This window comes from Streptomyces roseochromogenus subsp. oscitans DS 12.976 (assembly GCF_000497445.1).
In the GTDB taxonomy this organism is placed as follows: Bacteria; Actinomycetota; Actinomycetes; order Streptomycetales; family Streptomycetaceae; genus Streptomyces; species Streptomyces oscitans.
In genome coordinates this window covers 123,664-208,447 of record NZ_CM002285.1, presented here as the reverse complement: position 1 = coordinate 208,447, position 84,784 = coordinate 123,664, and the positions used below count along the sequence as shown (strand labels likewise).

Here is an 84,784-nt window from a genome sequence, read left to right as displayed (position 1 = left end):
AGCTCTGGGACAGCCCCGACTGGGCCCCGGCGCCGGCGTGCGACGACGACCGTGGCCTGCCCGACCTCACCCAGCTCGTTCCCGGCAGCGCCGTCGGACCCGACCGAGCGGCCCGCTTGCTGGCCGGCCACGGCGTTCCCGGCGTCCGCCTCCTGGAGCGGCTGCTCACCGCCGTCCTGCGGGCCCTGGCCGGCGAGGGCCCCGCCGCCACCCTGGTCTCCGCGGATCCGGACCTCGTCGTCGACTGGATAGCCGCCGCCTCCTACACCCTGCCCGCAGGCCTTGCCGCCCGGCTGACGTTCACGACGTACTCCGCGCGGCCGGAGGACGACCATCACCATCTGACCGGGACCCGGCCGGAGACCGGGGAACGGGTGACCGGTCCGGTGTTCCACCTCGACCGGTTGACCGCGGACGGGTGTCCGGAGCCCAGCCCGGCGGCACGGTTCCTCGCGGGGGCGCTGGGAAGCGGGCGCCTCGACGCCCTGGACGCCGTCGCCGAACTGTGGGACGCGGGCACCGCGGACGACGTCGAGGCGGGCGTACGGCGGCTGCGGGCCGGGTGCGCCCTGCTCGCGGGGGACAGCGATGCGGGGGCCTTCGGCGAGGAGGGCTCCCGGCTCGTGAGCTTCGTACGAGGCGTGGCGGAGCTGCGGCCGCAGGAGGCGGGACTGGCACCCGAGCGCCTCAGGGACGCCGTCGCGCGTCATCTCGCCGACGGGACGGCACCGCTCGGCGATGTACGGGCCACGCTCGCTCCGCTGCCCGAGCCGTACCGGCGGGCCGTCCTCGCCGGGCTGCTGGGCGCCCTCGAAACCTCCGCCGAACTGCGGACCGCCGCCCTGGACGCGCAGGCGTGCGCTTCCCTCGCCACCCTCGTGGACCAAGCACCGGACCTGCTCGCCGCCGGCCCGGCCACCGCGCTGTACGCACTGCGCCGGGCACCCGGGGAGCCGCGGCCGGCCGCGCTGCGGATCCTGCGGCTGTTCCGGCAGGGGCTGTGGGAGGAGACGGAGACCTATGAGGCCCTGCGCGATCTGATGGCGGCCGACAAGCCGCAGCCGGAGCGGGCGCCATGGCTGCTGCGGCGACGCGGGCCGGCCCGGGAGAAGGAGTGAGCCGTGGCGAACCCCGTGGTACTGCTCCTGGCGATCACCCTGCTGGTCCTCCTGGTCGTCGGCTACGGCGTCCTCGTCACCCTGCCCAAGCTGGTCTGGGCCCAACTGCGCACCGTCTGGCGGACGTTCGGCCGGGCGGCACACACCCCACCCGACCCGCACGGCGAGCCGGCCATCCCCGCCTACCTTCGCGTCACCGCCCCGCGTGACCTGCGCGCGACCTGGTGGGACGGACTCGAGCAGCACGAACGGCTGATGGGCGACGCCGAGCGGTTCATGGTCGGCCGGGTGAGCGACGCGTTCCGTGGGCCGCAACAGGGCGGGACCACGGGGCAGGGCTGCCTGATGCTCTTCCTGCGCCCGGCTTTCCTGCTCACGGCCGTCGCCGTCATCCTGACCGCGACGGCGCTCAGCATCCTTCCGCTGCTGTTCGCCCTGCTGGTGTGGGCGCTGTGCTGTGCGCTGTGGAGTCTGTGGTGGGCGGTGGGGGCGGCGGTCGCGCGGACGGGGCGCGCGCTGCGCCGCGGCCCGGCGCCGTGCCCGTACCCGGACTGTGGGCGCACCATCGACCGCCCGGTCAGGCTGTGCCCGACCTGCCGGGCCAGGCACCGGCAACTGGTACCGGGCCGGTACGGCGTCTTCCACCACCGCTGCCGCTGCGGCACCCGCCTGCCCGCCGTCCTCGGCGGGCGCCGCCTGGACGCGTGCTGTCCGCACTGCGCAAAGGCGCTGCCCGCCGGATACGAACAGGCGCGTGTCGTGGTGCTCGTCGGGCGCTCGGGCACGCAGCGCGCGGGAGTGCACCGGCAGGCACTGGCCGAGCTGGGCGCCACGCCCGGGATCGAGCCGCCGCTCATGCGCACGGCCGGGACGCCCGTCCTGTGGTACGACCCGTCCGGTGACGCGTACGGAAGTCAGGAGTCGGTGGCCGCGCTGGACGTACTGCGCCGGGCACACGGACTGCTGCTGGTGGTGGACGACCACGCCCCGCACAGCGATGCCGTGCACGCCGTCACCCGGGTCCTGCACATCCTCACCGCCCTGCCCCCGCGCCGTCGTCCGCACCGTCTCGCGCTGCTGTACACCCGAGCCGTACGGGGCGACACCACCGCCGTGCGCGCGCAGCTGGACGCGGCCGGCGGCGGCCATCTGCTGCGCGCGCTCGATGCCACGGGCATCCCGATGCGCTGCGTTCCGGCCGCAGCACTCGGGGGGACGGTGCGGTGGCTCGCCGGTACGGCCGGTACCGCGGACTTCGGTGAGAGCATGACGCCACCGCCTGTACGCCCAGCGGAGAACACCACGTTCCGCTTTCCCCGGCACCGCGTCGCCCGCCACACCCTTCTGCTCGCCCACCTCGCCGGGTACCTGGCGATACCGCTCGCCCTGGCAATCCTGCAGACGGGTGCGCTACCGCCGTCCGCGTTCTTCGGCTTGCCAGGGGCCTACGACAAGTGGCGGCACCCGCTGACCAGTTCGGTCCGTCAGGTCGACCTCACCGCGGCCGCCACCCGGGACTGGCCGCAGCTCAGCGCCAGTTACTCGGCGCCCGGACATCCGCCGTCCGCCGCTCTGCCGGGCCACGGGGGCTACTGGTCGGTCAAGGGATCCTCGAAGAAGGGCAACTGGCTGCGGATGGACTTCGGGATGCCGCTGCCGCTGAGCGAGGTGTCGGTGGACTTCGACCCGGACAGCGTCACGTCGTTCTTCTCGCCGGGCGCCGACGTGGAGGGCCAGGTCGGCGCCCGCACGGTCATGTTTCCGAGTGGGCACCCTCACGAGCAGAAGCAGGGTGCCTACCTCATGAAGACGTACGGCTACGACGATCCCGTCCCGGAAGCCGTCGACTCCGTCCGGATCGGCCTGGGCTCCGCGTTCGCCAAGGACAGCCGCGACGAACAGCGGCTCCGGCTGCGCGAGTTCAGCATCCGCTGGTCCAGCTCCGACGCCCTGCGCCTGCACCCGGCGGACGGCGGACGGCTCGCCGTGGAGAACGCCACCGCACGGGACCTCGCCATCACCGTACGCCCGCCCCTGCTGCCCGCGGGCTGGCACGCCACCCTTGTCGGACGCCCGCCCCGGACACTGGGGGCGCACGACACGTACGAGGCGCGCTGGCGGATCACGGCTCCGAAGGGGACCACGGGCCGCGCCCCTGTCGCCTACGCCGTTGACATCACCGAGGACGACCACACCGTGACGGCACGCTGCCTGGCCCTCCTCACGGCCTCCGCGGCAGCCGAGCCGCTCTGCTGAGGCCTCACCGGCCACCGGACGATGATGTCCACCGGGACCCGGCGAAGTCGGCCAGAGCCGTGGCGAGTTGGGGATCCACGCGCGACGAGAGGCCGAGCGGCAGGACGAAGAACCAGCCCTCGCCCATGCGGTAGCGGCGCGGCGGGCGCGGGGCGTCGGCGAGCAGCCTGACCTGGAGCGCGTAGAAGCGCGCGTCCCGGCCCCGGATGATCGCACGGCGCACGGTGATCTCCTCGACGTGCCGCCACTCGTAGGAGCGTCGCCTGCGCCCGATCACGGAGGTGACGCCGTCCCGGGTCAGCTCCAGTTCCAGCCGCCGCCGCGGCAAGAGGAACCCGGCCACGGTGATCAGGGCGCCGATGAAGGGCCAGATGAGCAGAACCAGCCACGTGACCGGGTCCTGCCACTGCCCGGACACGCTGAACCGGACGACGAAGACGCCCATGAGCGTGCCCAACGCGGCCCAGTGGGCCAGTGGAAGCCGCCGGGACCGGCCGCGGAGGCGGTAGTGGTCCGCCGTGCGTTCCACAGTGAACTGACGGGAGTCCGCGAGCGCGGGGAGGGCGGCCGGCTCGGGGCTGGACGCAGCCGTTCCCCGGTCCTGAGCCCGCTGCCCCGCCAGATGCTCCTGGAGCCTTCGGTTACGGAAGCGGTAAGTGCCGCCCGACACCTGCAGCAGGCCCGCCGCGCGGGCGTCCCTGAGGAACGTCATCAGCGGCCAGGGCGCCCGGCCCGTCGCCGCGAGGGAGCACCTGGCCAGCGTCCAGCGACTCCACGGACTGAGCAGCACCAGCATGGCCGAGGCGCCTGCCCAGGAGCCGACGGCCGCCTCCCAGCCGCCGCTCCCGCCGTTCAGCCAGAAGAACGCACCCGCGCCGGCCCCGATCAGCGGGGCCACCAGCGTCAGCGTCGTGATGAGCGCACTCTGCTCGCCGCGCAGGAGTTCGTCGGGCGTGGCGGCGTCCACGGTGTCGGCGGGAGCCGCGTACACGATCATCAGCAGGACGGGTAGCACGCCGCCGACGGAGAACCACACCAGGACGGGATCCCGCACCACGAAGACGTACAGGGCGAGGAGGAGGACGACGAGGACGGGACCGCCCGTGAGCGCCGCGAGACGGACCTGCGGACCCACTCGCGCGTGCCGGTCCAGAGAGCGCAGAGCCTGGATGAAGAGCAGCGGATTCGCACTGCGCCGAGGCTCGGCCAGCCGCTGGCCGAACCAGGAGGCGGTCACGGACCGCGCGACGGCCGCGAAGACGACCCCACCCGTCACCGCGTACGTGACGCTGATGTCGCCCAACGGTGAGGCTTCCGCATAGCCGGACATGCCCGCCTTGATGACAAAGGAGAGCATGATGCCGGTCGCGAGCAGCGCGGGCAGGGCGAGCAGCCGGGGCAGTGGTGCCGTGTGCAGCCGCCACCAGGCCAGTTCGGACTCCTCGCGACGGCTCAGCAGCAGCGCCAGGTACGAAAGCCAGGCGCCGGCCCGTTCGGCGTCCCAGGTGCGGGGCGGGTGCAGCCGACCGGGGTTCGCGGGCAGCTGCGGAAACGCGGCGGGCACGATCCGGTCGAGCAGGTGCGCCTCGACGGCAGCCCGGGTCGGGAACCGCTCGCGGTCCGCCAACTCCCTTGGACCGGCCGGATGTCGCTCGTACGACCGGCGTACCAGCCACACCATCAGCGGACTGCTCAGTGCCCGGGCGACCGGCGCGGAGGGTTCCTTCTGGAGGGTCTCCAGCAGGCGTGCCCAGGCGGCGGCACGGGCCGGAGGCCGGGCCCTGCGGAGGTAGTTCGCCACCTCCTCGGGGCGCAGTGGCAACGACTCGATCACCGTGGCGTGCCGCAGACCCTTGCCCTCCTGGTCAAGGCGGGCGTATTCGTCCGTGCGGGAGACCAGCACCGCGTCCCCTTCGCCGCCGAGGCCCGCGTTGAGCGCGTCGAGGACCTCGGCGCGGCGATGCTCCGGCAGTTCGTCCAGGCCGTCGAGGACGGGCAGCACCCGCCGCTCGAGGACGAGCCGGCGGGCCGGGTGGACGCCGTCCACGGGCGGCAGACCGGGGTGGTCCTGGCGCAGCCGGTCCACCAGCCACTCGGTGAGCGACTGCCGCCGGGTGTCCCAGGACTCCAGCGACAGCACGAGCGGGACCGGCACGCCGTCCTCGCCCAGTGTGAGCCGGCGGGCGAGGAGTTCGAGGGTGAGCAGGACGGAGAGCACGGTCTTGCCGGACCCGGCCGTACCCAGCACGACCAGCCGCCGTCGGGGCGGGAGCCCGAGGAAGGTCCCGGCGATGGTGTCGGTCCCGGAACCCGCGGGCACATGCTCGCCGGCGGACGCCACTCGTCGGCTGGGCGTCCAGCGCACGGGCAGCGGCTCGGGATCGGTCATGTCCCAGGCGTCGGCCTCGGCCCGCCACCGGTACAGGAGACTGCGCGCCAGTCTCCGCTCGGCTGCGGCCAGCGGAGCGTCGTCATCGGGCGGTGTGGGCTCCACACGCAGGGTCAGATTGAGATCACCTTGCAGGATCCCGATCTGGATCAGGTACTCGGCTGTGCAGTCGACCGCGGTGTTGGTGATGTGCGGCCCATCGTCGGAGCCCGTCTGCCTCGCCATGTACGTCCGCCCCCGTCGTCGCCCTTCCCACTGTACTCACCGGTGGCCGCCCAAAGCGCCGTTGGTACCCGGCTCAGGATGCCTTCGGCTTCCCGTGGAGGCGTACCGTGCTGAGGATCTTCATGATCGTCGAGTCCGGCACCTCGTCCCGCACGCCCGTGGCGCCGAAGAGGGTCCATGCGACGAGTTCACCCGCGGAGTTTCTGAAGCCGAACGTGATGGCCTTGCCGTCGCTCGCGCACTTGCCCTTCTGGGGTGTGTTCCTGGACCGGGCCCAGGCGATGCTGCCCCTGATACCGGACCTGGTCGTGTACGGCCTCGCCGTCCTGTCGGAGATGATGCTCTTCTTGTCGGGCTGCGTGTAACCGCCGTACACCCACCACTCCGCCTGGCTCAAGGCGGCATCGCCGGGGCTCCTGGCACCCTTGGCGCCCTTGGTACCCGCCGCCGCCAGCGGGGTGCCGTCCACGAGCCCGTCCTTGTCGTCGACGGACAGGCACCAGTTCTCGTGGAGGATCGCCACTGCGCTCATGACGATGATGGCCTTGCCCCAGTTGCGGGGGTCGTTGTAGTCGACCTTGCTGTCGTCGAAGCCGAACAGCATGCTCGGCTCCTTGACGTCCCAGTCCGGCGGCACGTCGAAAGCGGTGCCCCACTCGGGGTTGACGACGACCTTCCAGCCCGGGACGGCCGGCCTCTCGGTCGCGCCGGCGTGAGGGTGGCCGGACGCCGACGCCGAGGCCGTCGCGCTCGGCGAGGCACTCGCCGACGCCTTCGTGTCCCCGCCGCGGCCGTCCGCGCTGTCGTCCTTGCCGCCGCCCAGGAGCAGGGAGCCGGTGACGCCGACGGCTACGACCACGGTCGTCGCGGCAGCGATCGCGACGGCCTTCGCCCGGTTCCCGCCGCTCGACGGCTGCGGCCCCCTGGGCTGCTGGTAGGGGTTCTGGCTGTGAGGGTTCTGCTCGCCCCCCGGCGGCTGTCCTAACGGCATGGTCAGTAACCATAGCCCCTGGCGGCGGCTCAATTGCCCAGCTTGAGCCTCCACAGACCGCGGCCGTGTGTGGCGGCGACCACCGTGTCACCCGAGGGGAGGAGGGTGACGTCGGTCGTGACCGAGCTGGGCAGGCCGCGGCCGAGCCGGGCCCAGTGGGTCGGGGTCCTGACGTCGGCGACGTAGACGAGGTGGTCGGTGGCGAGGACCAGTCGGCCCTTCGCGATGACCATCGCGTCCGCCGGGACGTCGGGCAGGTTGCCGCTGATGTCCCTCCAGGTCGCCCCGCCGTTCAGTGACTCGAAGACGTGCCCGACGCCGCCACCCGGGATCCACTTGCGTGAGTACGCGCCGTAAACGGCGTACACATGGGCGGGGTTGGCCGGGTCGCTGACGATCCGGGTGATGTAGCGGTTCGGCAGGTTCGGCGCGGTGATGGCGTGCCACGTGCCTCCGTAGTTGGTGGCGATGCCGCTCTTGAAGCCGCCTCCGTCCTCGTCCGACGGAACGCACGGGCCGCACCAGCCGACGTAGTCGACGTTGTTGTCGGCTTCGACCGCGGTGGTCGAGGCGGTGTCGCCGAGGTCGTAGACCGGTTTCCAGTCGCATGTCCCGGCGGTCTTCGCACAGACCGTGTCGAAGCCCTTGTGGGACTCCCACACGTACCGGCCCGAGATCACCCAGCGGTTGCCGTTCGCCCTGTCGGCGGTGAACGGGGCGATGAACTGCATCTTCGGATCACACCCGGCGATCGGCGCACTGATCTGGCAGCCTGGGCTGATCTCCCGGAACGCCGCGGCCGTGCCGTCGGAGCGGCCGCCGACGGTGGTCACCGAGATGTCGCCGTAGGTGTACTCGACGGCCGCGCGGTCGGCGTTGTCCGGGGCGACGATGACATCGCCGCCGTCACCGGCGAACGGCTGGATCACGTTGTGGGAGTTGCCGCGCACCAGGGTTGCGCCGTTGTCCTGCAGACCTCCCCACAGTGCCGTTCCGCCCTCGGGGTCGTGACCTGCGCCGACGTAGAAGTACTGGAGTGTGTGCAGCTTGGAGTTGAGGTCCTGCCAGCCTGCCGTGGCGTGATCGGACGTCAGCCGGGACCACACACCGCCGTCGTTGCCCGCGTACAGCCGGCCATCGTCGTTGATCGCGATGGCGTGCTGGTCGGTGTGCACGGTGGGCGGGCAGCCCGTGGTGGTGCCGTAGCAGGGCAGTGTGTAGTTCCAGAAGGGCGCGATCGTCGTCCAACTCGCGCCGCCGTCACGGGTTTCGTAGATCTCCTCCAGGCCGAGGTAGACGTGTTGGGGGTCGCGCGGGTCGACCTTGACGTACTGGTTGTACCAGGAGCCCACGCCCGGCTCGTAGGTGGACGGGAACGACTGGGCGGATCCGGACCTGCCCAGCGTCCCGGCATCCGCGACCAGCGTCCACGGCCCGTTCGGGTCACCGGACGCCGACTTGTACACGCCTTTGAGCGAGGTCGACTGCATCGGTGAGGGGCGCTTGCCGGCGGAGTAGGCCGGTGACTGGATCACCGCGTACAGGGCGCTGCCGTCGGGGGCGTAGGCGAGGCTGGTGCGGCCGATGTCGGAGTTGTCGAGTCCGGACGGCTGTATGCGCTTGAAGGTACCCGGTGCGCCACCCGTCGTGGACAGGTAGAGCCCGTCGTACGGGGTGCCGTTGCGGAAGCCCAGTGCGGCCAGCACCGTGGCGCCGTGACCCCCGGGCCGGACGGTGACGCTGGAGATGATCGAGGTCCGCGTCGGGTCTTTGTCCGGGTTGGGGTCGGGTCTGAGCACGAGTTGCCACGGCTTGTCCAGCCGGCCGGCGAGCGGGCGCCGCCACAGGCCTTGGCTCGTCGCCGCGAACACGTACGAGCCGTTCATCGTCAATGTGGCGACTTGGGCGTTGAGGAGTTCGGAGCCGCCGACCCGCTGGAACGTCCTGCCGTGGTCGGCGGAGCGGTAGACGCCCTGACCGGTGTAGTCGTCGGCGCTGGTGTCGGCCTCACCGGTGCCGACCCACAGCGAGTGGTCGGCGGGATTCACCCACAGCGAGCCGATCGACTCGGTGGGGGCGTGCTGGAACTCCGGTGTCCAGGTCCTGCCCGTGTCGTTGGAGCGCCAGACGCCGCCGTCGGCGAACCCGGCGTACACCCACGGGCCGTCCGTGGCGAGCGCGGTCGCCCTGCCGGTCACCAGGCCCCAGCCGGAGCCGTAGTCGGAGAAGCTCGGGTCGGCATAACCGGGTGTCTCGCTGCTGGCCGAACCGCTGGTCAGCTCGGACCAGGTGCCGCCACGCACCGGGAGCCGGTCGCCGGCGGCCGCTCCCGCGGCGAGGGCGGCGCCGGAAACCGTGGCGGACGGGGCCGTACGTGCCGCGGCGAACTGGAGGGTTCCGGCGACCGGGTCGTCGGGATCGCCGTCATCGTCGGCCGGCTTCATGCCGCCGGTGTTGCTCAGGTGCACGGACCTGGCGAGTGCGGCAAGCTGACGGTCAGCAGACGGATGGTGGGATCCGGGGACGGCGACGCCGGGTGTGCCGCCGGTGAGAACCGCCGTGGCCACCATGGCGGTCACGAGCAGGCTGGCGCGTGGGAGCATCACATGCCTCCTGGGCATCAGAGCGCGTTTTGTGTCGCGCGGTGCTCCCGCCACCACAGGACGCGGGTGAGCGTAGAGGGTGAGCCCGCGCCTCGCATAGCCTCAATTCGGTTTCGCGCGGATGGGATTACGAGGAGGAAGGGGCATCCCCATCAAGCTGCCCTTGCGCTCGGATGCCCCGGCCCGGCCCCTGGTAGCGAGATGAAGAAGGTCCGCAATCCGTGCTCCCGATGCGCGGCTACCGTGATGACGTGCGGGAACACGGCGTCCGTGTGGCCGCGTGCGGGCGGCCGAACAAGCCGGAAGAGGCCGGTTACATATCGGCGGCTGCAATCCGCCGGAGTTGTCGACGCATTGCCCATAACGCCGAGTTATGGACTACTGGTATCTCCCCCTGCGGTACACAAGCGGCCCATACTCCTCCTTGCACAAAACCGCGTAACCGCGTATCGGAAGTGCACGGCCCGCCAGGCCAGATGTCCCGTCCGGACGACCAGCTCCCGCCATGCCGTCCGGACGGGAACCACGGCCCATGACCGCGGTCCCGAGACCGTTCGAGCGATGACACGCCCCTGCGGCCGTTGAGTGGTTCGAGACGCCTGCCCTCGACCGCGTACGTCAGCCAACAGACCTGGCAACCGTCCAGTGGTTCCAGAACGGCACCGCTCGCAGCGGCCAGTGCACCATGCCTCGGCCACGCCGCCCCCCTGCACCCTTGATCCGGCCCAGCGTTCGGCTTCGCAGCGCCAAGACCAGCGTCCATAACCCGATGTTCTGGGGAACTGAGAGCTGGCTGCGAAGGCCGGCCGCCTCCAACCTTGACCCCTGGCACAGTGAAATGTCACATCGCATAGGGAGCCATCGTGAGAGCACGACGTTCCGGGATGGTCATGGCTGCCGCCCTCGGACTCGTCACCGTCGCCGGTTGCGGGGGAGCCGACGGCGCCGACGGGCAGGGCGGTGCCGCGAGCAAGGGAGGCACACTCCACGTGCTCTCCAGCCTCGACCTGGAGCACCTCGACCCGGCCCGCAACTACGTCACCTCCTCCGAGGACGTGGGCCGCCTCATCTACCGGACGCTGACGACATACGCGGCGGCACCCGGACCGGCCGGAGGAAAGATCGTGCCGGATCTGGCGACGGACACCGGCCGCCCGAGCGACGGCGCCAGGACCTGGACCTTCACGCTCAAAGCAGGGGTGAAGTTCGAGGACGGCCGGCCCATCACCAGCCGGGACATCAAGTACGGGGTCGAGAGGACGTTCGCCGCGGAACTCCCGGAAGGGCCGCCGTACGCACGGATGTGGCTTGCCGGAGGCCGGAGTTACAAAGGCCCCTACAAGGACAAGCAGGGACTGGCCTCGATCGAGACGCCCGACGACAGGACGGTCGTCTTCAAACTCAACCACCCGGTGGCCGACTTCGGTTCCGCGGTCTCGCTGCCGATCTTCGCCCCGGTTCCGCAGGACAAGGACACCGGTGTCCGCTACGACAGCAGGCCCTTCTCCTCCGGCCCGTACAAGATCGGGTCCTTTGAACCGAAGAAGCGCCTCACGCTCGTCCGCAACACTCACTGGAGCCCGGCCACCGACACGGTGCGCAAGGGCCTGCCGGACACGATCGTGATCGATCTCGATCTCGACCCGGCCGTCGTCGACCAGCGCCTCATCGCCGCTCAGGGACAGGACGCGGACGCGGTCGCCTTCGAGCCGATCGGGCCGGCCTCGGTCGGGCCCGTGATGGCCAACCCCGCGGTGCGCAAGCGGCTGGTCACCGGCGCGTCGATCAACACGCGGTACCTGAGCATCAATACCCGGCACAAGCCGCTCGACGACCTCCGGGTGCGGCAGGCGATCGCCTACGCGCTCGACAAGGACGCCCTGCGCACCGCGCGAGGCGGCCCGATCGCCGGCCAACTGGCCACCACTCTGCTGCCCCCGTCACTGCCCGGCTCCGTCCCCGACGATCCCTTCCCGAGCCCGGGCGGCAAGGGCGATCCGGCCAAGGCCAAGGCGCTGCTCGCCCAGGCGGGCCATGCCTCGGGCCTGACCCTCACGCTCGACACCCCGGCCACCGCGGGCGGCCAGGCGCAGGGCGAGTCCGTGCAGGCATCCCTGGCCAAGGCCGGCATCAAGGTGACCATCAACGCGATCAGCTCGTCGGCGTTCTACAGCACGGTGGGCAACATCGCTCAGGAGCACGACCTCGTGATCGACGGCTGGACACCCGACTGGCCCGGCGCCTCCACCTACCTGCCGCTCGTGTTCGACGGCCGGCTGATCACCCCCGAGGGCAACAACAACCATGCCCAGTACAACTCCGCCAAGGTCAACGCACGCATCGACGCGATCACCGGGATGAAGGACCCGGCTGCCGCCGCGGCCGCCTACGGCGACCTGGCCCAGCAGATCATGCGGGACGCCCCGGTCGTGCCGTTCCTGTGGGACAAGGCGGCCGTCCTGACCGGGTCTCACGTCACCGGCGCCTACGGGCACATCGCCTACGTCGGCCGCCTGGACCTGGTCTCCCTGGGGCTGCGCAAGTGACCGCCACGCTCCCCGCCGCCATACCGTCGGACGCGCCGCACGGCGTCGTACCGCACGAGACGTCCCTGCTGCGCCGGCTGCTGGCACAGCGCTCCGCGACGGTCGCGCTCACCGTGGTCGTCCTCCTGGTGCTGATCGCCCTCGCGGCCCCGCTGATCACCTGGGCCGCCGGCACATCACCGACCGAGTTCCACTCCGAAGCGGTGGACCCGGTGCTCGGCGGGCTGCCGCGGGGCACCGGAGGCGGGATCAGCGCCGAGCACTGGCTGGGCGTCGAGCCCGGCAGCGGCCGGGACATCCTCGCCCGGGTCGTCTACGGTGCCCGGGTCTCGCTGCTGATCGCCCTGCTCGCCACGGTTGTGTCGGTGGCGCTCGGTACGGCGCTCGGGCTGGCCGCCGGGTTCTTCGGCGGCTGGACCGACACCGTCATCGGCAGGCTGATGGATCTGCTGATGTCCTTTCCCGCGCTGATCTTCATGATCGCGCTGATCTCCGCGGCGCCCGGGGTGAACCGGCAGCTGCTGCTGGTCGTCGTGCTCGGCTTCTTCGGCTGGCCGTACGTCGGGCGGATCGTGCGCGGGCAGGCGATGGTGCTGGCCCGCGGGGAGTTCGTGGCGGCGGCCCGGGTGCTGGGCGCCTCCCGGCGCGCACTGCTGGTGCGGGAGGTGCTGCCCAACCTGAGCGGACCGGTCCTCGTGGTGGCGACCATGTCGATCCCCGGCTACGTCGCCACCGAGGCGGGCCTGTCCTTCCTCGGCATCGGGGTGCGCCCGCCGACCCCCTCATGGGGGCAGATGATCGCCTCCGCGGTGCCCTGGTACGCCGCCGACCCCGTCTACTTTCTCGTCCCCGGCGCCTTCCTGTTCGTCACCGTGCTCGCCTTCAACGTGCTGGGCGACGCGGTACGGGACGCGCTCGATCCCCGGAGCCGCCGACGATGATTCTCTACGTCCTGCGCAGACTGGCCGCGACGGCGGCGATCCTGCTGGTGATCTGCGCGGCCACCTTCGCGATCTTCTATCTGATGCCCGCCGACCCGGCCCAGGGCGCGTGCGGCAAGGCGTGCAGTCCGGAGCGGATCGCCGAGATCCGCACCACGCTCGGCCTGAACCACTCGGTGGTCGTGCAGTTCCGTGACTATCTCGTCGGCATCGTGGCCGGGCGCGGCTACGGCACGGGTGCGCATGCCGTGCACTGTCCTGCGCCGTGCCTGGGATTCAGCTTCCAGACCGATCAGCCGGTGTGGCGGATGCTCACGGACCGGCTGCCGGTCAGCATCTCCATCGCCCTGGGCGCGGCGGTGCTGTGGCTGCTCCTCGGTGTCACGGCCGGGGTGATCTCCGCGCTGCGCCGGGGCAGCCTGTGGGACCGGGCGGCGATGACGGCCGCGCTCGGCGGCGTCTCGCTGCCGGTCTACTTCACCGCCCTGGTGCTGCAGTACCTCCTTGTCGTCAAGCTCGGTCTGCTGCCCTATCCGCAGGCGATCCCGCTCACCGCGGACCCGGCCGGCTGGGCCGAGTCCATGGTCATGCCGTGGATCACGCTGGCGATGCTCTACGCCGGCATCTACGCCCGGATCACCCGCGGCGAGATGCTCGACAGCCTCGGCCAGAACTACGTCCGCACCGCCCGCGCCAAGGGCCTGCCCGAGCCGACGGTGCTGCGCCGCCATGCGCTGCGGCCGGCGCTGATGCCCATCGTGACGATCTTCGGCATGGACCTCGGCGCGCTGCTCGGCGGCGCCCTCATCACCGAGTCGGTCTTCGGCCTGCCCGGCGTGGGAAAGCTCGCGGCCGACGCGATCAACAGCGCCGACCAGCCGGTGATCCTCGGGGTGACGCTCTTCGCCGCGGGGTTCGTCGTGCTCGCCAACGTCGCGGTGGACCTGGTCTACGCGCTCCTGGACCCGAGAGTGAGGGCCATGGGATGACCCTGCTGACCGTACGTGATCTGACCGTGGACTTCGCGGGCGGCGTGCGCGCCGTCGACGGACTCGATCTGGACCTGGCCGCCGGGGCGGTGCTCGGTGTGGTCGGTGAGTCGGGCAGCGGCAAGTCCGTGACGAGCCTGGCCATCATGGGCCTGCTGCCCGATGCCCGGATCACGGGTGAAGTCCGTTTCGACGGGGACCGGTTGACCGGCCTGGACCGGCGGGCGCTGCGCCGGCTGCGCGGCGACCGGATCGCGATGATCTTCCAGGACCCGCTGTCCTGCCTGAACCCCTACTACCCGGTGGGCTTCCAGATCGCCGAGGCCTACCGTGCACACCGCCGGGCCGGACGCCGCGAGGGGCACCGGGTCGCGGTGCGGATGCTGGACCGGGTCGGTATCCCCGAGCCCGAGCGGCGGGCCCGCGCGTATCCGCACGAGTTCTCCGGCGGCATGCGCCAGCGCGTGATGATCGCGATGGCCCTGTGCCTGGAACCCGACCTGCTCATCGCCGACGAACCGACCACCGCGCTCGACGTGACCGTGCAGGCCCAGATCCTGGAACTGATGCGGGAGCTACGGGAGCGGTCCGGCACCGCCATCATGCTCATCACCCACGACATGGGCGTGGTCGCGGGACTGGCCGACGAGGTCGTCGTGATGTACGGCGGCCGTGCGGTCGAGCGGGGCAGGGTCCGCGAGGTGTTCTACCGGCCGCGCGACGCCTACACCAAGGGCCTGCTCGCCTGCGTGCCCCGCGTCGACGGGCCGCTGCCCGATCGGCTGCCCACCCTGTCGGCACCGGAGGTCACGGCGTGAACAGCGTCAAGAGCATGGAGAACGTGGACAGCGTGAATGTTCCGCTGCTCGAAGCACACGACCTGGTCAAGCGGTTCCCCGTACGGCACGGCCTGACCCGGCGGCTCGCCGGACACGTCAGGGCCGTCGACGGTGTGTCACTGCGGGTGGACGCGGGGGAGACGCTGGGCCTGGTCGGCGAGTCCGGCTGCGGCAAGTCCACGGTCGCCCGGCTGCTGACCCGGCTCATCGAACCCACCTCGGGCACCGTCTCCGTGGCCGGACGGGAACTGACCACGCTGGACGAGCAGTTGATGCGGCCCGTACGACGCGACCTGCAGATGATCTTCCAGGATCCGTTCTCCTCGCTCAACCCCCGCCAGACCGTCCGGCAGATCCTGACGGCCCCGTACCGCTACCAAGGGCTGCCCCCCGAAGAACCGGTGGAGCAACTGCTGGAGCGGGTGGGCCTGCGTCCGGAGCACGCCGCCCGCTATCCCCACGAGTTCTCCGGCGGCCAGGCGCAGCGCATCGGGGTCGCCCGGGCACTGGCACTGCGGCCGCGACTGGTGGTGTGCGACGAGCCCGTCTCGGCGCTCGACGTGTCGGTACAGGCGCAGATCCTCAACCTGCTCAAAGACCTGCAGCGGGAGTACGGGCTCGCCTATGTGTTCATCGCGCACGACCTCGGCGCGGTCCGCCAGATCAGCACGCGCGTCGCCGTGATGTACCTGGGCACCGTCGTGGAAACGGCCGACCGGGACACGCTCTACGGCAGCGCCGCGCATCCGTACACCCACGCCCTGCTCTCCGCCGTACCGCTGCCCGACCCGGACGCCGAACGGGCTCGCGAGCGGATCGTGCTGAGCGGCGACCTGCCCAGTCCGCTCGATCCGCCCAGCGGCTGTCCCTTCCGCACCCGCTGCCCCAAGGCGGCCGGCCCTTGCGCCACCGAGCGGCCCGCGCTGCGCGCGATCGCCTCGGGCCATGAGGTCGCCTGCCACTACCCCGAGCCGCTGCCCCGGCCGTCCTCCGTGCCGTATACCGAGGAAAGGACCTCATGAGCCGCACCTACCGCCTGCCCGGACTCGCCGTCACCGACCATGAGTTCACCGTGCCGCTCGACCACGCCGACCCCGCGGGTCCCCCGATCCAGGTGTTCGCCCGTGAACTGTGCGACCCGGCCCGTGCCGGCCGGCGGCTGCCCTGGCTGCTGTTCCTGCAAGGCGGACCCGGAGGCAAGTCGCCGCGGCCGCTGAACGCCACCACCGGCTGGCTCGCGCGCGCCCTCAGGACCCACCGGGTGCTGCTGCTGGACCAACGCGGCACCGGCCGCAGCACCCCGGTCACCGCCCGGTCGGCCGGGAGGTTCTCCGATGCCCGGGAGCTGGCCGGTCATCTCGCCCTCTTCCGTGCGGACTCGATCGTCGCCGACGCGGAGCTGATCCGGCGCGAGCTTGTCGGTGACGAGCCATGGGAGACGCTCGGCCAGAGCTACGGCGGTTTCATCACCCTCACCTACCTCTCCCGGGCCCCCGAGGGACTGCGTGCCTGCTACATCACCGGCGGCCTGCCCGGCCTGGACGCCACCGCCGACGATGTCTACGCGGCCACGTATCCCCGGGTCAGGGAGAAGGTGACCGCGTTCTACGCCCGTTACCCCGGCAACCGCGATCTGGTGCGGCGGATCGCCGACATGCTCGACCGCCGAACGGTGCGGTTGCCCGACGGCGACCGGCTCACCGTCCGGCGGCTGCGCACGCTCGGCCTGATGCTGGGCATGGGCGACGGAGCCGGGCGCCTGCACTGGCTGCTGGACGACGCCGTCGGCGTCGACGGCGAACTCTCGGCGACCTTCCTGCAGCAGGTGATGAACCTGACCGGACTCGTCGACAACCCGCTCTTCGCCGTGCTCCAGGAAGCCTGCTTCGCCCAGGGAGGCAAGCCCACCGACTGGGCCGCGGCCCGCGCGATCGCCGACCGCCCCGAGTTCACGCAGGACGCCGACCCGCTGCTGTTCACCGGTGAGATGTTCTATCCCTGGATGTACGAGGAGATCGCCGGACTGCGGCCGTTCCGGGAGGCCGCCCACCTGCTGGCCGAGCGAACCGACTGGCCCGCGCTGTACTCCCCGTCGCGGCTGGCGGCCAACCGGGTGCCGGTGGCCGCCGCGATCTACCACGACGACATGTACGTCCCCACAGAGCTGTCGCTGCCGACCGCGCGCTCGGTCGGTGCACTGCGTGCCTGGGTCACCAACGAGTGGGAGCACGACGGGGTGACCGCGTCCGGTACGGGCGTACTGTCCCGCCTGATGGACATGGCCGCCGGACAGGTCTGATGACCCCGCACCAACCCGAAGAGAGACGAGGAGACATGTCCAGGTCCCCCCAGAGGCTCAGGGCCTTCGCCGCGGGTGCCGCCGCGACGGCGTTGCTCTCGCTCGGCGCCGCCGCTCCGGCCGCGACCGCGGCGCCGCCGCAGAGCACCGCTCCGGCCGCCGACTGCGCCCTCGCCGGCCGGACCGGCTGGACCGACGAGGGCCACACCACCGACTACACCCAGTTTCAGCGGCCCCTCGGCACCAGGCACGTGCTCATGCTGTTCGTCGACTTCCCCGACGCCCAGGCCTCCGGTTCCACGTCCGACTACTACCGGCAACTCGCCCCGGCCGCCGAGTGGATGAAACGCGACTCCTACGGCCGGACCGCGCTTGACATCGCCCCGCTGGACCGTTGGATACGGATGCCGCACGAATCCACCAGCTACGGCTTCCAGCGCGGGATCACGTTCGAGCAGCACGAGGAGTACGTCCGCCAGGCGGTGGCAGCCGCGGACCCGTACGCCGACTTCTCCCGGTACGACATGGTCTACATCGTCCCGGCGAAGTCCGCCGCGGCGATCAGCTTCTCGCCGACGTACCTGTACGACCCCACCACCGCGGGCATCACCGCCGACGGCAAGCGCGTCAAGTGGGCCGTGACGTTCGGGCAGGACATGTGGCACTGGGGCTTCAAGGTCGCCGACCACGAGACCAGCCACACCTTCGGCCTGCCCGATCTCTACGCGTTCACCGGCACCGACTACCACCGCTTCGTCGGCGGCTGGGATCTCATGGGCGACATCGCCGGGGCCGCCCCGCAGCACCTCGGCTGGGAGCGATGGAAGTTCGGCTGGATCGATGACCGCCAGGTCGCCTGCCTTCCCTCGGCCGGAAGCCGCACGGTCCGTCTGAAGGCGGTCGAGAGCCCCGGCGGAACGAAGATCGCGGTGATCCGTACCGGCGAGACCACCGCCTACGTCGCGGAGTCCCGCAGGGCCGTCGGCGCTGACAGCGACGCCTGTTCCACCGGCGTACTCATCTACAAGGTGGACACATCCACCACGACCGGCTACGGCCCGGTCCAGATCGTGAACGGCAGCCCCGGCGCCACCCCGTCCCCGGGCTGCCGGACCCTGGACATGGCCGCCTTCCACCCCGGCCAGACCTTCACCGATCCGGCCACAGGAGTCCGGATCGACGTCGGCAGCAGCACCCCGCTCCATGACGAGATCTCGATGACCAAGCAGTGAGGGCTGATCGCCGCCGCGCGGTGATTCACTCCGGCAGGCGCAGCGACCCTGGATGGCGCCTGCGCCACCGAGCGTAGGCCGGGGCGGAGGCACAGGTGGCGAGATACCCGGCGGCCACCCTGCGGACGATCTTGTCGGCGTGTGCGGCCGGCGGCCCGTCGCGGCGCCAGCCGAGTACATGGCGGTACCAGAGCGGATTGCCTGCCAGAGGGCGCACCGCGACTCCGGCCACCTCTATGTAGGTCGCCTGGCAGAGGCTGACGGCCAGGCCCGCCCGTACGATGTCGATCAGCTGTCGGCCTTCCGCCTCGTAAGGGGTGTGCGGCTGACGGCCCGTCCGGGAGAAGACGGACGACCAGTACTCCCGGGTACGGTCACTGTCCGGGTGGGGCATGGCCCAGTCATCCCCGGCCAGTTCCTCCAGGCTCACCTCTTCGCGGCCGGCCATCGGGTGGGTGGACGGAAGCAGGGCGAAGACGGGCTCGGTGACGACCGGGCGAAGGACGACTCCCTCACGCGGAGGGAGTTCGTGGCCGGGGTTGTCGCCGAGGACCGCCGCCTCCAGGCGGCCGGCCGCGAGGTCGTCCAGCAGCGGCGACGGGGAGTACTGGCATCGTGTCGTCACCTCCGCGCCGGGGATCAGCTCCTTTGTGGCCACGATGAGATCGGCGAGCAGCGGCGCGCCCACCGAACCTAGACGGACGCGGCCGGGAGCCGTTCCGCAGCGGGCGGCGCGGGCCGTGTCGGAGAGCAGGCCGTCGATGCCCGGCAGAATCGCCCGTGCCCGGGGCAGCACCAGCTCGCCCAGGGCGGTGGGCACGGCACCCGCCTGCCCACGGTCGAAGATCGGTCCGCCCAGCAAGGTTTCGATGCGCCGCAGTTGGGCGCTGAGCCCCGGTTGGGTCATACGCAGCGACGCGGCGGCACGGGTCAGGCTTCCGGCCTCAGCGACCGCGCAGATCACTCGCAAGTGCCGTACCTCTAGATCCATGGCGCGGATGGTAAGGAGCGGCGAGGGCTTTCCGGCAGGGGTCGGGGCCGCACAGTCACATATGAAATGTCACACGTGACCCGGGTGTTATGGGTGCGGGGCGCGGAACGTGGTGCGGCACAAGGTCAACGCGGCGGAGTGCGTGGCCGACTGCGACGAGCGGGTCGACCGCACTCCCGACCTCGGCCATGGCGGCGCAAATTCAACGCCGTGTCAACCGTTTCCCCTGCCGCATAGGCCGTGACCAGCTGCGGCCGATCGACGGGGACACCGAACAGGCCCAGGCGGTCAAGGTCGTCGCCCGCGCCCACCAGAGCCTGGTCTGGGAACGCACCCGCACCTTCCAGCGGCTGCGTTCCGCTACAACCCGGCCCTGCGCCAGCTCGGCAACCGGCTCGTCGGCATCCTCCATATGGATGCCTCAAGACCCGAACCCGTCGATTCAGCGCACGAAGTCGACCTCCGGGTAGTGACGGGAGGGGCCGTCGAGCAGGTGGCTGTGCTCGTGGCGCAGCTCCTTGTCGAAGAAGGCCGCGAGGTATACGCGTTGGATCTCGATGGCACGGTCGGGGGCGATCGGGCCGAGCGCTTGGACGAGTGAGGCGGGAGTTTGATGGAAGGCGCCGGGCGCCTCGTGGAAGAAAGCCTCCCAGTCCAGGAAGGAGAGGTGCTCGGCGCCGCGCAGTTTCAGGTCGTACCGGTCGCCGTGCAGGTGGTTCCAGAAGGTCGCCCAGCTCCCATCGTCGTTGCGGTTGTGGTGCTGGGAGCTGAACAGCAGGAACGGGCGGTTGAGGCCCCGGGTGATCTCCGGTCCGAAGAATTGTCCGTCCAGGTCCGCACCGGCGCGGATTCTGGAGTCCGCCTGCATGGCCGCCGGCACCGTTCCTCCGCCGAGGGAAGCGCCGAACATTCCGATGCGGTTCATGTCTATCGCGTGGGCCAGCCCGTGGGGAAGAGGTATGTGGTCCACGTCCGGGTTGTGGCCGTGGACGATGGCGGCCAACTGGTCGATGACGAAGCGGGTGTCGGCAACCCTGACGGCGACCACGTGGGTCGCGGGGGTGCCTGGCGGCATCGTGCTGGTCTCCACCCGTCCGCCAGGGAACTGCACTTCGCCGTCCTCGTGGGTGTCGTCGAGGGTGACGACCACGTAGCCGCGGCTGGCCAGATCCTCGGCGAGCGCGGTTCCCGTCGCCCGGTCCGAGCCCCGCCCGGGCGAGTACAGCACGACCGGCAACTTGCCGGCCTTGTGATCGACCGGGGCGCCGGTGTGCCCGGCAGTGGTGGGCAGGGTCACCGTGTTCGGCGGCACCTGCATGGCGGCCAGGAGATGCGCGGCGGCGGCGGACTGCATCCAGGGCGCGGCAGGGTAGTGGGCGGTGTGCGTGGCCGGATACCACAGCGAGACCATCAGCTCGCGTGGGAGACTGCCCGGCAGCCACGGATCCGTGCGGTGCGGATCGATCAGGTGGAGGTCGACCGTCCCGACCCGGTACTGCCCGGTCGGGGCGGGAAGCGTCAGCTGACCCGGGGCGTTCGCCTTGCCCTCGGGCGCCGCCTTGGCCGTGGGCTCTGCCTTGGCCGTGTGCGCGGCCCTGGCCTCGGGCGCCGCCTTGCCTCGGGGTGCTGGCTGGCCCTCGGGCGCCGCCTTGCCTCCGGGGGCTGGCTGGCCCTCGAACGCTGCCGCGCCCTCGGGCGCTGTCTTGGCCGTGGGCGCCGCGGCGTTCTTCCCGGCAGCGGCGGCTGATCCGATCCCGGCAGTAAGGACGACGGCCAGTGCCCCTGTGGTACCGGCGACCCGGGCCCGCAGTCGGCTGCGGGGTTTTCTCCGTGCATGCTTCATGAGCAGCCCTCCCTGATGGTGTTTCGCTCCGTGATGAGTACTTGTCGGTACCCGGTGGCGACTGCAGCTGCCGCGGCTGTCGCTAAGGCTCTCCTCAGTGTGAAGACTCGGAGAAAGCGCATTCCTCAACTCTTTCGTACGGGATACGCAGAGCATGCCATTGGTGCCTTCGCAGGTGAATGCGATGCGGAATGAGGACGTGCACCACTGGGCCCTGAGGTAGGGAATTATTACAGCACTTGCAGCCCCTATGGTGATGATGCCATGTCAACAACCTTGGCCCGCCGGGGAACAGACTTGGAAGGAATTACGCTGCCGCATTTGATTACCCACGCTCGGTAATCAAATGCGGCACCTTAAGGCCCGATTTGGTAGTCGATGGGATCGGTGGTGATCAAGGTGCTGTCGAGGGCGACGAAGCCTCCCGCGTGATCGGCGAGGAGTTCCACGTTCTCGGCGATGCACCGGCCGACGGATGCCACGTCCACGGCACCCGTCACCACAGCCGGGCCTACAAGAGGACTTGAACCACGCTGTCGGGTAGTTGTCGCAATCGAGGAAGTCAGCCGCACCGACACGCCTGTCCCGCACGGCGTTACGGGTATCGACCGAGGCGGTGTCGATCACCGCCTGCCGGGCGCACCGCTCCGGCGCGTCGCCCACGGTGATGCTCCCGGAAAACTGGGTGAAGCCACCCCGCATCCGGACCATGAGGCGCCGCACCGTGAAACCGATCTCGGAGTGAGCAGGGTCGGTCTGCCACGCACCCGTGAGCTGGTCCAAGTCGACAGGAGCAGCAAGCATGACGATCTCCTATGGCAGAGCGGGCGACGGGCGGCACATCAAGCCGTACGCATGTATGTACGTGGCTATGACAGTGATCGTTCGACGCTCACCCCGATTGATCCGAAGCCCACTGGGTTCGGGATCGTTCGCGGAGGCCGTGTCCGTGACGCGCCTCTCCACCGACCGGCGACGAGTCGAGGACAGCCCCTTCGAACGCCTGGAATCCGGCAACTCGACTCCACGTAAACCGGGGCACATCACTCCTGTAGATCCCGCTTTCCGCTCCCAGGGCCCTGACCAGGTCGTCCGCGCTGCGGGTGGACACCCCGTGGACGTATGCCTCGACGATGACGGCATACAGGGCCCGGTCGATCCGGCGGTGGCGTTCGAGCAGGCTGGGAAGCGGCTGCCGGCGCGGAGCGGAGTGCCTGCTGCTCGTCGGGACAGGTAACGCTGTTGGTCAGCTGGGGTTGGGCAGGGCCTGGAGCCTGTGGATCGCATCGGTGATCACACCTGTCCAGGTCCAGCGTCCGGCGAGGCGGAGATAGCGGCGGCGGCCGGTGGTGACCAACTGGGCGGCAGTGGGGAATAGGCGAAGCCGCAGACGGCGGGGCTCCCACAGCTTGGCTTTCCCCGTCATCGCGAGCATCGGCATCCAGGGCGAGTAGGTCGCGTGCGATCTGGATCATCTCCAGCCAGATCTGGTTCTGTGCGGCGTCGTGGAGGGCCAGGTTGCGCAGGCCGGTGGCGCGGGCGGCGCGGATGCGGTCTTCGGCACGGGCGCACTGGCGGTGCCGCAGCTCCAGTTGCGCGATGGGTATGTTGGCCGTGTTGGTGGCGAAGCAGGTCAGGCGCATGCCGTCGGCGTCAGTGAAGCGCAACTGGGCACCAGGGTGCGGCCGTTCCTTACGCACGATCAACCGCATCCCAATCGGCCAGCCGTCCAGCACGTCGCCGGCGAGCTCGGCGACCCAGGCCCCGTCGCGGATCTGGCTGTCCGGCTCCACGGCCGGTGTCCATGCGGCGGCCGGGATTTCAAGGAACCGCCCGGTAGTGTTGAGGCAGCTGTGCGAGGGCCATGCTCGCGGCTTAGATGTGGTCGCTGGCGGTGCTGGAGCCCGCGTTGCCGGGCCGCAGCAGGTCCACCACCGGTTCGCCTGATCCGCCCTGCCGTGGTCGACGAACCCGATCAGTGGATGGTGCCCGAACGCGTCTTCTTCCACGTCGCGGCCGCATCCTCCTTGCCGGAGTGGGCGATGACAAGCACCCCGTTGATGTCCACGATCACTTGCCCGACAGCATCGGGCGCGGCCTGCCCGGCCAACCCCCATACTCTCCTGGGTACTTCGGCTCCGGGCGCCGGAGTGCAGTCAGGGCCCGCATCCCACCCGAGGCGAGGGTGTCTCCCAAGCGCGAGACGGTCGGATCGGATGCCACCGGCCCGCAGACGGCCGGCTCGGCCCGCAGACGGCCGGCTCGGCCCGCAGACGGCCGGCTCGGCCCGCAGCTGGCTGATGTCGGGCAGACAGTCCCCGCCGAATCGCCCCAGCCAGACCAGGCTTACGGACGCTCTCCACCAGCAGCACCGCCCCGGCCTGGGTCGCCACCGGCGCCCGCCGCCCTCGACACTGACTTGCGGAGAGAACCCGATACGTTGTTTCACCCGAGAAGTGCTCCTTCTGCGTTACCCGATCTGACTCTCAGTACGTCGTTTCGTTGCGGGTCGGGGACGCTTCTTCCGTTCTCGTTCACCCACCGGACGGCCCGCCTCGTGAGACCGCAGGTTTAGCACCACCAGGATTGGTTGACAGGTCAACTGGTCCTGTGGGAATCCGTGTTGTTCCGGCAAGTGATCAGAGATGCCAGTAACCACGAATGGCCGACCCCTCATCGGTCTTCCCGTGTGCCGCGTCATTGCGCGCTCCGGGCTTCCTCCCGCTTCGAAGTGCGGGGCTTGACTTGATCAAGGGAAGGGCGTGGACTGGAGGTGATGTCAATGTCCGCAGAGCAGTGAGCGAAGCCTGGGACTTGACTGCCCGCCGTGAGCCCGACGCAGGTGCGGGAAGCAAGCGGCGAAGGCTGGCGGAAAAGGGGCCTGTGTCAACGAGTCAAGCGAGTGACACTGGGTCCTGGAGCTATCGGAATCGTGGCGATTTTCCCATGTACGTCGAGCGACACCGGCAACGCGGTCAATTCCGGCAGCCGGACTTCCTGAGCTTGCACCGTGACCCGGACGGACGATTGCGCCCTGACCTGTGGCAGGCGGGGATGGCCGACACCAGACGCATGCCCGTCTATGTCGGGGACCATCGACCTTCCGCGGCTGGCCCAAGCGGCAATGGCGGCGGTCCCCCTACTACGACTGTGGGGATCGGTGGGACACGGTGGAATCAAATCGGGCCGAGTCCAATCCGCGTGGATCAAGAGCAGATCGACCAAGGGCAGGGACCGGATTCGGGCGAGGTCGTGGACATCGCTATCGACCCCAGCGGGACCAGCGACCAAGTGATATACATCGCGTGCAACGACGGCGGTGTCTGGAAGTCCACCGATGGGGGCCTGACCTGGAAGCCGAAAACCGACCTTATGCCTTCGCTGTCCATGGGTGCCGTGGCACTGGACCCGGGGAACCCTTCCACGGTGTACGCGGGCACCGGAAACCCGTTTGACGGAGGCGGCCAGTTCACCAAGGGCGTGGGGATCTACAAATCGATCGACGGCGGTGAAACATGGAGCGTCGAGGGCGCTGCCGTGTTCACCCACCACTCCATAAACCGCATGGTGCTGCCGGTTTCCGGCGTGCTGCTCGTGGGGGCGCTCAATGGAGTCTACCGCTCGGTTGACGGCGGCCTGAATTTCGGCGCGAACGCGCCCGCATTCAATGACGGACGCCCGGTGATACAGGGATATGTCACTGACCTCAAACTCGACACACGGTCACCCACGACCACGGTCTACGCCTCGATCTCGGGCCAGGGTGTATTCGTCTCGACAGATGCCGGTGCGACGTTCCCCACCAACCTGTTTGCCAACCCCGGCGCCCCCGCACCAGGATTCTTCTTCATCAGCTTCGCCCAGTCGAACCAGCCCGACGGGGCGACAATGTACGCGAGTGTCCAGGGAGCGACGGACTACGGTCTATACAAGTCGATCGATTCCGGCGCCCATTGGGTAACGATGCCCGCGGGTGCCACGGCTGCGATCCCGCCGCCAAATTCCGGCTATCAGCTGGGCTACGACCAGACGGTCGGCATTGATCCGCTGGATCACAACCGGGTCTACCTCGGCTTCCAGGAGCTGCACCTGTCCACCGACGGTGCCAACACCTTCCGTCCCACCCCGATCTCCCAAAACCAGATCCACTGGGACCACCACGCTCTCGTCTTCAGCCCCGCCTCCCACCTGCCGACGGTCGCACCAGCCCCGCTCTTCGTAGGAACCGACGGGGGGATCCACGCCACTCGCGATGGCGGTGCCACGTGGTCGAACCTGAATGAGGGGATCGCCACCAACATCTTCCTGGGTATCGGCATAGGGCTCGGCAGCACCGCCAACAATGCCTACACGTATGGCGGCACACAGGACACCGGCACCCTCGGACACCGTCCCGAGTTTCCTGGTGCGGACTGGCACCTAGGCATCGACGGCGACGGCGGCCCGGTCGCCGTCGACCCGGCGAACCCCCGGCGCGTTTACGGGTCCGACGACGGAACCTTCATCTCCACCTCGGACGGGGGGAGTAATTGGACCTACGGTGCCACGGGAATCCCGGCAGGCGTCTACCGGATCGCCATCGACCCAAACAACAGTTCTCACGTGTATGCCACGGTCGGCTCCCAGCTCTACCAGAGCACTGACACGGCAGGCACGTTCACGCAGATCGCCACGTTCCCCACCCAGATCCGTTCCATTGCCACGACGCCGCTAGACTCCAACACACTGTGGCTTGGGCTCGAAGACGGCAGCGTCCGGTACACAAGCAATGCCCTCGCCGGCACGAGCTCGGCCTGGAACTCGTACACCCCCGGAGCCCCCTCCGGATTGAACGCCGAGGCCATCGCCATCAGCCCGACCAACCTGTACCGCGTCGTCGTCGCCTTTTCCGGATTCTCCGCGATCAGCCCAACCAACCGCACCAAACACCTTTTCCAGACAACGAACAACGGTGCCACATGGTCGGATATCAGCGGGACCGACGGCGGTGACCCTACGCAGAACCTCCCAGATCTTCCGCTGCACGCGGTGGTCCTCGACCCCGGCAACCCCAACGGCAGCCCGGGCGTCGGCCTGCACCATGTCAGGTCCAACGGTGCCCAACTCCTCTCCCCAGGTCTGGACGGCACCATCCTCACCTCGCCGACCGGCACCAACTGGGCGAAGCAGTCGACCGGCACCACGACCAATTTGGTGGACGCCGCTTGGGACGGCCACCAATGGGTGGTGGTGGGGTACCCCTCCATCCTCACCTCCCCCGACAGCATCACGTGGACCGCCCAACCCTCAGGCGTTCCCCCGGACAATGCCCTGGAGGGAATAGCTTGGTCAGGGACGCTATTCGTGGTCATCAACGCGTCGACAGGAAACGTGCTCACCTCCCCTGACGGACAGAACTGGACCATCAGACCCCTTGGTGCAACAACCCAGGCTCTGGGGGGCATCGCCTGGGATGGGGCCCAGTTCATCGGCGTGGGCTACGGGGGCACCATCGTCACCTCTCCTGACGGCATGACGTGGACGGCTCGCAATTCCGGCACGACCGCGCTTCTGGTAGCGATCGCCGTCGGCAGCACCGTCCGCGTGGCAGTCGGAGACGGCGGTACGATTCTCACGTCACCTGACGGCGTGACGTGGACGTCCCGGGCCTCAGGCGTGCCCGACGACGAGATCGACGACATCGCCTGGTCGGGCAATCAGTTCGCCGCAGTAACCAACAGCGGCGCGGTCCTCACCTCGCCCGACGGTATCACCTGGACCCGACAAACATCCGGGACGAATACGCGGCTGCTTGGCATCACCTGGGACCGCGGTCAGTTTGTGGCCGTAGGTGATTTTGTCATCCTGACGTCACCCGACGGCGTTCACTGGACGCCGCAATCACCCGGGCAGGATATTCCCACCATGGTGGTGGCCAGCGACGCAAGCGTCATGCAGTCGCTCGACGGCGGCGCCAGTTGGCACATCCTCGGCGTGGACCTGCCCGAGGTCGACTGCAAGAGCCTGGCTCTCGACTCCAGCGTTACCCCATCGCTCCTCCGAGTTGGCACCTACGGACGCAGCGTCTACGAACTCACCTCTCCCAGCGGTCCCGCACTGGCCATGAACGCGAACCTCGCGTTCGGCGCGGTCCCGGTCGGCAGCAACGCGACGTTGCCTCTGCGCTGCTTCAACGTGGGTTCGACGACGCTCTCCGTGAACACCAGCGGGGGCACCGGAAATCCACACTTCGCCATCACGCCCGCGAGTAACGTTTCCCTGAATCCCGGAGACGAATTCGACTTCTCGGTCACGTTCAAGCCACCTGGCACAGGTCACATGACCGCCAAACTCCACGTCCGCACCACGGATCCGAGCCAACACGTGGCCTTCGTCTTCGCGAGCGGGACCGGGATCTGACAGTCAACATGGTGGGCATTACCGAGGGCGGGAACCACAACATTGCGTCGCCGCCTGGCCTTCGGGCCGGGCGGGGACGCGCTTTGTGTGCTCGGCCTCACACCGCCGACAGCAACTGGTCGGAAATCCACCGCCGGGCCGCCTCGCGGATGTCACGCGGTCGTAGCCGTCCCAAACGGCCGCCCACCCGCGCCGGTCCGAGAGCGCGAGACCTACGTCGGCCTGGAGGAGCCCCAGAAACAACCCGGTACGCCTGGCTGGCTTTGCTGTCCCACAGGGTCGGCCAGGAATTCCCCCCGGTCAGCGCGACGGCGGACCGTCGTGCAGAACCCACCATTCTTCTCCAGCACACGTTGCGACGGCACGTTGTCGAGGAGCGTGGTGGCCTCGATGCGGTGCAGGCCGATGGGGATCGGTGCAACAACCGCCGCGACCGGATTTCCGGTGTGCTTGACGATCTCAGAGGAGCGAACTGAATGACCTCACACGGGATCTGTGCCAGGCTGGCCGCAGTGCTGGGGAGTGCACGTCCATGGGGGTGTTGTGGGGCCGCGGAGGCTGCTGTCTTTCGGAGACGCGCTGGTACTTCTGGGCGAGGATCCTCCCGCCATGGCGGCGCTGGACCGCGCGATCGCGGGAGCGCTCAACCTTGCAACGGGCGGACTGAGCGGCGGACTACTCGGAATGTTCGACGCTCGCGGGAGAATCCTCGGTCTTGGACGTGACGCGGCGAATGGCGTGGGCGCGCGGCTGGGACGCGCCCAGGGGAGGCTGGAACGAACCCAGCTTCTGGAGGCTGCCCACACCGTCATCGTCGTACTGGCGTTCTTCGAGGTCCTTGAACAAGCCTTCGAAGCCCTGGTGCGAGAGGACCCACCCCTGTCCCTGAACGATTTGCTGCTGAGCCGCCGTGAACAGATCACCCTCGCGGGCGGCCGGCCGCCCTCCGATGAGGGATTCGCGCAGACCATGATGCAAGTGGATGCTCCACGTCCCGCACCTCATCTGTCGTACGAAGCCACCCTCGTTGAACTCCGCACCTGGTACAGGCGCCTCGCCTCCCGCATTGTCAACTTCCTACGAGGACTGGCCTTGTGGGAGGAGCTACCTGCGTCGATCCGGCCGGAAATCGCGGACACCGTGCACGACTCCCTGCCCGGACGCGCGGTCGAGCGGTACGAGGTGCTGTACTCCAGACTGGTCGTCGAGGCTCCTGAATTCCGTTACTGGTTCGGCCAGTTGGAACACCAGGCCACGCGCACCGAACTGCGTCGGGCACTCTCGGGACTGGAATCGCTTCTGTCGTCGATCGTGCCGCAGGATCCTCCGGTGGACATCGCCCAGGCCCTGTCCCGGGCGCATCAGGCGGCCCTGAACCGCCGGATCCTCGACGCCGAGTCCACTCCGGAGGGCATGCAGGTGCCGACGCTGGGCGAGGCATATTTGGATCCCGACTTCAGGGTACGTGCCGTCGACGGGCAAGGCAGTCCTGCCTCCGAGGACTGGTGGGAGGAGGCGCCGGTACGACAGGACCTCACCGAGTATCTGACAGGCGTCCTGACGTCGGAGGGATTCGCACTCGCTCCTCTGCTGGTCCTGGGGCAGCCGGGCGCAGGCAAGTCCGTACTCTCCCGGATCCTCGCGGCGCGGCTGCCGGGCGCTGGATTCCTGCCGGTGCGAGTGGCGCTGCGCGATGTGCGCGCGGAGGACGAGCTTCAGGACCAACTCGAACAAGCTGTCCGTGACGCCACCGGAGAGCGGGTCACCTGGCCTGCACTGGTGCGGTCGGCAGGCACCGCCTTACCGGTCCTCCTACTTGACGGTTTCGACGAGCTGCTGCAGACCACCGGAGTGCACCAGAGCGACTTCCTGGTGAAGGTGGCCCGGTTTCAGGAGCGGGAGTTGGAACAGGGACGTCCGGTCCTCGCCCTGGTGACGAGCCGGACCGCGGTGGCGGATCGGGTTCGCTGTCCGCAGGGAACGGTCGCGATGCGCCTGGAGCCGTTCCGGCGGGAACACATCGTGGCGTGGCTCGAACAGTGGAACCTCTCCAATGCCCGCCACTTCACCTCCCGGCGCCTGGCCCCCCTCACTTGGGATGTGCTCGAACCACATCGCACCCTCGCCGGGCAGCCACTGCTCCTCACGATGCTCGCTCTCTATCACGCGGCAGGGAACGACCTGCAGGGCGCGGACGAGCGCCCACTCGGTGAGGCTGATCTGTACGAGGCACTGCTCGGCTCGTTCGCTCGGCGCGAGGTAGCCAAGGACACCCGGGACACCCTGCGGGACACACAGACCGACGATCTCTTGGAGCGAGAGCTCCAGCGACTCTCACTCGTCGCCTTCGCCATGCTCAACCGGCGGCGCCAATGGGCGTCGACGGCTGAACTCGAAGAGGATCTGGCCGCACTACTCGGACGGCACGCAATCCGGCCATCGGACTTCCGGGAACCTGTGGGGCAGGCTGAAATCACCCTCGGCCGATTCTTCTTCGTGCAGCGCGCGCAGTCGATCAGGGGTGGACAGACGCTGTCCACCTACGAGTTCTTGCACGCCACGTTCGGGGAGTACCTGGCCGCGCGACTCGCAGTGCAGCTGTTGACGAGGCTTCTCGACCACCGTCCCGTCTTCTCGATGGGCAGTGAACCGCTGAACGACGACATGCTGTTCGCCCTGCTTTCGTTCGCTCCTGCCTTCTCGCGGCAGACCCTCCGCTTTGCCAGGGCGCGCGTGGAAGAGCTACCGGAGGACGACCGTGAGCGCCTCTCCCGCCTCGTGGTCCGTGTGCTCGGCGAACGTGAACTGCGGGCCGACCAGCCATATCCCGCCTATCTTCCCCAGCGGATGCGCGCTACTGCCCGGCAGGGCATATACAGCGCGAACCTCGTGATGTTCGTGCTGTTGCTGACCGGAGAGACGACGGCCAGCGCGCTCTTTCCCACGGAGGACGACCCGGGGGATGCGTGGCACAGACGCGCACTACTGTGGCGCTCCTCCTTCGAGGAGCCGCAGTGGACGGACTTTGCCCTGGCAGTGGTCCTGCGACGTACCCGCACTGGAGACCGGCGTGACCTGAAAATTCGTCTCCGGGAGGGCGAACTGACCACCCCAGAGCCGACGGACGCGCATTGGCTCTACCAAGTGCCGCGGGAGCAAGAGGACGTCCTGTGGCAGCGCCCCTACTGGAACGAGATCTGGCACAAGATGGATCTCTCCACGGGGACGAACGACGGTGTGGCCCTTCAGGCCCTGCGCCCGCTGTTCGAGTCCTTGGGCCCGTTGCTCACCATGTTCAATGGGGGCGGCGGCAGACCCGCCACCTCGATCGTGCACGATCTGCTGAAACTGTGGCTAGAAGGCGAAACCGGGATGTCTCCGGAGGAGACCCAGGTGCTGTATCAGCGCGTCGGCAACGCACTTCTGGTCTCCGACCGGGACGGCTCACTCATGCGGCACCTCAGGCTGGTGCTCGTCGGCCTGCTCGACCGCGATCTGAAGCGCTTCCCCCCACAAGACGTGCAGCGTCTCGCCGATGCGTTGTCGGTGCATGCCCCCGCTGAACTGCGTGAGCTGCTCCAGGGACGTGCCGCGGCCGCCCGGTTTGGGCCCCTGCATGGCGAGTGACGCCTGAAAGCCGTTCCGGCGCGGTCCACCCGGATCGGCCGTCGGGCTCGGCCCGCGGACCGGCCGTGGGCGTTCGGTTCGGGGAGAGCCACGGCGCCTGCGACCAGGCCGCGGACCCTTTGCGGTCGAAAGACGTCGACGCCGGCGTGGCAGCGGGCGAGGGCGCGGGCCTGTGGTGGAGGGTGGCGCGACTGGTACCGCTGGGGTGGTCAAGGGCTGACCCCGAGCGCGGACGCGGATGGTCCCGGCGCGTACGGACGCCGACCGCACCCGGGCACGTTCACATGTCACGCAGGCACGATCACGCATCCACGGCCGCCGTACAGGACCAGCCGTACGGATCCGGCCCGATGTGCAGGCCCTGCCAGGAGACGCCCTTGGGCGTGGCGCCGACGAGGGGGACGTCCGCGAGGTCGGCGAGAGCCAGCCGTACCCCCCGGTCCGCCGTCGGCGGACGCCTTCACTTCCATGTGTCCACCGGGATCCGGCCCGCCGTCTCCAGCTGGTACGGGACCTTGTCCAGCACCGTCACCAGCAGATCGTCGTCGCTGCTCGGGGCGAGCCGCAGCCGCGCCACCGCCGTAGGGTGCACCCCGGACACCTCGGCGAAGCGCTCCACCATCCCCAGCACCGCCTCCGCCGTAGATCCTCGCCTGTGTCGCCGACCATGTTCCCCAGGTGTCCTCTGGCCCCACCTCACCCGTACGGCTCGGCTGCGCTGATGTCGGCGAGGACCGACCGAGGGTCCCACTTGACGGCCAGGTCGCCGAGGCTGAGCACCTTGTCTCCCGAGGTGAGGGAAGGGGTCCTGCTCCTCGGTGAGGGCCCGCTGCGGCAACCCCTCCCTGGCCGGTGCGCGCGGGCGGCAGCCCATGAGTGCGGGATGCGAGACATCATGGTGGTACAGATGTGTTCTGCGAGGAGGAGTACGGCATGGCCCGGTCAGGCTCTCGCGGTATCGAGGACGGGGCGGGCGGCAAGACGCGGTTCGACGACATTTACGACCGGCCGGACCCTCGCGTCTACTTCAGCAGGCTGGCCCCACTGGAGTACGAGATCCCGCACCACGCGCAGCCAGTCTTCCGGAGGGTCGCCGCCGAACGAGCCGCGCTCGACGACGGCCGCCCCCACAGACCGGCGGTGCTGGATGTGTGCTGCTCGTACGGGATCAATGCCGCGCTGCTCAACCACGACATCACGCTGGCGGAGATGTACGAGCGGTACACATCCCCTGCTCGCCAGACGATGCCGACGGCGGAACTCGCGGCGCGGGACAAGGAGTTCTATGCCGAGCGGCGTCGGCCGGACGCGGTGCCGGTGTTCGGGCTGGACGTCTCGGCACCCGCCGTGCACTACGCGCTGGAGGTGGGGCTCCTGGACGCCGCCTTCACCGACGACCTGGAACAGGGCTCACCCAGCACCGGGCTGAGCCGCGCGCTCGCCGAGGTCGGCCTCATCACGCTGACAGGCGGTGGCAGCTACATCACCGCCCGTACCTTCGCGGCACTGCTGGACGGCGCCCGCAGACCGGTATGGGTCAGCGCGTTCGTGCTGCGGACCGTGTCGTACCACCCGATCGTCCAGACTCTGACCGCGCACGGTCTGCGCACCACCGTCGAAGTCTCCCGCACCTACCCCCAGCGCCTCTTCACCGACGAGCGGGAACGACAGTTTGCGATCGCGGCGGTACGCGCGCTGGGCGGCGACCCGACCGGGTGCGAGGAGAACGGCCGTTTCCACAGCCTGCACTATGAGTCCCGGCCCGATACACGGTGACAACCGAGTCGGGAAGCTGGCATGGCTGAAATCGGCGCTTTGCCCCAGAGGTGACGCGCCCGCGGGACGGAGGCGGGGACGCGAGACGGCCGACCGAGCCGTCAGCCGCGGGCCCGGCGGTGCGGCCGCCGGTGTGGCGGCGTTCGGGCCATCGGTGTACAGCAGGAGAGTCGCCCCGAGCGGGAAGGGCACCGTGTCGATCCGGTCCCGGACCGGGCCCAACGCGGCCAGTCCCAGCGGCGGGGCTGGCTCGGAGGGTTCCACGCTGCGCACCTGGCCGGTCAGCAGCAGAGGCGCCGGGTGGCCTCGGTTGACCAGCCGCAGTTCATCTCCGCAGAGCGGGATCGTGACGAGAACGCCGGTGAGGAACCCCACGGCCACATCCACCGTCTTCACCGGCGCCCATGCCCTTGCCCCGTACGTCGCCGACCAGGCAGCGTACGCCGTACGGGGTGTCCTGGACAGCTGCAGAGGGCGCCGCCGATCTGTGCCTCTTTCACGGCTGCCTGGTAGCGCCCGGCGATCCGCAGGGGCCCGATCGAGTCCGACCGCTGCGGCAGCACGGCGCGCTGCACGGCGAGGGCGATGCGGCGTGCGAACTCCAGCCGCACCCGGCTGCAGTGCACGAGCGGGTTGACGACGATGGCGAGGACCGAAACGATCACGACCGCCGACACTCGCTCTGCCCGCCGGAATGCCCGAAGAGGGCACCTGCGACGAGCAGGGCGACGGGCAGCAGCGAGAACAACCCTCACAGGCTCTCATCCACCCCGAGAACAACAGGGCCGCCTTCGGAACAGGGCAGGGGAACTCGCCACCGAGGGGGAGATGCGGCGGCAGGCTGCATCGACGTTCATCACCCTTCACACTCGTGACGCCGTCGGCGGCCGTCTTTTACGGCAAGATCCTCGACTGGGCCTCCGGCCTGCCCGGCTGCTGCGAGGTCGAGTACGCGGGAGGTGGGGTACAGCGGCGCGGCCGGGACGACATCGTGGCAACGACAGGCCTGCGTCGCTGCTTCAAGGCGCGCCGGGTTCCCAGCACGGAATGATGCCCAGGCCCACCATTGGCGAACTGCTTCGACAGCACGTGCGGCAGCTGGGGTGCCGCCTGGCCCGGATAGCCGGTCCGGGTCGGGGTGGGCGTGCCGGCGGCTCTCCGGCTACGCGGCGAAACCTCGGCGGCCCGCCCCACCCTGCGCCGCCGTCCCAGGGTTCTCGCGGGTCGCATGGCGTCGGTACAGCCGTTGGATGTCGTCCGCGGTGACGATGCCGTCGAGACGGCCGCCGTCCATGACGAGGACGGGCAGCCCGCCGCCGGTGCCGAGGCGTTCCAGGACGGCGGTGAGCAGCTCGTCCGGTGCCGCGAGTGTGCACTGTGAGACGGGTGTCGCCAGGTCCCGTACAGCCAGGGCCTGTTGCTGCTCGGAAGGAACGGCGGCCAGTCGGCTCAGCCGTACGACACCGCTGGGCCGGCCCTCGAAGTCGAGCAGGGGCAGTACCGAATGCCGTGTCCGGGCCGCTGCGCCGGAGAGGAAGCGGTCCACGGTCAGCCAGTCGGGACCTGCGACCACGGGACTGCTCATCGCCTCCGCCACCCGCACCCCGCGCAGGGCCAGGGCCAGCTGGGCCCACCGCCGTTCGGCCGCGGCGGCGCCCGCCACGGCGAGGGCGATGACCACCAGCCACAACCCGCCCGTCACACCCCTCACGAATGCCAGCCATCCTACGGCGGCCAGGATCACGCCGACGAGCTGTCCCGCGCGCCCGGCCGCCCGCTGGGCCCGTTCACGGTCGCCGGTACGCCACCAGAGCGCGGCCTGGAGCACCCGGCCCCCGTCCAGTGGCGCGGCGGGCAGCAGATTGAAGACGCCCAGCAGCACGTTGGTACCGCCGAGCCAGCCCAGCACGGCGACGGGGAGACGCCAGCCGAGCGTCGTGTGCACGCCTATCGCGGCTCCGATGGCGATCCCACCGAGCAACAGGCTGGCGAGCGGCCCGCTGACAGCGACTGCGAACGCCGTCCGGGCCGTGGCCGGCCGGCCCATCCGGGTGACTCCGCCCAGCACCCACAGGGTCATGTCCCACACCGGCACCCCGGCCCGGCGGGCCACCAGCGCGTGAGCCGTCTCGTGCACCACCAGACTCACGAGCAACAGAAGAGCGCCGACGACACCGGCCGCCGCGTACGCAACGGATGCCAGACCGGGCGAGTACGCGGGCAGCGTCCTGGCGGCGAGGCCGTAGGCGAAGAGCAGCATGATCAACGGCACGCTCCAGTGGGCCAACACCGTCACCCCCCGCACACTCCCGATCCTGACCGAACCCTTCATCGTCCTCACCACCGACGGGCGGCGCACGCGGCCCCACGCCGTGGTGCACCCCTTCCATGGTCCGTCGGCCACCCCTTCGACCGGAAACGTCCCCGGCGATCGCAGACCGCGCCGATCGCACAGTCGGAGGGCAGGCGCAGGCATGGCGAGGGGGATCGCCCGCAGGCACGTGAAGCTCACGCAGGACGTGCAGAGCCGACCCGTGGCCCGGCATCAGGCGGGCAGCACGCCACGCACCCGTACGAGCAGGCGCGCGTACATCACGTCAGCCCGGCGCGAGTGTTCGCAGAGCCGGAGGAGCAGCGGGGTGTGGCTTGCTCCGGATCGACACGTCGAATCGAAGAGTGGGCCATTGCCCGCTCCCGCGTCGGTGAGGTGCTCGCCCCTGTGGACGAGACCGGGCAGGGCTTGGTGCAGGCCGAGCGGACCGCGTCGGCCGAGGAGAAGGCGAAACGCCTGGTTGCGCGTGGCTGGCTGGCCGATCCGGCCGCGGGCCGGTTCACGCCTGCCCGCGGTGTGGCCTCGCCGGGCGGCGGCTCATGGCCATGGTCATCGACCAGTAGATCAACCGCTTCGGCGCTGGTGGTGCGGCGTTCGTAGGCGCGTACCAGGCGGCGGCTTTGCATCAGGTGGGCGAAGAGACGCTCGGTGATCCACCGCTTGGGCAGCACCACGAAGCCTTTCTGATCGTCGCTGCGCTTGACGATCGCCAGGACCAGCGCGTAGGCGGCCAGGAGGTGCTCGACGAGCTGCTGGTGGGGCCGCCATCGGCCCAAACGAGGGCGAGGCGGTGGTGCGCGCCGGCCAGCTGTGTCAGCAGCACCTGCGCGGCCACGCGGTCGGCGACATCCGCGGTCGTGACCCTCACGGCCAGCAGCAGGCCGAGGGCGTCGACCACCACGTGCCGCTTGCGCCGTTGACCAGCTTGCCGCCGTCGAAGCCGCGGCTGTCGGCGCCGACGACGGCATCCGCCTTGACCGACCGCGAGTCGATCACCCGCCGTGGGCTCCGCATCCCGCTCCAGCGCCGTGCGGGCCGCCGCGCGCAGCGGGTCGTGGAACTGCCTCGCTGGCAGTACGCCTCCTGCTGCGCGCCGCGGCCGCGCATCCAGCCCGGCACCGGCGGCAGCGACCGGATCGCCGCCCACTCCCCGTCCGTCATGTGCGTCGGGTGCTGCCGCTGCCGCTCGGGCAGGTCGGTGGCGTTGCCGTACACGGGCGCGTGGCAATCACATGTCACAGCAGCCGAGTTGGGCTGCCCGGCTATCCACACGGATGTCTTCGGTGTCCTCGCAGACGGGGCGGTGATGGCGGTTGGGCTGACGAGACTGCCGATGTGGCCTGCGGTGCGCTGGTGGAGTTATACGGCATGGCAGGGGAGCGTGCCGGGTGTGCCGGGGCATGTCGAGATCGGCGATCAGGTGGGTGAAGGGTCGGCGGGTGCCGTTGCGGGCGGGTAGGGGGCGGCAGGTGATGAGGCTGGCTGTGCGGCGAGTTGGGTGCCGTGTACCTGGCCTTTTGACCGGTGTGAGTCATTGCCCGGCGGCGGATGTGGTGCGGTAGGGAGCGGCGGCCTGCTGGGCTGCGTAGAGAAGGGCGGGCTCGATCTTCGGCCAGAAGTAGCTGTCCTGGCAGGAGTACGGCGGCGTGAAGCCGTCACAGCCGGCGCCGTCGCTGTCGCCGATCTCGATGGTGAAACTGGCGAGGCCGAGCTTGTCGTACGTCCAGTCGTCGGTGCCGCCGGAGGCGTTGTAGAGGATCTCACCGGCCTGGCCGTACTGGTAGCCGGTGAGCGAGGCCATGTGAGCTGCGAGAGCACGCAGCGCGGCGTCGTTCCCGGTGTGCACGGAGGCGTTGTACTCCCAGGGGAAGAGCACCATGCTGGCGTCGCTGTGCAGGGTGATCATCATGCCCTTGGCGGTGGACGGCGCGGGATCGGTGTCGCCGGTGCCGGTCCGCACCGCGGGGAACAGCTGGCGGAAGAGGTTCTCCAGTGCGGTGTTCTCCGCCTCGGAGTTGCCCGCCGGTCCGCCGTAGGTCTGGTCGCATGGTGCGCTGGAGGTTCCCGACGTGTCCCAGTGGGTGCCGGCGTTGCGGTTGAGATCGACGCCTATCTGGCTGTAGGCGCTCGTGCCACACCGGGAGCCGTGCGAGTTGTCGGCGTTCTTGCGCTGCAGGACGGGGTTGTCGCCCCCCGCCGCGACCATGTCGACGCCGTCTGGGTTGGCGTCGGGCACCACCCACATCTCGGTGGTGTCCATCAGCTTGGTGATTGCCGAGTCCTTGCCGTAGCCGCTGGTCAACGCATCGATCCAGCGCCAGGACGTCTCGCCGGTGGTCAGCTCACGGGCGTGGATCTGGCTCATCAGGAAGAACCTGGGCTTGGCGGAGTTCGGGTTGAGCGCGCAGTCGTTCGTCTGGAGTTTGGTGATGCAGATCGCCTTCAGGTCGCGGCCGCCTTGTCCGTGCTGCTTCAGCCAGGACTGACCGTACGTCACCTCCTTTGCCAGGTCGGCGTGCTGGGAGGCGATCTGGTCCATGTGCGCGTACTGGGCGGTGACCGTGTGGTATCCGCCGTCGTAGGTGTCGCCCGGACCGGAGGCGTGCGGCACGGTGGCGCGGGAGGGGACCGTCTCGGTCAGCGTGGTCGTGATCGCCGGGGTGAAGCCGAGCCTCTGCAGCCCCGCCGCGGTCGCCGCGTCACCGGAGACGAACAGACTGTCGCCCTGGCGCCGTTCCAGCAGGTCGTATCCGGCATCGGCGAGCCGTTCCGCGTCACGCAGCGGGTGGTGCGTGGGCACGCGGTAGATGACGACAGTCCGCTGCCTGCCGCCGTCGGCGCTACGGACGGTCGCGGCGTGACCTCTAGTGGCGTCTGCGCCGGTCCGGGCCTGCGCCGCCTGCGGCAGCAGGGCCGCGGCGACGACGACGGCACCGGCGGTCAGGCCCGCCAGACGTTTGTATGCCATAAAGGTGGCCTTTCGTGGGACGGATGTTCCGGAGAGAGGCGTGTTCACATGACCGCCGCCGTGCGGACGCGCTACGGAACGGTGGACGGCGGCGTGATCCGCACCCAGCGCGGCCGTCATTCGCGGGATGAAGTCCACCCGGCCTGAGGCAGACCCGAGCGTCGCGTCGGCGTGGGAGAGGGTGCCGCTGCTGCGGGGGAGTTGGACGCGCGCGTCGGTGTCATCAGGGCGAGGCGGGGCCAACTTGGCCCGGAGCAGCGTGCAGTGCCCGGGTACGGGGCGGCGAGTGTGCCGCCGGGCTCCTGCCGGTGAGAGCGGAGCGGGCGGCGGATATGTGACGATGCGTCACGTCTGACCTCCTGCGGGGGATGTCCCGCCTGCTCCGCAGGCTGGGACCGGAGGGGTGGGGGCATGCCGACGCGCGTCGCAGTGGCGTGGCCATGCCAAAACGTGAGACTTTGGCGAGTATCGCGATGCGCAGCCCGTGTCTGCAAGACGCCTTTTCGGCCGCGCTTTTGGCATGAGAGTGACCGCTGGCGCCCGTGAGCCGCCCCCGCCTGAGATCAGTACGGCTCCACGCAGTCGAAGCTGCACGCCGGATGAGTGAACCTACCCTGGGCCGACCTGCTGGCCAGGCCGGACGAGATCCCCGGAGTCGACCCGGCCTCAGCCCGCGCCATCCTGGCCGAACTCGGCCCCGACATGGGCGTATTCCCCACCCCGGACCACCTCGCCTCCCGGGCGAAACTGTGCTCGCGCACTGTCCGGCCGGGAGCCAAGAGCACCACCGGCCTGGCCGGCAAGGGCAACCCCTGGCTCAAGGGAGCCCTCGACGAGGAGGCGAACGCCGCCGCCTGGACCGACACCTTCCTCAGCGCCCGCTACCGACGTCTGGTCAAGCGGCGAGGCCATGCCAAGACCCTGGTCGCTGTCGCGCGCTCGATCCTTCTCGTCTGGCGCCTGATCAACGACCCGCAGGCCCGGGCCCGTCACCAGGAACTCGGCCCGGACTGGAACCAGCGACATCTCAACCCGCAACGCAAGACCCGCGAACTCGTCCGGCAGTTTGAACATCTCGCCCAACAGGTCACCCTCGCCCCCACTTCCGGCATCCGGATGCTGCCGCCTGCATGGCTGAGCGTTGATTTTCCGTTCAGCCCTGTCACGGGGACGTGCTGCGGGAGGCGGCCTGGTAGGCCCAGGGCCAGGGCGCCCCCGAGGTGGCGGCCGCCTGTCTGCGGGACGCACTGGACCAGCCGATGGCCGCCGAGTCCCGCACCACGGTGCCGTACGAACTGGGCACCGCAGAGCTGGCCTCCGGACCGGCCACCGGCATCACCTGCCTACGATGTAGCCCTTGAGGCCGCCACCGACGCCCACCAAGCCGCCACCGTGGCACCGCACCTGAGCCCGGCCCTGTGCACCGTCAGCGCACACTTCCTGTCCAAGCACCTGTCTCCACCCTGGACATCCCCGGACACGCCGCCCAGCGCTACCACGAAGCGGTGGCCGAAACTTCGCTGTTCGACGGCGAGAACGGCGTCCGACGTCGCTCCCGCCAACTGCTCTCCCTGCATCTGACCCGCAACCTTCCCGGCATCTGCGACCACCGAATCGCCGAGTACGCCTACAACATCCCATGACGCGGGACGTTCGCTATGTCCACGGCCCGCAGGACCAGGTACGCCAGTCTCTCGGCACGCCCGGCCACGACGTCCTCACCCTGATCGACAGATCCACCGCAGACCGGGCGGCAGCGCGAAGGAGCGGGACTGGTGCCTGCCCCACCGTGTCAGGGGGGAACGGCGCGGCCGGCCTCGCCCGATGTGCCTGGACCGTCAGACCATGGTCGACGCCGGGGGTGTCCAGCGGTGGGTGCGGGAGCGCTGGGAGCGGACGCCGTACTCCGACTTCAGCTCTTCCGGGATCGCGTACTGCATGACCCGGCCGCGGGTGAGGGAGGCCAGTTCGAAGGTGGTCAGGAGGCTGCCCGCCCTGTCGAGCGCCCATTCGCCCAGCGGGCTGCTGTCCTCGATGGTCTCCAGGGCGTTCAGGACGTGCGGGATCGCCTTGGCGACCGTGTCCCAGGGGGTACGGGCGAGCTGGAGCCAGTCACCGATGGTGTCGCCGACCAGGAAGCGGATGGTGGCGGCGACGATCGGGTCGAACAGGGTGCCGGGGACCACGTCCTCGTACATCTTCACCAGCTGCTGGTTGAGGCGTACACCGTCCTCCGACGGGCCGAGGTTGCGTAGCAAGTAGAGGTCGGCGTACTCGCGTGCCTCCGCGAGGTTGCGGGGAGCCGCCTCCATGTCGCAGCCCAGGATCGTGCCGACGACCCTCCAGGCGTAGTAGTACGCTTCCGCGCTCTCCTCACTCATGTGGATGCCCAGACGGTGCATGGCGTCCAGGACGAGGATGGAGAAGAAGATCTGACCGCCGATCATGTCTTCCTGGCACAGTGGCACACCGTCCTGGGCCGCGTCCCAGTGGTCGGAGCGGGTCAGGTGGTAGCGGATCGCAGCGTGCAGCAACCGGACTTTCTGGGCGGCTGGGATGAACTTGCTGCCCTCCTCGAAGGCGTTGGTCTGCATGAGGTAGGTGACGAACTGGCCGGTGTCCGCCATGCGGCGCGAGGGATAGTCCATCGAGTGGGTCGAGGCCAGCAGCCGGGCCACGCGGGGGATGGCGTACGTGGTCGGCATCGCGGCGAAGGACAGGCCGGTGTTGATGTGCGCGGCGTTGTCCATGAAGAACAGCCTGGCGCGCTCCATCAGGTCCCAGTCCACCCAGGAGGGAGGCATGCCGGTGGTCTGGAGGAACGAGGCGGCGGAGGCCGGGAGCCCTTCGGGAAGGCGGGTTCCCGCGGTGCTGAAGAAGCGCATCAGGGTGTTGAAGTCCTTTACTTCTCCCTTCTCGAACATGGCGGCCACGGTGTCGTCCGCCAGCGGGTCGCCCTGGTGGCGGAGGGCGTCGAGTGTCGCTTCGGTGTAGCGAGGAGTGGTGGAGGTGGTCATGGTGGGGTGCTCGCTTCGTGGTCAGAGGGGGCGGTTGGCAGATGAGGTCGCCAGGTCGCGCAGCGCCGTGTACGTGGCATGGGGCAGGGGGACGCTGTCCAGCGCCCGATGCGCCAGCGCCAGCCGCTCGGTGATCATGTCTTCGACCTTCCGGCGGGCGCCGCTGGACTCCATGAGACTGCGTACGTGCGCCGCGTCGCCCTCGTCGAAGCCGGGGCGGCCGACCGTCTTGGTCAAGGTCCGCCGGTCGTCCTCGGAGACCAAGGAGGCGGTGAGGGCCATGAGCGCGGTGGGTTTGCCGTCTCGCAGGTCGTCGAGGTTGGGCTTGCCGGTGAGTGCCGGGTCGCCGAAGGTGCCCAGCATGTCGTCCCTGAGCTGGAACGCCTCGCCAAGCGGGAGTCCGAACGCGGTGAAGGCCGTGAGGAGCCGCTCCGAGCCGCCGCCGAGCGTCGCGCCCAGGTGCAGAGGGCGTTCGACCGTGTACTTGGCCGTCTTGTACCGGGCCACCTCAAGTGATTCCGCGACCTGCGGCACCGCGTCGCCCGTGCGCAGCACCTCCAGGAACTGGCCCGCCACGGTCTCGCGCAGCAGAGCCGACCACAAGGGCACCGTGCGCGCGATGAACGCTCCGGGCAGTCCGCATGTGGCGAAGACCTGGCCCGCGTAGCCCATGAGGAGGTCGCCCAGCATCATCGCCAGAGCCACCGGCCTGTCTCGCCCCTGTCCCAAGCCCGCGGTCCGGTCGGCGAAGGCGGCGTGGGCCGTGGGCATGCCGTGGCGTACACGGCTGTCGTCGATGATGTCATCGTGTGTGCATGCCGCCGCGTGCACCAGTTCCATGGCCGCCGCGGCGCCGATGATGCCATCGCAGTCCGGCTGCCCCGCGGCCCGCCACCCCCAGTAGAGGAACGCGGCGCGCAGCCGCTTGCCCTGCTCCAGGGAGCCGCGTAACTGGTCGCACAGCGGGGACAGTTCGGTGGAGACCTTGAGGAGCTGGGCCGACTCCCGCTCCACCAGGCGCAGGAGATGGTCGTCCACGCGTCGCTTCAACTGCTCGGACTCACCCATCGCCGGCCGCGCCCCGCTGCGCTACGACCTTGCGCGCCATCAGCTCCAGGTAGTTGTCGGAGTCCTGCGTCATGCGGCGCGCCGCCAGTTCGCCGCGGGCGTGCAGTTCTCTCATGCCGTCCGTGAGGAGGTGAGGCAGGTCCGAGTGGTGCGCTGTCTGCCGGCCGCGGTCCGTGAGCTGGCGCAGCTGGTCGAAGGCCAGATCAACGAGGCCGAGGGCGAGCAGGCCCACCTGGCTGAGTGCCGTGAGCGGGCTGGAGGGTGATCCGGAGGCCGGGGGAGCGGTAGCGGGGCTCTGGGTGGGGTCGGGCACGTGTAGGTCTCCTGCCGCGTGACGTGAGCCGATAAGGATTTCATCGGTCGTAACGATCTTCGCGGCGGGAAGGCACGGATGACGGGCGATCACTTTCATGCCGGAAGGTGGTCCGCAGGAGTTCCAACGAGACCCTGCCGTACAGACTCAGGCAGGCTCCGGCGGCGTCGGATCCACTCCAGCAGTAGGCAGATCGAGATGCGAGCCGTCCTCACTCCGGCTGACCGGCACCACTGACAGCGGCGTCTCGCTGTCGCGGTCGACTCCTGCACCGACAACAACTACGACCAGGTACATGCGGATGGGCGACGGGGATCATCCCGGCCGGCCGGAGACGGCCTTCGTCCAGCCCCGGGTGACCGTGTCCTGCGCCTTCTCCAGTTGCGCGTCTGTCGGGAACTGCGGCGTTCCCTCAACCGTCGGCAGTCGTGCGGCGGCGGCCTTGTCGAGGGTGCCGTCCTGCCTCATGACGTCCATGAGCACCGGGCGGGCGTAGGCGCGCAGGCGGAGGTTCTGGCCCTCCGGGCTGAAGAGGTACTCCTGCCACAGGCGGGCGGCCGCCGGGTGCGGGGCGTTCCTGTTGATCGCCAGCGCGAAATACTGGGCGAAGCTGCCGTCGAACGGGATCGCGACCTGCCAGTTCACGCCCTTCTCGCGGAGCTGGTCGGCGTAGTGGAGGTTGATGTAGTCCCAGTTGATGCTGATGGGGGTCCGGCCGCTCGCGACCGTCGCCGAGTTGGAATTGAGAGGGTTGAAGTTGCCGCGATTCTTGAGTTCGGCGAAGAAGTCGAGACCGGGCTGGATGTCGTCGAACGACCCGTTGTTCGCCAGCGCGGCCGCATAGACACTGGCGAAGGCGGTGGCCGACCGGGGCGGGTCACCTTCGAGTGCGACCTTGCCCTTGTAACCGGGCTTCAGCAGATCAGCGAAGGTCTGCGGACAGGGTTTGACCCGGTTGGCGTCGCAGCCGATGGAGATGTAGCCCCCGTAGTTGTTGGACCAGCGGGCCTTCGAGTCCTTCTGATTACCGGGGATCGAATCGTACGCGGCTACCTTGTACGGCGCGAGGAGACTCTGTGCCGCTGCTTTCCGTGCGAACGTATCGCCCACGTCGATCACGTCGGGCGCTGTCGACCGGTTCCCGTCCTTGCGCAGGGCGTCGATCTCGTCCTCGCTGTGGCCCAGCGGATCCTCGACGGTGACCTTGATCCCGTACTTCTTCTCGAAGCCGTTGATCAGGCCGCCGTAGTTGGCCCAGTCACGCGGCAGCGCGATCGCTCTGAGCGTGCCCTCGTGTTTCGCCGCGGCGATCAGTGCGCGCATGCCGCCCACGCTCTCGGCGGACGTGGCCACCGACGGCTTCACGAGGCCGGCGGTCGGTGTGTTCTCGCAAGCGCTCAGGCCCAGTGCCACGAGAACGAAGCAGCCGAAGACCGCCGCCGCTCGGGCACACGGTGTAGTCACGGTCGCTCCCGGACGTGCCTCCGGGCTTCCGCGGCTCCATGGCGCCGACGAAGTGGTCATCGAGGCCAGGGTACCCGGCCGTCTCGATGACGGAATGCCGCTTGGGAGGCCCGCGATCACCGTCTCTGCCCCGGCACTCGGCGTTCTCGTACCTCACAGCGCGGTGTCGTCCCATTGGTCGAGCAGGGCTTCGCCGAGCCCTTCCGCCTCCGGCGCGGCGTCGTGGTGCAGGGTCTGTTCGGCCCAGATGACCTTGCCGGTGGTCGTGTAGCGGGTGCCCCAGCGTTCGGCGAAGCGGGCGACCAGGAAGAGTCCCCGGCCGCCTTCGTCGGTGACCTTCGCCCGGCGCAGCCGCGGCGAGGTGCTGCTGCCGTCGGCGACCTCGAAGATCAGAGAGCCCGCATCGGGGCTGCCGATCGGCTCCGTGCGGAGCAGCCGCACGGCGATGGGCTCGGCGCCGTAGCGGATGGCGTTGGTGATCAGCTCGCTGAGGATGAGTTCGGCGCTGAAGGCGACCTGCTCCAGCCCCCACTCCGCCAGCCGACGGGCGCAGGCGGTGCGCACGGGAGCCACCGCCGCCGGGTCACGGGGCACCTCCCACTCCGCGACCTGATCCGGTCCGAGCCGGCGCGTGCGGGCCACCAGCAGCGCGATGTCATCCCGGGGCCGGTCGGACAGCATGGCCTCCACCACCGCCGCGCAGGTGGCCTCCGGCGTGCGACCGGGCCCTGCCAGAGCGTCGCGCAGGGCCTCCAGGCCGGCGTCCAGGTCCTTGATACGGTCCTCGATCAGCCCGTCGGTGTACAGCACCAGTCGGGAATCCTCGGGCACGGTGAGCTCGGTGGTCTCGACAGGCAGGCCGGCTCCCAGCCCCAGTGGCGGGGAGACGGGCAGCTGAGGGAAGTCGACGGTCCCGTCGGGCCGGACCACCGCCGGCCCCGGGTGGCCGGCGGTGGCGATGGCCAGTCGCCCGGAGGTGGGGTCGTAGACGGCGTACTGGCAGGTCGCCCCGGTGATCGCCCCCTGCCAGTGCTCCGCTGCGGTGACCTCCTCGGCGTCGATCTGCGCCACCAGCTCGTCCAGCCGGCCCAGGAGCTCCTCCACGGGCATGTCCAGGCCGGCGAAGTTGTGCACGGCGGTGCGCAGCCGCCCCATCGTCGCCGCGGCGTGCAGACCGTGGCCGACGACATCGCCCACGACCAGCGCCACCCGGGTGCCGGACAGCGGGATGACGTCGAACCAGTCCCCGCCCACCCCGGCCTGGGCCGGCAGATAGCGGTAGGCGACCTCGAGGGCGGACTGCTCGGGCAGCGCGCGGGGCAGCAGGCTGTGCTGCAGGGTGACGGCCATGGCATGTTCGCGGGTGTAGCGGCGGGCGTTGTCGATGCACACCGCTGCCCGGGCGGCCAGCTCCTCGGCGAAGGACACGTCCTCGTCCTCGAACGACGGGGAGCCTCTCGCGCGCCAGAAGCCCACCACACCCAGCACCACGCCGCGGGCGCGGAGGGGCGCCACGAGCATGGAGTGGATGCCGTGGTCGAGGATCCGCCGGGCACCTTCGGGCTGCTGGGACCGCCAGGCGTCGGAGGCGCTCAGTTCCCCGACCAGGACCGGGCGGCCCTCGGCCATCGCGGTGGAGACGGGGTGGGCCGGGACGAGCCGGATCAGCTCGCAGACGGGGTGGAGGGAATGGTCCGCGTCGAGACCGGCGATGGCGCTGCGGCGCAGCTCGGTGATCCCGGCGGGCGCACCGGAGGCCTCCTCGCCGCGCAGGACCGGGTCCAGCAGATCGACCGTGACGACGTCGGCGAACCGGGTCACCGCCACCTCGGCCAGTTCCTCGGCCGTGCGCGTCACATCGAGCGTGGTGCCGATCCGCAGTCCGGCGTCGTAGAGCGACTGCAACCGTTCGCGCGCCACCTCCGCCCGGCCGGAGAGGGCCCGCAGCTCGGTGGTGTCCCGGAGCGTGACCACGCTGCCGACCGGTCCGTGAGGTGCGGTGAGGCGCTTGCTGACCGCTAGCAGCCGGTCGGCCGCCAGGCACACCTGGTCGGTGGCGGGGCGGTCGGAGGCCACCAGCCCGGCGAGGTCCTCGTCCAGCCCCAGATCGGTGATGTGCCGCCGCTCCGCGTCCGCCGGAAGGTCCAGAAGCCGTCGTGCCTCGTCGTTGGCCAGCAGCAACCGGCCGTCACCGCCGACGATCAGCACTCCTTCCCGCACTGCGTGCAGCACCGCGTCGTGGTGCTCGTACATCCGGGTCATCTCGGTCGGGCCCAGGCCGTGGGTCTGCCGCTGCAACCGTCGGCTCACCAGGGCCGACCCGCCTGCCGCGATGCCCAGGGCCGTGGCGGCGCCGCAGAGGAGGAGGGGCAGCTGCCGGTTCACCCTGTGCTGCACCCTTTCGACGGTGACGGGCACGGAGACGATGGCGATGACCGAACCGTCGGGACCCCTGACGGGCACCGCCGAGGTCACGGAGAGCCCCAGTGAGCCCTTGAACGTACTTGTGAACGGCTGGCCGGTCGCCGCCGCCGCGTAGGGCCCGATGACGCGCTTCCCGACCTGACGAGGGTCGCTGTGGGCAAGGGTGATCCCGTTCAGTCCGTAGACGATGACGGCGTCGACGCCTGTGTCCTTCCGGGCCGCCTCGGCGTGCCGCTGCAGCGCCGCCGTCGGGTTCGCACTGTTCAGTGCCGCCACGATCCCCGGGGAGTTCGCGAACGCCTGCGCCACGGTGAGCGTCCGGTGGCGGGCGTCCGCCATCACGTCGCGTTGAGCCTGCACAACGAGCACCACCAGGGCGGCGGCGACGAGCAGCATCACAACCGCCAGCTGGAGCAGGAAGACCTGACCCGCGAGGCTGTGCACGCTCAGCAGCGAACCCGACCGCCACGCCCGTCCCGCCTGACGTGGCCGGCCGGGCCGATGAGTCCTCATGGACGCATCAGGCACATCCTGCCCGGACTGACCTGAAACTCCGCTCATATACCCTTTCTATCGTTTCGACCTGACCGACCACGAAGCGAATGGGACGGACTGGCCCGCTCAGGGGCGGCGACGAGCGCATCGGCCCTGCCGGGTGCCCGCGGTCACGCGCGGCCCTTGAGGTCCGGTTCGAGCCCACTGTGCGACGTCATCCGGCACCAGCACCGGCGGTCGGCCGACCGTTGAAGGCGGCTTCCCTGTTCGTGCGGCGGAACATCAGAGCGTGCGCGACCGGACCGGACCGGACGCGGAGGCCGGTTCGGCTCATAGCGCCAGGCGGGGGCGGCCGGAGCGAGGGACCCGGCCAGTGCAGGCCGACGAGCGCGTCGAGCGTGATGCCGACGGCGTCGTCGAGATGCCGGGGCACTCCCGCGGGGGCCGGGCGGTTACGGCACGGAGCCCACGGATATCGGCGCATGCGGCGTCCGCCACTGCCTCGCCTCGGAGACGCCCGGGAGCCGGGATACGCAACGGCCTGCGCGGTCCGCTGCCGGCCGGCGGCATCGCCGCCTACCTCGCGGCCCGCAGCCTGGGGGAGTACTTCGGAACCGCACCCTCATCCCGTTCGCGATCTACTGCACCCTGGCCCGGTCCGGCTGCCTGGCCTACTTCATGTGGAGCGTCTCCCACCAGCAGCACCGCCCCGCCCCGCGCCACCACCCCATGACCGCCACCTTGGACGCGGACACGCGGATATCAACCGATACGCCTCTTCGTCTGAGGAGCCCACTTTCCGGACGCCGCTAGGGACTGTCCAGGACGACTCCGAAGTCGTGGTCACGCCAGCCACTCCATGATCATCCCTCTCCGGCTGATCCCTCCAGCCGGGCGAAGGCGAGGATGCTGGGGGCTGCTTCGCGCAGGCTCGCGAAGTGGCGGTGCACGCCGGCCACCGGACCCGCGGTGTTGACTCCCCACACCGCCATGCCGGCTCGCAGCCCTGCTTCAACTCCGGACGGGGCGTCCTCAATGACCAAGCAGTTCTCGGGCCGGACACCGAGCTGCTCGGCGGCCAGCAGATAGGGCACGGGCGACGGCTTTCCTTCCTCCACCGCGGCCGCGTCCACAATCACGCGAGGGAGCGGCAGGCTCGTCCGAGTAAATCGCCCGCGCACCCGGTGCTCGTAGTTGGACGTCACGAGCACCCATGCCCCCGACGGCAGATTGCCCAGCAACTCCGACGCGCCGTCGAAGGCCGCATAATCGCCGGACCGGACGTCGTCGTCCTCCAGTTCGTGCAGCGCATCCAGGCACTTCCTCGGATCCTGGTCCGGAGCCACCTTCGCGAAGGTCTCCAGCGGCCGCGTCCGCAGCGCCACCCGATAGACCTCATCCGCATTCAGTCCGTATCGCCCCGCCCACGCCGCCCAGACCCGGCGCTGGTTGTCCACCGCGTCGATCAACGTTCCGTCGACATCGAAGAGGACGGACTTCCTGGGGCCGGGCTCCACAAGGTCACTGGCCATGCCGTGATCATGTCAGGACGCCCTGGTCTGGATTTTCAGTACGCGACCAGGGCTCGCCTGCCCGCTGACAGCACGGTTGTACGGGTGGTCGTTTGTCCGTGGCTCCTGGCCCGAAATCACCAGGAAATACGCGGAGCCACAACAAGCCCCCAAGTTCAAGGCCCATAATGTGCCTTCCGAGCGAGGGGGAGGTCCGGAGATGCGAATTGAGCTTGCGGAGTTGCGGTTCGAGCCGGAACGGTGGAGCTCGAGCTGAGCGTCGCGGTGGACACGGAGGCCAAGTCCGGTGGCAAGGCCCGGTTCCGGGACGTTCCGGCCGGCCTGGCGAGACGCCGTTGATCTCCGGCGAGGCACTGTCCGGCGAACGGTGAGTCCGCACCGCACCGCGCCGCGCGGGACGGTCCGCCCGCGCAGGAGTAAACAGCTGAAAGCACCTGCATCTTGTGAGGGGAACGCGATGTCAGCCAACAGTGGCATGACCGGCGCATTACGCCGGAACGGCCGGTGAGGGGCCTGCAGGCGGAACGGGCCGCCGAAATCATCGTCGTCCGTCACGATGGGAGCAGTCTGCGCGGATCGGGATACCTGGTGCGCGCGGACACCATCCTCACCGCGGCCCACGTGGTGGCCGGGGCGCAGCAGATCCGCGTCCGCTCCGAGAAGGGCGGAACCGTCCTGTGGGACGGAGAGGCCGAGGCTGCCTGGTCCGACGAAACGATCGACGTCGCGGTCCTGGCCCTGAGCGCACCTCCGAAGGTTCTCGGGCGGACGAGGGCCGCCGCGTTCGGAGCGGTGAGGGATCGGGACGTGGGCCTGAAGTGCAGTGCACTGGGCTTCCCACTGTTCAAGAGACGTCAGGACGCGGCGGGCGTGTATCGCGACTCCTTCCACGCGCGCGGTGAGATCGCGCCTCTCACAGGGCGCAGGGAAGGCGTCCTGGAATTCCGGGTTCAGGAACCCGAGCGGGATCCGGATCCGCGCTACTCCCCGTGGGAGGGCATGTCCGGCGCGGCGGTGTGGGCGTACGGCCGGATCATCGGCCTGATCACCGCGCATCACAGGCCGGAGGGACTGGGGAGCCTCACGATCAGCCGCGCCGACCGGTGGGCGGAGCAGGCCGACGACGAGGCCGGCCTGGCCGCGCTCGACAGGGCTGGGCTGCGTCCTCCGCTGCCGTTCGTGGCCCCGGTGTGGAGGAATCGCAAGGTCCTGATCGGTTCCAGCGTGGTCCTCGCCACCGCGGCGGCGACCACCTGGTGGATGGCGAGGCCCGAGCCGCTGCACTTGGAGATTGCCGGTACATGTACGCGAACCGATCAGACGCTGGTCAACCAGTCCAGCGGCTTCACTCCGGGTGGCCGGTACACAGACGAGATCATCGCGCCGGACGGCAGCAAGCCCCAGAACGTGTCCACCACGGGGACGGTCAACGGCGACGGGTCGCTGAAGCTGGCCTGGCCCTGTTCCAGCACGGACCAGCGGGGGAACTACCGGGTGCGGGTGAGGGATGAAGCCACCGGCCGGTATACCGGCTGGACCACCATCCACGTCACATACGTGCCGCCGTACAGGTGCCGCTTCCGTCAGCACGACGGACTCTGGTACGCAGGCATCAGCGACACACAGAACGCCGTGCTGACGGCCAACTCGCACGGGACGGAGGTCGCCGAGGCGCAATGCCTGCTCCAACGCCTCGGGTACGAACTCGGCACCGCGGGTGTCGACGGCTGGTACGGCACGAACACCCAACGGGCCGTCATCTCCCTGCAGGACAAGGAAGGTTTGCCACCCGACGGCGTTGTGGGGGTGAAAACCTGGCACTCGCTGCGCACGACGGTCCCGCCCGCCGAGCGGTGCCCCCCGGAGCGCAGATTCACCCCGCACCTGCTCCAGTCCGCGCTCGCGCACATCAACATACCGCTGCTCCAGCATGACCGACTCACGTCACATCCCGGGTGAAGCCGGGAACCAGGTCGCCCGCCTTCGGGTCGGCCCTGAGGTAGACGAGGAGCTTGGTCTGCTGCGGCGGGCAGACGCGGGCGAAGTTCCGCAGTCGCTGGTATGCCGCGTACTGCATGCGCTGGGCACGGGTGACCGCGTGACCGAGACCGAGCAGCACCTCGTCTACCGCCTCGGCCAAATCCGTCAGGGCGCTGCCCGGCAATCGGCCAACGAAGACGAGCTTGTGCTCAACACTGGCTCCTGCGGCCCGCCGTCGCGGCCGAGCCGTGAGCCGAGCCGCCTGATGCTGGTCCTGCCACAACGGCCCCAATTCCGCGATGAGTTCAGCGATCACATCCGGCGACAAGCCGGTGACCGGGTACTCTGCCACGATCAACTCACGCGCCCCATCCCCCATCGTACACAGCTCAACGAGCCACCTGGGTACCGAGCCACGGCCGACCGTGCACGAGGTCGTCAGATACCGAGGAGCGCGACCCGGCCGGTGCTCCCGTCCACCTCGACCATCGCACGTTCGGGTCGGACCGTCGTCGCGTCCGGAATGGCCAGGACGGCCGGGATGCCCCGCTCCCGTGCCACGATCGCGACGTCGGAGAGCAGTCCGCCGGTCTCGGTGACGACCGCGGCGACGACACCGAACAGCGGGGTCCCACTCCGGGTCCGTGGTCCGGCACACGAGTACGTCGCCGCTGCCGCACGCGTGCGAAATCACCGGGGCCGCACACCAGGCGGGCCGATCCGGCGGCGGAGCCGGGACTTACGGGCGTACCCGCGCGGCCTTCGCTCCCTCGGTGATGTCCGCAGCAACCGGTGGCCCGGCGGGGAGGGCGCTGGTCACCGGCCGGGCCAGGAGGATCCAGATCTGGGAGCCGGTGATCGCCCACTCGATGTCCTGCGGCCCGCCCAGCAGATCGGCTGTCTTCCGGCCGATGTCCGCGAGCCGGATCACTTCGTCGTCGGTGAGGCAGAAGCGTTCCCGGTCGGCAGGTTCCACCTCACGGATGACAACCCGGGTGTGATCGCGCTCGATTCGCGTCTTCTTCGTGCCGAGTTTTCGATGGGTGATGGTGCTGCCGGGCAACTTCCAGGCGTCCGACACCGCCCGCCCCATGCTCCGACTGCCCACCATGCGCGCCCAGGCCGCCGACACCATCGCCGGCGCCGAACGCGAGTGGGCTCTCCTACGCGGGCTTCCTTGCCGAGCTGCTGATGGCTGAGTGGGAGGACCGCGACCGCCGCCGGGCCGAACGCCGCATCCGGACCGCCCACTTCCCCCGCGAGAAATCCCTGCGCGACTTCGACCACAACGCCAACCCCAACGTCGACCCAGCTGTCATCCACAACCTCGCCACCTGCGACTGGATCGCCAAGGGCTGTCCGCTGTGTCTGATCGGCGACTCCGGTCCCCAGACAGATAGATGGCTGCTCCGAGACCTTCATCGATCCGCGGCTCTGCGCGGCGATCGTCCACCGGCTCACCGTCAACGCCACCCTCATCGAGACCGGCACCGAGTCCTACCGCCTTGCCCGCGCCAGGCAAACAAGGCCAACGGGAGGAAATGGCCGCCCTGCACGGTGCCCAGAGGCCGGAGCACGCCGCCCGACTAATGCCGTCTCGTTGCGGTTGCAAGATCATATGCAAAAAAGCTGGACGGGTCGTTACCGCCTGCCGAGGATGTGGAGCCCCGTCATGCCCCGGATGATGCCGGACACCAAGCCGCAGCGCGTCCTTGCGGCTTCGAGCTTCATCTACACCGTCGGCAGTGGCCTCCATCTCACCGCTGGCGTGCTGTATTTCACCGGGGCAGTCCACCTTCCGGCCAACCAGGTGGGGCTCGGGATCGGCATCGCCGACCTGGTCGCGTTGGCTCTGGGGGCGCGGTCGGTCATCTGGCGGATCGGCACGGAGCACGCGGCGTCTACGCGACCACCCTGGTGATCCACGCGCTGGCCACGGTCGGCTTCGTCCTGGCGGACGGCTTCTGGCATCCGTCCTCGCCGTCTGCGTGGCCGCCGCAGCGAAGGCAGCCGGAATATCCGCTCGCAGCCCGCTCATCAGGCACTGCGGTGGAAACAGGTCGCAGGAGCTCCGGGCCTGCCTCCGTGCAGTGACCAACGTCGGCATCTCCCTCGGCGCCGTGCTGGCAGGCTGGGGCGTTCAAGTGGGCACGCTCACCGCCTATCAGCTCATGGTCACCGGCAATGCGATCGCCTTCGCTCATCGCGCTCTGCATCACCTGGGCCGACCCGGATGGCATGTCGCAGGAGCCATGTTCGCGCTGGCGGGCCTGGCAGCACCACCCGCTGTCCGCCGGGCACAACACCATCGACACACTCAGCTCGCACCTGCGGAAAAGGCGTCAACCGCCTGATCGACCCGAGGAAGCAGCACAACCTCCGCCCCGGTGGGTCCAGATCGAACTGCCCTCCGGGTCCACCTCACAACGCCCGGGGGTGCGAGACGTCGTCGAGCTGCGCCGTCGTGAGGCGAACTCGCCGACGTCGCCTGGAGTTTGGGCAGTGTCCCTGGTTCAGCGCCGAATGGCCCACGCCGCCTCGCGCTCGCGGCGCGGCCACACGGGTGGTTCTGCGCGGAGCGCCTACGCCCGCGTTCGGCCTCATGATGCCTTGACCGCACAGGGATCTTGGGCGGGTCGCCGGGCCGACGCCCGTGCTCGTTGATCAGACGATCCGGCGTGCCGACGAGCGGATATCGGGCATTTGCGCATTAACCTCTCGGCAACTTATGACGTGGCGGATCGCGTAGGCGTCCGCTTCAACGCTCGGAGAAGACATGCGTAAGACTCGCAAGACCGCTGTCATGGCCATCCTCCTCGGCACCGTCGGCTTCCTCGGCGCCGGCACCGCCTACGCCCACGGGCACGGGCACGGCCGCGGGCACCACGGTCGAGAGAACAACACGACATTGATCAGCCAGAGCACCTCATGCACGACGGCCGAAGAGAACGGCGACGTACAGGGCGAGTCCGGGTTCGAGAACGGCCGGGAGGGTAATCGGTCCAACGGCAAGGGCTCACCAGGCTCGCAGACCACCAACGTCGGCTCAAGCCTCGGGTGCAACAACACCATCATCCTCGGCAAGTAGCTCACACGGGCCCCGGCGCCGAGCCACACGCCCGACGCCGGGGCCCGGACCCGGGGGTGCCCTATCTCTTTCGTCACGGGACAGGGTGGCTGTTCCGCAGTGGTTCAGACGGTTTGGGTGGTGGGGTGTGGTTCGAAGAAGGTGCCGCCGCGCTGCGTAGCGGCAGCGGCGCATGCCGTGTCCGTGGGCGAACTCATTGATGGTGCCCTCTACTCCGGAGCGGACTGCATTCCGCTTTTCGCGCAGGCCAGTTCCACACACTCCGCCCGCACGCTGACCGTCGCCACGGACGGCAGCGCCCCCTACTGGACGGTCCAGGCGGCGATCGACGCCGCCTCGCCCGGAGACACCATCCCCGTCGCCAAGGGTGTCTACCACGAGGTCGTCACCGTGCCCGCCGCCAAGAGCGGGCTAACCATCGTGGGCGCCACCGGCAACCCGGCGGACGTCGTCATCACCTGCGACAACGCGGCCGGATAGAAGAATGCAGGCGCAGGCCGACCGGACACCACTGGGAGCGCCATGGCGACCTTCGCCGCCAGGGACCTCACGGTCAAGAACGTCACCGTCGCCAACTCCTTCGACAAGAAGGGACATCCCGGGACCGCCGGCCAGGTCGTCGCCGTGAACGCGGAGGGCGACCGGCAGGTCTACGAGAATGACCGCTTCCTCGGTCACCAGGACACCCTGCTGGCCCGGGCGTCCAAGGCCGGCGCATTGACCCACCAGTACTTCCGAGGTGACCAGATCACCGGCGGCACGGACTTCATCTTCGGCAACGCCGACGCCGTATTCGACCACGACACTGTCGACGCCCGGGACAACGGCGCCGCAGGGGGCCTGTTCACCAGGGCGAGACACTCGTCATCGACAGCGGCGTCACTCCCTACGGCTCCCGCAATCCCGTCTCGTACCAGGTGAAGGGCATGCCCACCTGCGGCACCCTGTCCTCAGCCGAGGGCGGCTGCACACCGCTGATCTCCGTCTCCGGCGCCCATGCCGGGATCGAGGGCGTGCGCTCCGGCAGCGGCAGCCAGGGCAGGATCGGCGGTCGCGGCGACCAGGACATCCTGGGCCCCTCCACCACCTGGTGGGCGCTGGCCAGTCAGGCCCAGAAGGTGAACGAGAACCAACAGAACCCGCGGCTGATCACCGTCAGGAACGCGGATGACTGCACCCTCTGCGACATCGATCTGCTCAACTCACCGAATTTCCAAGTCGCTTACCAGAACGCCAACGGCTTCACCGTCTGGGGCCTGCGGATCAAGACGCCAGCCGACGCCCGCAACACCGACGGCATCGACCCCGGCGGTGCGACCGACGTCACCATCGAGGACTCCTGGATCCAGGACGGCGACTACGGCATCGCCGTCAAGGGCGGCAGCGCGGTCCGCAACGTCACCATCGCGGGCAACCACTTCTGCGGCACCCACGGCATTTCCATCGGCAGCGAGACCGCCGGGGGAGTGGCCAACGTGCTGGTGGAGAACAACACCGTGGCCGGCACCGACAGTTCCGGCGTCGTAGGCAGCAACGGCATCCGCATCAAGGGCTCCACCAAGAGCGGCGGCAGGGTCTCCGACGTCAGCTAAGTCAATCCTGCACCTTCCCGGCCTACCCTCCGCTGTAGACGACACATCGCCTTGACCTCTGGGCTCGGCCACATCTCACTCGCATGGTTGCGCAATGTGGCAAGCTTCTGTCGAGAATGGGGCCCATGACCACCCATGACACCCCGCACCCCGGCCCCGAGCACTGGACCGAGCTGCTGCATGTCCGTCTGGAACGGATCGAGGGCCTGCTCGCTCCGGCCGATCAGTCGACCGAGTCCGAGCGTCCCGCGTGGCAGCGGCGCACCCGAGGCGAGCAACGCTGGGCCGTGATGGCGGCGCTGCTGGTCGCCGTCTCGGTGCAGTGGGCGCTGCCTGCACGGCTCAGCATCCACCCGCACTGGCTGCTGCCCGCCCTGGAGCTGGTCATGATGGCGGCGCTGTGGGTGGCTCATCCGCACCGGCGGATCGAGTACCGCTCCCGTCGGCTGCGCGCACTGGGCCTGCTGCTGGCCGCCGCGGTCAGCCTCGCCAACGGCTGGTCTGCCGTCATACTCGTACGGGACCTGTTGCACGGCGCCGAGGGCTCCAACGCTGTGGCCCTGCTGACGGCCGGCGGCGGCATCTGGCTGACCAACGTCATCGCCTTCAGTCTCTGGTACTGGGAGTGGGACCGGGGCGGCCCGGCGGCCCGAGCCCTGGGCACGCACCAGCACCCGGACTTCCTCTTCCCCCAGATGCAGCAGGAGGGCATCGCGCCCGAGGACTGGGAGCCGCAGTACATGGACTACCTCTACGTCGCCCTCACCAACGCCACGGCCTTCAGCCCCACCGACACCATGCCGCTGTCCCGCTGGGCGAAGCTGCTGATGTCCACGCAGTCCACGATCTCGCTGCTGACCCTGGCGCTGATCGTCGCGCGCGCGGTCGGAGTCCTGCAGTGACCCCGGCAGAATGAGCCGCGGAACGTCCCGTCGGGCGCTCGTCCGGCGTCACTCGCCGTCCGGCAGGGCCCGTTCGCCGATGTCGAGCAGGTGGGTCAGGCCCAATCGGTCGAACGTGCTGCGTGCCTGAGCGTCAGCGTGAGTGACGATCACCTCGGTGCCTTGTTGCCGCGCGGCGCGCAGCACGGGCAGGAACGCCCTGCCGCCGTCGCTGCCAAGGAACGTGACCCGCTGGAGGTCGATCTCCAGAGTGCGGGAAGTCGGGCGGAGGGCATAGCGGAGCTCGTCGGCGACACGGCCGGCGTTTCTTCGGTGTCATCTCTCCAGCGAGTCGGACGTCGGCGTGACCCGGGTTGTGGGTCACGCGGGGTGTGCGTCGATGCAGGAGCCGCAGCACGCGGTGGCGGGCGGTTTCTCGAAGGCCGCGGACGTTGTGCGGCTCGGAGGTGGGGGATTCCGGCATCGGGGCTCCAGATCAACGGCAGTGGGAAACGGGCTCCGGCGCGGTTCTCAGCCGCGAGCAGTTGCAGTACCCGGCCCCGTCAGCTGGTCGCTGATCGTGGTGTCGGACATGAAGTGAGTCTCGCTTCCCGAAAGGCTCAAGAGGTCCCGAAAGGCTCAAGAGGTGAAGTCCCCAGCCGGGGTACAGTCCCGGGCGGGCCGCTGGTGTCGTCGGCGTGTGCGCATCACGCGTGATCCGGGCAGACAGGCCGACGAAGCGGTGATCTCAGGAGTCCGTGATCCCGCTCGGCGGGCCGGCTGCGACCATGGACGCTCGGATGCGGGCATGCAGTCGAGCGTCGGTTGGTACTCCAGACACATTTCGACGTTCTCACTGTTCAGGGGCGGTTCGGGCGAGCGTGGTGGGCTGACTGTCGGTCCGTGCTTTCTCCCGGAGTGCCCCTCGATCGTCTGCATTGCGCTGCGATAAGGGCGACGGTCCGGGCAACTCGGTACTCCGGCTCTTCGGCTCTTCGCGCATGGGAAGATCGCTACCGGAGCCGCCGTCGCCGGGTGATCAGGATGTCGGGGGTCGGATCCAGAACGGACGGATCACGCGGTAGACACGGGGTCTGGCACCTCTGCTGTGCGGATCGACTCCCCGGCAGCACAAGCGCGCCCGAGGCAGTGGACAATCTTCCCCGGGTTCATGGGCAGCCCGATCTGCACGGCGTTTGACGGAAGGCCCAAGGCGTCCTCTCAGCGTCCTCTCAGCTCGTGCCTTCCAGGCTGAAGAAGTGCCTGGAGTTAGCGCGCCTGGGCTCGATCGCACCACTCCCGGACCACGATCCAGGGGCAATGCCATGACTTCCCACACTGCCGCGCCGCCTGACGTCCCGGCGCAGGGCTGTACGGCCACCGCAGTGGACGGCCTCAACCGGTTCTTCGAGGATTCATGCGACCGCACCCCGCACGCCGTGGCTCTCGAATGCGGAGCCCGGCGTCTGACCTACGCCGAACTGGACGCCCGGGCCAACCGGGTCGCCCACCGGCTGCGCCGTCTTGGCATCGGCCCGGGCAGCGGCGCCGCGCTGCTGCTGCCTAGGTCTGTGGAGATGTACGCGGGCCTGCTCGGCGTGTGCAAGGCGGGTGCGGCGTTCGTGCCGGTCGATCCGGAAGCGCCTGCCGACCGGGTGGCTCACATCCTCCGGGACGCCGGTGCCAAGGCTGTGCTGACCACGTCCGCCCGTGCGGCCGACGCGAGGCGTGCGGTGCCGCACGGGGCGTGCGCGGTCGTCGAGATGGGATGCGGTTGGGAGGATCCAGCATTGCCACCCGCCACGCGGCCATCCGAAGGAACGAGCAGCACGGCGGACCCGCTGGCCTATGTGATGTACACCTCGGGATCCAGCGGCAGGCCGAAGGGCGTGGAGATAGCCAGGTCGAGCATCCGCAACTTCGTGCGCGTCGTCTCCCCGGTCTACGACATCCGGTCCTCGGACCGTGTGTACCAGGGCATGACCATCTCCTTCGACTTCTCGATCGAGGAGATCTGGCCCACCTGGGCAGCCGGCGCCACACTCGTCGCGGGCCCCACGGGCACGGGACGGCTGGGCGGGGAACTCGCCGACTTCCTGGACCGGCACCAGGTGACCGTCCTGTACTGCGTGCCCACCCTGCTGGCGACCATCCCCCGGGACCTCCCGCGCCTGCGCAGCATCTTCGTCGGCGGCGAGGCGTGCCCCGCCGCGCTGGTCGAACGCTGGAGCAGGCCGGGGCGGCGCATCGTCAACACCTACGGGCCGACCGAGGCGACCGTCACGGCCACGGTTCAGGAACTGCGCCCGAGCCGGCCGGTGACCATCGGCCGGCCCCTGCCGACGTACACGGCCGTCCTCCTCGACGAGCGGCACGAGCCGGTGCCGCAGGGGGCCGTCGGGGAGATCTGCCTCGGCGGGCCAGGGCTTGCCCGGGGCTACGTCGGTCGCCCGGACCTGACCGCCGACCGCTTCATCCGCCATGCCCTGGCGCCTGGCGGCGGGCGCCTGTACCGCACCGGTGACCTCGGCAGGATGACCGCACAGGGGGAGATCGAGTACCTCGGGCGCGCCGACGCGGAGGTGAAGATCCGCGGCTACCGGGTGTCGCTCGAAGAGATCGAGAGCGTGCTCATGGAGGATCCGGGCGTCGCACAGGCGGCCGCGGCGCTCGTCCCGCGCGAGGGTGCCGAACAGCAGGTCCTGGCCGGATACGTCGTGCGGGCGGCGGACGGCGGCGTCGACGCTCCGGCTCTCGCCGCCAGGCTGCGCGACCGCCTGCGGCGTGCCCTGCCCGCCTACATGGTCCCGGCGACGCTGGACTTCCTGGACCGGCTGCCGCTCTCGCCGAGTGGCAAGACCGACCGGGCGCGGCTGCCCCGGCCGTCGGGCCGCCGCCTCGCGGCATCCGATCACGTGGCTCCGCTCCGCGACGCGCGGCAGGCGCGTGTGCGCGACGCGTGGGCCCGCGCGCTCGGTCTCCCGCCCGAGGAGGTGCCGGCCGAGGCCGACTTCTTCACCGACCTCGGCGGGCACTCCCTGCTCGCAGCCCACGCCGTGTCCCTGCTTCGGGAACAGGGCGGTGACACCGGCCCGACGCTGCGCGACCTGTACGAGAACCCCACCGTGCGGACCTTCACGGCGTGCCTGTACGAACAGCGGGGCAATTCCGGCGACGAGGCCGCCGGGCAGTGCCCTCGCGTGGCGCCGCTGAGGCACAGCCGCGCGAAGATCGCATGGGCGGGACTGGTCCACGCGGCGGCGCTCTACTCCCTCCTGCTGCTGTTCACGGCGCCGCTGGCCTTCTGGTGCGCGGCTCGTCACGGACGGCTGCAGGGCACGGGCGCCGTCGGACCGGCGCTCGCGGTGCTGGCCGGCTACCTGGCCGTACGCTGGCTCGCCCCTGTCCTGCTCGCCCGGCCTCTGGCCGCCGGGATCCGGCCCGGCCGGTACCCGTTGTGGGGGGCCACTTACGTGCGCCTGTGGACGCTCGACGTGCTGCTGCTCGGCATGAGCCCGCTGCGGGTGCTCAGCGGATCCGCGCTGATGGGCCCTTACCTGCGACTCCTCGGGGCGCGGGTCGGCCCTGGCACCACCATCGTCACGAGCCTGATCGGACTGCCCAGGCTGCTGCGCATCGGCGGTGACGCGGCGATCGGCTACGGAGCCACCCTGCGCCCCTGGCAGGTCGCCGACGGATGGGTCACGGTCGCTCCGATCACCATCGGGGCACGGGCGTACGTCGGCGCGGGCGCCGTCTGTGAACCCGGCGCCGAGCTGGGGCCCGGTGCCGCGCTCGGCGAGCAGTCCCTGGCCGGCCCGGGCGAGCCGATCCCTGCAGGAGGCCGCCGCGCCGGATCACCCGCCCGCCCCGTCGAGGCACTCTCGCCGCTCGTCGAGTCGCTGCTGAGCGCCCCGCGCCCGACGGACCGCCAGCGGGCACGGCACCTGGCCGCCACCCTGCTCGGCCTGTTCCTGCTGGAAGCGGTGCCCGTCGGCGCGGCCGCGCCGGGCGTCGCCCTGTGCTGGTGGGGGTGGCGGCACGGCGAGCCCGCCGTGGCCGCGCTGTTCGGCCCCGTCTTCGTGGCCACGGTGTGCCTGATCGTCGCTGTGGGCAGGCGGGCGGTGCTGCCCAGGACGCCGGTGGGTGTCCACCCCGTACGGTCGGCGCTCGGCGTGCGCAAGTGGGTCGCGGACAAGCTGCTGGAGGAGAGCCTGGCCCTGACGAACTCGCTGTACGCCACCCTCTACACCGTCCCCTGGCTGCGACTGCTCGGCGCGCGGGTCGGGCGCGGCGTTGAAGTGTCCACCGTGGCGCATATCGACCCCGACCTGCTCACCCTCCGCGACGGCAGCTTCGTCGCCGACATGGCCGGCGTCGGCGTCGCCGCTTTCGCCGCCGGCCGTATGGCGTTCGCACCCACCGAGGTAGGCCGACGCGCCTTCGTCGGCAACGCGGCACTCGTACCCGCCGGTTCCCGGCTCGGCCCGGGCTGTCTGGTGGGCGTCGGCAGCGTGCCGCCCTCCGGCAGCCTTCCCGACGGCAGTACCTGGCTGGGCTCGCCCGCGCTACGGCTGCCGGTGCGCCAGGACAGCGGACGCTACCCCGAGAAGCTGACGTTCCGGCCGACCCGCAGGGCCGTACTGGGCCGCCTGGCCATCGAGTTCTTCCGCGCCACCCTGCCCGCGACACTGCTCGCCGCCGGCGGCTTCGGGTACCTGCTGGCCCTGAGCCGCCTCGCACCCCACACCGGGACCGTAGTCACGACGCTGGTGTCCCCGTCACTCGCCATGGGGGCGATGGCGGCTGTGGTCGGGTGCTGTGCGCTGGCCAAATGGGTGGTCGCCAGCCGGTACCGGCCGCGTGTCGAACCCCTGTGGAGCCTGTTCGTCCGCCGGACCGAGTTCGTCACGGGTCTGTTCGAGACGGCTGCGGTTCCCGCGGGCGTCGGCGCCCTGGTGGGGACCCCGTTCCTGCCGCCCGTACTGCGCCTGTTCGGCGCCCGCATCGGCCGGCGCACCTGGATCGGCACCACCTACCTGACGGAGTTCGACCTGGTGGAGGTCGGGGACGACGCCGCGATCGGACTGCACGTCTCCCTTCAGACACACCTCTTCGAGGACCGGGTGATGAAGATGTCGAGGGTGACCGTGGGCCCCGGCGCGAGCATCGGCCCGCGCACGGTGGTGCTGTACGACGCCGTGGTCGGCAGCGGGGTTCGGCTCGGCGCGCTGTCCCTGGTCATGAAGGGCGAACACCTGCCCTCGGGCACGGACTGGCAGGGCCTGCCGGCCGAAGGGCGCGCGACTTTCACATGCCGGAACCGACCGTAGGGCACCGGCCCATGCCCCGTACGGCCCCGGAGCACCGTCCGCCGGCCCTCGTCCACCGCGGGCCGGCCGCCCTGCCCGGCTGCCCCGAGGCAGTCGCGGGACCTCCTCGCCTCCGGCCCCTGGAACCTGGACGTCCGCTACACCGGACCCCGCGAGGCGCCCCCGCTCTCGGCCGAACCGCTGTCCCAGGCCGTGCTGTACGCCCAGCCCGGCGGCACCCTCGACTCCGCCTGCCGCGTCCCTGCCCCACAGCGCCGGACGATCCGCGACTTCGTCCGCGGCGGTGGGCACTGTCTGGGCTTCTGCCCCGGCGGTCGTCTCGCCGGAGCCACACCGGACTTCGGCCTCCTGCGCGGCGACACCGATCAGTACATCGCCACTGCCGGGGCGACGGTCCACGACGAGGGCTCCACCGTGGTCCGGGTGACCTGGTGGGGGCCCGGCACAGCGTGTACTTCCAGGACGGCCCCGTCTTTCTCCTCGACGTCGGCGCCGACGCGCGGATCCTCGCCCGCTACGACTACGGCGCCCCCGCAGCCCTCGTGGCCTGCTTCGGCGCGGGGCGGGTGGCTGTCACGGGGCCGCACTCGGAGGCTTCCGACGGCTGGTGCACCGACTACGGCCTGCTCGTGCATCACACCCTGGACCTGGCCCGCGACCTGGTGGAACGGACGGCACGGCGATTGCTGTGCGCGTGGTCGGTCCCTCAAGCGTCCTGCTGGTCGTCACGCCGCTCTCCGGTCTCGCGCCGACCTCGGCGTTCCTGACTGAGGACTGAGGTCACTCACCGTTCCCTCTTCCTCACTTTCCGTAAGTTCTTGAGGACTCCAGCCTGCGATGTGGGTGCTGAGAGCAGGTTGAGCGACGCTGCGTTTCTCAGCGCCTTCCCAGCCGACGGCCGTCACCGGCCACGACTATGGTGGATCAGAGGCTGCCATGCGGACGCTGATCATTGAGGACGAGCGCGGACTCGCCGGGGCGATCGCCGAGGGACTCGCCGCCGAGGGCTTCGTCACGGACGTCGCCCACGACGGGCCGGACGGTCTGTGGCGGGCGCTCACCGAGTCGTACGACGTCATCGTGCTCGACATCATGCTGCCCAGCCTGTCCGGCTACGAGGTCCTCAAGCGACTGCGCGGCGCCAGCGTCTGGACACCGGTGCTGATGCTGACCGCGAAGGACGGCGAGTACGACGAGGCAGACGCCCTCGACCTCGGCGCCGACGACTATCTGAGCAAGCCCTTCTCGTACGTCGTCCTCGTCGCCCGGCTCAGGGCGCTGCTGCGCCGCGGGGCACCGGCCCGGCCCGCGGTGCTCCGGGCCGGCGACCTCAGCGTGGACCCCGCCCGCCGCCGCTGCCGGCGCGGGGAGCGGGAGATCGAACTCACCGCCCGCGAGTTCGCGCTCCTGGAGTACCTGGCCAGACACACCGACGAGGTCCTCAGCAAGACGGACATCCTCACCCACGTGTGGGACGAGCAATTCGACGGCGACACCAACGTCGTCGAGGTCTACGTCGGCTATCTCAGACGCAAGATCGACGTTCCGTCCGGCCGCAGCATCATCGAGACCGTCCGCGGCGCCGGATACCGGCTGCGCGACGCCACGGGGTGAACGGTGGGCACCGGCGCCCGGTTCTGGTGGGCCCGCAGATCACTGCGGCACCGGCTGACCGCCGCCGCGGCCCTGGTCATCGCCGCCGGTCTGACCTCGGCCGCCGTCCTCCTCGTCGTCTGGCTGCACGTCAGTCTGATCCACGGCCTGGACACCACCGCCCTCCAGCGCGCCGAGGTCGTCGCGGCGGACGCCAACGCCGCCCAGGCCGGCACGGAGATACCCGCCACCGACCACGGAGACGTCGCCGTACAGATCGTCGACCGCGACGGCACCGTGATCGCCAGCTCCGGGAACCTCCGCGGCCGGCCGCGGGCGTTCTCCTTTCCGGCGAGCCGGTCCAGCACTCCGCACGCCCACACCGTGCACGACATCCCCGTCGGCGAGAACGGCGCCTGGCGGGCCGTCGGCGTCCCCGCCGGATCAGCCGGCCATCCCTTGACGGTGTACGTCGCCGTACCCACCGAAGGCATCGACCAGGGGCTGGCCCGGCTCACCGCCGGCCTGGCCGCCGGAACACCGGCGGTCGTCGCCCTGCTCACGGCGGTGGTGTGGCAACTCACCGGGCACGCGCTGCGCCCAGTGGAGGCCATGCGTGCCCAGACCGCCGAGATCACCACCTCCGACCTCAGCCGTCGGCTCGACGTACCACCCACCGCGGACGCCCTCGCCCGGCTCGCCCGGACACTCAACGACCTGCTGGCACGCCTGGACACCGCGACCCGGCGGCAGCGGAGGTTCATCGCGGACGCCGCCCACGAACTGCGCAGCCCCCTCAGCTCCCTGCACACCCGCCTCGACGTGTCCGCCCGGCACGCCCGCTCGCCGGAGGCACAGGCCCTCGCCGCATCCCTGCTGCGGGACAGCGAACGCCTCATCCGCCTCGTCGACGACCTCCTCCAGCTGGCGCGCCTCGACGACCAGCCACGAATCCGGACGCGCCCCGTCGACCTGGACGAGATCGTCTTCACCGAGGTCCGCGAGGCCCGCCGCCGCACGCCCCACCCGATCGACCAGCACGCCGTGGGCGCGGCCCGTGTACAAGGCGATGCGGATGCCCTCGCCCGTGTCGTCCGTAACCTCCTCGACAACGCCGTGCGTTACGCCCGCAGCAGGGTCACGGTCAGTCTGCACACCGAGGACGGCATCGCCCGCCTGGTCGTCGCCGACGACGGCCCCGGCATCCCGGAGGCCGACCGGGAACGCGTCTTCGAACGCTTCACCCGCCTGGACGAAGCGCGGTCCCGGGACACCGGCGGCAGCGGCCTCGGCCTGGCCATCGTTTACGAGGTCGTCACGGCCCACCACGGTCGCGCCCTGATCGAGGGCAATCACCTCGGAGCGCGGCTCGTCGTTCTGCTCCCTGCGCAGGAGCCCTGACCCCCCTTGCGGCATCAGTCGGCAGTGCTGCAGCGTCAAGTCGGCCGGCCCAGGCTGGAGCTGGTTGACCGGGTCCTTGTTGCCGCCCTGTCGCGTCTGCTGCCCAGGCGGAGCCGGAGCAGCTTCTTCGTTACTCCAGCGACGCTGCTGCGCTACTCAGTTTGCGCGGCGGAACAACGACCGAATGCTCCGGCACCATCGCCGCCCGCCTCCAGCCGCGTAAACCCGGACCCGAGCCGTGCTGCGCGGGAGGTGCAGGCGGATCGCGGCGGGCGCACTCCTGTACCGCCCGGCCGTCGTCGCTCGCGGTGCGCGAACAGGAGGCCTGCGATTCTCCAGTTGCGCAATCGCTAAAGTATTATGGGCTGGGTGCAAGCGGGTCGGACGGCGGAGCGAGGAGTCCCGGGTGTTCTTCGATATGAGCCCGTTGAAGCTGGCCACGCTGGTGGTCCTGGCCGTACTCGTCTTCGGCCCGGACAAGGTGCCCGGGATGATCCAGAACGTATTGGGGTTCATCCGCAAGGTGCGCGCGATCTCCGAGAGCGCCAAACACGACATCCGCTCCGAACTGGGCCCGGAATTCAAAGATTTCGAGTTCGAGGACCTGCATCCGAAGACGTTCGTGCGCAAGCACATGCTCGACGCCGACGGTCTCGGCCTCGACGAGATCCGCGAGATCCGCAGCGCTCTCGACCCGAGGGAGGAGTTCGCGCAGGTCGCCGAGGCAGTGCGCGAATCGGTCGACGAGTCTCGGACCAGCACCGTGGAAGCGGGGCGCGTGAGCGTGGCGAAGGCGGAACAGTCTGACCCGGCCGCCCGTCCCGCGTTCGACCCCGATGCCACCTGAGCGGGTACGGAGGCGGTCCTTGTCGGCTCATGACAAGCCGCCCCCAGATTTGCGCAATCTCTAAACTGTGTGCGCGCGGAACGCGTGTACGTCTATCGCCGTGACTACGGCATAACCAGCGAACCCTTGCGGCAAGGTCTCGATATCGCCAGCTCCTGAGGCGTAGGGAGCAACTTCCTCCCCCTTCATGGCCGTGGCCTCGTTCCTGAGGATGTGCACGAACTCACCCAGCCCGCGGGCGGCCTCGGGCAGTTCTTCGAGCAGAACAGCAGGATGATGCCGATCGCCACGATCAGCTGGAGCCAGGGTTCCTGCCTGTTTCGGAGCAACCCGTTCGCCCCGCCCTTCGGCCGCACAGCGGCATCGGCCGGGGAGCGACGCCCCGTCCTTCATTGCCGTATTGCGCAACTGCACAACCAACAGGGGGGTTCAGTCGTCATCTGTGTATGGGTCGCACCGATAAGGGCGTATCGATGACCGCCACCGGCGATCAGACGCCATCCGTCCGCCACCGGCGCCGGGCGCAGCCGTCTCGCAGTCACAAGGCGCACGGCGGCCGCGCGAGACGAGGCCGCAAGGGCGGCCCGCTGCGCACGGTGCTGAAGATCGGCCTCTCGGTGACCGTGCTCGGTGTGGCCGGCCTCGGCTGGATCTACCTGAAGCTGAACGGTGACATCGACACCTTCGACGGGGACGGCCTGTCCAAGAACCGCCCTCATTCCTCCAAGGGCGAGAACGTCCTGGTCATCGGCTCGGACGCGCGCAACGACGGCAACAACGCGCTCGGGGGCGGCAGCAAGGACGACATCGGTCGCTCCGACACCGTGTTTCTGCTGCACATCTACGCGGACCACAAACACGCGATCGCGGTGTCCGTGCCGCGCGACACGCTGGTCACCATCCCACCGTGCAAACTGCCTGACGGCAGCTGGACACAGGCCCAAGCCAACACCATGTTCAACTCGGCCTTCTCTGTCGGGCAGACGGAGAAGGGCAACCCGGCCTGCACCCAGAACACGGTCGAGGAACTCACCGGGCTGCGTGTCGGCCACACCGTCGTTGTCGACTTCAAGGGCTTCGCGGCCCTGACGGACGTGGTCGGCGGGGTGAAGGTGTGCCTCCCGCAAAACGTCTACCAGCAGGACCTCAATCCCCACCGCACCACCAAGGGCGCCCTGATCTTCAAGAAGGGCGAGCAGATCGTCTCGGGGCAGAAGGCCCTCGACTACGTCCGCATCCGGCATGGCATCGGGGACGGCTCCGACATCGGAAGGATCAAGCGCCAGCAGGCGTTCGTTTCCAGCCTCCTGAAGCAGATCAAGAGCGACGGGTTCACCCCGACGAAGCTGCTGCCGCTCGCCACCGCCGCCACGGAGTCCATGACCGTCGACCCCGGGCTGGGTACGGCAGGCAGGCTGATCTCGTTTGCGATGAATCTGAAGGACATCGACCTGCACAACACCAAGTTCGTGACCGCCCCCTGGCGCTACCAGGGTGCACGCGTCGCGATCGTCGAGCCCGACGCCTCCCAGCTGTGGGCCGCACTCAGAGCCGACCGCACCATCGACGGCAAGAACGCCAGCGGCAAGAAGGGAACCACCAAGCCGTTCGCCTCCGCGGCGCCGAGTCCGAGCGAGAGCGTCTCCGGGGACGGCATCGACGTCGCGGTCTACAACGGCACCACCACCAGCGGCCTGGCCGCGGTGGCCGCGTCGACACTCACCGAGCACGGTTTCACGGTCACTGGCACCGCCAACGCCACCAACGGACAGCGCGCCACCACCGTGATCCAGTACGGCCCGGGCCTGCAGGCCCAGGCTGAGACCGTCGCCATGCTGTTCCCCGGCGCAACCCTGGAACCCATCGGCGGGCCGGTCGTCAATGTCGTCGTAGGCGCCTCCTACGAGGCCGGCGCCGCCTCGACGGCACCGGACGCCGTCCCCAGCTCGGTCGCGGACGACGCCCGTTCCGCGGACGATGACCTGTGCTCGAAGCTGTCGTACGGCGCCAGGGGCTGACGGTGCCGTCTCGACGAACAGCTTCACTCCGTCCGTAGTCAACCGGATAGGACAGATGCCGAGGGCCCTGCGTAGATGTCACCGGCTGTGGAAACGCACAGCGCCGCGTCCGGCTGACGAGCGGGGGCTACTACGGCATGATCAACAGCGCGCTGTCCTACGGCCCGGCCTGCCAGGTGGCCACCGTCAGCGGCTCACCGGCATCCCCATCGACCACTTCATCAAGCTCGACTTCGCCGGCGTGGTCAGCATGTCCGACGCGGTGGATGGCGTATCGGTCTGCGTCAGCGACAACGTGTACGACACCCACTCGCACCTGAAACTGTCCAAGGGCACCCACACCCTCAAGGGTGAGGCGGCGCTGGAGTTCGTCCGCTCCCGGCACGGCTTCGGCGACGCAGTGATTTGGGCCGTACCTACGCCCACGATCTCTTTCTCAGCTCGATGATCCGCAAGTTCAAGAGCGCCGGCACCCTGACCGACCCCACGGCCGTCTACGACCTGGCCAACGCGGCGACCAGGCCCTGACCTACGACTCGGGCAAGAAGTCCACGACGCCCACCGCCACCGCCCAAGCGGTCACCCCCTCCCGGAGCGCCGTGAAGAGCGAGAACGGCACCGGCACCGGCCTTCCACGCGCCTCCGAACTCACCACCGTCCTGACCGGCAAGGGCTTCAGCTCGGGCACGACCACCGCCGACGCCCCCAGTCCGACGGCCACCACCACCCTCACCTACGGCACCGGCCAGAAACCCGAAGCCCAGGCGGTGGCCAAGGCGATCGGCCTGCCGTATTCACACCTCGAGCAGGGCAGCGCCGACAGCCTGACCCTGGTGATCGACAGCGACTGGCCCAGCGGCACCACCTACCCCAGCAGCGGCGGGAGTTCCTCCCCGGCACCCGCCGACACACACGCCGCAGTCTCCAACGCCCACGTGGAGACCGCCGACCAGTCCAAGAACTGCGCCCAGGTCAGCCCCTACAAGACTGTCCAGCTCGACGGCGTCAACATGACCCCCGCCCAGGCATACGCCGCCGGCACCAACCAGCCCGACTCCGATTCCTGAAACACAGGCAGCCGCGAGATGCAAGCACCAGACGAGCCCCGGACGGGTGGGAAGGAGTCACTCGGCACGGTGGGCCAGCTGTAGCAAGGCCTCAGGCGCAGGGCCCGCTCAGCCTGGAAGACGGTGCAGGCCGAGCCGCCAGACGACGGATCAACTGCCCTACTACGGCAGCGACATCCGCGTCAGCCACGAAATAGACCTGCCGTCGGCCCTCTCGCCGCGACCTGACAAGGCCCGCCAGTTTCAGCTTCGACAGGTGCTGACTGACCGCAGGCACCATGGCATTCACCTCGTCGGCAAGGCGGGTCACGTCGTTCTCCCCCTGGGAGAGCGCCCACAGAAGATGCAGCCGCACTGAGGACGCCATCAGCCCGAACAGCATGACGGCCTCGGCGAGTACGTCGGCGGATGGCTCGACGCGGCTGTCGGCCTCGGCTGCCACGTCTCCTCCCGCTCCGCCTCGATCACTCCGTGCGCGGGAAGCTCAGTCTAAGCGCCCTGCCGGACGTGGACGCGGCGCGCGCACGCATCCACGGCGTGCCGCGGACCGAAGACTGCACATGGGCACGCGTTCATCGGGGGGCCTGAGGCGTTCACGTCGTAGTCCTCGGCGATGCTGCAGCGAGACATTGCCGCCCTTGTCCGAGTCACACCCGTGACGGCCGAGGGTGCCGCACGCTCCCTGGTGTTCTGTGTGCATGGGCTACCGCAGCGACGGAGGTTCGGGGCTGGTGAAGTCTGGGCTTGAGTAGTCGGGAGGGGTGAAGCCGGGCTCAAGGACGGATTGCGGATCACGCTCCGGACGGTCATCGTCGGCACCTGCCGCACGGGACACCGCGTCGTGATCGGGACGGGCGGTCTCCGCTGCCATGTGCGCTAGCTCCAGGCGGCCAAGGAGGAACGGCAGTATGCCGCGCTCCAGCAGCGCTTCCTCCCAAGCTTCCCATGCCTCCCTCACACGTGGATCCGTATCACCGGGCTCCGGGCTGCCGGCGGACGAGCGGTTGCGTGCTGCGGCGACGAACAGCCACACGAGATCGGCAACGGCTGCCCCGACAGCCGCAACCGCGGCGATCAACCCTGCTGTGATCAGGTCCTCGCCGATGCGACGAGCCTGGTCCAGGGCCCGCAGTCCGTACCCGCAAAGAAGGAACACGGCTGCGGCGACGGCCGAGAGGCTCGGCACGAACACGGCCAGCACCGGGAGGATTCCGCCTGCCGAGCGGGAGGCCGTGCCTTCACCGCCGGTCCCGGAGGATGCTCCCTTCAGATCAAGGTAGTCCTGGTACTCGATCGCCGCCGTGGCGATGATCGTTTCTCGTGCCTCCAGCGCACGGGCACGGAGGTCTTCGTGCGTGGTCACCCTGCCGTGAGGGCGCAGCGCCCGGCTTACTTCGGGAGACGCCAAGGCTTGATCCAGGATCCGCTCGAAGACGGCACCGCTGCCTGCCCGCAAACGGTCTGACGTGGGCATGTGGGCTCCCCGCTGGAAGGAAAAGGACCTCAGAGACAGCAGGCGACTGACTGGAGGTGCCGCAGCGCCCTCTGCTGCCGACGCGATAGGCGTCGGGCTCGAGGGGATGTGACAGTTGCCATATTACGCAACCATGCAAGCTGAGTCCGGGATGAGGGGATGCAGTGCGCCCATGCCAACCCGCAAACCTGAGAAAGATCCTGAGGGGTGGATGTCCCTCGCGGAACACTTGCGTGAACTGCGCAACCGGCTCGCGTAGTCCGTCCTGGTCATCCTCGTCATCGTGCGGCGTACTGGCCTGGCAGTCGAAGCAAACGGCTTGTGCCCACCGCGCGATCAGTGGGCTGATCGCCCCCTCGCCCTGGCCCTCGAGGTCTCCCTCATGCCGCGTCGTACGGGCCATCCAGAGCTGGCTCTACCAGCCCTGGGCCTTCGTCGCGTCCGACCTGCACCAGCACGAGATGACATACGCTTACGTCTTCGTCGGCGCCGGAGTCCCCCCTCTTCCGCAGCGGTGCCTCCCTCGCCTACGAGGTGCTGCCCAAGACCGCCGAAGTTCTCATCGGCTTCACCCCGCACGGCGTGGACAACCTGCCGCCCCTCGACGGTCTCCTCACTCTGATCACCCGGATGGTCGTCGTCTTCGGCAACTCCTTCGAGATGCCCACTGCTGCTCGTGATGCTCAACCTCACCGGCCCCCTGCGGCCGGCGCATGCTGGGGTGGTGGCGCGGCATGATCGTGGGCCACGGTCCTCGCCGCCTTCGCGACTCCCTAGGCGCTCGCTGCCGCAGCAGCCGCGTGAGTCAACCAGGGCGAGCGGATACGGCGATGCGACCTGATGCTTCGCACCGCCCAAGTGCGCAGGATGCTGCAGCATTCGTCGTCACGCTCGTGGGTATCGTGGCAATTGCGGTGCTGCTGTTGCGCGCCTGTCGCAAGTAGAGCGGTCATGCCGGCGTCTATGCCTTCGGCGCCCGTGCCTTCGACACCCGAGCCGCCCTTGGCGACGGCGTGCGTGGGGCAGTTGGGGCGAACACGAACCGGTCAGGAATAGCTCGACCACGCGTCCGGCCGCCTGTGGCTCCCGTCACCGCCCTCACCCGCGACTCGATCCTGGACTACGGCCTCACGCCCAGCCCTACCAAAGGGGGTGGTGCCCGACGCCCCGCAGCCCCGCCCCGAAGAGATTGCACACTTGCGCAGCAGGTAAAGTATTTACCCTTGCTGTCTTGGAGGACCAGGAGGTTCCCCGTTGCTCACCTCTCCCGCGCGAACCCACCGCCTGGCCCGGACGCTCGCCCCGTTGGCTGCGACGGCGGCGTTGACGCTCACGCTGCCGGTGCCCGGTGCATCGGCAGCGGAAACGGGGCCAGCCGCCGTGGCGGACGCGCTCCGCAAAGGCCCGGTGTACGTCGATCCCAGGGCCAGTGTCGATTTGCCGAAGACGGAGGCCGACCAGCTCGCCGAGAAGATCAAGAAGGCGGACAAGCCGGTCTTCGTCGCCGTACTGCCCGCAGCGGCCGAATACCCGCAGGCCACCGTGGTGCGGGACCTGCGCTCTCTGACCGGCATCACGGGCGTGTACGCGGTCCGGCTCGGCGCGGGGTTCAACGCGGGTGCCGACCGCCAGGTGATGCGGAAGGACGCGGTCGACAATCTCAAGGGCGCGGTGCGGCGTTCGTACGCCTCCGACGCCTCTGCCGAGGTGAACGCGTTCGTGGACCAGGCGCTCCAGCAGGCCAAGGGACACGCCCCCGCCTCCTGGGGGGATTCCGAAAGCCGCGACTCGACCACCGGCATGCTGGTCGGCGGGCTGGTCGTGGCCGTCGCGGCCGGGGGTGGGTATGCGCTGTACCGGCGATCACGGAAGAGGCGGGAGGAACGCGAGCGGGCCGAACTGGAGGCGCTGCACGTGCTGGTGGACGAGGACATCACCGCCTTCGGTGAGGAACTGGACCGCCTCGACTTCTCACCGTCCGAGCCGGGAGCCACGGACGCGATGCGTGACGACTACACCCGCGCCCTGGACGCCTACGACCGCGCCAAGCAGCAGATGGCCGCAGCGACGCGCCCGCAGGAGGTGCAGCCGGTCACTGAGACCCTTGCCGAGGGCCGTTTCGCGCTGGCCGTCCTCGCCGCCCGGCGCACCGGTGCGCCGCTGCCCGAGCGACGCGTCCCGTGCTTCTTCGACCCCCGCCACGGCCCGTCGGTAAGCGATGTGAACTGGTGCCCGCCGGGCGGAGTGCTGCGCATGGTGCCCGCCTGCGCCGAGGACGCGCTGCGGGTGAGCCAGGGCGGACAACCGTTGACGCGGATGGTGCCGACCGATCAGGGCGCCCAGCCGTACTGGAACGCGGGCCCGGCCTACGTCCCGTGGGCGGGCGGCTACTTCGGCGGCGCCGGCGGCGTGGTCGGCGGCCTGCTCGCCGGCACCCTGCTCGGCAGCCTGCTCAGCGCGCCCTCGGCCTTCGCCGACGGCGCCGACGGTTTTCCGGGTGCCGCCGACCTGCCGGAGGGCGGCGAGTTCTCCGGCGCGGACTTCAACGCCTCCGACTTCGGGGGCGGCTTCGGCGACTTCAGCTCCGACGGCGGCGGCGACTTCGGCAGCGGCGACTGGTGACCTGACGCCGACCGGCGGGCCTTCTGCCACCGGAGAAGCCAGGACACCGGCCGGCGCGATGCGGATCCGTCGGAGTGTCCAACACGCCACGACAGGCAACGCTTGCTATATTGCGCAACTGTCTAATCACGGATGAGGGGCGTCATCCATGCCGACCAGCTATCGAGTGCCGACGGATCCGGGAAGCCGCCGCCTCACGGCTCCCGGCTCTACCCGGCGCACACCACCCAGGCGCCCGGCGTGCGACAGCGCACGCAGGCCCCGGCCCGGGCGCGGCCGCAGGGTCGCGACCCTCACGGCCGCGAGTATGTCGCTGCTGGTGCTGGCGACGGCCGGGGTGGGCCGGATGTACCTGAACCTGACCGGGGGCATCGGTACGTTCGATGCGGAAGGCATCTCCAACGACCGGCCGGGCGGAACGAGGAGCGGGGAGAACGTCCTGGTCATCGGCTCCGATGCACGGGTGGACGGCAACAACGCGCTGGGCGGGGGCAGCAAGGACGACGTGGGCCGCTCCGACACCGCGTTCCTGCTCCACGTCTACGGCGACCGACGGCACGCCGTCGCCGTCTCGATCCCCCGGGACACACTGGTCACCATCCCGCCCTGCCGCCTGCTCGACGGCTCCTGGAGCGCACCGCGACCCAGCACCTTGTTCAACGCTGCTTACTCTGTGGGCCAGACCCGCGAGGGCAACCCGGCCTGCACCCAGAACACCGTCGAGAAGCTGACCGGGCTGCGGGTGGACCACACGGTCGTCGTCGACTTCAAGGCGTTCGCGAAGCTGACCGAGGCGGTCGGCGGTGTGAGTGTGTGCGTACCGCAGGACATCTACCAGAAAGACCTCAACCCCAACCGCGCCACGCGTGGTGCTCTCCTCTTCCATCAGGGCGTCCAGACCCTCGCCGGGCAGCCGGCCCTCGACTACATCCGCATCCGGCACGGCATCGGCGACGGCTCCGACATCGGGCGCATCAAACGGCAGCAGGCGTTCGTCGCCGCTCTTATCAAGAAGGTCAAGAGCGACGGGATCACCCCGGCCGGCCTCCTGCCGCTCGCCGAGGCAGCCGCCCAGTCGCTCACCGTCGACCCGGGCCTGGGCACGGCGGACAAGCTCGTCGCCTTCGCCATGACGCTGAAGGACATCGACCTGCACAACACCAAGTTCGTCACCCTGCCCTGGCGCTACCAGGGTTCACGCGTCGCCATCGTCCAGCCGGACGCCGACCGGCTGTGGGCGGCACTGCGGGTGGACCGGCCTGCGGACGGCCAGAACACCGGCCGTACGACGCGGACGCCACCGGCGGCGACCACTGCCGCTCCGAGCGTCGGCGCCCCATCCGTCTCCGGATACGGAATCGCCGTGCGCGTCTACAACGGCACACCAGTCGCCGGCCTCGCCTCCCGGGTAGCCCGGACCCTGAGCGGGCACGGATTCACGGTCACCGGGATCGGCGACGCAGGCACGGAGCACACAGTGACACTCATCCGCTACGGCCCAGGCCGCAGTGCCGAAGCCGAGACGGTCGCCCAGCTCTTCCCCGGCGCCCAGCTCCAGCCCGCCACTGACCCGGGCATCACCGTGATCCTCGGCCCGGCGAACACCGCACCGGTCACACAGTCACCGCTACCCGCACCCGCTCCCACCGCCGGCAACACCCGCTTGGCCGACGACGCCCCCTGCTCCGACCTGTCCTACGGCCGTCCCCGGCAAGCAGCGTCATCACAGGCAGCACACAGAACAAACCCTGAATGAAAAAGCGTCAGTTGCGCAATAATGAAACCATTGCAGACCGCGCCAAGGGGAGGGCCTGACCATGCGAGGCGAGTCCGCGGCGCAGCGTCTGCTGGAAGAACTGGCGACGGGATGCGCCTCGCCCGACCCGGACGACCTGATCCAACATGCCTACCGGCCCGTGGCTGTGTCCGACCACGCCGGATGGCCGTGGCCGGGCACCATCACCGCCTGGTGGACCGGCCCCTGCGGCACCGCCCTGTGCCGCCTGCGCCTGTCCGGCGTCCCGACGCCACGCTGGGTGGTCTATGACCCCGACCGGATCGCCCTGCTGGTCCAGGAGGGCATCTAGCGGTCCAGACCGGTGAGAAGGCTGCCCGTACGACAATCGAAGTCAGCCTGGGGCGGCATGCCCCGGAGAGGGAAAGCATCTATGCCGCACGGCGACGTTCAACGACGCGACGCGAATCTCCGGCTGGGAGCCGCCGTGGCCGAGATCGAAGGGCTCTACACGGCCCTGCTGCGGACCAAGTCCCCCGGACGGCACGAGCGACTGCGGGCCGAGCTGACGCGCGCTGCCGAACACCTTGCCGCGCTCGCGGTCATACCGGGCCAGGGACAGACCGCTTCGCACGTTGCGCGGAGACGATCGCGCCGGGAACGGCGGAGTGCACTGGCCGAACGGGGCGCAGCGTGGATCATCAAGCGCTACGGCCAGAACGCTCACTGAAATCTGAAGCGACCGAATGCCCCCCGTCCCCCCGAAGCCACCGACCGGGAGACTCGATGCCAGAATCCGCGCCCACACCGCCGCGCGAGAACCGTGGCCTGTGGAATATCACTCTCGGTGCACTGCACCGGTTCCGGTGGCGAACGGTCCGCAGGGGCCGGGCACCGAATCACGTGGTGGTCCGGATGTCGGGGGAGATCACCGCTGAGAACGCCGAACGTGTCGACCAGGGCCTGCGCAACGCGCTCCGGACGCACCCCCGCATCCTGGAGGTGGACCTCCAGCACGTAACCTACCTGGCCGGCGACAGCGCCCGGGCATTCCTCCCCGCGCTGCGCACCTCACGTCTGTACGGCACAAGGGTCGTCGTCACCCACGCCAGCGCCCAGGCCCGCAGCACGCTCCAAAGGCTCGGCCTGACCAACATGCTCGACATCCGCGAAGGGAACGCACCCGACAACGGCAGGCCAGACAGCCGGACTTCGTAACACACGCTCCCGGGCCCCGCGGCTCATCGCCGGGCAAAATCCGGGCATCGGCGGCAACGCACCACCGACTGGTGGCGACTGCAGGCCGGAAGATCAACGCCCGGGCCGCAACGTCTCCAACCCGCGATTGCTCAGGGCCGCGTTGGCCATCAGCACCAGCGGCGGGGTCAACAGCATGAGCCGGATCAGGAGCCAGGAGACGCAGTGGACGGAACGGACGAAGGCGCTCGGCTCCGGCCGACCTGCCGTGCGCTGCGCCGAACCAGGTCCGCACGCCGGTCGCGGTGACGAGCGCCGTAGCACTCCCGGAGGCGATGCTGCTGCCCTGGAAACACCACTGCGGCTGCTCGAACAGCCCGCTCCCGATCACGGGAGGCGCGTCGGCGGTGTGCTTCGTGACCGGGGTCGACTCTCCCGTCAGCGCGGGCTGGTGCACGGTCAGGCCTCTCGCGCGCAGCAGGCGTACGTCCGCCGGTACGAGGTCGCCCGGCCCGAGGCGGATCACGTCGCCGACGACCAGATCGTCCACGGGCATCTCGCGGGCCGTGGGTACGGTGTCCTCGTCGGGCGCCGTGGAACGGTTACCGTCGTGCGACCAGCCGACGCAACGCGGCCGTGGAACGGTCCGCCCGGTGCTCCCCGGTTGCCCGCAGCAAGCAGCTCACCAAGGCCAGGAAAAGGATCGCGATGGCCCAGGCGAGGATGGCCGCCGAGACCAGCCCGAGACAGAGCAGGACCGCGGTAGGAATCGCGCAGACTGCGCGCCAGGAGCCAGGGCCAGGAGGCTTTCCGCCGGGGCCGGAAGCACATTCTCGCCGAACCGGGCCAGGCACTCCTCGGCCTCCGTCAGGCCGCGCGGGCCGGTGTCCAGCGGGCACAGCACCACTAGCAGCGTCGGCGCCGAGGAACCCGGCGCCCTGACAACTCCGGAGTCCGCCCCGACTGCCGATACGGCCACCGGAGCGGGCAGGCCGGCGTCCCGCCCCGACGCCGCGGTGCTCTCAGCCACCGGTCCCGTGCAGGACTCGTACCTGCGCGGAAGAGTGCCGCGAGCGTGCCGTCAACTGCCCGATCATCACCCGCACCAGCGTCACGACATCCGGATCGTCGATGTAATAGACCTGCCGCCGACCCGCACGGCGCGAGCGCACGAGCCCGGCGAGCTTCAGCTTCGCCAGATGCTGGCTTACCGCGGGCAGGGCACCACCCACCCGGTCGGCGAGGTGCGTGACATCACTCTCCCCCTGCGACAGCGCCCACATCAGGTGGAGCCGCACGGCCGAGGCGAGCAGTCCGAACGCGCTGGCAGCTGCCGCCAGCACCTCGGCCGACGGGTCCTCGAAGCCACCGACGTTCTCCGCCACAGTCCTCTCCCGTCCCGCCCACACTTCGCAGCCGCCGCACATGCGCCCGCCCAGTGTAGGCGTCAGACCCAAGGAGTCCTGTGCTATCGAGGTGCCGGGCTCACCGCTGGCCGGGCTCGCAGGGATCGACGCGTCAGCCCTCCTGGGCACAGCCGCCGCCCGCGGGATGGGGGGTCGTGTTGAGGTCATGCAGGACGGTCTCCGAAGTCGCCCGGGAGCCTGAGCTGAATCCGGAGACGCTGCGCGGCTGGGTCAAGAAGCAACAGGAACCGGCTCCCAACGCGGAACTGACGGTGATCGAGCGGGCGCGCCTGAAGGAACTCGAACGACGCAACCGTGAGCCGGAGATGGAAGTTGCAAGCAAGTACGAGTTCATCGTCGAGATGCGGCTCGACACTACGGAGTGCGCATACAGCGTCGAGTTCATGTGCGACAGACTCGGCGTCTCCAGTTCCGGCTACTACGACTGGCGATCCCACCCGGAATCCGCGACGGGCCAGCGGCGCGAGGAACTGAAACTGCCCATCGAGTAAGCCCGACACCACGCCGTACACCTTCTGCGTGCTGACCGGGACGGGGTGCGGGTGACCACGCCGAGAGCACCGAGCGCCAGCGCGAGCCGTGCCGTGTCGTGCGCGCTCGCACGACGAGCCTCCGGCGCCTGCGACAGGAACCCGTCGTCCGGCGCGGCGCCCTGCCGGTGATCGGCCATGATGGTTCTCTCGGTCAGGAGTACTGCACACCGCCCCCTGGTGGGTGGGATCCACATGCCTGTGCCGGTGAAGCCGTAGTGGACCAGACGTTCCGTTCGGCGGTGGTGCCGGGGCGAGGTGCCAGAACAGGCCACGGGTCGGCTGTAGGTTGCGGGTCTGAGCGGTCGGGGGTATCCGGTCCGCCCGGTTCCGCAACCGGCGTGCGGTCCGTCCCCTCATGCGTCGGCACATCCGGGTCCCTGAAGGACGCGCCGCCCTGTGGGGCGCACACCCAGCAGGGACGCCTCGCCGACAGATACCAGACCCCGCACATCGCCGAGACGTGGGGCCTCGGCTTCATCGACGCGCAGGCGGTCAAGGCGCAGACCGGCTATCCGGCACCCTGGCGCTGCTCATCCTGTGCGAGGCGTACGGCATGGGCATCCCAACTGTGAACTGCCCTGCCTGAACTCCGCTCAGGCCGCCCATCCCGCCTGTCAGCAGAGCTTGGACGGACTGCGGGGGATGCCCTGACCTGGTTGGCTGGCAGGTGTGGGCGGCGGAAACCCGCTCCTCGGCGTGCCGTATCGGTGGTGTGCCGGCTTGAGCGCCGGCGTTCCCCCACGACCTGGGGGCCGCATTCGCATGGTCACTCGCCTCACCAGTCCCGGTGCCACTCCGCACCCTGCCCAAGGAGAGTGCGGAGGGCAGACTCACCGTCGTTCGCCGCAGCTGACGGCTCGCGTCCTGGTTGAGACGCTGCGTGCGCTCGCTCGCGGCCATGGCCCAACAGCGTATGGATCCCGTAGAAGGCTTCCCGGCCTGCTCGTCGGCTGCCGGTTGCGGAGCGAGGATGGAGGTGAGGGGAGGCATTGATGTGGATCTTGCTCAGCCTTGATCACGTCGGCCGTACGGTGGCTTTCCTGCCGCCGGTGTGGACGAGGATCCCCGCTGCCGATCGCATCGGCGTGGCCGCTGTCGTGCTGTTGGTCGCTTTTGTCGCCCTGATCGTCGGCACACGGGTACGGCAGGTTCATTTCCGGTCGCTCAGGCGTCCGCGGAGCCGGGGCGCCGAGTCGGTCGACGCGTCATGGTTCACCGCCCACACCCTGGACGGCTTCCCGGAGGACGCGGTCCGAGCCGCCTTCAAGGCCCAGGACGCGCCGTCCCCGGATCGGCTCTACGCGGCTTGGGTTCTGGCCACCCATGCCCACGGGATGACCGCCGCATGGCTGGAGAGGAACCTGGCTCTCCCCCCACAAGCGGCACATCTGATCGTCGACGCCGCCGAAGCCAGGCATGGTGAAGTGGTGTTCCGGGACGTTCGCGACGAGTGCGCACGTGTGCCGGATTCGGGGTCGGATCCGCCGGACAGGCGCCCGGAAAATGGTCGCTGACCTGCGGATACGGCCGATGTCAGAGCCATCCGTTGCGCTTGAAGCCGCGGTGGAGGAGGAAGCAGGCGGTGGCGATGACACCGAGGACGAGGGGGTAGCCGAAGCGCCAGTGGAGTTCTGGCATGTGGTCGAAGTTCATGCCGTAGACGCCGCACACCATGGTGGGTACGGCGATGATCGCGGCCCAGGCGGTGATCTTGCGGGCGTCGTCGTTCTGGGCGACGGCGACCTGGGCGAGGTGGGCCTGGAGGATGGAGTCGATCAGGGCGTCGAAGCCGGTGATCTGGTCGGTGACGCGCGCCTGGTGGTCGGCGACGTCGCGGAAGTAGGCGCGTATCGCGGGGTCGATGGCGCGCAGCGGCTGCGTGGAGAGCCTCTCCAGGGGGCGGCCGAGGGGGACCACGACCCGTTTGAGTTCCAGGAGTTCGCGCTTGAGCTGGTATATGCGGCCGGCGTCCACGGTGTGACCGGCTTTCGGGGAGAAGACCTCGGTCTCGACCGCGTCGATGTCTTCCTGGACGGCGTCAGCGACGGTCACGTAGTCGTCCACGACGTGGTCCGCGATCGCGTGCAGCACCACGGAGGGGCCCTGGGCCAGTCGCTCGGCCTCGGCCTCCAGGTCCTCGCGCAGAGGGCCGAGCGAGCCGTGGCGGCCGTGGCGGACGGTGACGACGAAGTCAGGGCCGGTGAACACCATGATCTCGCCGGTGTCGACGACCTCACTGGTGGAGGTGAGCTGCTCGTGCTCGACGTAGGTGACCGTCTTGAAGACGGCGAACAGGACGTCGCCGTACTGCTCCAGCTTGGGGCGCTGGTGGGCCAGTACCGCGTCCTCGACGGCGAGGGGATGCAGGTCGAAGAGGTCGGCGACGCGCGCGAACTCCGTCTCGGTGGGTTCGTGCAGGCCCAGCCATACGAAGTCGTGGCCGTGCCTGCGTACCTGGTGCACGGCCTCCTCGACCGTCTCCGTGCCGGGTTGCCGAACGCCGTCGCGGTAGAGGACACAGTTGACGACGGAGGAGCCGAGCGGGGAGCGGGCCGGGTGGCTCAGATCCACTCGGTGGTGGCCGCGTCGCGTGAGGCCGGCCACTTTGCGCAGGTTGTCGGCCATCGACATGCGGGGTCCTCCTTCGCCGGGTCCGGACAGTGTGCCAGGGCCGGGTGAAGCGAGGGTCGGTGGTCGTGTGTCAGTGGTCGGCGGCGAAGATGTCCTTCACCTCGCGCAGCGCGTAGTAGACCAGGACGTATCCGGCGGCCGGGTCGGCCCACCACCAGTCAGCTGTGGCGTTGAGCAGGAGGCCCAGCAGTACGGCGGTGGCGAGCAGGCCGTCGATGAGGGTGACGCGGCCCTCGGTGGTCAGCACGGGGTTGCCCAGTGCGGCGCCGGTGCGGGCCTTGCCTGCGGCGAGGGCGAACATGACGGCGGCGGTGATCGCGGTCCAGCCGATGCCCAGGGCGGAGTGGTGCGGGCGGAAGCCGGTGGCCAGAACGAGCGTGGATTGCACCAGCAGGTAGAGGGCGAGGGCGGCGAAGCCCGCGCCGATCAGCGGTAGGGCCCGGCGTCGGCGGTCCTCTCCGGTGCTGGACAGCTCCCAGATCACCACGGTGGAGGCGCCGATCTCGATCAGGGAGTCCAGACCGAACCCGGCCAGCGCAACGGATCGGGCGCTGATCGCGGCGATGGCCAGCACGATGATGCCGATCACGTTCCAGCCCAGGGTGGCGTATTCCAGGGCGAAACCGCGCCGCAGGAGGGCGGACGGCTGAGCGGGAGTGCTCGAGGTGGTCACGGGAGGGCTCCGGTCGGGCGCGGGAGGTGGCCGGGAACAGGTGTCGATGGGGGTCAGGGGCGGGCGTGATGGGCCAGTGCGCGGTGGGGGTCGGTGCCGTGCGGGGTGTGGTCGGTGTGGACGGTGGCGGCGGTCAGCCGGGGGACGGCGTGGATGAGGGCGTGCTCGGCGTCGACCGCGAGCGCGTGGGCCTGGACCACCGTCAGGTGCGGGTCGACGACGATGTCGGCCTCGGCGCGCAGTGCGTGGCCGATCCACCGCATCCGCACCTGGCCGACGCCGAGTACGCCGTCGACCTCGCCCAGCGCGTCCTCGGCGGTGTCGACGAGCCCCGGGTCGACGGAGTCCATGAGGCGCCGGTACACCTCACGGGCGGCGTCTTTGAGGACCATCAGGATCGCCACCGTGATCAGCAGGCCGACGACCGGGTCGGCCCAGCGCCAGCCGATCGCGACTCCGCCGGCGCCGAGGAGCACCGCGAGGGAGGTGAAGCCGTCGGTGCGGGCGTGCAGGCCGTCGGCGACGAGCGCGGCAGAGCCGATCCTGCGGCCGGTGGTGATCCGGTAGCGGGCCACCCACTCATTGCCGATGAACCCGACCAGCGCGGCGATCGCGACGGCCCACAGGTGGGTGACGTCGCGCGGGTGCAGCAGCCGGTCGACCGCCTCGTAGGCGGCCAGGGTGGAGGAGGCGGCGATGGTGAGGACGATGGCGATGCCGGCCAGGTCCTCGGCGCGGCCGTAGCCGTAGGTGTAGCGGCGGTTCGCGGCTCGGCGGCCGAGAACGAAGGCGATGCCGAGAGGGACGGCGGTCAGGGCGTCGGCGGCGTTGTGGATGGTGTCGCCCAGCAGCGCGACCGACCCCGACACCGCCACGATCACAGCCTGGACCACAGTGGTCAGGCCCAGAATGCCCAGGGACAGCCACAGAGTGCGCATGCCCTCCCGGGAGGTCTCCATCGCGGAGTCGACCTTGTCCATCGCCTCGTGACTGTGCGGAGTGACCATGTGGGCGAGCTGGTGCCGCAGCCGGGCCCACCCGCCGGCGTCATGCGCATGGTGATGGGTGTCCCCGTGGACGTGCTGGTCGTCATGAGTGTGGTCGCCGTGCTGGTGCTCGTGCTGGTGCGTGCCGTGTTCGTGGTCGTGCGGTGCGTGGGTGTGGGTGCGGCCGTAGTGCTGGTGGTTGTGGTGCTGCTCGCTCACGTTCGGTGCACCTCTCGTGCTCACGGCGTCTGGGTCGGAACTGGACTTCAGGTCGCTGCCCCACCCATTATGTGCGTATGAACGCACGCATGCATCTATCAGGTGCGCAGCATGCGCAGGAGCCAGACGACGGCGCACGGCTGGCGGTGGCCGTGGAGGTCCTGGGGCTGCTCGCCGACCGGACCCGGCTCGCGCTGCTGCGACGGCTGGGGGAGGGCGAGGCGGATGTGACGACTCTCACCGAGTCCTGCGATGCGACGCGTACCTCGGTTAGCCAGCATCTGGCCCGGCTGCGGCTGGCCGGGCTCGTGACCACCCGGAAGGAAGGCCGTCGTGTGATCTACGGCCTGCGTCACGGGCATTTGCGCCGGCTGGTCGACGAGGCTTTCAACGTCGCCGATCACCAGATCGGTCACCTTCCGCCTCACGACTGATCTTCCGGTCGGTAGCACTGCTCAGTGGCCTCTGGTGGGCGAGACGCCGTCGATGCCGCAGACACTCTCCAGGAGACGTGCGGAGAAGTCGCAGGCGATGCCAGTGAGACGGGCGCCAGTGTTCTGGTCGAGTTCGATCGGTGCGCAGCGGGCGGCGATGTGGGCGGGCAGAGGGCCGAAACGGGTGGACTTCATGCCCAGTTGGGTCCAAGTGCGGGTGGTGGCCGCCGTCGCGGACGTCGTCGGGTTTGGTGCCGCAGAGGTTCTTCGGCTGTGCCGCAATGGGACGCCAGCACGCATTAGCCATGTGACCCAGGCGGCCGGAGCTACCTCAGCCACCAGCCGTTCGCTGCCCATGGCGAGCTGCCTCTGGGCCAGGTGACGCATGCTTTGCCGGGCTGGGTGTTTGCTGGCCTTGCGCACGCCATGACGAAAGGCGACCCGGTTGGCAGGGACAGGCGGTTTCCCGGGGTGTGTGGCGGCGGCTCGCGTTGCGGTGGGTGGACCTGGTGGCCGGCGACGTGCTGGTGGCGCTGCTGTACGGGCTGCTGCGGCTGGCACCCTCGCTGAACGCGTCGTTCCTGCCGAGCACCGCGCCGTCCAGCGTACTGCTGCCCGTCCCGGACATTCTCCAGTCGATGCCGGTGCCCGGGTTTCTGCCGGTGGCGGTGACCTCGTGCATCAACCTCTTCCATCTCCCAGCTGAGGGAACTGGACGAGGCGGCGCGGGTGTTGCGGCTGACGAAGTGGGAGCGGTTCTGGCAGCTGGACGTGCCGGGCGGGATGATCCCGCTGGTGTGGAACGGGATGATGAGCTGTGGCGGCGCCTGGTTCTTCCTGGCCGCCTCCGAGTCCATCGCGGTGCTCAACCACACCTGCGCCCTGCCCGGCATTGGGTCCTACGCCGCTGCTGCGAGCGAGGGCCGAACCCGGCGCACAGAAGGACCTGTACGCCCGCAACACTGAGAGCACATTGTTGCCCCTTATGTCGCGATTGGCGTTTATGTGTCTAGCGTGGGGGTGTGGATCGGGTCGTACGTCTCGCGCAGCTCCTCCGTACGCCGGTGGTCGGGGGTGACGGTGAGGTGGTGGGCCGGCTCGCCGATGTCATCGTGCGGCTGCGGGGGCGGGACTATCCGCTGGTCACCGGGCTGGTCGTACGAGTGGGCGGTCGCGAGGTCTTCCTGCCCGCCGAGCAGGTCGCCGATCTGGACGCGGAGCGGATCACGCTGGCGAGCCCGCGGGTGGACCTGCGCCATTTCGAGCGGCGCGAGGGCGAGGTGCTGCTGCGGGCGGACGTACTGGGCCACCGGGTCATCGACGTGGCCGATGTCGAGCTGGTCCGGGCGTACGACATCGCACTGGAGCAACGGCTGGATCGCTGGGTGCTGACCTGCCTGGACACGCGGAGGCCGCCGCACCTGTGGGGTCGCCTGCGGAGCCGTGCCGCCTGGCCCGACTGGCGGGACTGGAAGTCGTTCGAGCCGTTGATCGGGCACGCGCGGTCCGCCAGGGTACGGGGGCCGTTCGCCCGCCTCGGCCGGCTCAAGCCCGCGGACCTCGCCGATCTGCTGGAGGACGCGAACCGCACCGAGTCGCACGAGATCCTCCAGACGGTCCACGCCGACCCCGAGCTCGAAGCCGATGTGTTCGAGGAGCTGGAGCCGGACTGGCAGACCCGCCTGCTGGGCGAGCGCAGCGACGCCGAGATCGCCCAGGTGCTCGCCCGTATGCGCGCCGACGACGCCGCGGACGCGCTCAACGAGCTGCCGCAGAGCCGGCGCCAGCCTGTGCTGGACGCGCTCCCCGCCGGGCAGCGCACCAAGGTGCTGACCTTGATGGGCTTCAACCCGTCCAGCGCGGGAGGGCTGATGGCGCTCGACGTCCTCGCCTTGGCGGGCGACAGCACCGTCGCGGAGGCGCTGCGGGCGGCCGGGGAGTCGCTTGCCTTTCAGCCGCAGGCGCTGACCAGCGTGTATCTGGCGGGGGAGGAGCGGCGGCTGCTCGGCGTGGTCACCGTGGTGGAGTTGCTGCAGGCGGATCCGTCCGCGCGGCTGGACGACGTGGCGGACCGGGACCCAGTCCGGGCCGGGCCTGAGACCGATGTCGAGGACGTCGCCCTGCTCATGACCGACTACAACCTGCTCACCGTCCCGGTGGTCGACGACGAGGACCGCATCCTGGGTGTCATCACGGTCGACGACGTCCTCGACGCGGTCATCCCGGAGGACTGGCGCCGCCGCGAGCCGCCCCCGCATCCCGCCCATCGCATGGAGGAGCCCGGACCCGAACCAGCCTCGAACGACATCCCGCCCGCGTCATGAGCCCGGACGACTGGCCCACAGGCGGACCGGGCCGCCCCGATCCAGACCGGCC

Annotated in this window: 66 protein-coding genes and 14 pseudogenes; 44 read left to right on the top strand and 36 right to left on the bottom strand. The window is 69.7% G+C overall.

The window, feature by feature from the left end; all coding sequences use genetic code 11:
- Both M878_RS51490 and M878_RS51485 read left to right on the top strand, forming a co-directional pair.
- Positions 1 to 1,118 (top strand): GAP1-M domain-containing protein (locus M878_RS51490; protein WP_023544254.1); only part of this gene is annotated, 1,118 nt, incomplete at its 5' end.
- Between the two features lie 3 nt (positions 1,119 to 1,121).
- Positions 1,122 to 3,374 (top strand): hypothetical protein, encoded by a 2,253-nt coding sequence (locus tag M878_RS51485; protein ID WP_023544253.1) that lies wholly within the window; start codon positions 1,122 to 1,124, stop codon positions 3,372 to 3,374.
- A 4-nt stretch (positions 3,375 to 3,378) separates the two neighbouring features.
- Here the strand turns inward: M878_RS51485 and M878_RS51480 are convergent, their stop codons facing one another.
- From M878_RS51480 to M878_RS51470, 3 genes are all read right to left on the bottom strand, one after another.
- A complete protein-coding gene (locus tag M878_RS51480; RefSeq protein WP_023544252.1) occupies positions 3,379 to 5,988 on the bottom strand; it encodes an NACHT domain-containing protein in 2,610 nt (869 codons plus the stop codon).
- A 73-nt stretch (positions 5,989 to 6,061) separates the two neighbouring features.
- Positions 6,062 to 6,979 carry a DUF8017 domain-containing protein gene (locus M878_RS51475; protein ID WP_031223613.1) on the bottom strand — a complete coding sequence of 306 codons (918 nt, stop codon included), beginning with the start codon at positions 6,977 to 6,979 and terminating at the stop codon, positions 6,062 to 6,064.
- Positions 6,980 to 7,008: 29 nt separating this feature from the next.
- Positions 7,009 to 9,582 (bottom strand): type 1 periplasmic-binding domain-containing protein, encoded by a 2,574-nt coding sequence (locus M878_RS51470; protein WP_023544249.1) that lies wholly within the window; start codon positions 9,580 to 9,582, stop codon positions 7,009 to 7,011.
- Positions 9,583 to 10,445: 863 nt separating this feature from the next.
- Between M878_RS51470 and M878_RS51465 the strand changes: the two genes are divergently transcribed.
- From M878_RS51465 to M878_RS51435, 7 genes are read left to right on the top strand one after another with little or no spacing between them, the layout of a single operon-like run.
- A complete protein-coding gene (locus tag M878_RS51465) occupies positions 10,446 to 12,128 on the top strand; it encodes an ABC transporter substrate-binding protein (protein WP_158692616.1) in 1,683 nt (560 codons plus the stop codon).
- Complete coding sequence (locus tag M878_RS51460) at positions 12,125 to 13,069, top strand: ABC transporter permease (protein WP_023544247.1); 945 nt, start codon at positions 12,125 to 12,127, stop codon at positions 13,067 to 13,069. Before M878_RS51465 ends, M878_RS51460 begins: the two co-directional genes overlap by 4 nt.
- Positions 13,066 to 14,058: an ABC transporter permease gene (locus M878_RS51455; RefSeq protein ID WP_023544246.1), complete on the top strand. Its 993-nt coding sequence runs from the start codon at positions 13,066 to 13,068 to the stop codon at positions 14,056 to 14,058. The genes M878_RS51460 and M878_RS51455 overlap by 4 nt, the downstream gene beginning before the upstream one ends.
- Complete coding sequence (locus tag M878_RS51450; RefSeq protein ID WP_023544245.1) at positions 14,055 to 14,876, top strand: ABC transporter ATP-binding protein; 822 nt, start codon at positions 14,055 to 14,057, stop codon at positions 14,874 to 14,876. Before M878_RS51455 ends, M878_RS51450 begins: the two co-directional genes overlap by 4 nt.
- A gap of 14 nt (positions 14,877 to 14,890) precedes the next feature.
- Positions 14,891 to 15,919 (top strand): ABC transporter ATP-binding protein, encoded by a 1,029-nt coding sequence (locus M878_RS51445; RefSeq protein WP_051430174.1) that lies wholly within the window; start codon positions 14,891 to 14,893, stop codon positions 15,917 to 15,919.
- On the top strand, positions 15,916 to 17,196 hold the full coding sequence (locus M878_RS51440; protein ID WP_023544243.1) for an alpha/beta fold hydrolase: 1,281 nt from the start codon (positions 15,916 to 15,918) through the stop codon (positions 17,194 to 17,196). Before M878_RS51445 ends, M878_RS51440 begins: the two co-directional genes overlap by 4 nt.
- A gap of 35 nt (positions 17,197 to 17,231) precedes the next feature.
- Entirely contained in the window at positions 17,232 to 18,428 is a 1,197-nt protein-coding gene (locus tag M878_RS51435) for a M6 family metalloprotease domain-containing protein (RefSeq protein ID WP_023544242.1), read from the top strand.
- A 25-nt stretch (positions 18,429 to 18,453) separates the two neighbouring features.
- On the opposite strand, the gene M878_RS51430 is transcribed toward M878_RS51435, so the two are convergent.
- From M878_RS51430 to M878_RS51420, 6 genes and pseudogenes are all read right to left on the bottom strand, one after another.
- Positions 18,454 to 19,419: a LysR family transcriptional regulator gene (locus M878_RS51430; RefSeq protein WP_031223607.1), complete on the bottom strand. Its 966-nt coding sequence runs from the start codon at positions 19,417 to 19,419 to the stop codon at positions 18,454 to 18,456.
- 442 nt (positions 19,420 to 19,861) lie between these two features.
- Positions 19,862 to 21,262: an alpha/beta hydrolase family protein gene (locus M878_RS51425; RefSeq protein WP_023544240.1), complete on the bottom strand. Its 1,401-nt coding sequence runs from the start codon at positions 21,260 to 21,262 to the stop codon at positions 19,862 to 19,864.
- Positions 21,263 to 21,618: 356 nt separating this feature from the next.
- The gene (locus M878_RS000000100975) at positions 21,619 to 21,750 is read right to left on the bottom strand and encodes a hypothetical protein (RefSeq protein WP_023544239.1); all 132 of its coding nucleotides are present in this window, start codon (positions 21,748 to 21,750) and stop codon (positions 21,619 to 21,621) included.
- A 40-nt stretch (positions 21,751 to 21,790) separates the two neighbouring features.
- Positions 21,791 to 22,066: pseudogene (locus M878_RS000000101670) on the bottom strand (YceI family protein); the annotation flags it as partial.
- Positions 22,067 to 22,241: 175 nt separating this feature from the next.
- Positions 22,242 to 22,448 (bottom strand): annotated as a pseudogene (locus M878_RS93345) (transposase); the annotation flags it as partial.
- A 60-nt stretch (positions 22,449 to 22,508) separates the two neighbouring features.
- Positions 22,509 to 23,711: pseudogene (locus tag M878_RS51420) on the bottom strand (transposase).
- A 752-nt stretch (positions 23,712 to 24,463) separates the two neighbouring features.
- Here M878_RS51420 and M878_RS92020 point away from each other — a divergent pair.
- A complete protein-coding gene (locus M878_RS92020) occupies positions 24,464 to 27,661 on the top strand; it encodes a DUF6242 domain-containing protein (RefSeq protein WP_023544236.1) in 3,198 nt (1,065 codons plus the stop codon).
- A gap of 609 nt (positions 27,662 to 28,270) precedes the next feature.
- Positions 28,271 to 31,288: an NACHT domain-containing protein gene (locus M878_RS46600; RefSeq protein WP_158692615.1), complete on the top strand. Its 3,018-nt coding sequence runs from the start codon at positions 28,271 to 28,273 to the stop codon at positions 31,286 to 31,288.
- Positions 31,289 to 31,748: 460 nt separating this feature from the next.
- Here the strand turns inward: M878_RS46600 and M878_RS99325 are convergent, their stop codons facing one another.
- A complete protein-coding gene (locus M878_RS99325) occupies positions 31,749 to 31,919 on the bottom strand; it encodes an archease (protein ID WP_245238002.1) in 171 nt (56 codons plus the stop codon).
- A 302-nt stretch (positions 31,920 to 32,221) separates the two neighbouring features.
- Here M878_RS99325 and M878_RS51410 point away from each other — a divergent pair, with 302 nt between their 5' ends.
- Entirely contained in the window at positions 32,222 to 33,064 is an 843-nt protein-coding gene (locus tag M878_RS51410) for a hypothetical protein (protein WP_051430173.1), read from the top strand.
- Between the two features lie 207 nt (positions 33,065 to 33,271).
- On the opposite strand, the pseudogene M878_RS99320 reads toward M878_RS51410, so the two are convergent.
- Together M878_RS99320 and M878_RS99315 are read right to left on the bottom strand one after the other, a co-directional pair.
- A pseudogene (locus tag M878_RS99320) lies at positions 33,272 to 33,439 on the bottom strand (SpoIIE family protein phosphatase); the annotation flags it as partial.
- A gap of 17 nt (positions 33,440 to 33,456) precedes the next feature.
- Positions 33,457 to 33,729, bottom strand: coding sequence for a hypothetical protein (locus tag M878_RS99315; RefSeq protein WP_245238000.1), 273 nt, complete (start codon positions 33,727 to 33,729; stop codon positions 33,457 to 33,459).
- 206 nt (positions 33,730 to 33,935) lie between these two features.
- Between M878_RS99315 and M878_RS98750 the strand changes: the two genes are divergently transcribed.
- Positions 33,936 to 34,115 carry a hypothetical protein gene (locus tag M878_RS98750; RefSeq protein ID WP_209445483.1) on the top strand — a complete coding sequence of 60 codons (180 nt, stop codon included), beginning with the start codon at positions 33,936 to 33,938 and terminating at the stop codon, positions 34,113 to 34,115.
- A 111-nt stretch (positions 34,116 to 34,226) separates the two neighbouring features.
- Here M878_RS98750 and M878_RS51400 read toward each other — a convergent pair whose 3' ends face one another.
- The 5 genes and pseudogenes from M878_RS51400 to M878_RS51390 form a co-directional block, all read right to left on the bottom strand.
- Positions 34,227 to 35,396: a site-2 protease family protein gene (locus M878_RS51400; RefSeq protein WP_051430053.1), complete on the bottom strand. Its 1,170-nt coding sequence runs from the start codon at positions 35,394 to 35,396 to the stop codon at positions 34,227 to 34,229.
- A gap of 260 nt (positions 35,397 to 35,656) precedes the next feature.
- Positions 35,657 to 36,172 carry a transposase gene (locus M878_RS99310; RefSeq protein ID WP_023544229.1) on the bottom strand — a complete coding sequence of 172 codons (516 nt, stop codon included), beginning with the start codon at positions 36,170 to 36,172 and terminating at the stop codon, positions 35,657 to 35,659.
- Between the two features lie 44 nt (positions 36,173 to 36,216).
- Positions 36,217 to 36,264: pseudogene (locus M878_RS99305) on the bottom strand (hypothetical protein); the annotation flags it as partial.
- Positions 36,261 to 36,611, bottom strand: a complete 351-nt coding sequence (locus M878_RS97225) for a hypothetical protein (protein ID WP_023544228.1) — start codon at positions 36,609 to 36,611, stop codon at positions 36,261 to 36,263. The pseudogene M878_RS99305 and the gene M878_RS97225, both read right to left, overlap by 4 nt.
- A gap of 316 nt (positions 36,612 to 36,927) precedes the next feature.
- Positions 36,928 to 38,364: a M14 family zinc carboxypeptidase gene (locus tag M878_RS51390; protein ID WP_023544227.1), complete on the bottom strand. Its 1,437-nt coding sequence runs from the start codon at positions 38,362 to 38,364 to the stop codon at positions 36,928 to 36,930.
- A 702-nt stretch (positions 38,365 to 39,066) separates the two neighbouring features.
- On the opposite strand from M878_RS51390, the pseudogene M878_RS000000101665 reads away from it, so the two are divergent.
- Positions 39,067 to 39,189 (top strand): annotated as a pseudogene (locus M878_RS000000101665) (hypothetical protein); the annotation flags it as partial.
- A gap of 337 nt (positions 39,190 to 39,526) precedes the next feature.
- On the opposite strand, the gene M878_RS99295 reads toward M878_RS000000101665, so the two are convergent.
- A complete protein-coding gene (locus M878_RS99295) occupies positions 39,527 to 39,694 on the bottom strand; it encodes a hypothetical protein (RefSeq protein ID WP_245237997.1) in 168 nt (55 codons plus the stop codon).
- 175 nt (positions 39,695 to 39,869) lie between these two features.
- On the opposite strand from M878_RS99295, the gene M878_RS99290 reads away from it, so the two are divergent.
- On the top strand, positions 39,870 to 40,007 hold the full coding sequence (locus M878_RS99290; RefSeq protein WP_245237996.1) for a hypothetical protein: 138 nt from the start codon (positions 39,870 to 39,872) through the stop codon (positions 40,005 to 40,007).
- A 195-nt stretch (positions 40,008 to 40,202) separates the two neighbouring features.
- On the opposite strand, the gene M878_RS51375 is transcribed toward M878_RS99290, so the two are convergent.
- The 6 genes from M878_RS51375 to M878_RS51350 all read right to left on the bottom strand — a co-directional run bounded on the left by M878_RS51375 (position 40,203) and on the right by M878_RS51350 (position 48,677).
- The gene (locus tag M878_RS51375) at positions 40,203 to 41,381 is read right to left on the bottom strand and encodes an oxygenase MpaB family protein (RefSeq protein ID WP_023544221.1); all 1,179 of its coding nucleotides are present in this window, start codon (positions 41,379 to 41,381) and stop codon (positions 40,203 to 40,205) included.
- 21 nt (positions 41,382 to 41,402) lie between these two features.
- Entirely contained in the window at positions 41,403 to 42,419 is a 1,017-nt protein-coding gene (locus tag M878_RS51370) for a polyprenyl synthetase family protein (RefSeq protein WP_023544220.1), read from the bottom strand.
- A gap of 22 nt (positions 42,420 to 42,441) precedes the next feature.
- Positions 42,442 to 42,762 carry a hypothetical protein gene (locus M878_RS51365; protein ID WP_023544219.1) on the bottom strand — a complete coding sequence of 107 codons (321 nt, stop codon included), beginning with the start codon at positions 42,760 to 42,762 and terminating at the stop codon, positions 42,442 to 42,444.
- A 315-nt stretch (positions 42,763 to 43,077) separates the two neighbouring features.
- Positions 43,078 to 44,226, bottom strand: a complete 1,149-nt coding sequence (locus tag M878_RS51360; RefSeq protein ID WP_023544218.1) for an ABC transporter substrate-binding protein — start codon at positions 44,224 to 44,226, stop codon at positions 43,078 to 43,080.
- 153 nt (positions 44,227 to 44,379) lie between these two features.
- The gene (locus tag M878_RS51355; RefSeq protein WP_209445481.1) at positions 44,380 to 47,163 is read right to left on the bottom strand and encodes a SpoIIE family protein phosphatase; all 2,784 of its coding nucleotides are present in this window, start codon (positions 47,161 to 47,163) and stop codon (positions 44,380 to 44,382) included.
- A gap of 845 nt (positions 47,164 to 48,008) precedes the next feature.
- Positions 48,009 to 48,677 (bottom strand): HAD family hydrolase, encoded by a 669-nt coding sequence (locus tag M878_RS51350; RefSeq protein WP_023544216.1) that lies wholly within the window; start codon positions 48,675 to 48,677, stop codon positions 48,009 to 48,011.
- Between the two features lie 504 nt (positions 48,678 to 49,181).
- Here M878_RS51350 and M878_RS92005 point away from each other — a divergent pair.
- Entirely contained in the window at positions 49,182 to 50,636 is a 1,455-nt protein-coding gene (locus M878_RS92005; RefSeq protein WP_023544214.1) for a peptidoglycan-binding protein, read from the top strand.
- Here the strand turns inward: M878_RS92005 and M878_RS93315 are convergent.
- From M878_RS93315 to M878_RS98190, 3 genes and pseudogenes are all read right to left on the bottom strand, one after another.
- Positions 50,620 to 50,817 (bottom strand): annotated as a pseudogene (locus tag M878_RS93315) (transporter); the annotation flags it as partial. The gene M878_RS92005 and the pseudogene M878_RS93315 overlap by 17 nt on opposite strands.
- 278 nt (positions 50,818 to 51,095) lie before the next feature.
- Positions 51,096 to 51,239 (bottom strand): PEP-utilizing enzyme, encoded by a 144-nt coding sequence (locus M878_RS98745; RefSeq protein ID WP_245238353.1) that lies wholly within the window; start codon positions 51,237 to 51,239, stop codon positions 51,096 to 51,098.
- A 157-nt stretch (positions 51,240 to 51,396) separates the two neighbouring features.
- A complete protein-coding gene (locus M878_RS98190; protein WP_245237994.1) occupies positions 51,397 to 51,750 on the bottom strand; it encodes a PEP/pyruvate-binding domain-containing protein in 354 nt (117 codons plus the stop codon).
- Here M878_RS98190 and M878_RS93305 point away from each other — a divergent pair.
- The 8 genes and pseudogenes from M878_RS93305 to M878_RS51310 form a co-directional block, all read left to right on the top strand.
- Positions 51,704 to 52,176: pseudogene (locus M878_RS93305) on the top strand (ATP-binding protein); the annotation flags it as partial. The gene M878_RS98190 and the pseudogene M878_RS93305 overlap by 47 nt on opposite strands.
- Before the next feature lie 153 nt (positions 52,177 to 52,329).
- Positions 52,330 to 52,578, top strand: coding sequence for a hypothetical protein (locus tag M878_RS99285; RefSeq protein ID WP_023544210.1), 249 nt, complete (start codon positions 52,330 to 52,332; stop codon positions 52,576 to 52,578).
- A gap of 169 nt (positions 52,579 to 52,747) precedes the next feature.
- Entirely contained in the window at positions 52,748 to 53,011 is a 264-nt protein-coding gene (locus tag M878_RS99280) for a hypothetical protein (protein ID WP_245237992.1), read from the top strand.
- 422 nt (positions 53,012 to 53,433) lie between these two features.
- A complete protein-coding gene (locus M878_RS51325; RefSeq protein WP_031223588.1) occupies positions 53,434 to 53,745 on the top strand; it encodes a hypothetical protein in 312 nt (103 codons plus the stop codon).
- A gap of 183 nt (positions 53,746 to 53,928) precedes the next feature.
- Positions 53,929 to 54,225 carry a pectinesterase gene (locus M878_RS000000101295; RefSeq protein ID WP_158692612.1) on the top strand — a complete coding sequence of 99 codons (297 nt, stop codon included), beginning with the start codon at positions 53,929 to 53,931 and terminating at the stop codon, positions 54,223 to 54,225.
- 39 nt (positions 54,226 to 54,264) lie between these two features.
- Positions 54,265 to 54,666: pseudogene (locus M878_RS000000101290) on the top strand (pectinesterase family protein); the annotation flags it as partial.
- 5 nt (positions 54,667 to 54,671) lie between these two features.
- On the top strand, positions 54,672 to 55,337 hold the full coding sequence (locus tag M878_RS51315; protein ID WP_023544206.1) for a glycosyl hydrolase family 28 protein: 666 nt from the start codon (positions 54,672 to 54,674) through the stop codon (positions 55,335 to 55,337).
- Positions 55,338 to 55,462: 125 nt separating this feature from the next.
- Positions 55,463 to 56,239, top strand: coding sequence for a DUF1345 domain-containing protein (locus M878_RS51310; RefSeq protein WP_023544205.1), 777 nt, complete (start codon positions 55,463 to 55,465; stop codon positions 56,237 to 56,239).
- A gap of 48 nt (positions 56,240 to 56,287) precedes the next feature.
- Here the strand turns inward: M878_RS51310 and M878_RS97220 are convergent.
- A pseudogene (locus tag M878_RS97220) lies at positions 56,288 to 56,539 on the bottom strand (STAS domain-containing protein); the annotation flags it as partial.
- Positions 56,540 to 57,543: 1,004 nt separating this feature from the next.
- On the opposite strand from M878_RS97220, the gene M878_RS51300 reads away from it, so the two are divergent.
- The 8 genes from M878_RS51300 to M878_RS000000102125 all read left to right on the top strand — a co-directional run bounded on the left by M878_RS51300 (position 57,544) and on the right by M878_RS000000102125 (position 68,477).
- Entirely contained in the window at positions 57,544 to 61,551 is a 4,008-nt protein-coding gene (locus M878_RS51300; RefSeq protein ID WP_078630150.1) for a Pls/PosA family non-ribosomal peptide synthetase, read from the top strand.
- Between the two features lie 431 nt (positions 61,552 to 61,982).
- Positions 61,983 to 62,318 (top strand): hypothetical protein, encoded by a 336-nt coding sequence (locus M878_RS98740; RefSeq protein ID WP_023544202.1) that lies wholly within the window; start codon positions 61,983 to 61,985, stop codon positions 62,316 to 62,318.
- Between the two features lie 169 nt (positions 62,319 to 62,487).
- On the top strand, positions 62,488 to 63,165 hold the full coding sequence (locus M878_RS51290) for a response regulator transcription factor (protein ID WP_023544201.1): 678 nt from the start codon (positions 62,488 to 62,490) through the stop codon (positions 63,163 to 63,165).
- Between the two features lie 3 nt (positions 63,166 to 63,168).
- Positions 63,169 to 64,545, top strand: a complete 1,377-nt coding sequence (locus M878_RS51285) for a HAMP domain-containing sensor histidine kinase (protein WP_023544200.1) — start codon at positions 63,169 to 63,171, stop codon at positions 64,543 to 64,545.
- 406 nt (positions 64,546 to 64,951) lie between these two features.
- Positions 64,952 to 65,392 (top strand): sec-independent translocase, encoded by a 441-nt coding sequence (locus tag M878_RS51280; RefSeq protein WP_023544199.1) that lies wholly within the window; start codon positions 64,952 to 64,954, stop codon positions 65,390 to 65,392.
- Positions 65,393 to 65,865: 473 nt separating this feature from the next.
- Complete coding sequence (locus tag M878_RS51275) at positions 65,866 to 67,410, top strand: LCP family protein (RefSeq protein ID WP_031223582.1); 1,545 nt, start codon at positions 65,866 to 65,868, stop codon at positions 67,408 to 67,410.
- 55 nt (positions 67,411 to 67,465) lie between these two features.
- Positions 67,466 to 67,858: an LCP family glycopolymer transferase gene (locus tag M878_RS000000102130; RefSeq protein ID WP_245237990.1), complete on the top strand. Its 393-nt coding sequence runs from the start codon at positions 67,466 to 67,468 to the stop codon at positions 67,856 to 67,858.
- A 151-nt stretch (positions 67,859 to 68,009) separates the two neighbouring features.
- Positions 68,010 to 68,477 carry a LytR C-terminal domain-containing protein gene (locus M878_RS000000102125; protein WP_023544194.1) on the top strand — a complete coding sequence of 156 codons (468 nt, stop codon included), beginning with the start codon at positions 68,010 to 68,012 and terminating at the stop codon, positions 68,475 to 68,477.
- Positions 68,478 to 68,568: 91 nt separating this feature from the next.
- Here the strand turns inward: M878_RS000000102125 and M878_RS51265 are convergent, their stop codons facing one another.
- Together M878_RS51265 and M878_RS51260 are read right to left on the bottom strand one after the other, a co-directional pair.
- On the bottom strand, positions 68,569 to 68,919 hold the full coding sequence (locus M878_RS51265) for an ArsR/SmtB family transcription factor (protein ID WP_023544193.1): 351 nt from the start codon (positions 68,917 to 68,919) through the stop codon (positions 68,569 to 68,571).
- A gap of 261 nt (positions 68,920 to 69,180) precedes the next feature.
- On the bottom strand, positions 69,181 to 69,951 hold the full coding sequence (locus tag M878_RS51260; protein WP_023544192.1) for a hypothetical protein: 771 nt from the start codon (positions 69,949 to 69,951) through the stop codon (positions 69,181 to 69,183).
- A 172-nt stretch (positions 69,952 to 70,123) separates the two neighbouring features.
- On the opposite strand from M878_RS51260, the pseudogene tatC reads away from it, so the two are divergent.
- The 6 genes and pseudogenes from tatC to M878_RS51230 form a co-directional block, all read left to right on the top strand.
- Positions 70,124 to 70,725 (top strand): annotated as a pseudogene (tatC, locus tag M878_RS99255) (twin-arginine translocase subunit TatC); the annotation flags it as partial.
- 510 nt (positions 70,726 to 71,235) lie between these two features.
- Complete coding sequence (locus M878_RS51250) at positions 71,236 to 72,573, top strand: hypothetical protein (protein ID WP_031223578.1); 1,338 nt, start codon at positions 71,236 to 71,238, stop codon at positions 72,571 to 72,573.
- A 148-nt stretch (positions 72,574 to 72,721) separates the two neighbouring features.
- Positions 72,722 to 74,329: an LCP family protein gene (locus M878_RS51245; protein ID WP_078630149.1), complete on the top strand. Its 1,608-nt coding sequence runs from the start codon at positions 72,722 to 72,724 to the stop codon at positions 74,327 to 74,329.
- Positions 74,330 to 74,390: 61 nt separating this feature from the next.
- On the top strand, positions 74,391 to 74,660 hold the full coding sequence (locus M878_RS51240; RefSeq protein WP_023544188.1) for a hypothetical protein: 270 nt from the start codon (positions 74,391 to 74,393) through the stop codon (positions 74,658 to 74,660).
- A 135-nt stretch (positions 74,661 to 74,795) separates the two neighbouring features.
- Positions 74,796 to 75,038: a hypothetical protein gene (locus M878_RS51235; RefSeq protein ID WP_158692611.1), complete on the top strand. Its 243-nt coding sequence runs from the start codon at positions 74,796 to 74,798 to the stop codon at positions 75,036 to 75,038.
- Positions 75,039 to 75,094: 56 nt separating this feature from the next.
- Positions 75,095 to 75,526: an STAS domain-containing protein gene (locus M878_RS51230; RefSeq protein WP_078630148.1), complete on the top strand. Its 432-nt coding sequence runs from the start codon at positions 75,095 to 75,097 to the stop codon at positions 75,524 to 75,526.
- 108 nt (positions 75,527 to 75,634) lie between these two features.
- Here M878_RS51230 and M878_RS93280 read toward each other — a convergent pair.
- A pseudogene (locus tag M878_RS93280) lies at positions 75,635 to 76,535 on the bottom strand (P-type ATPase actuator domain-containing protein); the annotation flags it as partial.
- Positions 76,528 to 76,890 (bottom strand): ArsR/SmtB family transcription factor, encoded by a 363-nt coding sequence (locus M878_RS51225; RefSeq protein ID WP_023544185.1) that lies wholly within the window; start codon positions 76,888 to 76,890, stop codon positions 76,528 to 76,530. The gene M878_RS51225 and the pseudogene M878_RS93280, both read right to left, overlap by 8 nt.
- A 179-nt stretch (positions 76,891 to 77,069) precedes the next feature.
- On the opposite strand from M878_RS51225, the gene M878_RS91965 reads away from it, so the two are divergent.
- The 3 genes and pseudogenes from M878_RS91965 to M878_RS91960 all read left to right on the top strand — a co-directional run bounded on the left by M878_RS91965 (position 77,070) and on the right by M878_RS91960 (position 78,979).
- Positions 77,070 to 77,423 (top strand): transposase, encoded by a 354-nt coding sequence (locus M878_RS91965; RefSeq protein ID WP_158692610.1) that lies wholly within the window; start codon positions 77,070 to 77,072, stop codon positions 77,421 to 77,423.
- A 380-nt stretch (positions 77,424 to 77,803) separates the two neighbouring features.
- Positions 77,804 to 78,110 (top strand): annotated as a pseudogene (locus M878_RS000000101660) (hypothetical protein); the annotation flags it as partial.
- Between the two features lie 440 nt (positions 78,111 to 78,550).
- Complete coding sequence (locus M878_RS91960) at positions 78,551 to 78,979, top strand: hypothetical protein (RefSeq protein ID WP_209445480.1); 429 nt, start codon at positions 78,551 to 78,553, stop codon at positions 78,977 to 78,979.
- A 19-nt stretch (positions 78,980 to 78,998) separates the two neighbouring features.
- On the opposite strand, the gene M878_RS51220 is transcribed toward M878_RS91960, so the two are convergent.
- The 3 genes from M878_RS51220 to M878_RS51210 all read right to left on the bottom strand — a co-directional run bounded on the left by M878_RS51220 (position 78,999) and on the right by M878_RS51210 (position 81,974).
- On the bottom strand, positions 78,999 to 80,096 hold the full coding sequence (locus tag M878_RS51220) for a magnesium and cobalt transport protein CorA (protein ID WP_023544182.1): 1,098 nt from the start codon (positions 80,094 to 80,096) through the stop codon (positions 78,999 to 79,001).
- A gap of 70 nt (positions 80,097 to 80,166) precedes the next feature.
- Positions 80,167 to 80,769: a cation diffusion facilitator family transporter gene (locus tag M878_RS51215; RefSeq protein WP_023544181.1), complete on the bottom strand. Its 603-nt coding sequence runs from the start codon at positions 80,767 to 80,769 to the stop codon at positions 80,167 to 80,169.
- Between the two features lie 53 nt (positions 80,770 to 80,822).
- Entirely contained in the window at positions 80,823 to 81,974 is a 1,152-nt protein-coding gene (locus tag M878_RS51210; RefSeq protein ID WP_023544180.1) for a cation diffusion facilitator family transporter, read from the bottom strand.
- 77 nt (positions 81,975 to 82,051) lie between these two features.
- Here M878_RS51210 and M878_RS51205 point away from each other — a divergent pair, with 77 nt between their 5' ends.
- Complete coding sequence (locus M878_RS51205; RefSeq protein WP_031223568.1) at positions 82,052 to 82,408, top strand: ArsR/SmtB family transcription factor; 357 nt, start codon at positions 82,052 to 82,054, stop codon at positions 82,406 to 82,408.
- Between the two features lie 42 nt (positions 82,409 to 82,450).
- Here the strand turns inward: M878_RS51205 and M878_RS93270 are convergent.
- Positions 82,451 to 82,633, bottom strand: a pseudogene (locus M878_RS93270) (serine hydrolase domain-containing protein); the annotation flags it as partial.
- 504 nt (positions 82,634 to 83,137) lie between these two features.
- Between M878_RS93270 and M878_RS51200 the strand changes: the two are divergent.
- Together M878_RS51200 and M878_RS51195 are read left to right on the top strand one after the other, a co-directional pair.
- The gene (locus M878_RS51200) at positions 83,138 to 83,374 is read left to right on the top strand and encodes a hypothetical protein (RefSeq protein ID WP_023544177.1); all 237 of its coding nucleotides are present in this window, start codon (positions 83,138 to 83,140) and stop codon (positions 83,372 to 83,374) included.
- Positions 83,375 to 83,430: 56 nt separating this feature from the next.
- Positions 83,431 to 84,732 (top strand): magnesium transporter MgtE N-terminal domain-containing protein, encoded by a 1,302-nt coding sequence (locus M878_RS51195; protein WP_023544176.1) that lies wholly within the window; start codon positions 83,431 to 83,433, stop codon positions 84,730 to 84,732.
- The last annotated feature ends 52 nt before the right edge of the window (positions 84,733 to 84,784 follow it).

Bases quoted from the DNA above. Each gene is read 5' to 3' on its own strand.
- M878_RS51480 (WP_023544252.1), bottom strand. From the start codon at position 5,988: ATGGCGAGGCAGACGGGCTCCGACGATGGGCCGCACATCACCAACACC.
- M878_RS51475 (WP_031223613.1), bottom strand. From the start codon at position 6,979: ATGCCGTTAGGACAGCCGCCGGGGGGCGAGCAGAACCCTCACAGCCAG.
- M878_RS51470 (WP_023544249.1), bottom strand. From the start codon at position 9,582: ATGCTCCCACGCGCCAGCCTGCTCGTGACCGCCATGGTGGCCACGGCG.
- M878_RS51455 (WP_023544246.1), top strand. From the start codon at position 13,066: ATGATTCTCTACGTCCTGCGCAGACTGGCCGCGACGGCGGCGATCCTG.
- M878_RS51450 (WP_023544245.1), top strand. From the start codon at position 14,055: ATGACCCTGCTGACCGTACGTGATCTGACCGTGGACTTCGCGGGCGGC.
- M878_RS51445 (WP_051430174.1), top strand. From the start codon at position 14,891: ATGGAGAACGTGGACAGCGTGAATGTTCCGCTGCTCGAAGCACACGAC.
- M878_RS51440 (WP_023544243.1), top strand. From the start codon at position 15,916: ATGAGCCGCACCTACCGCCTGCCCGGACTCGCCGTCACCGACCATGAG.
- M878_RS51435 (WP_023544242.1), top strand. From the start codon at position 17,232: ATGTCCAGGTCCCCCCAGAGGCTCAGGGCCTTCGCCGCGGGTGCCGCC.
- M878_RS51430 (WP_031223607.1), bottom strand. From the start codon at position 19,419: ATGGATCTAGAGGTACGGCACTTGCGAGTGATCTGCGCGGTCGCTGAG.
- M878_RS51425 (WP_023544240.1), bottom strand. From the start codon at position 21,262: ATGAAGCATGCACGGAGAAAACCCCGCAGCCGACTGCGGGCCCGGGTC.
- M878_RS46600 (WP_158692615.1), top strand. From the start codon at position 28,271: ATGGCGGCGCTGGACCGCGCGATCGCGGGAGCGCTCAACCTTGCAACG.
- M878_RS51410 (WP_051430173.1), top strand. From the start codon at position 32,222: ATGGCCCGGTCAGGCTCTCGCGGTATCGAGGACGGGGCGGGCGGCAAG.
- M878_RS51400 (WP_051430053.1), bottom strand. From the start codon at position 35,396: ATGAAGGGTTCGGTCAGGATCGGGAGTGTGCGGGGGGTGACGGTGTTG.
- M878_RS51390 (WP_023544227.1), bottom strand. From the start codon at position 38,364: ATGGCATACAAACGTCTGGCGGGCCTGACCGCCGGTGCCGTCGTCGTC.
- M878_RS51375 (WP_023544221.1), bottom strand. From the start codon at position 41,381: ATGACCACCTCCACCACTCCTCGCTACACCGAAGCGACACTCGACGCC.
- M878_RS51355 (WP_209445481.1), bottom strand. From the start codon at position 47,163: ATGAGGACTCATCGGCCCGGCCGGCCACGTCAGGCGGGACGGGCGTGG.
- M878_RS51350 (WP_023544216.1), bottom strand. From the start codon at position 48,677: ATGGCCAGTGACCTTGTGGAGCCCGGCCCCAGGAAGTCCGTCCTCTTC.
- M878_RS98190 (WP_245237994.1), bottom strand. From the start codon at position 51,750: ATGGGGCGGGCGGTGTCGGACGCCTGGAAGTTGCCCGGCAGCACCATC.
- M878_RS99285 (WP_023544210.1), top strand. From the start codon at position 52,330: ATGCCCCGGATGATGCCGGACACCAAGCCGCAGCGCGTCCTTGCGGCT.
- M878_RS51325 (WP_031223588.1), top strand. From the start codon at position 53,434: ATGCGTAAGACTCGCAAGACCGCTGTCATGGCCATCCTCCTCGGCACC.
- M878_RS51315 (WP_023544206.1), top strand. From the start codon at position 54,672: ATGCCCACCTGCGGCACCCTGTCCTCAGCCGAGGGCGGCTGCACACCG.
- M878_RS51310 (WP_023544205.1), top strand. From the start codon at position 55,463: ATGACCACCCATGACACCCCGCACCCCGGCCCCGAGCACTGGACCGAG.
- M878_RS51300 (WP_078630150.1), top strand. From the start codon at position 57,544: ATGACTTCCCACACTGCCGCGCCGCCTGACGTCCCGGCGCAGGGCTGT.
- M878_RS51290 (WP_023544201.1), top strand. From the start codon at position 62,488: ATGCGGACGCTGATCATTGAGGACGAGCGCGGACTCGCCGGGGCGATC.
- M878_RS51275 (WP_031223582.1), top strand. From the start codon at position 65,866: ATGACCGCCACCGGCGATCAGACGCCATCCGTCCGCCACCGGCGCCGG.
- M878_RS000000102130 (WP_245237990.1), top strand. From the start codon at position 67,466: ATGCCGAGGGCCCTGCGTAGATGTCACCGGCTGTGGAAACGCACAGCG.
- M878_RS51260 (WP_023544192.1), bottom strand. From the start codon at position 69,951: ATGCCCACGTCAGACCGTTTGCGGGCAGGCAGCGGTGCCGTCTTCGAG.
- M878_RS51245 (WP_078630149.1), top strand. From the start codon at position 72,722: ATGCCGACCAGCTATCGAGTGCCGACGGATCCGGGAAGCCGCCGCCTC.
- M878_RS51240 (WP_023544188.1), top strand. From the start codon at position 74,391: ATGCGAGGCGAGTCCGCGGCGCAGCGTCTGCTGGAAGAACTGGCGACG.
- M878_RS51230 (WP_078630148.1), top strand. From the start codon at position 75,095: ATGCCAGAATCCGCGCCCACACCGCCGCGCGAGAACCGTGGCCTGTGG.
- M878_RS51220 (WP_023544182.1), bottom strand. From the start codon at position 80,096: ATGTCGATGGCCGACAACCTGCGCAAAGTGGCCGGCCTCACGCGACGC.
- M878_RS51205 (WP_031223568.1), top strand. From the start codon at position 82,052: ATGAACGCACGCATGCATCTATCAGGTGCGCAGCATGCGCAGGAGCCA.